This is a genomic window from Stenotrophomonas sp. YJH_SMC_110, assembly GCF_059369255.1.
This window is the reverse complement of record NZ_JCAFSM010000005.1, coordinates 57,060-170,602: the sequence shown is the minus strand read 5'-3', so window position 1 is coordinate 170,602 and position 113,543 is coordinate 57,060. Positions and strand designations below refer to the sequence as shown.

At 65.4% G+C, this 113,543-nt stretch carries 101 protein-coding genes (2 of these 101 cut by a window edge); 71 read left to right on the top strand and 30 right to left on the bottom strand.

Annotated elements, in window-relative coordinates; genetic code table 11:
* Positions 1-586, bottom strand: the 5' end (the start) of a protein-coding gene (locus AC5P6H_RS11660; protein ID WP_075077104.1) for a chloride channel protein. Its footprint begins 1,187 nt before the window's first position; only the first 586 of its 1,773 coding nucleotides appear in the window; its start codon is at positions 584-586; its stop codon lies off the left edge, out of view.
* 62 nt (positions 587-648) lie between these two features.
* The gene (locus tag AC5P6H_RS11655; protein ID WP_288495301.1) at positions 649-2,730 is read right to left on the bottom strand and encodes a TonB-dependent receptor family protein; all 2,082 of its coding nucleotides are present in this window, start codon (positions 2,728-2,730) and stop codon (positions 649-651) included.
* Positions 2,731-2,861: 131 nt separating this feature from the next.
* Here AC5P6H_RS11655 and AC5P6H_RS11650 point away from each other — a divergent pair, with 131 nt between their 5' ends.
* Positions 2,862-3,782 (top strand): M14 family metallopeptidase, encoded by a 921-nt coding sequence (locus tag AC5P6H_RS11650; protein ID WP_046431082.1) that lies wholly within the window; start codon positions 2,862-2,864, stop codon positions 3,780-3,782.
* Positions 3,783-3,869: 87 nt separating this feature from the next.
* On the opposite strand, the gene AC5P6H_RS11645 is transcribed toward AC5P6H_RS11650, so the two are convergent.
* Positions 3,870-4,721 carry a LysR family transcriptional regulator gene (locus AC5P6H_RS11645; protein ID WP_134808994.1) on the bottom strand — a complete coding sequence of 284 codons (852 nt, stop codon included), beginning with the start codon at positions 4,719-4,721 and terminating at the stop codon, positions 3,870-3,872.
* 162 nt (positions 4,722-4,883) lie between these two features.
* On the opposite strand from AC5P6H_RS11645, the gene AC5P6H_RS11640 reads away from it, so the two are divergent.
* The 4 genes from AC5P6H_RS11640 to betT all read left to right on the top strand — a co-directional run bounded on the left by AC5P6H_RS11640 (position 4,884) and on the right by betT (position 8,201).
* Entirely contained in the window at positions 4,884-5,237 is a 354-nt protein-coding gene (locus AC5P6H_RS11640) for an SMR family transporter (RefSeq protein ID WP_010485170.1), read from the top strand.
* On the top strand, positions 5,237-5,560 hold the full coding sequence (locus AC5P6H_RS11635) for a DMT family transporter (RefSeq protein ID WP_014647443.1): 324 nt from the start codon (positions 5,237-5,239) through the stop codon (positions 5,558-5,560). Before AC5P6H_RS11640 ends, AC5P6H_RS11635 begins: the two co-directional genes overlap by 1 nt.
* A 97-nt stretch (positions 5,561-5,657) precedes the next feature.
* Positions 5,658-6,038, top strand: coding sequence for a VOC family protein (locus AC5P6H_RS11630; protein ID WP_495202653.1), 381 nt, complete (start codon positions 5,658-5,660; stop codon positions 6,036-6,038).
* Between the two features lie 183 nt (positions 6,039-6,221).
* Positions 6,222-8,201: a choline BCCT transporter BetT gene (gene betT, locus AC5P6H_RS11625; protein ID WP_069116475.1), complete on the top strand. Its 1,980-nt coding sequence runs from the start codon at positions 6,222-6,224 to the stop codon at positions 8,199-8,201.
* A 110-nt stretch (positions 8,202-8,311) separates the two neighbouring features.
* Here betT and AC5P6H_RS11620 read toward each other — a convergent pair whose 3' ends face one another.
* Together AC5P6H_RS11620 and AC5P6H_RS11615 are read right to left on the bottom strand one after the other, a co-directional pair.
* Positions 8,312-10,939 (bottom strand): TonB-dependent receptor, encoded by a 2,628-nt coding sequence (locus tag AC5P6H_RS11620; RefSeq protein ID WP_495202652.1) that lies wholly within the window; start codon positions 10,937-10,939, stop codon positions 8,312-8,314.
* Between the two features lie 201 nt (positions 10,940-11,140).
* A complete protein-coding gene (locus AC5P6H_RS11615) occupies positions 11,141-12,118 on the bottom strand; it encodes a zinc-binding dehydrogenase (protein WP_111205559.1) in 978 nt (325 codons plus the stop codon).
* A gap of 433 nt (positions 12,119-12,551) precedes the next feature.
* On the opposite strand from AC5P6H_RS11615, the gene AC5P6H_RS11610 reads away from it, so the two are divergent.
* The gene (locus tag AC5P6H_RS11610) at positions 12,552-14,993 is read left to right on the top strand and encodes a ribonucleoside-diphosphate reductase subunit alpha (RefSeq protein WP_495202651.1); all 2,442 of its coding nucleotides are present in this window, start codon (positions 12,552-12,554) and stop codon (positions 14,991-14,993) included.
* A 67-nt stretch (positions 14,994-15,060) separates the two neighbouring features.
* Here the strand turns inward: AC5P6H_RS11610 and AC5P6H_RS11605 are convergent, their stop codons facing one another.
* Positions 15,061-16,119, bottom strand: coding sequence for a LacI family DNA-binding transcriptional regulator (locus AC5P6H_RS11605; protein WP_014647205.1), 1,059 nt, complete (start codon positions 16,117-16,119; stop codon positions 15,061-15,063).
* A 92-nt stretch (positions 16,120-16,211) separates the two neighbouring features.
* Between AC5P6H_RS11605 and AC5P6H_RS11600 the strand changes: the two genes are divergently transcribed.
* Genes AC5P6H_RS11600 through AC5P6H_RS11570 form a run of 7 tightly spaced genes read left to right on the top strand, consistent with a single transcriptional unit; the run spans position 16,212 to position 28,242 of the window.
* Positions 16,212-18,386, top strand: a complete 2,175-nt coding sequence (locus AC5P6H_RS11600) for an alpha-glucuronidase family glycosyl hydrolase (protein WP_495202650.1) — start codon at positions 16,212-16,214, stop codon at positions 18,384-18,386.
* Positions 18,383-20,371 (top strand): sialate O-acetylesterase, encoded by a 1,989-nt coding sequence (locus AC5P6H_RS11595; RefSeq protein ID WP_495202649.1) that lies wholly within the window; start codon positions 18,383-18,385, stop codon positions 20,369-20,371. Before AC5P6H_RS11600 ends, AC5P6H_RS11595 begins: the two co-directional genes overlap by 4 nt.
* A 53-nt stretch (positions 20,372-20,424) precedes the next feature.
* Positions 20,425-22,119 (top strand): glycoside hydrolase family 43 protein, encoded by a 1,695-nt coding sequence (locus AC5P6H_RS11590; protein WP_495202688.1) that lies wholly within the window; start codon positions 20,425-20,427, stop codon positions 22,117-22,119.
* Positions 22,116-24,809, top strand: a complete 2,694-nt coding sequence (locus AC5P6H_RS11585; protein ID WP_495202648.1) for a glycoside hydrolase family 3 protein — start codon at positions 22,116-22,118, stop codon at positions 24,807-24,809. Before AC5P6H_RS11590 ends, AC5P6H_RS11585 begins: the two co-directional genes overlap by 4 nt.
* A 59-nt stretch (positions 24,810-24,868) precedes the next feature.
* Positions 24,869-26,353, top strand: coding sequence for an MFS transporter (locus tag AC5P6H_RS11580; RefSeq protein WP_495202647.1), 1,485 nt, complete (start codon positions 24,869-24,871; stop codon positions 26,351-26,353).
* Positions 26,354-26,369: 16 nt separating this feature from the next.
* Positions 26,370-27,407: a glycoside hydrolase family 43 protein gene (locus AC5P6H_RS11575; protein WP_049439693.1), complete on the top strand. Its 1,038-nt coding sequence runs from the start codon at positions 26,370-26,372 to the stop codon at positions 27,405-27,407.
* On the top strand, positions 27,397-28,242 hold the full coding sequence (locus tag AC5P6H_RS11570) for an aldose epimerase family protein (RefSeq protein ID WP_041863456.1): 846 nt from the start codon (positions 27,397-27,399) through the stop codon (positions 28,240-28,242). Before AC5P6H_RS11575 ends, AC5P6H_RS11570 begins: the two co-directional genes overlap by 11 nt.
* 113 nt (positions 28,243-28,355) lie before the next feature.
* Here AC5P6H_RS11570 and AC5P6H_RS11565 read toward each other — a convergent pair whose 3' ends face one another.
* The 4 genes from AC5P6H_RS11565 to ptsP form a co-directional block, all read right to left on the bottom strand.
* Positions 28,356-29,609: a carbohydrate porin gene (locus AC5P6H_RS11565; protein ID WP_495202646.1), complete on the bottom strand. Its 1,254-nt coding sequence runs from the start codon at positions 29,607-29,609 to the stop codon at positions 28,356-28,358.
* Between the two features lie 13 nt (positions 29,610-29,622).
* Positions 29,623-31,329 (bottom strand): PTS fructose transporter subunit IIC, encoded by a 1,707-nt coding sequence (locus tag AC5P6H_RS11560; RefSeq protein ID WP_495202645.1) that lies wholly within the window; start codon positions 31,327-31,329, stop codon positions 29,623-29,625.
* 86 nt (positions 31,330-31,415) lie between these two features.
* Positions 31,416-32,372, bottom strand: a complete 957-nt coding sequence (pfkB, locus tag AC5P6H_RS11555) for a 1-phosphofructokinase (RefSeq protein ID WP_495202644.1) — start codon at positions 32,370-32,372, stop codon at positions 31,416-31,418.
* Positions 32,369-34,879 carry a phosphoenolpyruvate--protein phosphotransferase gene (gene ptsP / locus AC5P6H_RS11550; protein WP_495202643.1) on the bottom strand — a complete coding sequence of 837 codons (2,511 nt, stop codon included), beginning with the start codon at positions 34,877-34,879 and terminating at the stop codon, positions 32,369-32,371. The genes pfkB and ptsP overlap by 4 nt, the downstream gene beginning before the upstream one ends.
* 157 nt (positions 34,880-35,036) lie before the next feature.
* On the opposite strand from ptsP, the gene AC5P6H_RS11545 reads away from it, so the two are divergent.
* The 4 genes from AC5P6H_RS11545 (at position 35,037) to AC5P6H_RS11530 (ending at position 37,581) form a co-directional block, all read left to right on the top strand.
* Complete coding sequence (locus AC5P6H_RS11545) at positions 35,037-36,020, top strand: LacI family DNA-binding transcriptional regulator (protein WP_014647193.1); 984 nt, start codon at positions 35,037-35,039, stop codon at positions 36,018-36,020.
* Between the two features lie 92 nt (positions 36,021-36,112).
* On the top strand, positions 36,113-36,733 hold the full coding sequence (locus AC5P6H_RS11540; protein WP_227863764.1) for a hypothetical protein: 621 nt from the start codon (positions 36,113-36,115) through the stop codon (positions 36,731-36,733).
* Between the two features lie 81 nt (positions 36,734-36,814).
* Positions 36,815-37,225 carry a Rap1a/Tai family immunity protein gene (locus AC5P6H_RS11535; protein WP_049439705.1) on the top strand — a complete coding sequence of 137 codons (411 nt, stop codon included), beginning with the start codon at positions 36,815-36,817 and terminating at the stop codon, positions 37,223-37,225.
* Between the two features lie 122 nt (positions 37,226-37,347).
* Entirely contained in the window at positions 37,348-37,581 is a 234-nt protein-coding gene (locus AC5P6H_RS11530; RefSeq protein ID WP_014647190.1) for a metallothionein, read from the top strand.
* 7 nt (positions 37,582-37,588) lie between these two features.
* Here the strand turns inward: AC5P6H_RS11530 and AC5P6H_RS11525 are convergent, their stop codons facing one another.
* The 3 genes from AC5P6H_RS11525 to AC5P6H_RS11515 form a co-directional block, all read right to left on the bottom strand.
* Positions 37,589-38,158, bottom strand: coding sequence for a cysteine hydrolase family protein (locus AC5P6H_RS11525; protein WP_495202642.1), 570 nt, complete (start codon positions 38,156-38,158; stop codon positions 37,589-37,591).
* A gap of 3 nt (positions 38,159-38,161) precedes the next feature.
* Positions 38,162-38,800: a DUF6766 family protein gene (locus AC5P6H_RS11520; protein WP_495202641.1), complete on the bottom strand. Its 639-nt coding sequence runs from the start codon at positions 38,798-38,800 to the stop codon at positions 38,162-38,164.
* A gap of 100 nt (positions 38,801-38,900) precedes the next feature.
* Positions 38,901-39,089, bottom strand: coding sequence for a hypothetical protein (locus tag AC5P6H_RS11515; RefSeq protein WP_014647187.1), 189 nt, complete (start codon positions 39,087-39,089; stop codon positions 38,901-38,903).
* A gap of 148 nt (positions 39,090-39,237) precedes the next feature.
* Between AC5P6H_RS11515 and AC5P6H_RS11510 the strand changes: the two genes are divergently transcribed.
* The 8 genes from AC5P6H_RS11510 (at position 39,238) to AC5P6H_RS11475 (ending at position 45,057) form a co-directional block, all read left to right on the top strand.
* Positions 39,238-40,401 carry a zinc-dependent alcohol dehydrogenase gene (locus AC5P6H_RS11510; protein WP_075076914.1) on the top strand — a complete coding sequence of 388 codons (1,164 nt, stop codon included), beginning with the start codon at positions 39,238-39,240 and terminating at the stop codon, positions 40,399-40,401.
* Positions 40,402-40,411: 10 nt separating this feature from the next.
* Entirely contained in the window at positions 40,412-40,915 is a 504-nt protein-coding gene (locus tag AC5P6H_RS11505) for a hypothetical protein (protein WP_495202640.1), read from the top strand.
* Between the two features lie 102 nt (positions 40,916-41,017).
* Complete coding sequence (locus AC5P6H_RS11500) at positions 41,018-41,959, top strand: acyl-CoA dehydrogenase (protein ID WP_111205731.1); 942 nt, start codon at positions 41,018-41,020, stop codon at positions 41,957-41,959.
* Positions 41,947-42,705, top strand: a complete 759-nt coding sequence (locus tag AC5P6H_RS11495; protein ID WP_014647183.1) for a PIG-L deacetylase family protein — start codon at positions 41,947-41,949, stop codon at positions 42,703-42,705. Before AC5P6H_RS11500 ends, AC5P6H_RS11495 begins: the two co-directional genes overlap by 13 nt.
* Positions 42,702-43,289: an SAM-dependent methyltransferase gene (locus tag AC5P6H_RS11490; RefSeq protein ID WP_495202639.1), complete on the top strand. Its 588-nt coding sequence runs from the start codon at positions 42,702-42,704 to the stop codon at positions 43,287-43,289. The genes AC5P6H_RS11495 and AC5P6H_RS11490 overlap by 4 nt, the downstream gene beginning before the upstream one ends.
* Entirely contained in the window at positions 43,286-44,011 is a 726-nt protein-coding gene (locus tag AC5P6H_RS11485; protein WP_164076887.1) for a glycosyltransferase family 2 protein, read from the top strand. The genes AC5P6H_RS11490 and AC5P6H_RS11485 overlap by 4 nt, the downstream gene beginning before the upstream one ends.
* A gap of 83 nt (positions 44,012-44,094) precedes the next feature.
* Positions 44,095-44,523 carry a BLUF domain-containing protein gene (locus AC5P6H_RS11480; RefSeq protein ID WP_049439716.1) on the top strand — a complete coding sequence of 143 codons (429 nt, stop codon included), beginning with the start codon at positions 44,095-44,097 and terminating at the stop codon, positions 44,521-44,523.
* Positions 44,524-44,658: 135 nt separating this feature from the next.
* Complete coding sequence (locus AC5P6H_RS11475; RefSeq protein WP_032955963.1) at positions 44,659-45,057, top strand: BLUF domain-containing protein; 399 nt, start codon at positions 44,659-44,661, stop codon at positions 45,055-45,057.
* Positions 45,058-45,073: 16 nt separating this feature from the next.
* On the opposite strand, the gene AC5P6H_RS11470 is transcribed toward AC5P6H_RS11475, so the two are convergent.
* Positions 45,074-45,466 carry a response regulator gene (locus tag AC5P6H_RS11470; RefSeq protein WP_014647178.1) on the bottom strand — a complete coding sequence of 131 codons (393 nt, stop codon included), beginning with the start codon at positions 45,464-45,466 and terminating at the stop codon, positions 45,074-45,076.
* A 207-nt stretch (positions 45,467-45,673) separates the two neighbouring features.
* Here AC5P6H_RS11470 and AC5P6H_RS11465 point away from each other — a divergent pair, with 207 nt between their 5' ends.
* The 3 genes from AC5P6H_RS11465 to AC5P6H_RS11455 all read left to right on the top strand — a co-directional run bounded on the left by AC5P6H_RS11465 (position 45,674) and on the right by AC5P6H_RS11455 (position 47,644).
* Positions 45,674-46,018: a hypothetical protein gene (locus AC5P6H_RS11465; RefSeq protein WP_100450505.1), complete on the top strand. Its 345-nt coding sequence runs from the start codon at positions 45,674-45,676 to the stop codon at positions 46,016-46,018.
* Between the two features lie 159 nt (positions 46,019-46,177).
* Positions 46,178-46,699 (top strand): ferritin-like domain-containing protein, encoded by a 522-nt coding sequence (locus AC5P6H_RS11460; RefSeq protein WP_046430683.1) that lies wholly within the window; start codon positions 46,178-46,180, stop codon positions 46,697-46,699.
* Between the two features lie 36 nt (positions 46,700-46,735).
* A complete protein-coding gene (locus tag AC5P6H_RS11455) occupies positions 46,736-47,644 on the top strand; it encodes a manganese catalase family protein (protein WP_495202638.1) in 909 nt (302 codons plus the stop codon).
* A gap of 100 nt (positions 47,645-47,744) precedes the next feature.
* Here AC5P6H_RS11455 and AC5P6H_RS11450 read toward each other — a convergent pair whose 3' ends face one another.
* Positions 47,745-48,068 (bottom strand): KGG domain-containing protein, encoded by a 324-nt coding sequence (locus AC5P6H_RS11450; protein WP_046430680.1) that lies wholly within the window; start codon positions 48,066-48,068, stop codon positions 47,745-47,747.
* Positions 48,069-48,369: 301 nt separating this feature from the next.
* Here AC5P6H_RS11450 and AC5P6H_RS11445 point away from each other — a divergent pair, with 301 nt between their 5' ends.
* Genes AC5P6H_RS11445 through AC5P6H_RS11435 form a run of 3 tightly spaced genes read left to right on the top strand, consistent with a single transcriptional unit; the run spans position 48,370 to position 50,328 of the window.
* The gene (locus tag AC5P6H_RS11445) at positions 48,370-48,837 is read left to right on the top strand and encodes a BLUF domain-containing protein (protein WP_495202637.1); all 468 of its coding nucleotides are present in this window, start codon (positions 48,370-48,372) and stop codon (positions 48,835-48,837) included.
* Positions 48,834-49,601, top strand: coding sequence for a DUF72 domain-containing protein (locus tag AC5P6H_RS11440; RefSeq protein ID WP_049439729.1), 768 nt, complete (start codon positions 48,834-48,836; stop codon positions 49,599-49,601). Before AC5P6H_RS11445 ends, AC5P6H_RS11440 begins: the two co-directional genes overlap by 4 nt.
* Entirely contained in the window at positions 49,594-50,328 is a 735-nt protein-coding gene (locus AC5P6H_RS11435; RefSeq protein WP_495202636.1) for a DNA-formamidopyrimidine glycosylase family protein, read from the top strand. Before AC5P6H_RS11440 ends, AC5P6H_RS11435 begins: the two co-directional genes overlap by 8 nt.
* Before the next feature lie 39 nt (positions 50,329-50,367).
* On the opposite strand, the gene AC5P6H_RS11430 is transcribed toward AC5P6H_RS11435, so the two are convergent.
* Positions 50,368-50,865 carry a YciE/YciF ferroxidase family protein gene (locus AC5P6H_RS11430; protein WP_005416567.1) on the bottom strand — a complete coding sequence of 166 codons (498 nt, stop codon included), beginning with the start codon at positions 50,863-50,865 and terminating at the stop codon, positions 50,368-50,370.
* A 247-nt stretch (positions 50,866-51,112) separates the two neighbouring features.
* On the opposite strand from AC5P6H_RS11430, the gene AC5P6H_RS11425 reads away from it, so the two are divergent.
* The 3 genes from AC5P6H_RS11425 (at position 51,113) to AC5P6H_RS11415 (ending at position 54,440) form a co-directional block, all read left to right on the top strand.
* Positions 51,113-51,289, top strand: a complete 177-nt coding sequence (locus tag AC5P6H_RS11425) for a DUF3606 domain-containing protein (RefSeq protein ID WP_014647169.1) — start codon at positions 51,113-51,115, stop codon at positions 51,287-51,289.
* A 13-nt stretch (positions 51,290-51,302) separates the two neighbouring features.
* The gene (gene ligD, locus AC5P6H_RS11420; protein ID WP_495202635.1) at positions 51,303-53,852 is read left to right on the top strand and encodes a DNA ligase D; all 2,550 of its coding nucleotides are present in this window, start codon (positions 51,303-51,305) and stop codon (positions 53,850-53,852) included.
* A 138-nt stretch (positions 53,853-53,990) separates the two neighbouring features.
* On the top strand, positions 53,991-54,440 hold the full coding sequence (locus AC5P6H_RS11415) for a BLUF domain-containing protein (protein ID WP_126412216.1): 450 nt from the start codon (positions 53,991-53,993) through the stop codon (positions 54,438-54,440).
* 9 nt (positions 54,441-54,449) lie between these two features.
* Here the strand turns inward: AC5P6H_RS11415 and AC5P6H_RS11410 are convergent, their stop codons facing one another.
* Positions 54,450-54,680 carry a hypothetical protein gene (locus AC5P6H_RS11410; protein WP_014647166.1) on the bottom strand — a complete coding sequence of 77 codons (231 nt, stop codon included), beginning with the start codon at positions 54,678-54,680 and terminating at the stop codon, positions 54,450-54,452.
* A 225-nt stretch (positions 54,681-54,905) separates the two neighbouring features.
* Between AC5P6H_RS11410 and AC5P6H_RS11405 the strand changes: the two genes are divergently transcribed.
* A complete protein-coding gene (locus AC5P6H_RS11405; RefSeq protein WP_495202634.1) occupies positions 54,906-56,399 on the top strand; it encodes an FAD-dependent oxidoreductase in 1,494 nt (497 codons plus the stop codon).
* A gap of 21 nt (positions 56,400-56,420) precedes the next feature.
* Here the strand turns inward: AC5P6H_RS11405 and AC5P6H_RS11400 are convergent, their stop codons facing one another.
* Positions 56,421-56,843 (bottom strand): low affinity iron permease family protein, encoded by a 423-nt coding sequence (locus AC5P6H_RS11400; protein WP_495202633.1) that lies wholly within the window; start codon positions 56,841-56,843, stop codon positions 56,421-56,423.
* Positions 56,840-57,094 (bottom strand): hypothetical protein, encoded by a 255-nt coding sequence (locus tag AC5P6H_RS11395; protein ID WP_495202632.1) that lies wholly within the window; start codon positions 57,092-57,094, stop codon positions 56,840-56,842. The genes AC5P6H_RS11400 and AC5P6H_RS11395 overlap by 4 nt, the downstream gene beginning before the upstream one ends.
* Positions 57,095-57,368: 274 nt before the next feature.
* Here AC5P6H_RS11395 and AC5P6H_RS11390 point away from each other — a divergent pair, with 274 nt between their 5' ends.
* Positions 57,369-60,014, top strand: coding sequence for an excinuclease ABC subunit UvrA (locus AC5P6H_RS11390; protein WP_495202631.1), 2,646 nt, complete (start codon positions 57,369-57,371; stop codon positions 60,012-60,014).
* Between the two features lie 59 nt (positions 60,015-60,073).
* Here AC5P6H_RS11390 and AC5P6H_RS11385 read toward each other — a convergent pair whose 3' ends face one another.
* The gene (locus AC5P6H_RS11385) at positions 60,074-60,877 is read right to left on the bottom strand and encodes an SDR family NAD(P)-dependent oxidoreductase (RefSeq protein WP_197604594.1); all 804 of its coding nucleotides are present in this window, start codon (positions 60,875-60,877) and stop codon (positions 60,074-60,076) included.
* Between the two features lie 155 nt (positions 60,878-61,032).
* Here AC5P6H_RS11385 and AC5P6H_RS11380 point away from each other — a divergent pair, with 155 nt between their 5' ends.
* Together AC5P6H_RS11380 and AC5P6H_RS11375 are read left to right on the top strand one after the other, a co-directional pair.
* Positions 61,033-61,932: a GlxA family transcriptional regulator gene (locus AC5P6H_RS11380; protein ID WP_229653766.1), complete on the top strand. Its 900-nt coding sequence runs from the start codon at positions 61,033-61,035 to the stop codon at positions 61,930-61,932.
* 54 nt (positions 61,933-61,986) lie between these two features.
* Positions 61,987-63,183 carry a GAF domain-containing sensor histidine kinase gene (locus tag AC5P6H_RS11375; RefSeq protein ID WP_495202630.1) on the top strand — a complete coding sequence of 399 codons (1,197 nt, stop codon included), beginning with the start codon at positions 61,987-61,989 and terminating at the stop codon, positions 63,181-63,183.
* Positions 63,184-63,237: 54 nt separating this feature from the next.
* Here AC5P6H_RS11375 and AC5P6H_RS11370 read toward each other — a convergent pair whose 3' ends face one another.
* Positions 63,238-64,191: an alpha/beta fold hydrolase gene (locus AC5P6H_RS11370; protein WP_049407332.1), complete on the bottom strand. Its 954-nt coding sequence runs from the start codon at positions 64,189-64,191 to the stop codon at positions 63,238-63,240.
* 168 nt (positions 64,192-64,359) lie between these two features.
* Between AC5P6H_RS11370 and AC5P6H_RS11365 the strand changes: the two genes are divergently transcribed.
* From AC5P6H_RS11365 to AC5P6H_RS11330, 8 genes are all read left to right on the top strand, one after another.
* Positions 64,360-64,929 carry a TetR/AcrR family transcriptional regulator gene (locus AC5P6H_RS11365; RefSeq protein WP_495202629.1) on the top strand — a complete coding sequence of 190 codons (570 nt, stop codon included), beginning with the start codon at positions 64,360-64,362 and terminating at the stop codon, positions 64,927-64,929.
* Positions 64,930-64,991: 62 nt separating this feature from the next.
* Positions 64,992-65,468 carry a nuclear transport factor 2 family protein gene (locus tag AC5P6H_RS11360; protein ID WP_053504681.1) on the top strand — a complete coding sequence of 159 codons (477 nt, stop codon included), beginning with the start codon at positions 64,992-64,994 and terminating at the stop codon, positions 65,466-65,468.
* 79 nt (positions 65,469-65,547) lie between these two features.
* Positions 65,548-66,276 (top strand): hypothetical protein, encoded by a 729-nt coding sequence (locus tag AC5P6H_RS11355; protein ID WP_445391654.1) that lies wholly within the window; start codon positions 65,548-65,550, stop codon positions 66,274-66,276.
* Between the two features lie 233 nt (positions 66,277-66,509).
* Positions 66,510-67,157 (top strand): aldehyde dehydrogenase iron-sulfur subunit PaoA, encoded by a 648-nt coding sequence (gene paoA, locus AC5P6H_RS11350; protein WP_495202687.1) that lies wholly within the window; start codon positions 66,510-66,512, stop codon positions 67,155-67,157.
* Entirely contained in the window at positions 67,154-68,104 is a 951-nt protein-coding gene (locus tag AC5P6H_RS11345) for an FAD binding domain-containing protein (protein WP_495202628.1), read from the top strand. Before paoA ends, AC5P6H_RS11345 begins: the two co-directional genes overlap by 4 nt.
* The gene (paoC, locus tag AC5P6H_RS11340) at positions 68,104-70,308 is read left to right on the top strand and encodes an aldehyde oxidoreductase molybdenum-binding subunit PaoC (protein WP_495202686.1); all 2,205 of its coding nucleotides are present in this window, start codon (positions 68,104-68,106) and stop codon (positions 70,306-70,308) included. Before AC5P6H_RS11345 ends, paoC begins: the two co-directional genes overlap by 1 nt.
* A gap of 8 nt (positions 70,309-70,316) precedes the next feature.
* Positions 70,317-71,378, top strand: a complete 1,062-nt coding sequence (locus AC5P6H_RS11335; RefSeq protein ID WP_495202627.1) for an XdhC family protein — start codon at positions 70,317-70,319, stop codon at positions 71,376-71,378.
* Entirely contained in the window at positions 71,354-71,980 is a 627-nt protein-coding gene (locus tag AC5P6H_RS11330; RefSeq protein WP_495202626.1) for a nucleotidyltransferase family protein, read from the top strand. The genes AC5P6H_RS11335 and AC5P6H_RS11330 overlap by 25 nt, the downstream gene beginning before the upstream one ends.
* A gap of 104 nt (positions 71,981-72,084) precedes the next feature.
* Here the strand turns inward: AC5P6H_RS11330 and AC5P6H_RS11325 are convergent, their stop codons facing one another.
* Together AC5P6H_RS11325 and AC5P6H_RS11320 are read right to left on the bottom strand one after the other, a co-directional pair.
* Entirely contained in the window at positions 72,085-72,555 is a 471-nt protein-coding gene (locus AC5P6H_RS11325) for a hypothetical protein (protein WP_495202625.1), read from the bottom strand.
* The gene (locus tag AC5P6H_RS11320; RefSeq protein ID WP_495202685.1) at positions 72,556-72,930 is read right to left on the bottom strand and encodes a hypothetical protein; all 375 of its coding nucleotides are present in this window, start codon (positions 72,928-72,930) and stop codon (positions 72,556-72,558) included. It abuts the gene before it with no gap.
* An 879-nt stretch (positions 72,931-73,809) separates the two neighbouring features.
* On the opposite strand from AC5P6H_RS11320, the gene AC5P6H_RS11315 reads away from it, so the two are divergent.
* From AC5P6H_RS11315 to AC5P6H_RS11255, 13 genes are all read left to right on the top strand, one after another.
* Positions 73,810-74,478, top strand: coding sequence for a hypothetical protein (locus tag AC5P6H_RS11315; protein WP_495202624.1), 669 nt, complete (start codon positions 73,810-73,812; stop codon positions 74,476-74,478).
* Positions 74,479-74,592: 114 nt separating this feature from the next.
* Positions 74,593-75,252: a thermostable hemolysin gene (locus AC5P6H_RS11310; protein WP_495202623.1), complete on the top strand. Its 660-nt coding sequence runs from the start codon at positions 74,593-74,595 to the stop codon at positions 75,250-75,252.
* Entirely contained in the window at positions 75,249-76,739 is a 1,491-nt protein-coding gene (locus tag AC5P6H_RS11305) for an AMP-binding protein (RefSeq protein WP_445391640.1), read from the top strand. Before AC5P6H_RS11310 ends, AC5P6H_RS11305 begins: the two co-directional genes overlap by 4 nt.
* On the top strand, positions 76,736-77,410 hold the full coding sequence (locus AC5P6H_RS11300; RefSeq protein WP_133050543.1) for an iron-containing redox enzyme family protein: 675 nt from the start codon (positions 76,736-76,738) through the stop codon (positions 77,408-77,410). Before AC5P6H_RS11305 ends, AC5P6H_RS11300 begins: the two co-directional genes overlap by 4 nt.
* Positions 77,410-78,270 (top strand): SDR family oxidoreductase, encoded by an 861-nt coding sequence (locus AC5P6H_RS11295; protein WP_495202622.1) that lies wholly within the window; start codon positions 77,410-77,412, stop codon positions 78,268-78,270. The genes AC5P6H_RS11300 and AC5P6H_RS11295 overlap by 1 nt, the downstream gene beginning before the upstream one ends.
* A complete protein-coding gene (locus tag AC5P6H_RS11290) occupies positions 78,251-78,913 on the top strand; it encodes a tetratricopeptide repeat protein (RefSeq protein ID WP_474755659.1) in 663 nt (220 codons plus the stop codon). Before AC5P6H_RS11295 ends, AC5P6H_RS11290 begins: the two co-directional genes overlap by 20 nt.
* Before the next feature lie 24 nt (positions 78,914-78,937).
* Positions 78,938-79,612 (top strand): response regulator transcription factor, encoded by a 675-nt coding sequence (locus AC5P6H_RS11285; RefSeq protein WP_049455266.1) that lies wholly within the window; start codon positions 78,938-78,940, stop codon positions 79,610-79,612.
* A gap of 17 nt (positions 79,613-79,629) precedes the next feature.
* On the top strand, positions 79,630-81,018 hold the full coding sequence (locus AC5P6H_RS11280) for an ATP-binding protein (protein WP_495202684.1): 1,389 nt from the start codon (positions 79,630-79,632) through the stop codon (positions 81,016-81,018).
* A gap of 224 nt (positions 81,019-81,242) precedes the next feature.
* A complete protein-coding gene (locus tag AC5P6H_RS11275; RefSeq protein WP_495202621.1) occupies positions 81,243-82,685 on the top strand; it encodes a putative bifunctional diguanylate cyclase/phosphodiesterase in 1,443 nt (480 codons plus the stop codon).
* Between the two features lie 149 nt (positions 82,686-82,834).
* Positions 82,835-83,824 (top strand): GGDEF domain-containing protein, encoded by a 990-nt coding sequence (locus AC5P6H_RS11270; RefSeq protein WP_239507146.1) that lies wholly within the window; start codon positions 82,835-82,837, stop codon positions 83,822-83,824.
* A gap of 183 nt (positions 83,825-84,007) precedes the next feature.
* Entirely contained in the window at positions 84,008-85,135 is a 1,128-nt protein-coding gene (locus tag AC5P6H_RS11265) for a hypothetical protein (protein ID WP_495202620.1), read from the top strand.
* 51 nt (positions 85,136-85,186) lie between these two features.
* Positions 85,187-87,166: a BCCT family transporter gene (locus AC5P6H_RS11260; protein WP_495202619.1), complete on the top strand. Its 1,980-nt coding sequence runs from the start codon at positions 85,187-85,189 to the stop codon at positions 87,164-87,166.
* 122 nt (positions 87,167-87,288) lie between these two features.
* Positions 87,289-88,533 carry a DUF2254 domain-containing protein gene (locus tag AC5P6H_RS11255; RefSeq protein ID WP_495202618.1) on the top strand — a complete coding sequence of 415 codons (1,245 nt, stop codon included), beginning with the start codon at positions 87,289-87,291 and terminating at the stop codon, positions 88,531-88,533.
* A gap of 91 nt (positions 88,534-88,624) precedes the next feature.
* On the opposite strand, the gene AC5P6H_RS11250 is transcribed toward AC5P6H_RS11255, so the two are convergent.
* The gene (locus tag AC5P6H_RS11250) at positions 88,625-89,713 is read right to left on the bottom strand and encodes a serine hydrolase domain-containing protein (protein WP_111150517.1); all 1,089 of its coding nucleotides are present in this window, start codon (positions 89,711-89,713) and stop codon (positions 88,625-88,627) included.
* Between the two features lie 281 nt (positions 89,714-89,994).
* On the opposite strand from AC5P6H_RS11250, the gene AC5P6H_RS11245 reads away from it, so the two are divergent.
* The 5 genes from AC5P6H_RS11245 to AC5P6H_RS11225 all read left to right on the top strand — a co-directional run bounded on the left by AC5P6H_RS11245 (position 89,995) and on the right by AC5P6H_RS11225 (position 98,772).
* A complete protein-coding gene (locus AC5P6H_RS11245; protein WP_241886825.1) occupies positions 89,995-90,444 on the top strand; it encodes a GNAT family N-acetyltransferase in 450 nt (149 codons plus the stop codon).
* Positions 90,445-90,884: 440 nt separating this feature from the next.
* A complete protein-coding gene (locus AC5P6H_RS11240; RefSeq protein ID WP_495202617.1) occupies positions 90,885-92,831 on the top strand; it encodes an ATP-dependent nuclease in 1,947 nt (648 codons plus the stop codon).
* The gene (locus AC5P6H_RS11235; protein ID WP_495202616.1) at positions 92,828-94,489 is read left to right on the top strand and encodes a UvrD-helicase domain-containing protein; all 1,662 of its coding nucleotides are present in this window, start codon (positions 92,828-92,830) and stop codon (positions 94,487-94,489) included. The genes AC5P6H_RS11240 and AC5P6H_RS11235 overlap by 4 nt, the downstream gene beginning before the upstream one ends.
* Before the next feature lie 185 nt (positions 94,490-94,674).
* Complete coding sequence (locus AC5P6H_RS11230; RefSeq protein WP_495202615.1) at positions 94,675-95,460, top strand: AbiJ-NTD4 domain-containing protein; 786 nt, start codon at positions 94,675-94,677, stop codon at positions 95,458-95,460.
* Between the two features lie 27 nt (positions 95,461-95,487).
* Positions 95,488-98,772: an NERD domain-containing protein gene (locus AC5P6H_RS11225; protein ID WP_495202614.1), complete on the top strand. Its 3,285-nt coding sequence runs from the start codon at positions 95,488-95,490 to the stop codon at positions 98,770-98,772.
* Positions 98,773-98,840: 68 nt separating this feature from the next.
* On the opposite strand, the gene AC5P6H_RS11220 is transcribed toward AC5P6H_RS11225, so the two are convergent.
* On the bottom strand, positions 98,841-99,920 hold the full coding sequence (locus AC5P6H_RS11220) for a site-specific integrase (RefSeq protein WP_495202613.1): 1,080 nt from the start codon (positions 99,918-99,920) through the stop codon (positions 98,841-98,843).
* Positions 99,921-100,023: 103 nt separating this feature from the next.
* Here AC5P6H_RS11220 and AC5P6H_RS11215 point away from each other — a divergent pair, with 103 nt between their 5' ends.
* Entirely contained in the window at positions 100,024-100,929 is a 906-nt protein-coding gene (locus AC5P6H_RS11215) for a DNA-binding protein (protein WP_495202612.1), read from the top strand.
* Between the two features lie 731 nt (positions 100,930-101,660).
* Positions 101,661-102,779: an ATP-binding protein gene (locus AC5P6H_RS11210; protein WP_445391638.1), complete on the top strand. Its 1,119-nt coding sequence runs from the start codon at positions 101,661-101,663 to the stop codon at positions 102,777-102,779.
* 22 nt (positions 102,780-102,801) lie between these two features.
* On the opposite strand, the gene AC5P6H_RS11205 is transcribed toward AC5P6H_RS11210, so the two are convergent.
* Positions 102,802-103,281 (bottom strand): GNAT family N-acetyltransferase, encoded by a 480-nt coding sequence (locus tag AC5P6H_RS11205; protein ID WP_014647140.1) that lies wholly within the window; start codon positions 103,279-103,281, stop codon positions 102,802-102,804.
* A 133-nt stretch (positions 103,282-103,414) separates the two neighbouring features.
* Here AC5P6H_RS11205 and AC5P6H_RS11200 point away from each other — a divergent pair, with 133 nt between their 5' ends.
* Both AC5P6H_RS11200 and AC5P6H_RS11195 read left to right on the top strand, forming a co-directional pair.
* Positions 103,415-105,610: a hypothetical protein gene (locus tag AC5P6H_RS11200; protein WP_197605007.1), complete on the top strand. Its 2,196-nt coding sequence runs from the start codon at positions 103,415-103,417 to the stop codon at positions 105,608-105,610.
* Between the two features lie 71 nt (positions 105,611-105,681).
* On the top strand, positions 105,682-106,167 hold the full coding sequence (locus tag AC5P6H_RS11195) for a TspO/MBR family protein (protein WP_049439841.1): 486 nt from the start codon (positions 105,682-105,684) through the stop codon (positions 106,165-106,167).
* 16 nt (positions 106,168-106,183) lie between these two features.
* Here AC5P6H_RS11195 and AC5P6H_RS11190 read toward each other — a convergent pair whose 3' ends face one another.
* The gene (locus tag AC5P6H_RS11190) at positions 106,184-106,477 is read right to left on the bottom strand and encodes a hypothetical protein (protein WP_495202611.1); all 294 of its coding nucleotides are present in this window, start codon (positions 106,475-106,477) and stop codon (positions 106,184-106,186) included.
* Between the two features lie 263 nt (positions 106,478-106,740).
* Here AC5P6H_RS11190 and AC5P6H_RS11185 point away from each other — a divergent pair, with 263 nt between their 5' ends.
* From AC5P6H_RS11185 to AC5P6H_RS11175, 3 genes are read left to right on the top strand one after another with little or no spacing between them, the layout of a single operon-like run.
* The gene (locus tag AC5P6H_RS11185; protein ID WP_197605005.1) at positions 106,741-108,978 is read left to right on the top strand and encodes an ATP-binding protein; all 2,238 of its coding nucleotides are present in this window, start codon (positions 106,741-106,743) and stop codon (positions 108,976-108,978) included.
* On the top strand, positions 108,975-109,442 hold the full coding sequence (locus AC5P6H_RS11180; RefSeq protein WP_014647135.1) for a response regulator: 468 nt from the start codon (positions 108,975-108,977) through the stop codon (positions 109,440-109,442). The genes AC5P6H_RS11185 and AC5P6H_RS11180 overlap by 4 nt, the downstream gene beginning before the upstream one ends.
* A complete protein-coding gene (locus tag AC5P6H_RS11175) occupies positions 109,435-111,834 on the top strand; it encodes a response regulator (protein WP_495202610.1) in 2,400 nt (799 codons plus the stop codon). Before AC5P6H_RS11180 ends, AC5P6H_RS11175 begins: the two co-directional genes overlap by 8 nt.
* 2 nt (positions 111,835-111,836) lie before the next feature.
* Here AC5P6H_RS11175 and AC5P6H_RS11170 read toward each other — a convergent pair whose 3' ends face one another.
* The 3 genes in view from AC5P6H_RS11170 to AC5P6H_RS11160 are tightly spaced (at most 13 nt apart) and all read right to left on the bottom strand, a layout consistent with a single transcriptional unit that may run on beyond the window.
* Positions 111,837-112,529: a Rossmann-fold NAD(P)-binding domain-containing protein gene (locus AC5P6H_RS11170; RefSeq protein WP_049439847.1), complete on the bottom strand. Its 693-nt coding sequence runs from the start codon at positions 112,527-112,529 to the stop codon at positions 111,837-111,839.
* 13 nt (positions 112,530-112,542) lie between these two features.
* Positions 112,543-113,217, bottom strand: coding sequence for a ChrR family anti-sigma-E factor (locus AC5P6H_RS11165; protein WP_049439849.1), 675 nt, complete (start codon positions 113,215-113,217; stop codon positions 112,543-112,545).
* Positions 113,214-113,543, bottom strand: partial view of a sigma-70 family RNA polymerase sigma factor gene (locus tag AC5P6H_RS11160; protein WP_014647131.1) — the 3' portion only. Its footprint extends 294 nt past the window's final position; the window shows 330 of its 624 coding nt (coding positions 295-624); its start codon lies off the right edge, out of view — the gene reads right to left on this strand; its stop codon occupies positions 113,214-113,216. The genes AC5P6H_RS11165 and AC5P6H_RS11160 overlap by 4 nt, the downstream gene beginning before the upstream one ends.

Genomic DNA, 113,543 nt, shown 5'->3' with positions numbered 1-113,543 from the left:
TGACGATCTCGAAGGCGTAGAACGCGCCGGCCAGTGGCGCCCCGAAGGCGGCCGCGATGGCACCGGCGGCACCGGCGCCGACCAGGATGCGCACGTCGTTGCGGCGCAGGCGCATCACCCGGCCCAGCTGCGAGCCGCTGCCCGCTCCCATCTGCGTATACGAAGCCTCCAGCCCGACCGAGGCGCCGCAGCCATTGGACAGCAGGGTCTGGGTCAGCACGATGAGGTTGTCGCGCATCGACATGCGCCCGCCATGCAGGGCATTGGCTTCGACCGCATCGAGCAGGGGCCGCTTGAGCCGGGTCGCGGCCAGGCTGACCAGGCCGACCAGCAGGCCACCCAGCGGCAGCACCAGCAGTGCGGTCCAGGTCAGCGCGGGCAGGGAGCTCAGGCGCATGCCGTCGTCCAGCCCGTACAGGGTGCCCTGCAGCCAGCGTGCGATGCCGGACTGCAGCAGGGTCAGGTAGCCGGCGATCAGGCCGACCAGCAGGGCAAGCGCGATGAACCACAGGTCGCTGCCGCGCAGGCGCAGGCGCAGGCCCTGGAAGGCCAGATGCAGGCGCGATGGCGAAACAGGCAGTGACATGGTGGCGGCATGATACGCCGCCACCGTGGTCGCCGCCGTCACTGCATCGGGCGGTTACCGCGTCAGAAGCGGTAGCGGCCCTGCACGTAGAAGGTGCGTGGCGCAGCCACCATGCGGCCGGCGTTGCCATCGACGTTGCGGGTGTACCAGCGCTTGTCGGTCAGGTTGTTCACGCCCAGCGCGATCTCGCTGTCGTCCAGCCCCGGCACCTGCCAGGCCACCTGCGCGTTCCACAGGCGCACGCCCGGCACGCGGCCCACGCGCGCGTCAGCGGTTTCTTCCCAGGTGTTGGCGGCATCGGAGAACTGGCCGCTCTGGTGGGTGCTGGAGACATTGAAGGTCCAGCCGGCCAGTGCGTAGCGGGCGCCGACGCTGTCGGTGTCGCGCGAGTAGAAGGGCACGTCCAGGCCGCGGTTGTCACCGGACTGCTGGATCGCCTGGGTCCAGGTGTAGTTGGCGTACAGCTCCAGCCCGGCCAGCTCACTGTCCTGGGCGAAGTGGTACTCCAGCGCGCTCTCCACGCCCTTGTGGTCGGTGGCACCAATGTTCTGGAAGGTCGGCGGGGTGATGCCCGGCACCTGCAGGATCTGGTTGTCGAAGCGCATCTTGAACACGGTCACTTCCGCGCGCAATGCACCGTCCTGCCAGCGCGCGCCCAGTTCGGCGGTCTTTGCCACTTCCGGTTTGAGCGGATTGCTGGCGGTCTGGGAATTCAGCTGGATGTTCTGCACCGGCCCGAACGAGGTGGTGTAGTTGCCGAACACAGTCAGCCGCGGCGTCAGCAGGTAGGCGATGTTGAGCGAGGGCAGGGCCTTGTCGTTGCGGCTGCTGAAGGTCGCCGTGCCACCGGCCTGGCGGCGGTCCATGTCGATCCATTCCATGCGCACGCCCGGGGTGATCCGCCACTGGCCGATCGCGATGCGGTCGTCGATGTAGAACGCATGGGCATCGGTCGCGTTGTCGAAACGGGTGGTGGCACTGGCCACGCCGGTGCGGCGGCTGACGGTGTAGCTGCGGTCGTTGCCCCGTTCGCGCAGGAAGCGGTAGCCGGCGGTGATGTCGTGCACCGTGCTGCCCCAATGCAGGCGCTGGGTATAGCGCGGCTCGATGCCAAGCACGCGGTAATCGCGCGGCTGCACGGTCAACTGGGTATTGGCCGCGTTGATCAGCGAGCTGGCGCGGCTGCTTTCGTTGTAATAGGCCAGCACCTCGAATTCGCTGTTGGCCGACAGCGTGTTGGTGTAGCCCAGGTCGATGCCGGTGCGGTGGCCCTTCCAGAAATCGGTGGAGCGGGTGTTCTGGAACGGGTCGGCCTCGTACTGGGCGCGGGTCAGGCCGCCCGGCGTCAGCGAGCGCACATCGTAGTACGACAGCTTGGCACGCAGTTCCTGCTGCGCGTCGATGGCATAGGCGAACTTCAGCGCCAGGTCGTTGAAGCGGTCATCGCTGCCCTGGCGCCAGCCACGCCCGTCCTGGCCGGAGTACAGCAGGGCCGCGCCCAGGCCGTTGTCGCCGGTGCCGCCGAGGAAAGCGTTGTACTGGGCACTGTCGCCGCCGCCATGGTCATGGGCGGTGTAGCGCACGCCGGCCTCACCGTGCAGGCCTGCCTCGGTGGGAATGGCGCGGGTGCTGAAGTTGATGATGCCGCCCACGTTCTGCGGGCCGTAGCGCACCGCGCCGCCGCCGCGCACCACGTCGATCGATTCGATGTTGGACAGGCTGGTCGGTGCGAACGACAGCTGCGGCTGGCCATACGGCGCTACCGCCAGCGGCACGCCGTCCAGCAGTACGGTCGAGCGTGGCGAGTAGCGCCCGGTCAGGCCGCGCACGCCGATGTTCAGCGAGACCGAGCTGCCGGCCGTACCGGAGTTGTCGGTGACCTGCACGCCGGGGATGCGGCGCATGGCATCGCCGATGCTGGCCGCGCCGCTGGCCTCGATGCGCTGGCGGTCGACCACCGTGCGCGCGCCGGCGAAGCGCTTCACGCTGTCATGCAGGCCGGTACCCAGCCAGCTGCCAGAGACCTGGATGCTGTCGAGCGTGGTAGCGCCGTCCTGGGCGAAGACGCTGGCGGCCGGAAGCAGGCACAGGGTGAGGGCGGCGGCCAGGGGCAGGCGGGCCGGTTGCAGGGCGTGGATGGGCATCGGTGCAGGCTGTGGAAGGTCGTAAATGAGAATTATTGCTGATTCCATTCGCCAATGGAATGCGCGTCGGGTTCATGCCGTTGCCCCGGTGGTAGAGTGGGCGATTGCTTCCTGACTCGCCGAGATCCGCCATGTCCCAAGCCGCCTTCTACCCCGTCGGAACCCCTGGCCAGCCGTGGGGAGCGGCGGAACGGGAGCTGTGGCGTGGTCGCCAGCAGCGCCTGCGTCGCTATGACCAGGAGGTGCTGCCGCGCATCGAAGCGCTGGCCTCGCGTTTCGACAAGGTGGCCTATGGCCAGCTCGACTACGCTGGCGAGACCTATACGTTGTTCGCCCTGCGCAGCCGCGACTGGAACCCGGCGCTGCCCGCCGCGCTGGTTACCGGTGGCGTGCACGGCTATGAGACCAGTGGCGTGATGGGCGCGCTGGAGTTCCTCGAAAAGCACGCCGCCGACTATGCCGGCAAGGCCAATCTGCTGGTGGCGCCGTGCGTGAATCCGTGGGGCTTCGAGCGCATCAACCGCTGGAACTTCGATGCGATCGACCCGAACCGCAACTTCCGCGCCGATGGCCCGGCCCGCGAGTCGACCGCGCTGATCGAGCTGGTTGCACCGATCAAGGGCCAGTTCGTGCTGCACATCGACCTGCACGAGACCACCGACAGTGATGAAAGCGAGTTCCGCCCGGCGCTGGCCGCGCGTGACGGCAAGCCGTTCGAGCCGGGCCTGATTCCGGATGGCTTCTACCTGGTGGATGACAGCGAGGCCCCGCAGCCGGCCTTCCAGCAGGCGGTCATTGCCGCCGTGGAGAAGGTCACCCATATCGCCCCCGCCGACGACAAAGGCGAGATCATCGGTTCGCCGGTGATCGCCCACGGCGTGATCGAGTATCCGCTGGTGAAGCTGGGCCTGTGCGCCGGCATTACCGGCGCGAAGTACACCACCACCACCGAGGTCTACCCGGACAGCCCGCGGGCCACCCCGCAGCAGTGCAACGACGCACAGGTGGCAGCGGTGTGCGCGGCACTGGATTACGCGCTCGCCCATCGCTGACAGATAAAAAGGGGACGGAGGGGATTAAGTCGTTTGTGCCCCGGCGGTACTGGGGCACAAACGACTTAATCCCCTCCGTCCCCTTTTTCACCCCAACGCGTCGGCCCACCACAGTGCGGCTGGGCCTGGCGGCGTGTCGCGTCGCCACAGCAGGTCGCTGTGGATGCGCCGCGGCCAGCCCGGCAGCACCAGTTCCACCAGCCGCCCACGGTCATAGCGCTGCACCAGCGCCCGCGGCAGTTCGGCCCAGCCGATGCCGTCCTCGGCCATCTCCATCACCATCAGGTAATCGGTGGCGGTCCACGCGAGGCCGGTGACCAAGCGGGTCTGATCGACTTCCGCGCTCAGGCGCACCTGCCGATGCCGTGCCAGTTGTGCGGCGGCGCGACGCCCGGCGCTGGCCAGCGGGTGTCCGCGCGCCACGTACACCGACAGTTCGCTGTGGTGCGCCAGCGGCCGCGCCACCAGCCCATCGGGATAACGCTCCTGCCTGGGCAGCAGGCCCAGCCCGGCGCGACCACTGCCGACCAGCTCCAGCACGTCCTCGCCTTCGGCATCCAGCCACTCCAGCTCGATCTCCGGGAACGCTTCGGCGAAGCGCTGCAGGATCCGCTGCTCCGGATCCAGCTGGTAGACATCGGAAAACACCACGGTCAGGCGCGGCTCGACCGGCGCGGACAGGCGCACGCTCAACTGCTGCAGGCGCGCATCGGCGGCCAGGATCTCCTGTGCGTGGCCCAGCACCTGGCGCCCGGCCTCGGTCAGCCGCGGGTAGCGCCCGCGGCGGTCGAACAGGCTCACGCCGAGGTCGGCTTCCAGGTGGGCAATGGCGGTGCTGACCGTCGACTGGGTCTTGCCCAGCCGCCGTGCCGCGGCCGAGAACGAGCCCAGCGCGGCGGCTTCCACGAAGGCCTGTAGGGATTCAGGGGAATAGGGCATTGATCCATCGCTCCTGTCGATGGAATCCATTTTGATACCACCGTAAAAGGCGATGATACTAACCCCCGTCGCCCCTGTCTGCGAGGGGCGTTCCGGACCCTCCACGCGCGGCGTGGATCCATTGATGAGGCGGCGCGGTCCCCGTCCTGCAAGGAGTTTCACATGTCCCGTACTGTTCCCGCCCGTGGCGCGCTGGTCGCCTGGGCCTGCCTGACCGTGGCGATCGTCGCCGAAGTGGTCGGCACCTCGTTCATGGCCCACGCCGCCCGCGATGGCGGCTGGACCGGTTATCTGATCATGGCCGGTGCGCTGGCGCTGTCCTACTTCTTCCTGGCGCAGTCGGTGCGTCGCATCGCGGTGGGCGTGGCCTACGCGGTGTGGGAAGGCCTGGGCCTGACCCTGCTGACCGTGGTCGGCCTCACCGTGTTCGGCGAGAGCCTGTCACTGCAGCAGCTGGCCGGCCTGGTGCTGGCGGTGGTGGGCATCGTCTGCGTCACCCTCGGGGAGGCACACTGATGAATACCTTGGCTCTGTTTTTCGTGATCTGTTCGGCGCTGATCGATGTCGCCGCGAACATGATGGTGGCCAAGTCGGAAGGCTTCCGCCGCTGGCGCTGGGGTGTCGCTGCGATCGTCATGGTCTGGATCGCCTTCGCCCTGCTGGGCCAGGCGGTGCGTTACATGGACCTGGCCACCGCCTATGCGATGTGGGGTGCGATCGGCGTGATCGGAACCGCCACCTGCGGACGCCTGTTGTTCGGCAACCGCCTGCGTCCGATCGGTTGGATCGGCATCGGTCTGGTCACTGCGGCGGTGCTGCTGCTCAGCACCGCCAAGTAGCAACGGGTCTTTTCGCGGGCGTGGCGGCACCGGTGCGGGCGATTTGCGAAGTCGCCCGCGCTCGCCGACACTGCGGCTTTCCACAAGGAGTGCCCGCATGTTCAGCCACATCACCGTTGGAACGAACGACATGGACGTCGCGCATCGCTTCTACGATGCCCTGTTCGCCGCGATGGGGGCACGTCCGGGTGTGTTCGACGAAAAGGGTCGGCTGCTGTACTTCAAGGATGGGCGGATGTTCGGCGTGACCGCGCCGATCAATGGGCAGCCAGCGTGCCATGCCAACGGCGGCACCATCGGTTTCAGTCTGGGCAGTGCAGAGGCCGTGCGTGCCTGGCAGGAAGCTGGCGTGGCTCACGGTGGTACCGCAATCGAAGATCCGCCCGGCGTCCGCAACATGTCCGGTCGGCAGGTGTTTCTGGCCTATCTGCGTGACCCGGATGGCAACAAGCTGTGTGCGGTGCATGTAATGTCGTGATCGGACAGGATGCGCGTGGCCGCGCCGCGGCCCGCGCGGGCAAAGTTGCGCTCCGGCGCGCGCGTGATAACACGGAATGGTGGGCCGGGCCTGTGACCACAGGCCGCAACTTCATGCTCTGTCCACTGCGGTTCAGCCAGAATCGGTCGGCTAACCCTTTGATCTACCGGAGAACGCCGCCCCATGGATGTACTGGAGCCGCAACAATCCCCGGTGCGCACCCTTCGGCCTGTGTTCGCCTTCGCGGCGATCGTTGTCGTGGCGTTCGCGCTGTTCGTCAGCCTGTTTCCGCTCGGTGCGGGCCGCCTGCTGGTCAAGGCGCAGGACTGGGCCGCACTCAATGTCGGCTGGTACTACCTGCTGGCGATGACCCTGTACCTGGTGTTCGTGGTCGGTGTGGCGCTGTCCAAGTATGGTGGCATCAAGCTCGGCGCCGACCATGATGAGCCGGAGTTCAGCTATCTTTCCTGGGCCGGCATGCTGTTCGCCGCCGGCATCAGCATCACCCTGTTCTTCTTCTGCGTCTCCGAGCCGCTGACCCACTACCTGCAGCCGCCGCAGGGCGAACCGGCCGCAGGCGAGGCCGGGGCGCGCCAGGCCATGCAGCTGCTCTTCCTGCACTGGGGCCTGCATGGCTGGGGCGTGTTCGCACTCGCAGCGATGGCGATGGCCTACTTCGCCTATCGCCACAACCTGCCGCTGGCGCTGCGCTCGGCGCTGTATCCGCTGATCGGCAAGCGCATCAACGGGCCGATCGGCTACACCGTGGACGCGCTGGGCATTGTCGCCACCGTATTCGGCATCGGTGCCGACATGGGCTTCGGCGTGCTGCACCTCAACGCGGGCCTGTCGCACCTGTTCAACATCCCGCACTCCAACCTGGTGCAGATCATCCTGGTGGTCAGCATGATGGGCGCGGCGGTGGCCGTCGCGGTTTCAGGCGTGGAGAAGGGCGTGCGCTGGATGGCCAACATCAACATGCTGCTGGCGATCGCGCTGGTGCTGTTCATGCTGTGCGCCGGCCCCACCCAGTACCTGCTGAGTACGCTGATGCAGAACCTGGGCGACTACCTGGGCAGCGTGGTCGGCAAGAGTTTCGATGTGTACGCCTATGGCGGCCGGCCGGAATGGCTGGGCGGTTGGACGGTGTTCTACTGGGCCTGGTGGATCGGCTGGGCGCCGTTCGTCGGCCTGTTCATCGCGCGCATCTCGCGTGGCCGCACCATCCGCGAATTCGTGTTCGGCGTGCTGCTGATCCCGCTGGGCTTCACCCTGGCCTGGCTGTCGATCTTCGGCAACAGCGCGCTGGACCAGGTGCTGCACCACGGCCAGCACCAGCTGGCGCAGCTGGCGGTGGATGACCCACCGACCGTGCTGTATGCACTGTTGGATGGCTACCCGTGGAGCCGCACGGTGATCGCGGTGACCGTGCTGGTCAGCTTCATCTTCTTCGTGACGTCGGCTGATTCGGGGGCGGTGGTGTTGTCCACGCTGTCCTCGCACGGCGGCGCGCCGGAGGATGATGGTCCTCGCTGGCTGCGCGTGTTCTGGGGCACGGTGATCGCGGTGCTGACCGCCGGGCTGCTGCTGGCCGGCAGCATCGATGCACTGAAATCGGCGGTGGTATTGGCCTCGCTGCCGTTCTCGGCGGTGCTGCTGCTGATGATGTGGGGCCTGACCCGCGCCTTCAGTGACGAATCGCACCGCAAGCGCGCGCTGCAGTACCGGCCCTCGCCGCTGATCGGTGACGATCGCCACCATCAGGGCTGGCGCCAGCGCCTGAGCCAGGCCATGCACTTCCCGGTGCGCGACCAGGTCTACCGCTTCATGGATGACACGGTGAAGCCGGCGATGGAAGCGGTGGCCGAACAGCTGCGCGGGCAGGGCTGGGACGTGGCCACGCGCTTCGAGGCCGGCGACATGGAGCTGACGGTGAACCATGGCGAGCAGCAGGATTTCCTGTACCGGGTGATCCTGAGTGGCTACCTGACCCCGTCGTTCGCCGCGCAGCAGCTGCGCAACCAGCGCTACTACCGCGCGGAAGTGCATCTGTTCGAAGGCAGCCAGGACTACGACCTGGTCGGCTACAGCCGCAAGCAGATCATCAACGACATCATCAGCCAGTACGAACGGCACCTGCAGTTCCTGCACCTGAGCCGGTGATGCGGTGGGTGCGGACCGTTGGTCCGCACACCCCAGCAGAGCCGAGCCCATGCTCGGCTTCCTGTTGCCGAAGAGCAGCCGAGCACGGGCTCGGCTCTACAGGTGGCGCATCAGAACCGGTAGCGCGCGCCCAGCGAAACGAACTGCCCGCGCAGGTTGTACTGGCTGATGTCGAAACCGTTGGAGCCGCCGGCCGGGTCGAACGGCGGGTCCTTGTCGGTCAGGTTCAGCACCGACAGCGACAGCGTGGTGTTGGGAATGCCTTCGTAGGCCACGTACAGATCCAGCTGCTGATACGGCTTGACGCGGTCGCGCAGGCCCGGATTGCTGGTGGCCGTCGCCACGCGCTGGTCGTAGCCGCTCACGTACTGCAGGCTCAACGTGCTGCTCCAGTCGCCCACCGCCCAGTTCAGCGACGTGGTGCCGCGGGTGCGCGGCAGGGCGCCGTGGCGGTTGTTGCCGGCCCCGTCATAGGGCGCCTGGCCGGCCACCAGCGGCTGCTTGAAGCTCAGCAGGTGGGTCCAGCTGCCGGCCACGGTGAAGGTGCCCCAGCCCTCGGTGCGGAAGGTGCGGTTGGCGTCCAGGTCCAGCCCGGAGGTGGTCAGTTCGCCCTGGTTGGCGTACTGGTTGGTGATGAACTGGATGCGCCCCTGCGCATCACGCTGTACACGGCCGGGGAACAGCGTCGGGTTGTCGACGATGAACTGCGCGCTGTCCGGCTTGACCAGGTTGTCCTGCTCAATGCGGTACCAGTCCAGGCCGATGCTGGTATCGCCATCCGGTGACCACACCGCGCCCACGTTGAAGTTGCGCGAGCGTTCGGCCTTCAGGTCCGGGTTGCCGGTGCGGATGTTGGTCACGCCACGGCTGCCACCGGGCTGCAGCGGATCCAGCGGATCGATCACCGAGCCGTAGCTGACGGTCTGGCCTGGCGCGATTTCCGGCAGCGAGGGGGCGCGGAAGCCGCGCGAGAACGAACCGCGCAGCAGCAGGCTGTCCAACGGCTGCCAGCGCAGCGCCAGCTTCGGCGAGAACGCCTTGCCGAAATCATCGTAGTGGTCGCCGCGACCAGCCACCTGCAGCTCAAGCGTGCGGTGCAGCGGCACGCTCAATTCGGCGTAGGCGGCGCTGACCTGGCGCTCGCCGTTGACCACGTTGATGGCCGGGCGCAGTTCGGTGCCCGACAGCACCTGTGCGCTGGTGCGCGCATCCAGTGACTCCTTGCGGAACTCGGCACCCCAGGCGAAGCCGACCGCACCGGCCGGGAGGTCCCACAGCGAGGTCGAGGCCTTGACGTTCAACGCGTGCAGCTTGTACCAGCCTGGCCGCTTGGTCTGCAGGCGCAGTGCATCCAACGCGCCCGGCGTGCTGGACGGATTAAGGAAGTTGTAGCTGCCATCGCGCAGGATCTGTTCGAACGCGTAGCGGTTGACGAAATTGTCGACGTACTCGCGCTGCGCGCTCTGCGAGGTCAGCGCCGCCGCTTCCCAGTCCCAGCGCTCGCCACTGCCACGCACGCCGGCCAGGGCACGGTAGAACACCTGGGTGTTGTCCTTCAGGCGCGGGCCGAGGTCGAAGAAGGTGTACTCGAACGGCAGCGGCGTGCTGCCCGGGTTGTTCGGGTGGCCCACCGGCAGCACCGCCGGCACGTCGATAAGCGTGCCGGTGGCCGGGTTGTAGGCACGCAGGCCAGGGCCCACGGTGAGCGGCGCGCTGAAGATCTGGTCGGCCTTGTTGTGGCTGTACAGCACATCGGCGAAGGCTTCGACGCTGTCGTTGAAGCGGTAGGTCGCGCTCAACGACGCCTGCAGGCGCTCGGCGCCGGGCTGCAGGGTCTTGAACGGCTGCGTGTTGAAGGCGCAGGCCTGGCCGGGCAGGGTGCTGCCGAAATCGCTGTAGGGGCGCAGCTGGCTGCCCTCGGGGCAACTGGCGAACGGTTGCGGCGCGCGCGGGTTGGACAGCCAGTTGCCACCGGCAGTGGACCAGCCGGCCAGGCGGCCGCCGGGCCTGTCGCGGAAATCGCCGCTGCGGGTAAAGGCGCGCTGGTCTGCATCGAGCCGATCGCGCTTGAGCAGGTCCAGCCCGAACAGCACGTTCCAGCCCTGCTGTTCGAGGTCACCGAAGCCGGCCAGCAGGTTGGCCTTGCGTTCGTCCAGGCCGCCCTGGGTGGCGGTACCGAAGCCGCCGCCGACTTCCACGCCCTGGAAGTTCTTTCGCAGGATGATGTTGATGACGCCGGCGATGGCATCGGAACCGTACACCGCCGAGGCGCCATCCTTCAGCACTTCGATGCGTTCCACCGCGCTGATCGGCAGCGCGTTGAGGTCGACGAAGGTGTCCTGCGTGTTGAGCGCGAAGCCGAAGTTGGACACGCGATAGCCGTTGACCAGCACCAGCGTGTTCTTCGGCGACAGGCCGCGCAGGCCGATCGATGCAGAACCGGCGGCGAAGCTGCCGGTGTACTGCTCGTCGAAACTGTTGCCGGCATTGGCCGACAGGTTGCGCAGCACGTCGGTGAGGGTGGAGCGACCGGTCTGCTCGATCTGTTCGCGGCTGACGATCTGCACCGGGTTCGGCCCGGCGGTGTCGCTGCGCTTGATGTTGGAGCCGGTCACCAGCACGGTGCCCAGGGTGGTGCTGTCCTTGCCGGCATCGGCGGTTTCAGCGGCGCCGGCAGCGCCGGCGGTGAGGCCCAGCGCGATCGCGCCGGCAAGCAGGTTCAGGGTGGTGCGGTACATGGAAGCGACAACGCCGAACGGGGGAGGAGCCGTCAGTACCGCATGCAGGCAAGTACGCCTTCCAATGACGAAAGCGCATTCAGTTATACATCACAGGTTCTTAACGAACCGACTCGGTGGGTGCGGACCGTTGGTCCGCACTCCTCCTGGGGGTCAGATCCCTTTCCAGCGGAAAGGGATCTGACCCCGGTTGTCCTACCCTCAAGGCCGCAGCAGCACCTTGCCATTGCGGCCCGAACCGGCGCCCGCCTTCGCCGCCTGGGCGATGTCGTCCAGTGCGAAGATCTTCTCCACCGGCAGGGTCAGTTCGCCGCCGGCCGCACGCTTCAGCAGCTCGCCGACCAGCCGGCGCTTGTCCTCCACCGCCATCGCCTGGCTGACTTTGCTGCCCCAGAAGCCCTTCACCGTGGCCTCCTTGTAGATCAGGCCACCGGCGGGAATGCGCATCGGCTCGCCGCTCATCACCCCGAACGACACCAGGGTGCCGTGGTGGCCGAGCAGGTCGACCAGGTCACCGCTGGCGTCGCCGCCGATGGAATCCACTGCGGCCGCGGCCTGTGCTTCGCCGGTCGCTTCACGCACGCGATCCTTCCAACCCTCCACCGAGGTGTCGAACACATGATCGATACCCAGCGCCTGCAACTGCGCGACGGCATCGGCATTGCGCACCAGGTTGGCCACATGCACGCCACGCGCCCGCGCCAGCATCGCCAGCGACTTGCCCACCGCGCCATTGGCGGTGTTCTGCACGATCCACTGGCCTGCTTCGACGTGCAGGAATTCCAGCAGCATCAGCGCGCTCAGCGGCATGGCGATCAACTGCGCGGCCATTTCGTCGGGGATCGCCTCGGGCATCGGAATCACCATGCGTGCCGGTGCAATGAACGCTTCGGCCCAGGTGCCATGCACCGAGGCGGCGGCCACCCGCTGGCCGATCTGCAGGCCGTCGACGCCTTCGCCGAGTGCATCGACCACGCCCAATGCTTCACTGCCACCGATCGCCGGCAGTGTCGGCTTGTAGCCGTAGAGGCCGCGCACGGTCAGCAGGTCGTGATTGTGGATCGAGGCCAGCACGGTGCGGATGCGCACCTCGCCGGGGCCGGGCTCGGGGAGGGTGGCATCGGCAATGGCGAGGACGTCGGCCGGGTTGCCGAAGGAAGGGTACTGGGCAGCGCGCATGGGCGGTGTTCCGCGGAAAGTTGATGTTGTACCGAACTGGGGACGCAGGCGCTGTCGACAAGGCGCCGCAGGTGCAACACGGCATCCTGCGACTGATCGTCGCGGCATGTCGTGATTGCCGCATCTTGTGTTGACGGTTCCGATTATCCCCACTATGTTGTGGTCGTCACTCCCGGTCAGCCGCCGCCGCCGGACACGCAGCAAACGTCCCGCGGCCCGCCCCTGAGGGCTTGCCGTGTCGACGCGGCCGCCATCGTGCGGACCCAGATCGCCCCCACGGCCCGGATACCGGCCGCAGGCGCAGGCTGTTGCCGACGATCTGGTGTTCCCGCGCTTTGGCATCCCACCCCGACCGCCCCGTGCGCCGGTATCGCGTGCAGGGCCGCCATGGCATCGACCGCCAACGCGCGTGCGAGCCTGGAGCTTCACCACCATGACCGACAGTACCTTCCGCGTGGCCGATCTGGCCGGCGCTGGCGACGCCTTGCGCGCCGGTGGCGAGCGCGTGCCGACCTGGGTCACCAAGGAGGCCGGCAACCGCCGCCTGCCATTCGACGCCGAGCGCCTGCAGCGCAGCATCGATGCGGTGCACGCCGAGTTCCCGCAGCTGGATGTGAGCGACTACCGCCGCGTGGTGCAGGCAATGGTCGAGCGCAAGCCCAGCATCAGCGCCGATGACCTGGTCGATCTGCTGATCCGCGAGGCCGAATCGCGCGTGGACCTCGTCGCGCCGGAGTGGGAGCAGTTTGCCGCGCGCATCTACCTGCGCCGCCTGTACAAGCGTGCCAGCCGCAACCGCTTCTACGATGTCGGCCTGAAGTACGGCTCCTACGTGGGCCTGCAGGAAAGCCTGGCTGACCGCGGCATCTACAGCAACGACATCCTGCGCTGCTACTCGAAGGAAGAACTGCAGCAGGCCGGCGGGATGATCGACCCGGAACGCGACCGCCTGTTCGCCTACAACGGCCTGTACCTGCTGGCCACGCGCTATCTGGCCAGCGACCGCAGCCGCGAGGTCTATGAGCTGCCGCAGGAGCGTTGGCTGACCATCGCGCTGTACCTCATGCAGGAAGAAAAGCCGCGCGAGCGGCGCATGCAGCTGGTCGGCGAGGCGTACTGGGCGCTGTCCAACCTGTACATGACGGTGGCCACGCCGACCCTGGCCAACGCCGGCAAGGTCGGGGGGCAACTGTCCAGCTGCTTCATCGACACGGTGGACGACAGCCTGCAGGGCATCTATGACTCCAATACCGACATCGCCCGCGTGTCCAAGCACGGCGGCGGCGTGGGTGCCTATCTGGGCTATGTGCGCAGCAGCGGCGCGCCGATACGGGGCGTGCCCAATTCCTCCGGCGGCGTGGTGCCGTGGATCAAGCAGCTCAACAACACCGCAGTGTCGGTCGACCAGCTTGGCCAGCGCAAGGGCGCGGTGGCGGTGTACCTGGACATCTGGCACCGCGACATCGAAGCCTTCATGGACCTGCGCCTCAACAACGGCGACCAGCGCCTGCGCGCGCATGATGTGTTCACCTCGGTGTGCGTGCCGGACCTGTTCATGGAAGCAGTCGAACGCCGTGCCGACTGGTACCTGTTCGACCCGCACGAGGTGAAGCAGGCCAAGGGCTGGTACCTGCAGGACTTCTACGACGAGAAGCGCGGCGCGGGCAGCTTCCGCGACCGCTACGCCGAACTGGTGGCCGACGAGCGCATCAGCCGGCGCACGGTGAAGGCGATCGATCTGTTCAAGCGCATCATGCTCAGCCAGCTGGAGACCGGCAACCCGTTCCTGTTCTACCGCGACGAGGTCAACCGCCGTAACCCGAACAAGCACGCCGGCATGATCTATTCCAGCAACCTGTGCACCGAGATCCTGCAGAACATGAGCCCGACGCGGATGATCCAGGAGATCGTCAGCGGCGACCAGATCGTCACCACACGCCGCGCCGGCGACTTCGTGGTCTGCAACTTGTCTTCGATCAACCTCGGCCGCGCGATCCATGCGCCGGATGACCTGCTGGCCACCGATGTGCTGGAGCGCCTGATCCCGATCCAGGTGCGCATGCTGGACAACGTGATCGACCTCAACGCACTGCCGGTGCCGCAGGCCACGATCACCAACCGCAAGTACCGCGCCATCGGACTGGGCACGTTCGGTTGGCACCACCTGCTGGCGCAGCAGGCGATCCAGTGGGATTCACCGGATGCCGAACAACTGGCCGACCGCCTGTATGAGCGCATCAATTTCCTGACCATCCAGGCCAGCGCGCAACTGGCGAAGGAAAAGGGCAGCTATCCGATGTTCACCGGCAGCGATTGGCACAACGGGCGTTACTTCCGTGACCGCGACTACACTGGCGCCGCATGGGACAGCCTGGCGCGCGAGGTCGCCACGCACGGCCTGACCGTGACCCGCGTGCCGGACGCATTGCCCGATGATCGGCTGAAGATCACCGGCGTGGATCATCTGGCGCAGGAGGATGGGCGCCGCCTGGCCTGGTCGGGCAAGGGCGAGGCCGTTGCTGCACTGCACTCGCACACGGCGCTGGACCTGCAGCGCGAATCCAACGGTGACCTGATGCTGCTGACCACGCTGCGCGTGGACGCTGCGCCGGAGGGTGAGGCATGGCTGTCGGTCGGTTGCGGCGTGGGCTGCTCGGCACGCATCGCCATCGGGCCGTCGCTGGCGGCGCTTCCACAAGGCCAGTGGAAGCGCGTTGGCGTGCCGCTGAAGTGCCTGGCCAAGGCGGGTGCAAAGCTGGACGCGATCGACCGACCGTGGTCGGTGGTGACGGCCGATGCGATGACGATCTCCGTGTCACGCGTCGCGCTGGGCGCACTGAACGAAGCCGAGGTCGCCCTTGGATGCGGCGCATGATTGCTGCCGGCCTGACCGGCACCCTGCCGCCTACTGCGCAGGCGCAGGCATGAGGGCGGGGCCTTCGCTACCGGCGCGTGGGCGGTGCGGCTACCGAACCGCGTGCGATCAGCCGATGCGGCATCACATGTTCACGCAGCACCGTTGCGTCCCCCGCAGGACGGCGGATGGTGCGCAGCAGGATGTCGATGGCCGCGTTGGCCATCGAGGCGATGGGCTGGTGGATCGTGGTCAGTTCCGGCCACACGGTGGTGGCGGCCGAGGTGTCATCGAAACCCACCACCGACAGGTCGCGTGGCACTTCCAGCCCGCGCCGATGCGCCACGGAGATGGCGGCGGCGCCCATGTCGTCGTTGCTGGCGAAAATCGCGGTCGGTGGCCGGCGCTGGGACAGCAGCTTCTCGGCCGCGGCCAGGCCGGACCGGTAGGTGTAGTCACCGTGCTGGACCAGGCCGGGCTCCACCGCCAGCCCGGCCTCGCGCAGGGCGGTGACGAAGCCGTCGTAGCGGAGCGCACTTGCGCTCAGGTCATCGCGCCCACGGATGAAACCGATGCGGGTGTGTCCCTGCCGGAGCAGGTGATCGGTCATTTCCCTGCCCGCACTGAAATCGTCGATGCGGACGCAGGACAGGGCCTCGCTCAGGCGACCCGATGCGATGGCCACCACCGGAATGCCAGCCTTGACCAGTTCGCTTACGGCGGCCTGCGATTCGCACAGCGGCGGCGGCAGGATCACCCCGTCGACGCGTCCGGCGAGCGCACGCGCCGCCCTGCGTTCGGATTCGGCATCCAGGTTGTCCCAGTAGTCGATGACCAGCTGGATGGCGGAACTGGAGGCGACGCGCAGCAGGCCCACCAGCAGTTCGCGCAGGTAGGCGCCGCTGGGGTTGGTGTAGATCAGCGCAATGCGCGTGTGCTGTGCAGCGGCCAGCGAACTGGCGGCAAGATTGGGCGTATAGCCCAGCTCACGCACGGCGCGCAGCACGCGCTCGCGGGTGACGTCGCGCACCTTGCCCTGGTTGATTACCCGCGACACGGTCATCGGCGAAACGCCGGCAAGGGCCGCAACCTCGTCGATCGTCACGCCTGCGGTTCTGCGGCGAACCGATTTCTTCGGCTTGTCCAATGCACGATCCCTTTGTTCTTGGTGGCGCTGCCGCGCGGGTGCGAAGGACGATGATGCGCTGCCCCGGGCCCGGACGTAGTCTACAAAGGCGCATGTTAACGCCGTTGTTGCGCGCTGTCGGCACGCACCTGTGGGCCCTGCTCGTGCTGCTGGCCTGTGTTGGCGGGGCACGGGCGGAGGATGGCTATGCGCTGTGGATGCGCTACCAGCCGGTTGCCGCAACGGTCGCTGCCGATTACCGGCGGCAACTGGCCGAAGTGGTGGCCCCGGATCGCACGCCAATGCAGCGCGCCACCCGCGACGAGCTTGCGCGCAGCCTCCCTGGATTGCTGGGAGCGTCGCCGCCAATGCGAACGGCAATCAGTACCGAGCGTGCCCTGGTGCTGGGCACGCCGCAATCCTCGACACTCGTCGCCGCGTACGGCAACGAGATCGCCACGTTGGGCGACGAGGGCTTCCTGATCCGCCGGGTCCGGATCGAGGCGCGCGATGTGCTGCTTGTGGCGGCACGCCAGGATGTCGGCGTGCTGTATGGCATGTTCCATCTGCTGCGCCTGCTGCAGCGTGGCACCCCACTGCAGGCGCTGGATGTGCGTGAGTCGCCGCAGGTCGCACTGCGTGTGCTCAACCATTGGGACAACCTGGATCGTTATGTCGAGCGTGGCTATGCAGGCAGCTCGCTGTGGGACTGGCAGACGTTGCCGCAGTGGCGTGACCCGCGCTACACCGACTACGCCCGTGCCAACGCCTCGCTCGGCATCAACGGCACCGTCCTCAACAACGTCAATGCCAGTGCGCTGAGCCTGTCGCCGGCCTATCTGGCCAAGGCCGCCGCGCTGGCCGACCTGTTCCGGCCCTATGGCATCCGGGTCTACCTGAGCGCGCGCTTCAGTGCGCCGATCGAGCTTGGCGGCCTGGCAACGGCTGATCCGCTGGATCCGGCTGTGCGGCGCTGGTGGCGCGACAAGGTCGATGAGATCCATGCGCGCATTCCGGATTTTGGCGGTTTCCTGGTCAAGGCGAACTCGGAGGGGCAACCCGGCCCGCAGGATTACGGTCGTTCCCATGCCGACGGCGCCAACCTGCTGGCCGAGGCACTGGCGCCCTACAACGGCGTAGTGATGTGGCGCGCCTTCGTGTACTCGCACCAGGTTCCCGAAGATCGCGCCAAGCAGGCGTACAGCGAGTTTATCGGGCTGGACGGTGCCTTCCGCCCCAACGTGATCGTGCAGGTGAAGAACGGTCCCATCGACTTCCAGCCGCGCGAGCCGTTCCATCCGCTGTTCGGCGCCATGCCACGCACGCCGCTGATGATGGAACTGCAGATCACCAAGGAGTACCTGGGTTTCGCGACGCACCTGGTGTACCTGGGAACGCTTTACGAAGAAGTGCTGCAGGCCGACACCCATGCACGTGGCGAGGGCTCCACGGTCGCCCGCGTGATCGACGGCTCGTTGGAAGGTCATGCACTGACCGGCATCGCCGGCGTTGCGAACATTGGCGTAGACCGCACCTGGAGCGGCTCGCATTTCGACCAGGCCAACTGGTACGCGTTCGGGCGACTGGCCTGGAATCCGCAGCAGTCCGCGCGCGGCATTGCCGAGGACTGGGCCGCGCTGACCTTCTCGCCCGACCCGCAGGTGACCGGCCCGATCGTGCGGATGATGATGGACTCGCGCGAGGCGGCAGTGGACTACATGACGCCGCTGGGCCTGCACCACCTGATGGCACGCGGCCATCACTACGGTCCCGGCCCCTGGGTGGACGGCGGCCCGCGTGCGGACTGGACGTCGGTCTACTACCACCGTGCAGACCGCAACGGCATCGGTTTTGACCGCAGCGCAAGCGGAAGCAACGCCGTGGGGCAGTACTTCCCGCCGGTTGCCGGGGTTTATGGCGATCCGGCGCGGGTGCCCGAGTCGCTGCTGCTGTGGTTCCATCACGTGCCGTGGGACCGCCGCATGCGCTCGGGCAGGACGCTGTGGGACGAACTGGTCGGGCGCTATTCGCGGGGTGTGCGCCAGGTGCAGTCGATGCAGGCGACCTGGGCGGGCCTGCGCGATCGGATCGATCCGCAGCGGCACCAGCAGGTGGCGGCGTTCCTGCAGATCCAGCGCGAGGAAGCGCAGTGGTGGCGCGATGCCAGTGTGGCGTACTTCCAGTCAGTCAGCGGCCGACCGCTGCCGGCGGGAGAACGGCCACCGCCACAGCCGTTGTCGTACTACCAGGCGTTGCAGTTTCCTTTCGCACCCGGAGATGGGCGATGAACCGGTTCGGATGGTCCGCGCGCGCGGCGGCGTTGATGGTGCTGGCGTGGCTTGCCGCACCGGTGGCGGCCGGCGAAACGACGGGTTTGCTGCACCCGCTGTTCCAGGACCATGCGGTCCTGCAGCGCGACCGGCCGATCACCGTCTGGGGCCAGGCAAGCCCTGGGCAGGCGGTATCGGCCACCTTCGCGGGCCAGGCGGTGGCCACACAGGCCGATAGGGCAGGCCGCTGGCAGGCCATGTTCCCCGCCATCGCCGCAGGCGGCCCGTACACCCTCGAGGCAACCGCCGGGACCCGGCGTGAGACGGCGCGGGATCTTCTGGTCGGCGACGTCTGGTTGTGCGCGGGGCAGTCGAACATGGAGCTGCCGGTCTGGCGCTCGCTCAACGCAGCCAGCGAGATCGCCTCGGCCACGCTGCCACGGATCCGGCTGTTCAGCGTGCCGAAGGACGCGGCCGTGCAGGCGCAGGAGAGCTTCAAGGGTGACCCTGGATGGACGCGGGCAACGCCCGATTCGGTGCGCGGTTTCTCTGCAGCCTGCTTCTATTTCGCCCGCGAACTGCAGCGCACGGTTACCGTACCGATGGGGCTGATCCAGGCAGCGTGGGGCGGCTCGCGGATCGAGGCCTGGACCAGTACCGATGCCCTGCGCGGGCAAGGTGGCATGGACGAGGCCCTCGATATTCTCGCGCGCTCTGCCCGTGATCCGCTGGAGGCACGCGCAGCCTGGGGCCGCCACTGGCAGCACTGGTGGGAGACGCGCGAAGGGGCGCTGCCGGGCGACGCACCTTGGCGCGCGGATACCGATGACCGCGCATGGTCGCACGCACCGGCCACACTGGGCGCATGGGAGCGGTGGAACGAGCCCGCGCTTGCCGATTACAACGGCATGGTCTGGTATCGCACGCAGGTGGTGCTGAGCGCTGAACAGGCTGCACGCGGCGCGACCCTGGAGCTGGCATCGGCCGACGAGGTGGACGTGACCTGGGTGAACGGGGTCGCCGTCGGCAGCCAGTACGGCGCCGGCCAGAGGCGCTATCCGTTGCCGAGTGGCCTGTTGAAGGCGGGATCCAACAGCATTGCGGTCAACGTGCTGGACACCTACGGCGAAGGCGGCCTGGCCGGCCCCTCAACGGCATACGGCCTGCAGTTCGACAACGGCGAGCGCGTGGCACTGCAGGGCCTCTGGAAATACCGGGTGGCGGCGGGCCAGCAGGCGCCGCCTTTCGCGCCATGGCAGGCCGCCACCGGGCTGTCGACGCTGTACAACGGGATGATCGCACCGCTCGGGGGCTTCGGGCTGCGCGGCATGCTCTGGTATCAAGGTGAATCGAACACCAGCGATGGTGCGGCGTATGCGATGCGGTTGCGTGCGCTGCGCGAGGACTGGCGGCGGCAGTTCGGTGCGCGCACGCCACTGCTGCTGGTGCAGCTGGCCGGCTACGGCCAGCCGCCGGTTGTGCCCGCCGCCAGCGGTTGGGCGCAGGTGCGTGAGGCGCAGCGGCGCGTCGCCGCCGAGGATGCGCGGAGCGGGCTCGCCATTGCCATCGACATCGGCGACGCCTACGACATCCATCCGCCGAACAAGCAGGAGCTCGGGCGCCGCCTGGCGCGCGTGGCGCGCCACGTGGTGTACGGCAAGCAGGACGTGGCGCCGTCGGGTCCGCGAGCGGTAACGGCCGTGCGGACGCCCGCTGGCGTGGCCATTGCGTTCGAGGATGTCGAAGGCGTGCTCACCGCGACCGGCGCGCTGCGTCCGATTGGTTTTGAACTGTGCGGGACCAGGGGTGATACCCGCCACTGCGACTACGGCGACGCCGAACTGGATGGGCGCCGGATCGTGCTGCGCGGCCCGCTGTCGACGCACGCAACGCATGTCCGCTATTGCTGGGCCGATGGCCCGGTGTGCACGCTACGCGACCGCAGCGGGGCACCGGCAGGCCCGTTCGAACTTCCCATTGCCGAAGCCGAGACGCGACGATGATGACGTTGTCCAAGCAGTCCCCTCCGGTCCGCGACAGGGCCGGCCTGAGGTCGATGGCGCGCCACCTGCTGGCGGCGGCACTCCTGCTGTCGGCCGCAACCAGCCCGGCCAGCGCGCCGCCGGACGCACCGCCGGTGTACTTCGACTGGTTCGAATACCGCGGCCACGACGCGGCCTTCGACACGCCGCTGCCGGCCGGCCACTACCGCAATCCGGTGCTGGCCGGCTTCCATGCCGATCCCAGCATCGTGAGCGCGAACGGCCGGTTCTACCTGGTCAATTCCAGCTTCACCTATTTCCCGGGCATTCCGGTGTTCGAGAGTGCCGACCTGGTTCACTGGAAGCAGATCGGCAACGTGATCGACCGCGCCACGCAGCTGGATTTCGACGGACTGAGCGTCTCGCGCGGCATCTTCGCGCCCACCATCGAATACCACGATGGGGTCTTCTACGTGGTGACCACGGCCACCGACAGTGGCGGCAACTTCATTGCCACCGCGCGCGACCCGGCCGGTCCGTGGTCCGATCCGCACTGGCTGCCCGGCATCGATGGCATCGATCCATCACTGTTCTTCGATGACGACGGCAAGGTGTACCTGGTCAACAACGATGCACCGCCCGGCCCGCCGCGCTACGACGGGCACCGCGCCATCTGGATGCAGCAGATCGATCTGGCTGCCTTCAAGCCGGTCGGGCCGCGCCGGGTGCTGGTCGACGCGGGCGTGGAGCCGGCGAAGAACCCGATCTGGATCGAAGGACCCCACATCTACAAGCGCCAGGGCTGGTATTACCTGTCCGATGCCGAAGGCGGCACCGGGCCGCAGCACTCCCAGGTGGTGCTGCGCAGCCGCACCGTGTGGGGCCCGTATGACCCCTACGCGGGCAATCCGATCCTGACCCAGCGCGAGCTGCCCGACGACCGACCGCTACCGATCACCAATGCCGGCCATGCCGACCTGGTCGAAGGCCCGGACGGTTCGTGGTGGGCGGTGTTCCTGGCCAGCCGCAACTATCAGACGCGGCACTACAACACCGGGCGCGAGACCTATCTGCTGCCGGTGCGCTGGCAGGACGGCTGGCCACGGATCCTGCCGGCCGACCAGCCCATCCCCTACGTGGTCAAGGCGCCGTCGTGGACGCAGGGCGAGGCATCCCAGGCCCCCTCGACCGGCAACTTCGTCGAGCGCGACAACTTCGATGGACCGAGGCTCGATCGCCAGTGGCTGCGCGTGCGGGTGCCCAAGCACGCCTGGGCCGACCTGGCCACGCGCCCGGGAATGCTGGCCGTGCACCCGCTTGCCGAGGATCTGGACACGCTGCGCAATCCCGCGTTCCTTGGCCGACGCCAGCAGCACCTGCGCTTCGAGGCGAGCGCCGCGATGAGCCGGCCGGGGCCTGGCGTGGCGGCCGGCCTGGCGGCGTTCCAGAGCGAGGCGTACTGGTACTTCCTTGGCGTTCGCAGCCTTCCGGACGAGCGACTTTCGCTCTTCCTGGAAGTTCGTGATGGCGGTGGCAGTACGCGCATCGTGGCGACCCGCGAGGTGCGGGCACCGGACGCGTTGCGCCTGAAGATCGACGGCAACGAGGGCGACTACGCGTTCTCGTTCGATACCGGCGACGAGCAGGGCTGGCAACTGCTTGCAGGCAAGGTGGATGGCACCGTTCTGAGCACGGACCGGGCGGGCGGCTTCGTAGGCGCACTGCTGGGTCCCTTCGCGCGCGATGAGCGCACCGGGAGAAGCAAATGAGGCTGTCGCTGTCGTCCAACGCCCGTCGCCGCACGTTGCGCCGCGGGCTCACTGTGTTCGTTCTGACCTGCATCGCGGCGGCCGCATCCGCAGCCGCGCCGCGGCCCTGGCTGGACGTTTCGGCCAGCTTCGAGCAACGGGCTGCCTCACTCGTCGCGCAGATGACGCTGGAAGAGAAAGCCGCGCAGATGCAGAACGCCGCGCCGGCAATCGAACGCCTGGGTGTGCCCGCCTACGACTGGTGGAATGAGGGACTGCATGGCGTGGCACGGGCAGGGCAGGCCACGGTCTTTCCGCAGGCGATCGGCCTGGCCGCGACCTTCGATGTGCCGTTGATGGGGCAGGTGGCCACGACGATCAGCGATGAGGCCCGCGCAAAGCACCACCAGTTCCTCCGCGAAGGCGCGCACGGCCGTTACCAGGGGCTGACCTTCTGGTCGCCGAACGTCAACGTCTTCCGCGACCCGCGCTGGGGCCGCGGACAGGAAACCTATGGCGAGGACCCGTACCTCACCGCGCGCATGGGCGTGGCCTTCGTACGTGGCCTGCAGGGCGACGACCCCGTCTACCGCAAGCTGGACGCCACCGCCAAGCATCTGGCCGTGCACAGCGGGCCGGAGGCCGACCGCCATCACTTCGATGCACGGCCCAGCCGGCGCGACCTGTATGACACCTACCTGCCGGCATTCGAGGCGCTGGTCAAGGAGGGCGACGTCGATGCTGTGATGGGCGCCTACAACCGCGTGTACGGCGAGTCCGCCAGTGCCAGCCGTTTCCTGCTGCGCAATGTGCTGCGACGCGACTGGGGCTTCAAGGGCTACGTGGTCTCGGACTGCTGGGCCATCGTCGACATCTGGAAGCACCACCATATCGTGACCACGCGCGAAGCCGCTGCGGCGCTGGCGGTCAGGAATGGCACCGAGCTGGAATGCGGCCAGGAGTACGCCACGCTTCCGTCGGCCGTGCGTCAGGGTCTGATCAGCGAAGCGGAGATCGACGATGCGGTGACCCGTCTGTTCACCGCACGGATGCGCCTGGGCATGTTCGACCCGCCGGAGCGGGTGCGCTGGGCGCGCATTCCGGCCTCGGTGAACCAGGCCCCGGCCCATGATGCGCTGGCGCTCAAGGCCGCGCAGGCGTCGCTGGTGCTGCTGAAGAACGACGGCATCCTGCCGCTGTCACGCGACATCAAGCGCATTGCCGTGGTCGGACCCACTGCCGACGACACCATGGCGCTGCTCGGCAACTACTTCGGCACACCGGCCGCGCCGGTCACGATCCTGCAGGGCATACGCGAGGCGGCCAAGGGCGTCGAGGTTCGCTATGCCCGCGGCGTGGACCTGGTGGAGGGCCGCGACGATCCCGGTGCCACGCCGTTGATCGAGCCGACCTTCCTGCGGCCTTCGGCGGACTCGCCCGAGCGTGGCCTGCGTGGCGAGTACTTCCGCACGCCCGACCTGTCCGGTACGCCGGCCCTGGTGCGTACCGACGCGCAGATCGGCTTCCGCTGGGACCGCGGCTCGCCGACCGACAACCTGCTGGCACGCGGCGAAGCGGCACCGGGGCAGGGGATCCCGAACGACCGCTTCAGCATCCGTTGGAGCGGCCAACTGCTGCCACCCGTGTCCGGCCGCTACCGGCTGGAGGTGGCCGGCGATGATGGCTACCGCCTGTACCTGGACGGGAAGCGCCTGATCGATCACTGGGTGAACACAGATCGCCTGCATGCCGAGGGCATCGAACTGGAGCTGCAGGCCGGGCGTGCCTACGCGCTGACGCTGGAGTACTACGACGACGAGCGCGATGCCGGCGTGCGCCTGGGCTGGCGCATGCCCGGCGCCAAGGCGCCGTTCGATGAAGCGCTCGATGCCGCACGCGAAGCCGATGTGGTGGTGTTCGTCGGTGGCCTTACCGGCGATGTCGAAGGCGAGGAAATGACGGTCAACTATCCAGGCTTTGCCGGTGGCGACCGTACCGACCTGCGGTTGCCCACGCCGCAGCGCACCCTGCTGGAGGCCCTGCACGCTACCGGCAAGCCGGTGGTGATGGTGCTCACCGGCGGCTCGGCCATTGCCGTGGACTGGGCGCAGTCGCATCTGCCGGCGATCCTGATGAGCTGGTACCCCGGGCAGCGCGGCGGCACCGCCGTCGGCCAGGCGCTGTTCGGCGACATCAATCCCGCCGGCCGGTTGCCAGTGACGTTCTACAAGGCCAGCGAAGCGTTGCCGGCATTCGACGACTACGCCATGGAGGGCCGCACCTATCGCTACTTCCGCGGCACGCCACTTTATCCGTTCGGTCACGGCCTGTCGTATACGCGGTTCGACTATGGAACGCTCCGCCTCGATGCAGCCAGGCTCCGGGCCGATGGCCGCCTGGGCGTTGCGGTCGATGTGACCAACGCAGGCACGCGCAGCGGTGACGAAGTGGTGCAGCTGTACGTGCGGCGCGAGCACGCTGGCAGCGGCGATGCCGTGCAGGAGCTGCGTGGCTTCCAGCGGATCCATCTGGCCCCGGGCGAACACCGCACGGTGACGTTCACCCTGGAGGCAGCGCAGGCCCTGCGCCACTATGACGAAGCGCGCGCCGCGTATGAGGTGCGGCCCGGTGCCTACGAGGTCAGGGTGGGGGCGTCCAGTGCCGATGCACGCGCGCAGGGCAGGTTCACGGTGGTGTCCGCGCATGACTGATCGCTCTCGCCGGCATCGATTTCCCTCCGCCCAGATCCCTTTTCCAGGACGTCCGCTGCATGGCAAGCACTGAACACGCGCTATCGGTACGCGAGAAGCTCGGCTACAGCCTGGGCGATCTCGCCGCCAACCTGATCTTCCAGACCCTGATCACCTACCTGGCGTTCTTCTACACCGACGTCTACCGCCTGCCAGCTGCGACCGCGGCCACGATCATCTTCGTGGTGGGCCTGCTGGGTGCGTTCGTGTTCACGCCGTTGATCGGCATCGCGGCTGACCGGACGACCACCCGTTGGGGCCGCTTCCGGCCGTGGATCCTGTGGACGGCCATTCCTTTTGGCGTACTGTCCCTGCTGGCGTTCATCACGCCGGACCTGGGCGAGCGCGGAAAGGTGATCTATGCACTGGCCACCTACGCGCTGCTGGTGTGCGTGTACGCAGCGAACAACCTGCCGTACTCGGCGCTGAGCGGCGTGCTGACCGGCAGCATGGCCCAGCGCAACAGCCTTTCGGCCTACCGCTTCGTGGCCGTGATGATCGCGCAGTTCATCATCCAGGTGCTGCTGATGCCGCTGGTGCTGATCCTGGGTGACGGCGACCGGGTGCGCGGCTTCGAGCAGGTCATGACCGCATTCGCCATCATCGGCACGGCGTTCTTCCTGATCACGTTCGCCACCACCCGCGAACGCATCGTGCCGACGCGTGAACAGACCGGCGGCATAGTGCAGGACCTGTCGGACCTGCTGCACAACCGCCCGTGGCAGGTGATGCTGGCCCTGACCGTGCTGGTGTTCATCAACCTGGCATTGAAGGGCGGTACCTACATCTACTACTTCCAGTACTACATGAGTGAAGCGGCGCTGGCCGGCTTCCTTGAAAACTCGGGGTTCAACGGCCTGGTCAGCGCGTTGAATGCTGCGCTGGCCAGCGCCGGCTTCGCGGCGTTCACCTGGCCGAAGGACGCGGCCACCTCGGCGTTCAGCCTGTTCAACGCGTGCGGCATCCTCTGCATGATCCTGGGTATCGGCGCATCGCGACGGCTGGCGGACCGCTTCGGCAAGCGCGACGTCTTCGGTGGCGCCCTGTTTGTCTCGACCCTGTTCCTGCTTGCCTTCTACCTGTTTCCACCCACGGCGGTGGCGGTGGCGTTCGGCGCCTTCATGCTGCATGGCTTCTGCTACGGCATCACCATCCCGTTGCTGTGGGCGATGATCGCCGACGTCGCGGACTACTCGGAGTGGAAGAACCATCGGCGGGCAACCGCGATCATCTTCTCGGCGATGCTGTGCGGGCTGAAGATCGGCCTCAGCGTGGGCGGCGCGCTGGTCGCCGCGATCCTCGCCCACTACGGCTACCAGGCCGGCCTGGCGCAGCAGCCTGAGGCCGTGGTGCAGGGCATCCGCCTGACCGTAAGCGTCTACTGCTCCCTTCCTTTCCTGCTCGCCGTGGCGCTGCTGGTCTTCTACAGGATCGACAAGCGCACCGAAACCCGCATCGAGCAGGACCTCCACCTGCGTCGCCGTTCCGCCGACGCCTCCGTGTAACTCCAAGATGACGACCATGATCGACCTCTCTGCCGGCGAAGACGGCCAGGCCAGCGAAGCCCGTCTTGCGCAGCTCACCGCGCACGCCATTTCGCAACCGCTGGTGACCCACATCTATACCGCCGACCCTTCGGCGCATGTGTTCGAGGGGCGCCTGTACATCTATCCGTCGCACGACATCGACGGCGGCCAGCCATTCGACGACGAAGGTGGCCACTTCGGCATGCAGGATTATCATGTGCTGAAGATGGATACGCCCGACGGCACGGCCGTCGATTGCGGCATGGCGTTGCATGTGCGCGATGTGCCCTGGGCCCGGAAACAGATGTGGGCCCCCGATGCCGCCTGCCGTGATGGCCGCTACTACCTCTACTTCCCGGCCAAGGATGCCGAGGGCCGGTTCCGCATCGGCGTGGCGATCGGTGCGCGGCCGGAGGGCCCGTTCGTGCCCCAGCCGGAGCCGATCAAGGGTGCGTACTCGATCGACCCGGCCGTGTTCGAAGACGAGGATGGCAGCCACTACCTGTACTTCGGCGGCATATGGGGCGGGCAGCTGCAGAAGTATCGTGACAACCAGTACAGCGAGGCCCACGAGGAGCCCGAGGGCAGCGCACCGGCGCTGGGCCCGCGCGTGGGCCGCCTGGATGCCGGCATGACCGAGCTGGCCGAACCCACCCGCGAAGTGCAGATCCTGGATGAGCATGGCCAGCCGCTGCGCGCGGACGACCATGCGCGCCGCTTCTTCGAAGGTCCGTGGCTGCACAGGTACCAGGGTCGCTACTACCTGTCGTACTCCACTGGCAACACCCACCAGCTGTGCTACGCCATCGGCGACAGCCCGTATGGACCGTTCACCTACGCTGGCGTGATCCTCACCCCCGTGGTCGGTTGGACCACCCACCACTCCATCTGCCAGTTCGAAGGACAGTGGTACCTGTTCTATCACGATGCACTGATGTCCGGCGGCATCACCCACCTGCGCTCGGCCAAGTGCACACCGCTGCACATGGAGCCGGACGGAAGCATCCGCACGATCAACCCGTATGGGGCCTGAGCGGATGCTGCCGGTGGATGATGCGCTGGCTCCGCTGCCAGCCGGCGAGCTGCACTGGCTGAGGTGCGGCGAACTGGAGGTTGCGTTCGCCGCAGGGGCGGGCGGGCGCGTGGCGCACCTGCGCTACCAGGGCGTGGAATGGCTGGTGGATGCGCAGCAGGCAGGCCCGGCGGCGATCGCGTGGGGCTGCTACCCGATGGTGCCGTGGGCCGGGCGCATCCGCCGTGGACAGTTCCATTTTGACGGCAGGCCGCATCGGCTGCCGCTCAACTTCGACGGGCATGCCATCCATGGGGTGGGTTTCTCGCGACCCTGGCGGATCGACCGCTTGGACGCGGCGGCAGCCCGGTTGTCGCTGGAGCTGCCGAGCGACGGCTACTGGCCTTTCGGTGGCGCTGCCGTGCTGGACCTGCAGTTGCAGGCTCACAGCCTGCAGATGGACCTCTCGGTCCAGGCCGGCGGCCAGGCGATGCCGGCGGTGCTGGGCTGGCACCCCTGGTTCCGGAAGCCGGAACGACTGCTGTTCAGTCCTCGCTCGATGTATCCGCGGGACAGGGAAGGTATTGCCACGCTGCCCCGCGTGGAGCCCACCACCGGCCCCTGGGATGACTGCTTCATCGCCGACGGTGACGTCACGCTGATACGCGAAGGCCAGCACCTGCGGCTGAGGTCGGACCACGACCACTGGGTGGTCTACGATGGTACGCCGCACGCCACCTGTGTCGAACCGCAGAGCGGCCCGCCAGATGGCTACACCCTGGCACCGCACCGGCTGGAGCCCGGCCAGCGCCTCGCGTTGACATTCGAACTGGCGTGGGCGGCGGACAGCACCTGAAACCCCGGCCAGGGCAGGCGATCACCCGGGTGCCGGGCGGTCGGTACGCCGCCTGGGCCGGCCGTGGACCCGGTGCCTGACACGGGCGGCGCCCCAGGACCACCTGACATTTCCTACAGGTTCCAGTCGATCCGCATGCCCGCGATCAGCGCATCCGGCAGGTCGTGCTGGCGTGCGGGCTCATTGAACTGGTCGGGGTGCACGATGTAGTGCAGGTTCGGTGCAACACGAAGCTGCGGGGTGAGCTGGATGCCGTAGCTCAGCTCCATCATCACCTGGCTCCCGTGCGGGGTGCCGCTGCCACCGGTTGCGGCGCGGGCGAGGCGCAGGTCTTCCAGCGCGATGCTGCTGTACTTCTGCTGGGTCACGACGAAAGCGATGCTGTCCTGCGGCCGCCGGGCGAACGTGCCTTTCTGCACCAGCCCGGCCTGCAGGAAATGATCCTCGATCAACTGGCCGGAGGTGCCCTTGAGCGCCGCACCGAAAAGGGTCAGGCCGCGGCCGGCACCATCACTGGTGAGTTGCTGCTCGAAGCGGGCGAACGCACCGGAGCGACCGTGACGCGTCGCGTACTCCTGGCCACTGAGCAGCGCGGGAATGCCGTTGGCATCGCGCAGCGGATCGCGATAGGTCGAGTTGTCCTGCCAACCACCGAGTTCGTAGCGGGCTTTCAGTCGTGCCGAAGCAGGGCTGCGCCAGCCGATCGTGTAGGGCACGATCCAGCCGGTGGCCTGGTTCGTATTCCACTTCAGGCCATGCTGGCCATCCTCGGCCTGGCTGGGATCAACCTGGTAGGCGCCGACGCGGACATAGACATCGGGCGTCACCCAGGCCGTGGCATCGGCCATCCAGCTCGACACCGGCCACCAGGTGAAACTGCTGGTGCGGAATACGTAGGTCGGGTTGCCACAGGCCGAGTTGCCCTGGAAGTACCGGCACAGGTCCGAACCCAGGTGGTGGATGTTGGCGACGCTGCGCCCTGCTTCCAGCACCAACCGGTCGTTGAAGAACTTCTGTTCGAGGGTCAGGTTGGCCAGGCGCGTGCCCTGGCCGCCGTAGATTTCCTGCACCGAGGTGCTGTTGCCCGTACTGCTGTTGGCGAGATTGGTGCCATGGCGGTTGATGCCGTAGGCCTTGACCGTCGCACCTCGCCAGCCAAACGCCGCGTCCAGGTCCACGTCGGCACCGAACATCAGTTGGCCGGCATAGGCCGTGCCGCTGCGCTTGCCACCGTCGAGCGTGGCGGCCGCTTCGCCGGTGTAGGCGAGCTTCGGAGCGAAGACGTCGCTCGCGTCGGCGGCTGCGGCCAGTGATGGCAGGGCCAGCAGGATCACTGTCGGCAGCAGGCGGCGGGAAGGGGAGGTCATGGGCGGGTTCCTTTTACAGGGTGGGAGCCGTGACCGGCTTCTTGAGCACGCGCAGCGCGACCGCGGTGACGGCCACGCCGGCCACGAGTGCCAGCAGGTAGATGCCAAGGTGGGTGACTGCGTTCGGGATCGGCAGCACGAACACGCCGCCATGCGGCACCTTCAGTTCGACGCCTGCGGCCATCGAAATCGCACCGGCCACGGCAGAACCAAGGATCAGCGCCGGAATGGTGCGCAGCGGATCACGCGCGGCATAGGGGATCGCGCCTTCGGTCACGAAACTGAGGCCAAGCACGCCAGCGGCACCGGCCGTGCCACGCTCCTCGGCAGTGAAGCGGTTCCTGAACAGCCATGTCGCCAGTGCGATACCCAGCGGCGGCGTCATGCCGCCGATCATCGTCGCCGCCATCGGCGTGTAGACCTGGCTGGAAATCAATGCGGTGGAGAAGGCGTAGGACGCCTTGTTGACGGGTCCGCCCATGTCCACCGCCATCATGCCGCCCAGCAGCAGGCCAAGCAGGATCGCGCTGCTGCCTTGCATGCCGCGCAGCCAGTCGGTCAGCCAGGCCAGCAGCCCGGCCACCGGCGTACCGATTACATACATCATCAACAGGCCGACCAGCAGCGTGCCCAGCACCGGCAGGATCAGCACCGGCTTGAGGCCTTCCAGGCTGCGCGGCAGCCGCAGCGCACGGTTGATCCAATGCACGCCGTAGCCGGCGATGAAACCGGCCAGGATGCCGCCGATGAAGCCCGCATCCATGTTGACTGCCACCAATCCCCCGATCATGCCCGGGGCGATGCCCGGGCGATCGGCGATGGAGTAGGCGATGTAGCCGGCCAGTGCCGGCACCATCAGCATGAAGCCGGACTTGGCGCCGATCTGGAACAGCGACCAGGCCAGCGTGCCCTTGTGTGCATCGTCGAAGGCATAGATGCCGCCGAGCGCGAACGCCAGTGCGATCAGCAGGCCGCCGGCAGTGACGAACGGCAGCATGAACGACACGCCGGTCATCAGGTGCTTGTAGGGGCCGGTGACCCTGGCCTTCTCGGTGGTGCGACCTGAAGCCACCGTGCCGGTCTGCACGCCAGCCTCGGCCAGCGCCTTGCGGATCAGGTTCTGGCCGTCATTGATCGCCGGCTTGGTGCCGCTCTTGAACAGGCGTTTGCCAGCAAAGCGCGACAGATCGACTTCGCGGTCGGCGGCGATCAGCACCAGGTCGGCGGCAGCGATTTCGCCGTCGCTCAACGCATCCTGCGCGCCGACCGAGCCCTGGGTTTCCACCCGGATCGCGTGGCCCAGTGCCTTGGCCGCCTGCTGCAGGCCTTCGGCCGCCATGAACGTGTGGGCGATGCCGGTCGGGCAGGAGGTGACGGCGACGATGCGCTTGCCCGCGTCATCCCTGGAAGGGGGTGCCGATGCTGCGGCGAGCTGCGCCAGCACGGCGAGCGGGTCGTCCAGCACTTCACCGAGGCCGGCGCGCACGATCTGGGCATTGCCGAAGCGGGCGCTGTCCGCCTCGCCGTCACCCACCAGCAGCAGCTGCGTTGCGGCGGCAGCCTGCGCGTCGGGCAGTGCCCCGGTCACGCCCTGATCGCTGTGGATTTCGATCGCCAATTCGACCCTTTGCTGGCGTGCGGCGCGGCGCAGCGCTTCGGCGGCAAGAACGGCCTCGATGCTGCGTTCGCCAGCGGCGATGACTACGGTGGAAGCTTGCATGGCAACTCCTGGAATTCTTCGGGTTCGTCCTTGCAGCAGGGGCCATCGGTGGCCCAAGGCCAGCCGCAGCTCCCTCTGCAGGGGTTTCAATCCAACCGCTCGATCAGTACATCGCCGGCCCACGCGCGCACCTGCGCCGGGTCCAGCCGTCGCGCGTCGCCACTCTCCAGCCGGCTCATCGAGAACGCCGTGGCCAGTCGCGCACAATCGGCCAGATCGGGGGAGGGCTCCAACAAGGCGGCGGCGATGCCGGCGACCATGGCGTCGCCGGCACCGACCGTACTGCCCTGCGCCAGTCGCGCCGGCCGTGCAACCAGGGCGCCGCTGCGATCAATGAACAGCGCGCCGTCGGCGCCCATCGAGATCGCTACGAGTGCAACTCCGCGTTCGACCAGGGCCCGGCCCGCGGCGCGCAGGGCGCTGCGATCCAGCAGCGGCGTGCCGGCCCAGGCCTCCAGTTCATGGCGGTTGGGCTTGACCGCGTAGGGCAGTGCACCCTGTGCACCACTCAACGCGGCGGCAAGCGCGTCGCCACTGGTATCCAGCAGTACGCGCGCGCCGGCGGCGCGCACCTGCGCCTGCAGTCGGGCCCATGCATCGGCTTGCAGCCCGGACGGAAGGCTGCCGGACAGCACCACCGGCAGCTGCGGCTGGAGCAGTGCGTCGAGTCGGCGCGATACCGCGTCCAGATCGGCGTCGCACAGTGACAGGCCGGGCAGGTTGATGTCGGTGGTCTCGCCGTTGGCATCTTCCACCAGCTTGATGTTGGTGCGGGTACGGCCCGGAATGCGCAGACACGCGTCTGCGATGCCCCGATCGGAAAACAGTGCGCTGAACACGCCGTCGTTGCCATCGCCGAGCACGCCCAGCGCAGTGGTCGGCACGCCCCAGTCTGCCAGGCAGGCGGCCACGTTGATGCCTTTGCCGCCGGCGTCGTCGCGGGAACTGCGGGCGCGATGTACGTGACCCGGTTGCAGGTGCGCCAGCCGCACGGTCTGGTCGATTGCCGGGTTCAGGGTAATGGTGACGGCGCGGGAACTCATGCGCGCGCTCCATCGAGGGCACGCACCTGCTCGGCGGTTTCGCAGTCCAGCGCCGTCGCAGCCAGCGTTCGCAGATCGGCCAGCGCGCTGCCACGCAGGCGTGCTTTCACGGCCGGGATGTCGTTCGGGGTCATCGACAGTTCGTCCACGCCCAGGCCGGCCAACAGCAGTGCGCCGAACGGATCGCCGGCCAGCCCGCCACAGACGCCCACCCAGCGCCCATGCAATCGTGCGCCTTCCACCGTGGCGCGGATCGCGCGCAGCACGGCCGGATGCAGGCTGTCGGCCTCGGCGGCCAGCTCCGGATTCTGGCGGTCGATCGCCAGCACGTACTGGGTCAGGTCGTTGGTACCGATCGAGAAGAAGTCGGCGTGGCGGGCCAGCACATCGCTCTGCGCCGCAGCGGCCGGCACTTCGATCATGATGCCGATCGGTACCCCGGGCGCCTGCAGTGCTGCGCGCTGGCGCTCGCAGATGGCGCGCAGTGCGACCAGCTCGCTCACCGAGGTGATCATCGGGAACATGATGGACAGGCGCGCGCCGTCTTTCGCCGCGCGGTACAGCGCACGCAGCTGCGGTTCCAGCAGGTCCGGCCGGCGCAGCAGCAGGCGCGCGCCGCGCACGCCCAGGAACGGGTTTTCTTCATGCGGCAGCTCCAGGTGCGCCACCTGCTTGTCGCCACCGATATCGAGCGCACGCACGATCAGCGGGCGGCCGCCGAGTGCCTTGGCCATCGCCACATACGTGGTGTACTGCTCATCCTCGCTGGGCGTACTGCCACGTTCAAGGAACAGGAATTCGGTGCGCATCAGGCCGACGCCTTCCGCGCCTTGCTCCAGTGCCAGCGGCACCTGCTCGGGCAGGTTGACGTTGGCGCCGATGTCGATGCGGTGGCCGTCCGGCGTCTGTGCCGGCTGCGCGCGTTGCGCCGCTTCACGCTCGCGGATCTGCTGCTGTTCGGCGATCCACGCGCGCGCCGAGGCGAGGTCGGCCTCGGACGGAGACAGGTAGAGCCGCCCGCTGCTGCCGTCGATGATCGCCTCGCGACCGGCGCTGATCGCGAGCAGCTCGCCCCCCCCGGCGACCAGCGCCGGCAGGCCGAGGGTGCGCGAGAGGATGGCGGTGTGCGAGGTCGGCCCGCCCTGCGCGGTGGCCAGGCCAATCACGCGGGTAGTGTCGAGGTTGGCCGTGTCGGACGGCGACAGGTCCGCCGCGAGCAGGATGCACGGGTGCGCGGGCAGGTCGGCCAGGCCGCCACCGGCGGCCGACGGATCAAGCTGCGCCAGCACTCGGCGGCCAACGTCACGCAGGTCGGCGGCGCGCCCGGCCAGCACCGGGTTGCCCAGCGCGGCCAGGCCCGAGGCGATGTGTTCGATGGCCTGGTGCCAGGACCATGCGACGCCATGGCCTTCGACCATCAGCTGGCAGGTACGGGTAATCACGTCGGTGTCGTCCAACAGCGCGGCATGGGCCTTGAAGATGGCGGCGTCCGAGGCGCCAAGCCGGCGCTGGGTGTCATCCTGCAGCGCGGCCAACTGCTGGCGGGTACGTGCGAGCGCGTCCTGCAGACGCGCCCCGCCTTCGCCGAGCGGGGCCGGGCGATCGGCGACCTCGACCTGCGTGCTGGCCAATACATGCACCGGGCCGATTGCCAGCCCAGGGCTGGCACCGATGCCGACGATGGCAGCCTGTGCCTCGGGCGGATTCCAGCCTGCCACCGGCGTGGCCTTGCGTTGTGCTGCGCGTTCGGCGTCGGCCTTTTCCTGTGCCACCAGGTCCTCCATGACCCTGCGCAGCGCGGTCAGCAGGGCAGGGGCATCCGCCCCCTCGGCAGACACGCTGACGGCATCGCCATGACGCAGGCCAAGTTGCAGCAGCGCGACCAGACTCTTGGCGTCCGCTGCCTGGTCGCCGGCACGCACCTGGGCGCGGGCCGCAAAGCGGCGCGCCGTCTCTGCCCAGCGCGTGGCCGGGCGCGCGTGCAGGCCGCTGGGGTAGGCAATGGTCCAGTCAAAGCGCTCGGCCAGATCGGTGGCCGGTACCTGGGCGGTCGTGATCGCAATGTCGCCGGTCAGCGCGTTGACGATCTCACCCGCATCGGTGGTCGCAAACAGGCGCTGCAGCGTTGCCTCATCCTGGATCAGCCGGGTCAGGCGGCGCAGCAGGGTAATGTGGGTATCGGACTGGGCAGCGATGCCAACCACCAGACGGGTGACCTGCCCCGGATTCCATTCCACGCCTTCCGGCAACTGCAGCACGGCAATGCCATCGCGGCGCACCAGATGGCGGTCCTCGCCAAGCCCGTGCGGGATTGCCACGCCATGGCCGAGGAAGGTGTTGGCCAGCGCTTCGCGCCGTCCCATGCTGGCCTCGTACCCCGGCGCCACGCAGCCGGCCGCGACCAGCATCTGCGCGACCTGGGCGATCGCATCGGTCTTGTCCTGCGCCCGCGCGTCCAGGCGGATCAGTTCCCGGCTGACGGGGGAGGGGAAGGTCTGGGGCGACACAGGGCGGCTCCGGCAAAAGGATGGCTGGGCATATTGGGAACGTTCCCACCGCCTATTTCAATGTGCACTGCACAAAATGCCAATAGCTCTTTGGCGTTAGCATTGTCCTGAACAGCCGCCGGGCCATGGCAGGCGCACTTTTCCGGGAACGTTTCCAATGAGTATCAGCATCAATGACGTCGCGCGTGTAGCGGGGGTATCCAAGTCCACCGTGTCGCGGGTGCTCGGGGGCGGCCCGGTCAGCGAAGAGGTTCGCGGCCGGGTCGAGGTGGCGATCCGCCAGACCGGCTATCGGCCGAACCTGCAGGCAAGGCGGCTGCGCTCCCGGCACACCGGCATCATCGGGTTGATCGTTGCGGATATCCGCAACCCGTTCTTCACTGCGCTTATCCGTGCGGTGGAGGAGGTCGCCTATCGCGAAGGCCTGCGCGTCACGCTCTGCAACACCGACGAAGACCCCGAGCGCGAGGCGCTGTACCTGCAGTTGATGCACGAGGAGCGCATCAGTGGACTGATCTTTGCGCCCACACGGACCACGGTGGGGCGGCTGGAACGGCTCACGCTGGACTTCCCGACGGTACTGGTGGACCGCGCCGCGGCCAGCGGGTCGATCGACAGCGTGGTGCTGGACAATCCCGCGGCGATGGGCGCCCTGGTCGAGCATCTCGTCGAGCGTGGCTATCGCCGCATCGGCGGCCTGTTCGGCAGCACCAGCACCACGGCGGCCGAGCGCCGCGACGGCTATCTTGCTGCGATGCGCACGCACGGATTGGAGCCGGATTACCGTGAAGTCGAGCCAACGGCCGAGGCCGCCATCGCAACGGTCGACCAATGGCTGGCCGGCCCTTCGCGTCCCGACGCGCTGGTCACCAGCAACAGCCTGCTGCTCATGGGTGCATTGAAGGCGGCACGCAGCGCCGGTCTCGCCATTCCAGGAGAGCTGGCGCTGGCAGGGTTCGACAACGAGCGCTGGACCGAGCTGGTCGAACCTGGCATTACCGTGGTCGAGCAGCCGGTTGAAGACATGGGGCGCGCTGCGATGTCGCTGTTGCTGGAACGCCTGCGCATGCCGGAGCTGCCCGTGCGCAGGCTGGTGATGACGGGAAGGTGCGTGGTGAGAGGGTCGACGGCTGGGCGATAGTCCGGCACCGCCCTGCGGCAGCCGCCAGATGTTGGCGGGTCATGCGTTGTCTGCTACAAGCCAACTGTACGCAGACACAGTGGAGAATCGCCTTGTCAGAGCCCTATTCAGCACTGCTCCGCCTGAAGATTTCCCACCACGATCTTTCCAGATGGCTGGCAGCGCCCGTGCCTTCATCATCCCGTTGGTCCGACTGGCGAGGCATCTCCGGGCAGTGGCGCATGGAAAACGGTCAATACCTTGCCTCGTGCAGCGACGAGGCGTTGGACCACCTGCTCGCGGATTGCCAGGCGCTGTTGGCCCGCTACCCCGACAATCGCGCCGCATTGAAGGCTTTCCTTGCCTCTGCACAGGCCGGGAATATCCAGATTGCCGCCTATGACCGCACTGCTACGCACTTTGTCGCAGGATCGCTGACGTATTCGGAGAGCCTTTACGATCTCATCGCGTTTCTTGCCGTGGCACGAGGCGCCGCCGACTTCCTGAAGGGGGGCGACGAAGGCGTGGCACTGATCCACGACTATCTCTGGGCCGAGGAAGGTGAGCAGGAGACGGTTGCTGCGATTGGGCTGGCCGGCCCCGGGGAATCCGGATTCCTGTCATCCGCAGACCTGGATGCCGCCACCGAGCCCTTCGAAACATTGGTGGAGGCCATGCTGGAAGCCGAGGACGACCCGGAGTTTCGTCCGCGCAACCAGCTTGATCGGCTTTGACCTCTGCCGCGTGGCGTCCATGAAAGCAACAGCCAGGGCCTCAACATGAAGAGACATCACCAACCCCAGGCGCGCCGCGTCATGCGTCGGCTCCTCGCACTTGGCCTCTGCGCGCTGGCTGGGTCCGCTTTGGCCGGAACAATGCAGCCGGTACGGACCTGGCTTGTCAGCGGCACGGAACTCATTACCCTCCTGCAGGGGAAAGGCGATGACGGGTTCTGCGACGGCGAACAGTGCCGGAGCCTGTCCAGCGCTCGCGCCAGCGGCTATATCCTGGGCGTCGCCGATGCCAGCCGCGGACAGTGGTGCGGGCAGCGCCAGATCCTTCCGCATGAACTGGTCGACCATGTGTCTTCCCATCTCCGGCAACTGCCCCGCGAGCGATTGCAGCAGGATGCGTCGCCACTGGTTGTCGAAGGGCTGCGCACGGCGTTTCCCTGTGGTCGCGGCACACCACGTGGCAACAGTGCCGAGCCCGGCAATGACCAATGAAGCACGCCGCGCCCGCTTGGCGACGATGCGGACGTCCTACACCCTCGCGACACGGTGCATTCACGGCCACCGACATTCGCGCTCGCCACACTGCATGTTCCTTCCACAGCACGAGGTGCCCCATGGCTACCTGTGATGTCTGCGGCAACAACTACGACAAGAGCTTTACCCTGCAGCAGGGCGGGCGCAGCGGCACGTTCGATTCGTTCGAGTGCGCGATCCACGCATTCGCACCCCGCTGCGCACACTGCAAATGCGCCGTCATTGGGCATGGCGTTGAAGGAAATGGCCAGATCTTCTGCTGTGCACATTGCGCCGGTCATGCCGGCGTACAGGGTATAGCCGACCGGGCCTGAGCTGCCTTCAGCGCCCTCCTGCTTCCTGCCCAGAGACAAGCGAAGAAAGCCGCGCGATCCGGGCTGCACCCGAATCAGCCAGCAGCGCCAGTGCGCGCCGCTTCCGGGATGGCAGCCCCGCCACGACCTCCGATGCCAGCACGACGTCGAACTCTCTGGCGTTGGCATCCAGCGCGGTGGCCAGAACGCACGAATCGGCCGTCATGCCACTCAGGCACAGGCGGCGCACGCCCAGTTTGGCCAGCAGAATCGGCAAGGGACTGGCCAGGAACGCCGAGTGCTTGGGCTTGAGCACGAAGTAATGACCGGGCAAGGGCGAGAGAAGGCTGGCAATTCGTCCCGCCGGACCGCCGTCGCGCCGGCACTGTTCCACCTGCTGGCGGAAATCGCGCTTCCAATCCGAGAAACTGTCATTGGCGTAGATGACCGGCCACCCGCGTTCGTCGAAGTGATCCCTCAGGCGCCGGATCTGCCGGGCCGCCCGCTCTGCCGCGGGCGCCAGCTCCTGCGCGCCCGGGAAATCGAAACGGCTGAACATGTCGATGATCAGCAAGGCCGTCGACGGATCATCTGCCATGGTTCAATCTCCTGTCTGGGTATGCGGCGCCTCGACCGGCTTGGACTGCGGTGAATCTTTCTGGCGCAGGAAGATCGTCAGCACCACCAGAGACAGCACGGCCAGGAACTCGCTTTGCCAGTTCTGCATGGATTCGAACCAGAATGTGCTGCTGGCGAGGTGCTCCACAAAGCCTGGTGGCGGCAATCCCTTCAACTGCTGTTCGGCCTCCTCGGCGCGCCAGCCTCCCAATGCATGCAACGTAAAGCTGAACAGGAACAACAGCCCGAACGCAATCGCCAGCGAATGACCGTAAAGAACCTTCCACAGGCCACCGCGCCTGACCGGCCAGGGCGTGCGGCCGGGTTCGATGCGATTCTGTTCCTGCGCGGGGTCCAGCGGCCGCGATTCGGCGGAACCGCGCTGGCGCAGGCTGACCGTCAGCAGAACGTACATCCCCATCTGCAGGAATTCGCTCTCCCAGTTCTCGAACGTAGCGCTGACGAAGTGCCCGGTAGCCAGGTAGTGCGAGAAATCGATCGGCATGCGTCCGTGCTCGACCAGTTCCTGGTTGTGCACGTGATGCCCCGCAACTGCCTGCCCCACAATGAACACCAACGTGAGCGCAAGCAGCACCAGCGAGAGACCGTTGCGTTTCCACATGCAAGACCTCGTTGAGGCTGCTCCAAAGACCGTCCATGAAGCTTGCGCCGACAAAGAGCCATGCCTCGTGATTGCTGCGCATCCGGAATGTGAGGCGGACTCAACGCTTCCCCGTCGGATCGGGATCAGGGCGCTCGTAGTCCTCCGGTACCGCCTTGGGGCCATCGCCGTCGTCGGGCATGTCGTGCTCCTTCCATCTGGCTCGATCATTGCGCCGTTTGTCCGGCGTGTGCGCCTTTGACTGATCGTCCACATCCGTCGTTGGATTGAAGGGCAGTTTGTCGTTCATGGGCAGCTCCTGCGGCGAGAGAGTGAAGCCTGCGCCGCGCCGGGTTAACGCCACGACGCTGCAGAATGAACGCCGCGCACACCGGGATGTCACTGCAGCCGGATGGCGGCCTTGCGATGCTGAAGGCCCGAGCTCCTGGAGCAGCACGATGCAGGCATTGACCTATCACGGCCGCAGGGATGTGCGCGTCGAGACTGTGCCCGACCCGGTACTGGCGGCGGATGACGATCTGATACTGCGGGTGACCGCCACCGCCATCTGCGGTTCAGACCTGCACCTCTACCGCGGCAAGATTCCTGATCTGCACGATGGCGATGTACTGGGCCACGAATTCATGGGCGTGGTGGAAGAGGTCGGCAGCGGCGTGACCCAGGTGAAGCCGGGCGATCGCGTGGTGATTCCCTTCGTGATCGCCTGTGGCGAGTGTTTCCACTGCAGGCTGGCCGAATATGCCGCATGCGAGACCACCAATCCTGGCAAGGGCGCGGCGCTGAACCAGAAAGGGCTGCTGCCTCCAGCTGCTTTGTTCGGATACAGCCATCTGTATGGCGGCGTAGCCGGTGGCCAAGCCGAATTCGTACGCGTGCCGAAGGCCAACGTGGGCCCGTTGCGCATTCCGGAAGGCGTGGCCGATGAGCAGGTGCTGTTCCTGTCTGACATTCTCCCGACCGGCTATCAGGCCGCGCTGAACGCGGGTGTGAAGCCCGGCTCGACGGTGGCCATCTTCGGCGCCGGTCCGGTTGGGCTGATGAGCGCGGCCTGTTGCCGACTGCTGGGAGCAGAGACCATCTTCATGGTCGACCACCTCCGTTACCGCCTGGACTATGCACGCCGTGCTTACGGCGTAACCCCCATCGACTTCAAGGAGATAGAAGACCCGGCCGATTACATCCTTGCCCAGACCAGTGGGCGGGGCGTAGACGCCTGCATCGAGGCCGTAGGCTTCGAGGCCGAGGGCAGTGCGCTGGAGTCAGCGTTGACCGCTGTAAAGCTGGAAGGCAGCAGTGGCGTGGCGATACGGCAATGCATCGCGGCAACGCGCCGTGGCGGCGTGGTCAGCATTCCAGGCGTCTATGCCGGCTTCATCCATGGTTTTCTGCTGGGTGATGCGTTCGACAAAGGACTGACATTCAAGATGGGCCAGACCCATGTGCAGGGGCTGATGCCGGAACTTCTCGACGCAATCATGGAAGGAAAGCTGGATCCGGGTGACATCATCTCGCACCGGATGCGCCTGGCCGACGCTGCGCAGGGCTACGCGATATTCGATGCCAAGGATGACGACTGCCGCAAGATCGTGCTGACACCCTGAGCATGCTGCCATGAGCGCGATTGCCGCCGGTGTCTACGCACTGTGGCTGGCTGCCGGCTGGCTGGACTTCCATTTTCACCGGCGGACCGACCTTCCACACACCTCCGCGATGCGCGAAAGCCTGTTGCATGGGGTGCAGTTGCTGCTGATCGGCAGCGGAGTGCTCGCATGGCTCCTGCTGGAAAACACGCTGTCGCTCGTCACGTTTCTGGCACTTCTGGTCCTCGCGCACGCAATCGCCGGCTACTTCGACACCGTCAGCGCGGACGGCAGACGACGCATCAGCCCGGCAGAGCAGCATGTGCACAGCGTGCTCGATGCCGCGCCGTGGGTCCTGCTGGGCTGGGTGGGCTGGCAGCTCCACCCCCGGTGGTCGCTCGACGTGAAGCCTGCAGCACCGGGCGTCTGGTGGCTGGTCCTGCTGCCGGCGCTGGGCGTGGTCGTGCTGCCATGGTTGTGGGAGCTGCGGCAGTGCCTGCGCGCACGGCGGCAGCGCCGGCAAGCGAGCGCGTGAGGATGATCGCGCAGAGAATTCATGCGCCGGCTACGCCTCCCAGACAGTGATGTGACCGCTTGCCGCCTACGTTCGACATGTCTCTCCATTTCAGGCTCCTTCATGCAGCATGTGACGTCGCCATCCCCGCTGGAGGGCCGCGCTCGCGAGGTAGTGGTCCAGCGGCCCGACCTGCCGTTGCCCGGAAGCGGCCGCACGCTGCGGCGGTGGCAGGCGCTGGCGGCATGGGGGGCGGAAGACCTGTGCCTGGCCAAAGTGCTTGAGGCGCACTACGACGCCCAGGCGATCATCGCCGAACTGAACGCGCCCGAACTGGCTGAAGGCCAGCTACTGGCGGTCTGGGCCGCGGAAGGTCCAGCCAACACACTCCGCTTCGATGCCCACGGCCAGCTCCATGGTGACAAGCCCTGGTGTTCCGGCAGCGCGTGGGTGGATGCGGCATTGGTAACCGTCCGCAACGCGCAGGGCGTGTGGCTGTGCCAGGTCGCGGCGAAACACTGGCGCACGCTTGCAGATGAGCCCTGGCCGGCCGTTGGCATGGCCGGCGTTCCGTCCACCACGGTGCGATTCGACGGCGCACCGATGGCGCTTCTGGGAACGCGCGATGAGTACCTGCAGCGACCGGGCTTCTGGCACGGCGGTGCGGGCATCGCGGCAGTCTGGTTCGGCGCGGCGGCCGCCTTGGCCGAGCGCATGCGGCCAGCCTGCAGCGAGGGGAATCGCGCGCGATTACTGGGTGAAGTGGACCTCGCCTTGGGCCCGGCGGCGGCGCTGCTTCGCGAAGTGGCGGCACGCATCGACGCCGCGCCGGAATCGGCGCATCGCGAAGAGGTCGTGCGCCTGCGCTGCGTGGTCGAGCGCGCGGCGACGCGTGTCCTGGATCTGGCGGGGCGCGCATTGGGCCCGGCGCCGATGTGCCTGGAAGATGCCCACGCCCGTCGCTGCGCGGACCTGACCGTGTTCCTTCGGCAGAACCACGCAGATCGCGATTGGGAATGGCTGGGCGGCCAGCGGGCGAGCCAGGAGGCGACATGGGCGCTGTAGCCAGGACACCCCTGCAGGGGGAAGGAACGCAGGAGCAGGCATGGCTGCGCTGCGATTGGCTGTGGCAGCGGCCGGCAACATCGGCCAATGCCCTCTGCGCCGGCCATGATCGCGTCGTGGTGGTCGCACCCCATCCAGACGACGAGATCCTCGGCTGTGGTGGACTGCTCCGTCACGCTGCGGAGCAGGGCATGGAGGTACGCGTCGTCGCCGTGACCGATGGCGAAGCGTGCTATCCGGACGAGCACTGGTGGACGCCAGAACGCCTGCGCTCGGCGCGACGCGCCGAGCTTGCCGCAGCGCTGGGCGAACTCGGTATCCGGCCTGGATCCGCGTTTCATCTCGGCATCGCCGACGGCGCGGTCAGTGCGCACGAACAGGGCCTGGAAGACTGGCTGCAGCAGCACCTCCAGCCGAGCGACCTGGTCCTGGCACCCTGGCGCTTTGATGGGCATCCCGATCATGAAGCCGCAGGGCGTGCTGCCTGCAGGGCGGTGCGGGCAGTGGGCTGCCGACGCCTGGAGTACCCGGTGTGGGGCTGGCACTGGCTTGACCCCGCCTGCGCACATATGGCGTGGGAGGTTCCCAGGCTGATCGACATTTCAGCAGTGGCTGCCGCAAAACGAAACGCCATCGCGCACTTCCGGACCCAGACCGGCGAGGTGCCGGAACTGAACAGCCCGCCGGTGCTGCCCGCACATGTACTGACCCGATTCTTCCGGAACTACGAGGTATTCCTGGCATGAGCGCGCAACCGTACTTCGATGAACTGCATGAGCAGGAGGATCCCTTCGGCTATCGCAGCCGATGGTATGAAGAACGCAAGCGTGCGCTGCTGCTGGCCAGCCTGAGCCAGCGCCAGTTCATTCGGGGCTGGGAGCTGGGATGCTCCAACGGCGTGCTGACCGAGGCCTTGGCCGCCCGCTGCGAGCGCCTGCTGGCCACCGACATCAGCCCACGCGCAGCGTTCCGGGCCCGCCGCAACCTGGCCCACCTGCCGCATGTGCAGGTCCATTGCGCCAGCCATCCCGAGCAATGGCCGCCGGGCCGCTTCGACCTGATCGTCTGCGGGGAAATGGGCTACTACCTGGGTGCAGCAGCGCTGCACGAGCTGCGCGCCGGCATCGATTCGGCCCTTCGCGACGACGGACTGCTGGTCGCCTGCCATTGGTTGCCTTCGTTCCAGAGGCGCGCAAGTCGCACCGACGTCGTGCATCAGTGCCTTGGCCAAGGCCTGCACGAAGCCTTCCACTATCGTGATGCGGACTTCGTGCTGCAGGGCTGGACGCGCAGCTCGCTGTCGCTGGCCCGCAACGAGGGCCTGCGATGATCGGCATCCTGGTTCCGGCCCATGACGAGGCAGCCAGCGTGGAGCGCTGCCTGCAATCGATCCGAAGGGCAGCCCTGCATCCCGAGCTGCACGGCGAAGCAGTGCAGGTGGTGGTTGCACTGGACAGCTGCTCGGATGCCACCGCGTCCATCTGCCAGCAGCAGCGGGTCGATACGGTGCGCCTGGAAGCACGCTGCGTCGGCGTTGCCAGGGCAGCGGCCGCCGCTGAGCTGCTCGGACGCGGTGCGAGATGGCTGGCGAGCACCGATGCCGACAGCGAGGTACCTCCCGAATGGCTGGTTGCCCAGCTTGAGGGCCGGTGCGACGCCTTCTGCGGACTGGTGGACATAGCAACCACCTCCAGGACGGAGAAGCGCCTGCGACGCGCGTTCCAGAAACGGCAGCAGTGGGGCGACGATCATGGGCGCATCCACGGTGCCAATTTCGGCGTCTCCGCCCAGGCCTATCTGGCGGCAGGGGGATTTGCTCCCCTGCGCTGTGGAGAGGATGTTGCACTGGTGAGGAGGCTGCAATGCCTCGGCGCTGACGTAAGGTGGGCCGGCGCTCCCATCGTCATGACCAGTGCCCGCCTGGTGGGACGCGCGACCGGAGGGTTCTCGGCCTACCTGGCCGGAATGGAGGGTGCGCGCCCCGCCACGGCGGCAGATCGGCGGATGGCGGTACCTGGAAGCGCCTCGGAAACCACGCTGAATTGGGCATGATGTGATGTTTTCCCGGCTGGCGTTTACGGTTTCGCCACGATGCCCGTCCTAGAGTGAAGCGCTGGAAGAGCAGGAGTGGCACCATGCCGAATCGAGCCATCGCCTACGTCAGCGAGGCCGTCAGTGGATTCTCGCCGGAACGTCTGAAAGCGCTGATGGACGATGCCGCGCGCTTCAATCGGGGCGCAGGGGTGACCGGGGTGCTGCTGTTCGACGGCGAACGCTTCCTGCAGTACATGGAGGGCCCTGCCGATGGACTGGATGTGGCCTTCTCCCGTGTCACCGGCGCCAGCAGTCACATCCACCTGATCGAACTTGCGCGGGGGCGTGTCGGCCAGCGGCGGCTGCCGTTCTGGCCCATGCGTTGCCTGTCCGTCACTGCAGATGAGCTGCGCGAGATCGCCTGTGCCGACTGGACCAGCTTCATCCAGCGGGCAGCGACCGGACAGGCCGATGCCACGGCGATGGACAAGCTGCTGCTGATTGTCGAGCCCTACGCAAAGGCCGCCTGAGCCGGAAACCTGTTACTGCAGTGTGCCGCAGGGGAGAGGATGGAGCGAGGCAGGTTGTGAACCGCCTCATTTGGCTCTACGGCAAGGGCAGCATCATGGAAGGGCAGGACACTTCCTGCGTCAGAAGGAATCAACGTGCCCCTCCGCGCAATCGCTTACGCAAGTGAGGCGATACCGGGGCTTTCCATGGACCCTGTGGACGACCTCGCCAGGGCCGCTGCCCGCTTCAACTTCGAAGCAGGCGTGACGGGTGTGCTTCTTTACGATGGGCACCGCTTCCTCCAGTACATCGAGGGACCGGAAGACAGCATCAACGTGGTGTACAGCCGTATCCTCGGTGCCCGCAGCCATTGCGAACTGCTTGAGCTGGGCCGGGGCAGGGTGTCCGGCCGGTTCTTTCCCTATTGGTCGATGCGGCTGCTCTGGACCGACCCTGCCGACATCCGCAGCGTCGCTCGTGGCAACTGGAGCGGGCTCTCCCGCGGTGGTGCGCTGCGCCAGCTGGGGCAGGTGGTAGCCCCACACCTGGCGTAATCCCGGCGTCTGCCGCTCAATGCGTGGCAGGGGGCGCGCAGGCGTCTCCCACGACCTGCTGGACGGCTTCCTGCAACTGGTCGATGTGGAACGGCTTGGCCACGAAGGTTGCGCGGCGGTGGCGCAGCGGCACCAGCTGGTCATAGACCGCAGAGACGAACAGGTAGGGAATGCCGAGTTCCGCCAGTCGATCGGCCACCGGGAACACCACGCCATCGCGGAGCTCCACATCCAGAACCGCGCCATCGAAACGTTGCGTATCCAGCAGCCCCAGCGCATCGAACACGCTGTAGGCGTGGGTCACCCGGCCGCCGCCGTCTTCCAGCGCCTGTTCCATCAGTGCAGCCAGGTCGAGCTGGTCTTCAACCAGCAGCAGGTTGCACCTGCGCTGGTCCATTTCCGATTGCATGCGCGCATGCCTGTGTTGCCTTGGGAACTGCAGTGTGTGCTGTATTGCATCAACGGCGCGCGTGGGCCGTGTCAGCCCAGCGCGAAGCCGCCCCGCGCAGGTGCTCCATGCCGTCGATGCGGCGTGGAAGGCGGTGCGCCTTTTTTGACGGCGCGTTGGCGGCGGCCATGGATACTGCCGCCGTCCCCCAGCACTGGAGCCATGACCATGCCTCGATCCGCCACCGACCCCACCGCCCCCTGCGCATTGCGCGTGGAGTGCATGTCCCTGGATTGCGGCGGCGCTGCGATCGTCGTGGAGCTGGATCGCACCCCCGAACGGGCATGGATGAAGTCGCTCAAGCGCGCCCTGCAGGAGGATGACGTGCTGGAGGGTGCCCAGGCCAAGTTCGATGGCCGCTTTGTCTATGTCGTGGGCGTGGAAGGGGGCGCGCACCGTGCGCAGCACCGGGTGATCCAGGCGTTGAAGGCGTCCGCAGGCGCGCGCGCACCCGCAGCAAGCCCCCGTCGCGACGCCGGCAGCGCTGTAGTGTCCGGCGCGATGCCCGCCTGAGTTCGCGGCAGGCGTTGCCACGCAACAGCGGATGTTATGACCGCATCAGCGCCAGGTGCAGCGCGCACGCCCGCCGGCTCACGCCGGCCGACGGGGCAGTGATTGCTGCCTCGCCACCATGGTCTCCGGAGGCATGTCGCCCCACTACCGGAGACCATGATGGCAGACCAGAACACCGTCCGCAGCGAGCGCCTGCTGAAATGGCTGCAGGATGCCTACGCCATGGAGCAGGAGGCGGAGACCATGATGAAGGCCATGGCTTCGCGCATCCAGAACTATCCCCATCTTGCCGCACGCATCGGCCAGCACGTACTGGAGACGCAGCAGCAGGCCGCCTCCCTGCGCGAGTGCATTGAAGCGCTCGGCGGAAGCGTGCCCACCGCCAAGGGGCTGTTCGCGAGCATGACCGCAGCGATCCACGCTGCCGGCAACACCCTGATGGAGGACGAGGTCGTCAAGAGCATCGGCATCTCCTTTGGCTTCGAGAACACCGAGATCGCCACCTACCGGGCGCTGGTGATCGCGGCCGAGCGGGCCGCTGCGCCGGATATCGCGGCCGTGTGCGGCCAGATCCTGCAGGAAGAGATCGCCATGGCGCGCTGGCTGGAAGAGCACCAGGACAGCCTGGTCGGCGCCTTCCTCAACCGTGACGAAACGCCTGGCGCCCAAGCCAAGCGTTGATCCCGGTCCCGCCTGCCATACACAGGAGACAGTCCCATGTTCTTCCACCACAGGAAGCTGATGTACACCGTGCGCGTGCGCGAATCCAACCCGCAGCTTGCCAGCCTCATGCTGGAACAGTTTGGCGGCCCCCAAGGCGAACTGGCGGCTGCAATGCGTTACTTCACCCAGGGACTCGGTGAATGCGATCCGGGCCGCAAGGACCTGCTGATGGACATTGCCACCGAAGAGATCAGCCACCTGGAGATCATCGGCACCATCATCGCCATGCTCAACTGCGGCCCGAAGGCCATCCAGTCCGAGGGTCTTGCCGAAGCCGAGGACATGCGGCTGCTGGGCCAGAACAGCACCAGCCATACCGAACAGATCCTGTATGGGGGCGGCCCGGCGCTGGTCAATTCCAGCGGGGTGCCGTGGACGGCGGCCTACGTCGATTCGATCGGGGAGCCCACCGCCGACCTGCGCTCGAACATCGCCGCCGAAGCCCGCGCCAAGCTGGTCTACGAACGACTGATCACGGTGACCGATGATCCAGGCATCAAGGACGCACTGCGCTTCCTGATGACGCGCGAAATCGCCCACCAGAAGTCCTTCGAAAAGGCATTGCACAGCATCCAGCCCAACTTCCCACCGGGCAAGCAGCCGGGTGACCCCGCCTTTACCGACCTGTACATGGACATGTCGCAGGGCGACGGCGCCGATGACCTGCTGGGCAGCTGGAACAGCGGCGAGCTGTGGGAGCGGGTCAGCGACCGCGAGGCCCAGGCCGCTGTGGACGGCGGTGACGGCAGCGCCACGGTGGGCCTGGACCCACGCGAGCAGGCGGCGGTGCAGGCCATGACCCTGCGAACGCTTTCCGATCCCGAAGCACGGCCGACAACCGGTGCCGAACTGGGCGCCGGGCCGGGCGCCGGTGCGCTCGACCTGCCGCCACGGGAGCCTTGACGCGGGACAGGCCGGGGCGGGCCTCCGCCCCACGTTTCGCGTGAAAAAAAGTGGGCGGACACGCTGTCCGCCCACATGGGGTGCAACCGGTCAGTCTCGATCAACGCTGCTGGCCACCGCGGTTGTTGTTGCCGCCACGTTCCTGCTGTTGCTGCCGACCGCCCTGGTTGCCACCCTGGTTGCCGCCGCCATGGCTGTTCTGGCCGCCTTCGCGGCCGATGTCGGCCATGTGCTGGCGATCCTGGCTCACCGCTTCGCCGCCCTTGCGACCGGCTTCGCGCGCTTCTTCAGAGCTGAATTCATGGGCGTTGCCCGACTCATGCGCGGCGCGGCCGCCCTTGGCGGCGATCTCGCGCTGCTTGTCTTCGTCCATCGAAGCGAAGCCGCGGTTGCTGCTGCCCTGGTTCTGGTTCTGGTTGGCCATGGAAAGTCTCCTTGGAGTGAGCCGCGATTGGCGGCAGCGACCATCTTCCAGATCCGCCGCTAGACGGCGGTGGCACCACCGCCAACGTGATGTCATGCGCAGGCACGCGCTTCCTCATGCATTCTCCACGAAAGCAAATCCATCGGCGGGGGACACGGCATGCCGGTCGTGGTGCTCGAGCCGGGTGTCAACGCAGCGCGGCGTTGGCACGTACAGGTTCAACGCCGCCTCCACGCCGGTGTCACCGCGCGTTTGATCCGCACCGCTAAGGTAGAGCCATCTGCAACAACCCGGTGCTGCCATGCCTCTTCGTGCCATTGCATATGTAAGTGAAGCCACCCGAAACCTGACTGAAGAACGGCTGCAGCAGCTTGTCGCGGACGCGATGCTGTTCAACGAGTCGGTTGATGTGACCGGCGTCCTCCTGTTCGACGGCACGCGCTTCCTGCAATATCTCGAAGGCCCGGAGTCCGGTGTCAGCGCGGCGTACACCCGCATCCTGGCGGCCGACAGCCACAACGGTCTGGTCGAACTCAACCGGGGCAGGTTGGGGCGGCGGCAGTTCCCGCACTGGCGCATGCACAGCGTGCGCGTGGATGAGCTGGCGCTGGGAAAGATCGCGATCTCCGACTGGACCGGCTTCGTGCGCAGCGCCTCCGCGCTCGCTCCTGGCACCAGTGCGCTTGATCGACTGCAATCGGTGGCGCAGGCGCCGCCAGGCGCCGGCGATGGCCGGTTGCTGGAGCCGGACGGACCGGTAGCACGATGAGCGCAGCCGACGCCCCGGGCACGCCAGGACGTGTACGGATCGGCTGCGCAGGCTGGTCGCTGTCGCGCGCGGCGCAGGCGGCGTTCGGCGCAGGCGACAGCGTACTGCAGCGCTATGCCACCCGCCTGCCGATGGTCGAGATCAATTCCTCGTTCTACCGCCCCCACCAGGCGGCGACCTACGCCCGGTGGGCGGCGAGCGTGCCCGCGGGTTTCCGCTTCGCGGTGAAACTGCCGCGCGTGATCAGCCATGAACGCCGGCTGCGCGACGCGATGCAGCCGCTGGCGCTGTTCCTTGATGGCGTGATCGCGCTGGGGGACAGGCTGGGGCCGCTGCTGCTCCAGCTGCCGCCCAGCCTGGCGTATGAGCCGGCAACCGTAAAGGCATTCCTGCACGGACTGCGCGCACGCACCTCGGTTGATGTCGCCTGCGAACCGCGCCACCCCAGTTGGTTCACTGCAGACGTCGATACGCTGCTGAGCGACCATGGCATCGCACGGGTCGCGGCTGACCCGGCCCGGGTACCGGCAGCAGCTGTCCCGGGCGGTGACCGCACGTGGAGCTACTGGCGCTGGCACGGGCAGCCGCAGATCTATCGCAGCCCCTACAGCGAACAGGCGCTGGCGGGGCTGGCCCAGCACCTGCAGCGTGAAGCCGCTGCGCAGCGCCGCGCCTGGTGCGTACTGGACAACACCGCGCTGGGCCACGCGACCGGCAACGCCCTGCACCTGCAGGCACTGCTGCAGGAGAACGCGCATGCCTGAGGGCCCGTCCATTGTCCTGCTGCGCGAAGCCGCCAGCCGCTTCAAGGGTCACGTCGTGCGCGGCGTCTCCGGCAACAGCCGCATCGACCTGTCACCGCTGCAGGGACGCAGGGTCAAGGCGGTTCGCAGCTGGGGCAAGCACTTCCTGCTGGAGTTCAGCCACCACACGCTGCGCATCCATCTGATGATGTTCGGCAGCTGGCGCATCGACGAACGGAAGCCAGTTCCTGCACGGGTGTCGCTGGCATTCGACAACGGGGAACTGAATTTCTATGCGTGTTCCGTCCGGCTGATCGACCAGCCGTTGGACGACGTCTACGACTGGCGGGCGGACGTGATGAACGACGCCTGGGATCCAAAACTGGCCCGGCGCAAGCTGAAGGCACTGCCGGACACCCTGGTCTGTGATGCGCTTCTGGACCAGACGATCTTCGCCGGCGTCGGCAACATCATCAAGAACGAGGTGCTGTTCCGCATCCGCGTGCATCCGGCCACGCGACTGGGCGACCTGCCACCGCGCAAGCTCACCGCCCTGATCACCCAGGCCCGTGCCTACAGCTTCGACTTCCTGGAATGGAAACGGCGCTTCGAGTTGAAGAAGCACTGGCAGGTGCATACGCGCAAGGTGTGCCCGCTCTGCGGTGGCCCGGTCAGCAAGCTGTACATGGGTACGACGCGGCGACGCACGTTCTTCTGCCCAAACGATCAGGTGCTCTACCCACCCTGAGGCCGCCGTCCATGGCGGCCGGGAGGCATGCGATTCGACTCAGGCGGCCTGCGCGGCCTTGGCATTGCCGCCGCCCTTGGCCAGCAGGGTCAGCTTCTCATCGGTTGCCTTTTCTTCCTCCAGCGTCTCCAGCAGCAACGGCAGGGCATCCTTGTAGCCCAGCTGCTTGGCCAGCGCGGCGATGGTGCCGTAGGAGGCTATTTCATAATGCTCGACCTTCTGCGCGCCACCGATCAGGGCAGCGTCGCGCACCGGCCCCTTGTCGATGCTGTCGATCACCTCCTTGCCTTCCTCGACCAGGCCTTCCATCGCCGCGCACTTGATGCGCTTCAGGCGGATGCCGAGCACCTCGACCACCTGGTCGATGCGTTCGATCTGCCCTTGGGTTTCTTCCAGGTGCGTTTCGAACGCTGCGGCCAGATCCGGATTCTCGGCCGCACGGGCCAGGCGCGGAAGCGCCTTGGTCAGCTGCTTCTCGGCGCTGTAGATGTCCGAGAGCTCGTGGATGAACAGATCTTCCGCCGTCTTGATAGCCATGCTGGGCTCCGCTGTGAATGGAGTGCTGAGAGTAGGTCCCGTCCGGTTGCGATCAGGCGGGGAAGGAGTGAAGGCGGCATGTGAATTCCCACGCGGACCCTGCGCGCTGCCTTCACGAAGCAGCGTCTTTCGCGCATCGGCAGGACGCCGTGCCGGCGGCCTTCGCCATGGCTTCACAGTGGCATCGCTCCGTGCCCATGGAATGGCCGGTACGGTCAGTTCACCCCCGATCACGCTGGAGACTCCCATGAGCGATGACAAGAACAACGCCGGCAGCCCGGACCGGGACCGCATCAACGTCAATGAGGATTACGAACTGCGGTACTGGACCACGACGCTGGGCGTGTCCGCCGACGAACTTCGCGCGGCCGTCGCGGCAGTCGGGCCCACGGCGGTTGCTGTCCGGAAGCACTTGGGCAAATAGCGCGGAGCTGGCCATGTCCCTGGTCGAGTATCGCCGCAAGCGTCGTTTTGACCAGACCAAGGAGCCCGAGCCGGGCAAGGCGCTGCCGAAAGGCCAGCGCGCCATTTTCGTGGTGCAGCTGCATCATGCCAGCCGCAGGCACTATGACTTCCGCCTGCAGGTTGGCGATGCGCTGAAGAGCTGGGCCGTGCCCAAAGGCCCCAGTTACGACCCGAAGGTCAAGCGCATGGCGGTGGAAGTGGAAGACCACCCGGTGGACTACGCGGCGTTCGAGGGTGATATTCCCAAGGGCCAGTACGGCGGCGGCCATGTCGCCCAGTTTGACCACGGTGTATGGGCCACGCAGGGCGATCCGGAAGCCCAGCTCGCCAAGGGCCATCTGCGCTTCGAGCTGTTCGGTACCAAGTTGAAAGGCGGCTGGCATCTGGTCCGGTCGGGAAAGCCCGCGCGCCAGCCACAGTGGCTGCTGTTCAAGGACGACGACGAATTTGCCAGCGATATCGAGGCAGACGATCTGCTGGGGGACGTCGCTGAAGCGCCACCGGAGGATCTGAAGCGTGCCGGCGCTGGCAAGGCCGCGAAGAAGCGGCTGACGGCGGTACCTGCCAGACGCGCCCGGCGAAAGAACTGGGCGAAGAAGGCCCTGACGCTCAGCAAGGCGAAAAGGGCGGCAGCGCCGTCCGGGCCGTTTGAGCCGCAGTTGGCCAAGCTGGGCGAAGCGCCGCCCCAGGGCGGGCAGTGGGTGCATGAGATCAAATGGGACGGGTACCGCATCCTTGCTACGGTGGTTGAGGGCAACGTGCAGCTGTGGTCACGGAACGCGCTGGAATGGACCGCCAAACTTCCCGAAATACGTGATGCGATCGCGGCCCTGGGCCTGACTTCGGCGGCACTGGACGGCGAGCTGATCGCCGGCGCCGGCACCAAGGAAGACTTCAACCTGCTGCAGGCCACGCTTTCCGGCGAGAAGCAAGGCGTCCTGACGTATGCGCTGTTCGATCTGCTGCATCTTGATGGCGTGGATGTGGCCGATGCGCCCCTGCTGGAGCGCAAGGCCCTGCTGCAATCGGTGCTGGAGGGGCAGGGCAGCCCATTGGCCTTCAGTTCGCATGTACAGGGGGATGGCGACCAGGCCTACCGACTGGCCGGTGAGCGGCACTTCGAAGGCATCATCTCCAAGCGCGCCGATCGCAGCTACCACAGCGGCCGCAGCGAGGACTGGCGCAAGACGAAGCAGCTGGCCAGCGACGAGTTCGCGGTGGTGGGCTACACCGCACCCAAAGGCAGCCGCACCGGCTTTGGTTCGCTGCTGCTGGCCCGGCCAGACGCAACGCATGGCTGGCTCTACGCAGGGCGCGTCGGGTCCGGGTTCTCGGATGAACTGATTGGCGACATCAGCAAGCGCATCAAGGGCGGCGGCGGCCGCAAGCCAACCGCGTACGTGCCCACGCAGGACACCGATCTGCGCGCTGCGACCTGGTTCGAACCGCGTTTCGTGGTGGAGGTCTTCTACCGCGGAATCGGTGGGCAGCAACTGTTGCGCCAGGCGTCGCTGAAGGCGGTGCGGGCGGACAAGGATATCGCCGACCTCGCCGATTCCGATCGCGCCGGAGCGGCCCCGGCCGCTGCGCGGTCGCAAGCGCCCGCGCGGCGTGGGCGCCGGGTGGAAAGGGCGCCGGCAACGGATCGCGCGCCCCCCGTGCTGTCGTCCCCAGGCAAGATACTGTTTCCCGGCGACGGCTACACCAAGCAGGACGTGTGGGATTACTACGCAGCAGTGATGGAGCACCTCCTGCCCGAGGTGGTGGATCGTCCGCTGTCGATCATCCGCTGCCCCAGTGGCACCGCAAAGCCCTGCTTCTTCCAGAAACACCATACGGCCGGGCTGGCGCTGGTCGATTCGGTACGGCTGAAGGAGGAAAGCGGCATCAACGCCCATTACCTGGTGGTGCGGGACGCAGCCAGCCTGCTGGAACTGGTGCAGTTCAACGCGTTGGAGTTCCACCCTTGGGGCAGCCACGCCGAGGCGCCCGACAGGGCCGACCGGGTGGTGTTCGATCTGGATCCCGGACCGGATGTGCCCTTTGCCGAAGTCAAGAAAGCGGCAACCGACATCCGGAAACTGCTGGCGCAGCTGGAGCTGGAATCGTTCCTGCGAGTCTCCGGCGGCAAGGGCCTGCACGTGGTCGTGCCGCTCAACCCAGGGTGCGATTGGGACCTGACCAAGCGTTTTGCGAAGGGTTTCGCCGATGCATTGGCACAGTCCGAACCGCAGCGGTTCCTGGCAACCGCCACCAAGAGCCTGCGCAACAAGCGGATCTTCGTCGACTATCTGCGCAATGGGCGCGGTGCAACGGCAGTCGCGTCCTATTCGTTGCGCGCCCGGCCGGGCGCACCGGTGGCACTGCCGATCGCCTGGGGTGATCTGGCGAAACTCAAGCGCGCCGACGCCTTCACGATCAAGGACGTGCCCGCAAAGCTCAGACGTCGCCGCAAGGACCCTTGGGCCGACATCGCGGAAGTGAAGCAGAATCTCGCCCGATGGGCCCGGGCAGACCCGTAGGCCAGGCCCGTGCTGCGTACCGTCTGTCAGCCCGAACCCAACTGATTCGCAGAATACACAGGGCCGGAACATATCGTCGGCGCGGTTGGCCTATGCTTGCGGTACGGAATCTGGGGGGATTCGCTACAGGAGCAGCCAATGCCGATCAGGGCAGTCGCATACATAAGTGAAGCGGGCCCGGCCGTTGCGGGTGATCCTTTGGGCCTGCGCAGCGGGAAGCTGGACGACCTGGTCGATGATGCCTCCCGCTTCAACCGGAATGCCGGCGTTACCGGCGTACTGCTGTTCGATGGCGCCCGTTTCCTGCAGTACATGGAAGGACCCGAAGATGGCTTGAATGTGGCGTACTCGCGGGTACTCGGTGCTACAAGCCACACGGGACTGATCGAACTGCAGCGCGGCAGGGTAGGCAACCGGCGTCTCCCGTTCTGGCCGATGCGCTGGCTGCCGACGCAACCCGAGCAGTTGAAGAGTCTTGCCCGCGCGGACTGGTCAGGGTTCGCCCAGCGGACCGGTGACGATGCGCCAACCGAGACGGCGATGGATGTCCTTGCCAGGTTGGTGGAACCCTATGCCGTCGCGGCGTGATTGATCGGCCTAGCGGCCCCCATAGCGCGCCGCCCAGGGGATCTCGCCGCTGCACGAATCGAGGTGCCCGGTGCGCATCACGCAGTACAGGCGGGCATCCGGGTCCGCACTGGCAGCGATGTAGTCCAGCGCCTCGGCGAGCATGCGGATGAACTGCGGCTCGGGATAGAACGCCGCCCAGGTGGGCAGCATTTCCTCCAGTTGCGCGATCATCAGGTCGATTTCCAGGTGCGTGCTCACTGCCTGGCCCTCCATGCAGCCACGTTAGCAATCACGCTGCAAGCAGAGGGTCGCGGTTCGCACAGGCGACGCTGGCATCGTGTCCATGCGGCACTCACCACGTCTTGATCCTCACCGCGCCAGTGCCACGCACGTGAGGATTTCCTGCACGGGCACGCCACCGTCGTTTCACCCGGCAGGGCGTATCAGGGAAGGCTCTCCGATGAACCTGCAAGGATCCTTTTCATGGCCGACCCGTCCCCGCGCGCCAGCTTATGGTCAGCTGATTCCGATCCGCACGGCTTCCGCCCGCTCGCCGGGACCACGCGCGCGGACGTGCTGGTGGTCGGTGCAGGCATGACGGGCCTGTTGACCGCCGCCCGCTTGGCCGACAGCGGCCTGGATGTGGTGGTGGTGGATGCCGGCCCCATCGGCGGGCGCAACACGGTGATGTCAACCGGCAATCTTTACGCTCCCGTGTCCCGGCTGGCAGACCTGATCGCGCGTTGGGGCGGTGACACGGCACGTCGTGTGGTGCAGTGGCGGCAACACGCGCTGCGTTCCATCGAAACACTGGTCCACCGCTACGATCTGCACTGTGGCTTCGAGCGCGTGGCCATGCAGTACGGCGTGCAGGAGCGTTCGCGCGAGGCCACGGCGCAGTTCGAACGCGAGCTGCAGGCCTACCAACGCGTTGGCCTGCATTGCGAGCACCGCCAATCCGGGCTGCCGTTCACCTTGGCCCACGCTTTCCGCGTTCCCGACCAGGCGCAGTTGCATCCGGCGGCGTTCTGCAGGGAACTGGCCCGTCATCTGGTGGGCCGCGTGCGCATCCACGACTGGACCCGGATCACCCGCATCGAGGCTTCAGCCGGAGTGGCGACGGCCCCTGGTGCCCGCATTCATGCCAGGCACTTTGTGCTGGCCACCCACTCGCCAGCAGGATTCAACCTGGTGCAGGCCGAAATGGAGGTGTACCGTGAATACGGCGTAGCGGTACCGGTGGCCAATCCGCCAGCGGCAGGCATTCACTGGATCGCCGACCGGCACCGCTCGCTGCGCGGGGTGCATGGCGCTGATGGCCGCGACTGGCTGGTGCTGGTCGGGGAGACACATCGCACTGGCGAAACCCCGGCGATGGATCCGGCCCAGCATCTGGTCGCCGACGCGCGTCGCAACTTCAGCGTGCAGGGCGAGCCGCTGTGCTGGTCCGCGCAGCAGTTCCGGGCCGCGGATCAGCTGCCCTACATCGGCAGCAGCGCGCACGACAATGTATGGGTCGCTACCGGCTATGGGCCGGACGGATTGACCTGGGCGGGCGTGGCCGCGCGCGCGATCACGGAGGGAATCACGGGAACGACCAGCGAGATCGAGCAGCTGCTCAGCCCCATGCGCTTTACTCCGCTGCGCTCGGCTGCAGGCTGGGCCCGCACCAACGCCACGGTTGCGCGGCACATGGTGGGCGATCGCCTTGGAACCGCGTCGTCGCGCGCTCCCAGCGAGCTGGGCCGCGGGTGCGGTGCGCTGCTGGACGTGGGCGGAGAGCGCACCGCGATCTACCGCGATGATGATGGCCAGCTGCACGCAATGTCGGCGCTGTGCCCGCACCTCAAGTGCGTCGTCCAATGGAATGGCCATGAACGCACATGGGACTGCCCGTGCCACGGCAGCCGCTTTTCCGCCACCGGGGCGCTGCTGGAGGGCCCCGCCAGGCAGGGCCTCACACCGGCGGCGCTGTAGGCCGCCGCCGCAGCGGTGACCTCAGGCTTCGGCGGTTGCATCCGCTTCGCAGGGCATGCAGCGCTCCTTCTTGGACTTGATGTCTGCAGCGGTCTTCGCCAGTGCCTCGTAGCGCTGGCGTATCTCTTCAAGATGGGCCGGCTCCATCGATTCCAGGTTCAGCAGCTCCTGGTTGGCGTCCTTGCTGACCCGGATCAGCTCATCCAGCTTGATGTGCAGCGCAGCGGTGTCAGCGTTCTGGGTATGCTGGATCAGGAATACCATCAGGAACGTCACGATGGTGGTGCCCGTGTTGACCACCAGCTGCCAGGTGTCATTGAAGTGGAAGGCCGGCCCGCTGGCGGCCCAGGCGATGATCACCCCCAGTGCCGCGACGAACGCCCCAAGACTGCCGGACAACCGCGCCGTGGCCGACGCGACGCGTGCAAAGCCGCGCCGGATCACTGCTCACCTCCGCCGGCCTCCTCATCCGTTTCGCGGTCTGGCAGTTTGACCCGCTCACCCAGGCGCGCGGCCTGCTCTTCGGGCGTCGGGGCTGCGACGAAGGGCGAGATCGGGTCACTGGCCGGGAACGTCTCCTGCAACGCCTCTTCATGATTGCGATGGTTATGCAGCTTGGCCTGAAGCGGGCTGACCGGATCGGTGCGCTGTGCTTCCGGGTCCGGGTGGGGCAGGTCTTTCTGATCGCGTTGCATGGTGAATCTCCAGGTTGGGTCCCACTGCCGTAGTGGCGGGCCCAGCATAGGAGCCGCACTGTGAGCGGCTGCATCAAGGGTGCGGCAACGTGGCGTCAAGCCTTCAGCCAATGCAGGTTAACAATCAGCCGTATAGCGCGGTTGGCGTCGGCCACCTGGTGTTCCGACGCTGCACGCAATCAACATCCCCTCACTCCATTCACCCTGCAGCAGCGACAATAGCCGCCCGTGTGCGCATGCATGTATTCCACTCATTGGCAGCAGGATCGCGAAGATGTCCAACACCCCCTTTGGCGAGTCGTCATGCGCTGCCGCAGCCAGCGGCTGCATCGAGGTCCGCGGCGCACGCGAGCACAACCTGAAGAACGTCGACGTCTCCATTCCGCGCAATGCGCTGGTGGTGTTCTCCGGGGTATCGGGTTCGGGCAAATCCTCGCTGGCGTTCGGCACGGTCTTCGCCGAGGCCCAGCGGCGCTACTTTGAATCTGTCGCACCGTATGCGCGCCGCCTGATCGACCAGGCGGGCGTGCCCGACGTGGATGCCATCGACGGCCTGCCGCCGGCGGTGGCCCTGCAGCAGCAGCGCGGTGCCAGCAACGCACGTTCATCGGTGGGCAGCGTGACCACACTGTCCAGCCTGGTACGCATGATGTATTCGCGTGCAGGCGCGTACCCGGCCCACCAGCCCATGCTGTACGCCGAGGACTTCTCGCCCAATACACCGCAGGGGGCCTGCAGCACCTGCCATGGGTTGGGCCACGTCTACGAAGTGACCGAAGCGCTGATGGTGCCGGACCCGTCGCTGAGCATCCGCGAGCGCGCCATCGCCTCCTGGCCGCCGGCCTGGCATGGCCAGAACCTGCGCGACATCCTGGTCACCCTGGGCTACGACATCGACGTGCCGTGGAAGAAGCTGCCGAAGAAGGACCGGGAGTGGATCCTGTTCACCGAGGACACGCCGACCGTGCCCGTCTATGCCGGCTTCACGCCTGCCGAGACGCGTGCCGCACTCAAGCGCAAGCTGGAGCCCAGTTACATGGGCACCTACACCGGCGCCCGTCGCTACGTGCTGCACACCTTCGCCAACACTCAGAGCGCGCTGATGCGCAAGCGTGTCTCGCGCTACATGGAAGGCAAGCTGTGCCCCGCCTGCCAGGGCAAGCGACTGAAGCCCGAAGCGCTTTCGGTCACCTTTGCCGGTGTGGACATCGGTGAATTCATGCGGCTGCCGCTGGATCAACTGGCCGGGCTGCTCGAGCCCATCGCGCAGGGCGACTTCAGTGCACACAGCCACGGCGCACGCACCCGCAGGAGTGCGACGCCCCGCGATCGCGCCAAGCGCGCAGCCACTGGCCGTGCGACCCACGAGGGCGCGCCCGATGTGCGGCTGACCTCGGCCCTGTCGGAGGAAAAACGCCTGGCCGCGCAGCGACTGGCGGGTGGGGTCATGGCGCGGGTACGGCAGCTGCGCGAGCTGGGCCTGGGGTATCTCTCGCTGGATCGCGCCACGCCCACGCTGTCGGCCGGCGAACTGCAGCGCCTGCGGCTGGCTACACAGCTCAGCTCGTTGCTGTTTGGTGTGCTGTACGTGCTCGATGAGCCCTCGGCCGGCCTGCATCCGGCCGACAGCCAGGCGCTGTACGACGCGCTGGACCGGCTGCGCGATGGCGGCAACTCGGTGTTCGTCGTTGAACACGATCTGGACCTGATGCGACGTGCACAGTGGCTGGTGGACGTGGGACCGCAAGCGGGCGAGCACGGCGGGCGCGTTCTCTACAGTGGCGAGCCCGACGGCCTGCGCCGCATCGAGGACTCGCGCACCGCGCGGTACCTGTTCGACCAGGTGCCTGCGCCTGCCAGCCGGGAACGCAGCGCCGACCGCTGGCTGGAGCTGAAGGGCATCCACCGCCACAACCTGCAGGGCGTGGACGCGCAGCTGCCGCTGGGAGTGCTGACCGCAGTGACCGGCATTTCCGGATCGGGCAAGTCCAGCCTGATGGCGCAGGCGCTGCCCGAGCTGATGCTGCTGCACCTGGGGCACGAGCCCGTGGACGACAGCGCCGACAGCACGCCCGAGGACGGGCCAACCGCGATCGAAGCGACGCGGGGCCAGCTTGCCGGAGCCGTGGACGCCATCCAGCGCGTGGTGCAGGTGGACCAGAAACCGATCGGCCGCACGCCACGCTCCAACCTGGCCACCTATACCGGCCTGTTCGATCACGTGCGCAAGCTGTTCGCCGCGACCCCCGACGCGCGACGCCGCCGCTTCGATGCAGGTCGCTTCTCGTTCAACGTGGCCAAGGGCCGGTGCGAGACCTGCGAAGGCGAGGGTTTCGTCAGCGTGGAACTGCTGTTCATGCCCAGTGTCTATGCGCCATGCCCCGCCTGCCATGGCGCCCGCTACAACGAGGCCACGCTGAAGGTGTTGTGGAACGGCCGCAACATTGCCGAAGTCCTGCAGATGACGGTCGACCAGGCACAGGCATTCTTCGCCGGTGAGGAAGCCATCGCGCGGCCGCTGCAGCTGCTGCAGGAGATCGGCCTGGGCTATCTCAGGCTCGGTCAGCCGGCCACTGAGCTTTCAGGGGGCGAGGCGCAGCGCATCAAGCTGGCGACCGAGCTGCAGCGCAGCCAACGCGGCCGCACGCTCTATGTGCTGGACGAACCCACCACCGGCCTACATGCGTTGGACGCAGACAGGCTGCTGGTGCAGTTGCAGCGGCTGGTGGACGCGGGAAACACCGTGGTGATGATCGAGCACGACATGCGTTCTGTCGCACAGGCCGACTGGGTGATTGACGTCGGCCCGGGCGCAGGCGGCGCAGGTGGAACCATCGTGGCGAAGGGTACGCCACGCCAGGTGGCCCGCGCCAAGGACAGCAGGACGGCGCCGTTCCTTGCCAGGGAACTGGCGCTGTAGCGACATCATCCCCGGCTATCGCACTCCACCACGCCGGGCAGCTGCAAGCCGTTCGCCGATCAGGCGCCGCTCACATAGCGCGGCGCCGGCTGCGCGAGCGAAAGGCCCGGTGCCATCGCCTTGCGTGCGTGCTCGAAGGCGTCCCACTCAGCGATGTCCGGAAGCGCGGGAATGGTCACAAGCTCACCCTGCGCCAGCCCGGCCAGGGACGCATCCACCATGTCTTCGGCGCTCATCACGATGCCCTGTGGCAGGTGCTCCACCGGCAGGCCGGAAAGGTGCCAGAAGTCCGTCGCGGTGGCACCCGGCAGGACGACCTGGACGCGCACGCCCTTGTCGGCCAGCTCATGGTGGAGCGACTGCGAGAACGCCAGCACGAACGCCTTGCTTCCCGCGTAGACCCCGTTGAGCAGCTCCGGTGCCAGCGCGACGATGGAGGCGATGTTGATGATCGTGCCCCGGCCACGTGCCACAAACACCGGCGCTGCAGCATAGGCCAGGCGCATCGCGGCGTTCACGTTGAGCGTGATCATGCGCTCCATCTCGCCGATGTCCGACTGCAGCAGGGGCGCAGTAGCGCCGATGCCGGCATTGTTGACCAGCACCTGGATATCCGCTCGGCCTTGAATGACCTTTTCAACTTCGGCACGCCCGTCGGGGATGGTCAGGTCCGCGGCGATGATGTCCACCGTGCGGCCGGTGCTGCGGGCCAGCGCCTCGGCCAGTTGGCGCAGGCGGTCGGCGCGTCGCGCGACCAGGATCAGGTCATGGCCGGCGTGGGCCAGGCGATCGGCATAGATCGCCCCGATGCCGGACGATGCGCCGGTGATGAGTGCGGTGCCGTGATGGGTAGGGTCGTTCACAGAGGTCAGTCCGAACCGGCGAACGTCGCCGGGGTCAGGGGAAATCTAGGCCGGCGTGTACGTGTCGTAAATGTCGTATATACCTCGTTTACGGCCACCCCTGAAAAACCGTCATGCCCAGTGTTGGATTTGTCCTGCCCGCCGGATTCCAGACCATGGCGATCGCCGCGGCGTCCGCCTTCGAACTGGCCAATGCCACCGAAGGCGCGCGCCTTTACGATCTGCACATGCTGTCCGAACAGGGCGGGCTGGTGCCCAGCTCGCTTGGCATGGCCATGCAGACAGCGCCGCTTGCGCAGCAGCCGCTGGATACCATGATCGTGGCCGGCCTGCTGGAGCCAGCCCCGTCCAGCGGCGCGCTGATCGATCCGATCCGTCACGCGGCCGCACGCACGCGCAGGACCGCGTCGGTGTGCACCGGCGCGTTCCTTCTCGGCGAAGCGGGGTTGCTGGACGGGCGCCGCGCCACTACGCACTGGTTCCACGCACGTGCGCTCAGGCAGCGCTTTCCCGCCGCGCAGGTGGAGGAAGACCGCATCTTCATCACCGATGGCCCGATCTGGACCTCCGCCGGCATGAGCGCGGGGCTGGACCTGGCGCTTGGCATGATCGAGCAGGACTTCGGTGCGGATCTGTGCAGGGCGGTGGCCCGGAAGCTGGTGATCTACCATCGGCGCGGAGGCGGGCAGTCCCAGCATTCGGTGCTGCTCGAGCTGGATGCCCGGTCTGATCGCATCCAGAACGCGCTGACCTTTGCACGCCGCAATCTGCGCGCCACCTTGTCGGTTGAAGAACTGGCGCAGGCCGCGCATCTGAGCACCCGCCAGTTCAGTCGCGCGTTCCGCGAGGAAACCGGGCAATCCCCCGCCAAGGCAGTGGAGGGCCTGCGGGTGGAGGCCGCTCGCGTGTTGATCGAGCAGAGCCGCTACACGATGGATGAAGTGGCGACTGAAACGGGCTTCGGTGATACCGAACGCATGCGACGTGCCTTCCTGCGCGCCTTCGGCCAGCCCCCGCAATCGCTGCGGCGCAACGCACGGGGCGGGGCGGACTGAGTGTTCGTGGCTGGATTCATGGGATGATGCACCACTGCGCCCGACTGCCACTACATGCACACACTGACCGATTCCCACCTGCTGAATGACATCGCTGAGATCGGCCGTATTGAAGCAGTGCCGCGCATCCTTGAAACCGTCGCCCATATCACAGGCTCAAGATTCACCGCGATTGCCCGGGTGACAGAAACCACGTGGACCGCCTGCGCCACCCTGGACACCCTGGGGTTCGGGCTCGTTCCGGGCGGGCAGCTGGTCCTCGAAACCACCCTCTGTGACGAGATCAGGCAGTCATCGACCTCCGTGGTGTTCGCGCACGCCAGTGCACATCCGCTGTATTCCAAACACCATACGCCCAGGATCTATGGGCTGGAGAGTTACGCCTCCGTGCCGATCCATCGGCCGGATGGCAGTTTCTTCGGCACCCTGTGTGCCATTGATTCGTCGCCGGGCAACTTCGATGAGGCGCATGTCCAACGATCCATGGAGCTGCTTGCCGACCTCGTTGGCAACTACCTCGACAAAGAGGATCAGCTGCTGGAGGCAGAGACAGCCCTTTCAACGGCACAGCGTGTTTCCGATCTGCGCGATCAGTTCATCGCGGTGCTGGGCCATGACCTCCGCAGCCCGCTGCAGGCCATCAGCGTGGCCGCCGATTCACTGGAACTTGAGGCAACATCCGAGCGCCAGCAGCGGATGCTCGCGCACATCGCCGCCGGCGTCACCCGGATGGATGGCCTCATCGGTGATGTGCTTGATTTCGCCAGGGGGCGGCTGGGAGGAGGCATTCCGGTCTCGCTCCAGGAAAGCCACACCTTGCAGGCGGCGCTTGAACAGGTTGCAGAAGAAGTGGCGATCGCTACCGGTCGGCAGGACATCAACGTCCAGATGCGGATCGAAGGTGGCGTGGTCTGCGACACCGGCAGGCTGTCGCAGCTGCTGGCCAACCTGCTGACCAACGCAGCCCAGCACGGCGAGCGCTCCGCCCCAGTCACGCTGAGGGTTCATGCCGCATCCCATCGCCTCACGCTGGATGTGCATAACGCCGGCTGCATTGCGCCTGAGCGGCTGGGGACGATTTTCAGCCCGTTTTCGCGTGAGCAGGGCGAGCTGCCCAGGCCAGGGCTTGGCCTGGGCATCTACATTGCATCGGAAATTGCCAAGTCCCACGGCGGCACACTGGACGTGCAGTCGAGTGAGAGCGACGGCACCGTGTTCACATTCCAGATGCCGACCGCGGCGCGTCCATGAAGGTGGGCGCCAGGCAACAGAAGGGCTCCGGCACCGCGCCGGAGCCCTGGCCACTCACTTTTCCTGCAGGAACGTCAGCAGGTCCTGGTTGACCTTGTCCTTGTGGGTGTCGGTCAGGCCATGCGGCGCACCCGGGTAGACAATCAGCCTGGCGCCCTTGATCAGTTTCGCTGACTGGCGGCCAGAGATATCGATCGGCACGATCTGGTCGTCGTCACCGTGGATCACCAGGGTGGGGACATCGAACTTCTTCAGGTCGGCGCGGAAATCGGTGGCCGAGAACGCGGCGATCGAATCGTAGGTGTTCTTGTGGCCGCCCTGCATGCCCTGCGCCCACCACGCATCGATCAGCCCCTGCGACACCTTCGCACCGGGGCGGTTGAAGCCATAGAACGGGCCCGACGGAATGTCCCGGTACAGCTGCGCGCGGTTATCCATCTGTGCCTTGCGGATGCCATCGAACACTTCGATCGGCAGGCCGTTGGGGTTGTCGGCGGTCTTCAGCATGAACGGCGGCACCGAGCTGATCAGCACGGCCTTCTTGACCCGGCCGGTGCCATGCCGGCCGATGTAGCGCGCCACTTCGCCACCACCGGTGGAGAAGCCCACCAGGGTCACATCGTGCAGGTCCAGTGTGTTGATCACCGTGGCCAGGTCATCGGCGTAGTGATCCATGTCGTTGCCGTCCCACGGCTGGCTGGAGCGCCCGTGGCCGCGACGGTCATGCGCGATGACGCGGTAGCCATGGTTGGCCAGGAAGATCATCTGCGACTCCCAGCTGTCCGAATTCAACGGCCAGCCATGGCTGAAGGTCACGACCGGGCCGTCCTTCGGGCCCCAGTCCTTGTAGTACAGCTGCACGCCGTCGGCGGTGGTGATGTAGCTGGCAGTGCGCGCGATGGCGGTGACCGGAGCCGGCTTGGCCGGTTCGGCGGCCTGCGCGGACAGGCCGGCCTGGACCGAGAGGGCGAGGGCGGCAACGGCCAGGGTACGGGCGAAGGTGTTCATGCGGAAACTCTCATGGGTGGGTGGTGAGACGTACTTTGCGCCTGCAATTAGGCGTCCGGGTGATGAAGTGTCCGGATTTCTTGATAGATCGTCTTGCATGGATGTGCGCACACCAATCGCTCGCGATCGCCTGTTGACAGAGTAGAACGCCCGTTCTACCTTGCAGCCATGAGCAAGCTCACCACCGACACCCAACAGAAGATCCTGGCCACGGCCGAGGCGCTGATCTACCAGAACGGGATCCACGCCACCGGCATGGACCTTCTGGTGAAGACCTCGGGCGTGGCGCGGAAGAGCATCTACCGCCACTTCGAGAACAAGGACGACGTGGCCGCCGCTGCATTGAAGGCGCGCGACGTGCGTTGGCTGGCCTGGTTCCGGCAGGAGTGTGAGAAGGCGGATACCCCGGAAGCACGCATCCTCGGCATGTTCACCGTGCTCAAGAACTGGTTCCAGTCCGAGGGCTATCGCGGGTGTGCGTTCATCAATACCGCGGGCGAGGTCGGCGATCCTACCGATCCGATCAGGCAGATCGCGCGTGATCACAAACAGAAGCTGCTCGATTACACGCTGGAACTTACCGGGCAACTGGATGTTGAGCAGCCGGCGGACCTGGCCCATCAGCTGCTGATCCTGATGGAAGGCGCCATCACCCTGTCGCGCGTGATGGGTGATTACGGCGCCGCAGACACCGCGAAGGACGTTGCAAAGCTGTTGTTGGAACAGGCCAAGCGTTAGCGCCTGGGTACGCCAGATCCTTTGAAGCAACCCGTATATCCATTTCCATTGGAGGTCTCCCCGTGTCCGCAGAACAACCCCGTCCGCCGCTTCCTCCGTTCACCCTCGAATCGGCCACGCAGAAGGTGCGTCTTGCCGAGGATGGCTGGAATTCCCGCGATGCCGACAAGGTGGCGCTTGCCTATTCGCTTGACACCCAGTGGCGTAACCGTGCCGAATTCACCAACGGCCGGGAGGAAGCCCGGCAGTTCCTGGCACGCAAATGGAACAAGGAACTCGAGTACCGCCTGATCAAGGAGCTCTGGGCCTTTACCGAAAACCGCATTGCGGTCCGCTACGCGTACGAATGGCACGACGACTCCGGCAACTGGTTCCGTTCCTATGGCAACGAAAACTGGGAATTCGGAGAGGATGGCCTGATGCAGCGCCGCTTCTCCTGCATCAACGACCTGCCGATCAAGGAAAGCGACCGCAAGTTCCATTGGCCGTTGGGGCGTCGCCCGGACGATCATCCGGGGTTGTCGGAACTGGGTATGTGATTCCCGCTGAGGCGCCTTCCGAAGCTCGCTTAGGTACGATGGGGCGGCCGGCATCTGCGCCGGCCGGGGCAGGGGCGCAATGGACATGCAGGCAAGGGGCGGAGTCGATCCGCCGGCAACGACCGATTCGCAGGAACTGACATTCCACTGGCTCTATCAGCGGGTGCAGGGTTTGGTTGAGCACAGCATCTATCCGAAGGCGGGCAGGGTGGAGACGTGGGCGTTTCGCATCGGCATGGGTGCGGCGATCGTCGGCATTCTCACTGCCCAGCTTCCGGATCGATGGCTGCCTGTCGGCGCAGTGCTGCAGGTGGTTGTTGCCTGCCTGGCAATCGAAATTGGAGGGTTCATTGCCGGGGGCGTCCTGGCCGCCCGCAGGGGCATTCGCCAGTTCAGCCAGCCTCGGCTCTCGCACGCGCGGGAGATGGATGGCGATTTCGCGCACTGGCAAGCGGTGGTGACCGAGCTTCGCGGATTTCCGCGCGTCCAGCGCGAGCGGCGCCTCAAGTACGTCAGTCACCTGCGCACAAACATGATTGAGCGCATGGGCATGATGTATGGCGGGCTGCAGCGGCTTGGACCATTCCCGCTGTTGATTGCCCTCTACCTGCAGTTCCGCGGATGGAAATGGGGCGACTGGGCGGGCGCTTTCGATGTTGGATTGCTAGGCGCACTGCTTATCTTCGCCATGGTGCTGCTGTACCTGCTGGGCTGGATGCTGATCGGCCTTCGCACCAGGCTGGATACCTACGTGGCATTGTTGGAGGGCTCTATCCACGAGGCCGAACCCTCGAAGCCAGCGCCGTGAGGGATAAACAGAACTGTGAGCCATCCAGTGAAGCATACGCATGGCTCAATAGTGCCGCGCTGAAGAGTAAAAGTCGCGGTTGCCTGCATTGGTCGGATCGTACATGTCGCCGACTTCACAGGCCTGTACCCCGCAGATGGGCATAGTGCCCCTTGGGTAGTGTGAGCGCGTCCATCCAGCCACGGGATTTTCCCGAACGCCAGGAGGTCACTGTGCCAAGTTGTGATGAAGGAATGAAGTTGACGCGTCGCCAGATGATCGCCGGCGGCGTCACGACCGTGGCAATGTCCGCCGCACCGGGGGCGTCATCGCTCGCCGCCGAACTGGCGACGCCCCCGCCGCCCAGGCCGCCGGTCATCAGCACGGTGGCGTTGACCGTCAACGGCAAGCGGCGGGAGCTTGAGCTCGACACGCGGACTACGCTGCTCGATGCCCTGCGCGAACACCTGAAGCTGACCGGGACCAAGAAGGGCTGCGACCACGGTCAATGCGGTGCCTGCACCGTGCTGGTCAACGGAGAGCGCATCAATGCCTGCCTCAGCCTGGCGGTGCAGCACCAGGGCGATGCCATCACCACCATCGAAGGACTCGGAACCCCCGATGACCTGCATCCGATGCAGGCCGCCTTCATCAAGCATGACGGCTACCAGTGCGGGTACTGTACGCCGGGGCAGATCTGCTCGGCGGTGGCGGTACTGGACGAGATCAAGCGGGGTGTCCCCAGCCATGTGCAGGCAGACGTCAGCGCACGGCCCCGGGCCACCAACATGGAGATGCGCGAACGCATGAGCGGCAACCTCTGCCGCTGCGGAGCCTATTCCAACATTGCCGAGGCGATGGAAGAGGTTGCTGGCGTGACCTCTGCAGGGAGGCGCTCATGAGGGCCTTCAGTTACGAACGCGCGAAATCCCCGGCCGAGGCCGCCAAGGCCGTCGCCGGTATCGAGGGCGCGAAGTTCCTGGCCGGAGGGACCAACCTGCTCGACCTGATGAAGCTGGAGGTCGAGACGCCAGCGCACCTGGTCGATGTGCAGGACATCGGCCTGGACAGGATCGAACCCACCGACGAGGGCGGCCTGCGCATCGGCACGCTGGTCACCAATACCGCGCTGGCCTCGCATGAGCGCGTGCGCCGCGACTACGCGGTGCTGACCCGCGCGATCGTGGCAGGCGCCTCCGGGCAGCTGCGCAACAAAGCCACCACCGGCGGCAACCTGCTGCAGCGCACGCGCTGCCCGTATTTCTACGATCCCCATCTGCCCTGCAACAAGCGCCTGCCCGGATCAGGGTGCGGCGCACTCGAGGGGTTTTCCCGTCAGATGGGCGTGATCGGCACCTCGGACAGCTGCATCGCGACCTATCCGGGCGACATGGCGGTGGCCCTGCGGGTGCTGGACGCCTCGATCCAGACCGTCAGCGGTGACGGCAGTACGCGCAGCATCCCGATTGCCGATTTCCATCGTTCCCCCGGCGACAGGCCGCAGCAGGACAACGTGCTGCAGCGCGGTGAGCTGATCACCCACGTCACGCTGCCGAAGCCGCTGGGCGGTCGGCACGTGTACCACAAGGTACGTGACCGCGCGTCCTATGCGTTCGCACTGGTGTCGGTCGCTGCGGTCGTGCAGCGAGACGGTTCGGCGCGGTTCGCCTTCGGTGGAGTTGCGCCGAAGCCGTGGCGCGTCGAGGCAGCCGAACCGCTGCTGCGCGACGGCGTAAAGGCCGCGGCCCGGCAGGTGTTCGCCGGCGCCCGTCCCACGCCGGAGAACGCGTTCAAGATCGCGCTCGCCGAGCGCACCCTCGCGGCCGTGCTGGCGGAAGGAGAGCGCTGATGCCCCTTGAATTCAACGCCCCCGCCGGCGACAACCTGTTCGACAAGGCCAAGGTCGTCGGCAAACCGACGCCGCGCATCGACGGTCCACGCAAGACCACCGGCACCGCCCCCTATGCCTACGAGCGCCATGACGTGGCGCCGAACCAGGCCTACGGCTACATCGTCGGTGCGGGTATCGGCAAGGGGCGCATCATTTCGATGGATGCCTCCCGCGCACGTGCCGCGCCCGGCGTACTGGCGGTCATCACCGCACCGGAAACCAAGCCGGTCGGCAAATCGAACTGGAATAACGCGCCGTTGTTCGGCGGACCCGAAGTGGCCCACTACCACCAGGCCATCGCCTGCGTGGTGGCAGAGACCTTCGAGCAGGCCCGCGCCGCCGCGGCGCTGATCCGCACCCGCTACGAGCGCAGCAAGGGCCGCTTCGATTTCCCGGCCCTGGCACCGTCCGCGCCGCTGGCAAAGGGGCGTGACGGCAAGCCCGACCGGCAGGCGCTGGGCGATTTCAACACCGCCTACGCGAGCGCCGCGGTCAAGCTCGACGAGACTTATCACACCTCCGACGAAAGTCATTCGATGATGGAGCCGCACGCCACCATCGCCGCCTGGGAGGGTGACACGCTCACGCTGTGGACGGCGAACCAGATGATCGACTGGGCCAGGCAGGGCATGGCGGCGATCCTCGGCATCGACCCTGCCAAGGTGCGCGTGGACTCGCCCTATATCGGCGGCGGCTTCGGCGGCAAGCTGTTCATCCGCGCCGACGCGGTGCTGGCCGCGTTGGCGGCCAAGCAGGTCGGGCGACCGGTGAAGATCGCGCTGCAACGCCCGTTGATGCCCAACAACACCACGCACCGGCACGCCACCCTCCAGCGCGTGCGGATCGGCTGCGGAAAGGATGGCCGGATCTCCGCCATCGCCCATGAGAACTGGTCGGGCAACATCAACGGCGAGGATGGCGAAAACGGTACCCTGCAGACGCCCAAGCTCTATGCGGGCGCCAACCGCCTGGTGGCCAACTACATCGCCGCGCTCGACATGCCCGAAGGCAATGCGATGCGCGCACCGGGTGAAGCACCGGGCCACATGGCGCTGGAAGTGGCGATGGACGAAATGGCCGAGAAGCTGGGCCTCGATCCGATCGCGTTCCGCATCCTCAACGAGCCCGAGGTCGTGCCCGGCGATCCGTCCAAGAAATTCTCCGACCGCAACCTGGTGCGCTGCCTGCGCGAAGGCGCGGAGCGCTTCAACTGGAACAAGCGCAACGCCCGGCCGGCGCAGGTCAGGGAAGGGCATTGGCTGGTCGGCATGGGCGTGTCCGCGGGCTATCGCGGCGCACCGACGATGAAGTCGGCGGCGCGGGTCCGGCTTGACGGCCAGGGCGGGGTGGTTGTCGAGACCGACATGACCGACATCGGCACCGGCTCCTATACGATCATCGCGCAGACGGCAGCCGAGACCATGGGCGTGCCGCTGGACCAGGTCCAGGTCACCCTCGGTGACTCCCGTCATCCCGCCTCCGCCGGTTCCGGCGGCCAGTGGGGCGCGGCAAGCTCCACCGCGGGCGTGTACGCGGCGTGCGTCAGCCTGCGCCGCAAGGTGGGCGAGAAACTCGGCTTCGACGGCGACACCGCAAACTTCGCCAATGGCCGCATCCAGGCGGATGGGCGGACCATCACGCTGGCGGAGGCGGGAACCCTGTCGGCGGAGGACGGCATTGCCTTCGGCGACTTCAAACAAGGCTACGACGTCGGCACGTATGCAGGGCATTTCTGCGAGGTCGCCGTGCATGCCTACACTGGAGAGACGCGCATTCGCCGCATGCTTGCCGTATGCGATGGCGGCCGGATCCTCAATCCGCTGTCAGCACGCAGCCAGGTCATCGGCGGGATGGTGATGGGCGCGGGCGCGACCCTGATGGAGGAGCTGGTGGTCGACAAACGGCTTGGTTTGTTCATCAACCACGACCTGGCCGGCTACGAGGTTCCCGTGCACGCCGACATTCCGTACCAGGAAGTGGTCTTCCTCGACACGCTGGATCCGGTGATCTCGCCGATGAAGGCCAAGGGTGTGGGTGAACTGGGCATCTGCGGGGTTGGCGCCGCGATCGCCAATGCGATCTACAACGCAACCGGCGTGCGCGTGCGCAGCTATCCCATCACCCTGGACAAGCTGTTGCCCGGCTTGCCCGACATAGGCTGACGGTGCGCATGGACCGATCCGCAGCCTCACCCGCGCTGGAGGCTTCAGCGGCAGGCGGAGGGGAGCCCGGCGATCTTGCCGAGGACCTGTCCGCAGCGCCAGGCTTCCTCGCCGAAGGCAGCCCGCGCGGCGTGCTCGAGACGGCCTTGACGCGCGTGCGTGCGGGGGAGCACGCCGTGCTCGCGCTGGTGCTGGAAACCGATGGCTCCACCTACGCCGGTGCCGGCGACATGGTGCTGTTCTGCAACGGCAGCCAGGTCGGCTGGCTGAGCGGCGGATGCCTGGAGCCCGAGCTCGCGCGACGCGCGGAGCAGGTGAGCGCGGCAGGGCGGGTCGACTGGATCGAGATCGACACCCGCAGTGACGACGACCTGTTGAGCGGATCCGCGCTCGGCTGCCGCGGCCGGCTTCGGATTGCACTTCTGCCGTTGCGTGCCATGTCCGGCGTCGACGACGTCATCGAGGTCTGGCTCCGCGAGGGCGTGTCACTCCAGCGCGACCTTCGCACGTCGGGGCAGGTCGTTTTCCGTGCCGGCCATCGCGAGCAGGCATGGCAGCTGCATCCGATGGAGGGTACACAGCCCTTTGGCGAGGGCGCGTGGCGTTTGCCGTTGCCCCGGCTTCCGCGGGCCCTGGTGTTGGGGGGCGGTCCCGAAACGCCCTTCCTGGTTCCGCTGCTGCGCGGCCTGGGGTGGCGGGTCAGCGTGGCCGAACGGCGAGCGCGCTGGGCCCCAGCCGGGCAGTGCGCGGATACGCATCTTCAGACCAGCCCGGCCGAGGCCCTTCATGGCGACTGTTGCGACGCGGCACTGGTGATGCATCACGATTTCGAACTGGACCGGGAGACGCTGGTGGCCCTGGCTGATACCAACGTCGCGTTCATTGGACTGCTGGGTCCGCGGCGAAGGCGCGAGGACCTGTTCAAGCTGCTGACACCGGATCAGCGCCACCGGCTTTCCCCGAGACTTCGATCACCGGTCGGCCTGAACATCGGCGGCCGAGGGCCGGAGGCGATTTCGCTCAGCATCGCCGCACAGCTGCAGCAATGGCGAAGCGCGCACGGCAGGTGACTGACGCGCATGCGGTCGTCGTGCTTGCTGCCGGCGGGAGCAGCCGACTTGGCCAGCCCAAGCAGCTCCTCACCCGGCAGGGCGAGACCCTGGTACATCGCGTAGTGCGGCTAGCGCTGGAGCTCGCGCCAGCGCAAGTCCTGGTCGTGGTGGGCGCGAACGCACAGGCCGTGACATCCAGCGTTGCCGGGCTGGATGCCACGCCGGTAACCAACCACCACTGGGAGCGTGGCCTGGCGAGCAGTCTGCAGGTTGCCGGCGCACACCTGCTGCCCACGGTGACCGCGGTGATGATCGTGGCATGCGACCAGCCCGCAATCGAGCGCTCGCATCTGCAGGCGCTGCTTTCCGGTGCCCGCGCCGCAGCGTCAACGTGCGCGGGCACCCGCCACGGAAATGCGCTTGGCGTTCCCGCAGTCGTGCCGCGCGCCTGGTTCACCCCTGTCGGTGCATCCGGTGACCGCGGCTTCGGAGCGCGCCTGCGGCAACTTCCTGTCGATACGGTGCATGTCCTGCAGGCACCGGAACTGGGCCTGGATATCGATACGCCAGAAGATCTTGCGCGTGCGCGCGATGCGGGCTGGATCGATGCCGGGAGGTGACCCGCATGGTCACTGGGCCAATGCCTGTCGCGCAGGTGACGAGCGGCAGGGCTGGAGCCCTAACCCTTGCTGCCCGCAGCCCTGTAGAGTCGAGTCATGCTCGACTACGGCACGCCACATCGCGCCCCATCAGGCACATCACTAGCAAGAATCTGCAGCACACGATCCAACAGAACAGGCTCCGGCACGCCAGCCAGTACCTGCTCCAGGTAATCCAACGGCTCCAACTGCCATTGAAGCAACGCACCAAGCTGCACAACGACAGGCGCCCGCTGCTCCGCGTCCAGTGAGACCTGCAACAGCAGATGGTGCGAGCGCCCCTCCAGCCACAGCACGGGTATGCCCCGGCAATGAACCTGGAACTCGGCATCTCGGCGCCGCTCGACGAACTGGAAGCCCTGTCGTGGCCGAGAGTCCACGAACTGCATCGCCTGGCGGCGCAGTTGTGAGAATCGATCGTCGTTGATGCTTTGGAACGCGACAGGCGAGGGCGCCGGCGTCGCCGGCCACTGCGCCTGTGCCGCAACCACCACCACAAGACAGAGCGCGTTGGCCGCCCAGCGGCACCACGCCACTCACCCCTCCGGATGCAGTCGGGTACTGGCGTGTGCGGTAAGGCCGATTCCGGCCATGATCAGGCCCTCCATGACGCGAGGGCCAACATACTGCTCCAGCTCGCCGTTCTCGCGGGCGCGCTGTGCGGCCAGCAGGATCTCCAGCACCACCCGAAGGCCCGCCAGAGAGCAATCGGTATCTGCCAGGGCGATGCGTCGGCCGGGCATCTGATGGCGTTCCGGCCACGGCTGGCCATCGGAGGCGGCGCCCGAGCCGATACTGTGCAGCAGGGCGATGAGGGTGTTCGGATCCAGCCCGGGGCCGTTGGAGGGCGCGTCGTGGATCGGGTGCGGGGTAGGGGAGTGGGGCTGGTTCGGCCAGCTTGGCTCTGAGATCTTGGTCGGTGGCTGGTCGCCCCAACATAGGCGAATGATGGCCACCGCTTACGCCAAGAGCAGCAACTGATGGCCACCGCTTACGCCAAGAGCAGCAACGACCGACCAGCGGTAGTCCAGCCACTTGACGGCGGATTGGCGTCCCCTAGAGAGCCCTTGGTTGGCAGACCGGATAGCTTTGTTCCTGCCGATGTACTGGCATCTGGCAAGATTCAAGCGGCCTGGCTCAATGGGCAAGTAGGACGCAAGGTGGCCGACGGCCGACTTTTGGCGACTGTTCTGCGCGAGAACCAGGCGGTGATTCAGGATCTAGGTCAAATCTAGATCTTCGGGTGTCAACCCCGCCAGCGCCAAGATCCTGTCTCTTTTCATCTGCTTCCCCCAGAGGTTCCAGGCTCTGTCGGTAGACAATGTCTCTGTCACCTTACAGGCTGGGCAAGTCAGTTCGACGCCACCATCTACATCGACAAGTCCGCTACATCGACAAGTCCGCATCCCCGAAACATGCGTGACTCGTCCCCACATGCGCCGCACTTGGCCTGAAGCGTCTCGACGCGCTCGATCGTTCCGTTGAGGCGCAGCAAAGGACGGATCCTCAGGATCCGAAAAGCAGCTGGAGAGGTCATGTGTCGTGCCGGTCAGGGGCTAGACACGGAGGCGAAGGATTCGCGCCCAAGAGGAGCCAAGTGCGGCCAGCGTACAGCATAAATTGTTAAGAATCCTCAAGTTGACTTCACCCGTTGGTGCCGGCGCGAATGTCCTGGCGGGGACTCGACTCAGCAAGGCCTACCGCAATGGTTTGGCCTACAGCTGCACTTCATTCGGGCCCGGGCGGCTGGGAGAGTAAGCTCACCTTCAACCATTGGACCGGGCGCGCTTATGGATCTCATCAGACTGCTGCGATCGCTCGAGGAGTTCCCCTATGAACTCGTAGGGTGGCTGGTGTTCTATCCGCGAACCCTGTGGAGAGTGCTGGCGCAGCCGGGCGAGGTAGCGCACTACACGCGTCGAGAATTCTCCAAGGATCCGGAACATCGATTCGCCGATGCCATCAGCCCTGTGCTGATGTTGATTCTGTCAGTGGTGCTGGCGCACGCATTGGAAATGTCTACGCGCACCGCCCCCCTCGCAGTATCAGGACCGGTGGGCAAGCTGCTGTTTGGAAGCGAGCAGGGGCTGCTGCTCACCCGTTCGGCGGCCTTCTGCATCTTCGCCCTGGGGGCGGCGCTAAGCACGCTGTGGCGACAGCGCCTGCCCATCAACCGCGACACGCTACGGGAGCCCTTTTCCATACAGGCGTTCATTGCGTGCCCGTTTGTGATTCTGCTTGCAGTTTCGCAGGCAGCGGGCTCTGCTGGTGGAGACATTGCGCATGGCTGGGGTGTGGGGATCGGAGCGCTGGCAGTTGCATGGTACTTGTGGGCGCGCACGCGCACCTTCGTAGCACTGAACGGCACGGGGTACCTCCAGGCATTTGGCTTTGTACTCGACTCCTTCCTGGTGACGCTGGCCCTGGTCGTCGCACTGACGCTCGCGTTGGTTCTCTAGATCAAGAGACCGGGTTAGCAGCCGAGCCTGAAAACGAAATCCGATCAAATGACTAACAATCGGCTAACAACGGCCTAATTCTGCCTTAATCGGTGCGATTCAGGATGCTGTCCCATGGACATGATCCCAGCGCCGATTCCCATGGCCCCGCATCCGGGCAGATTTGCCGAAGCAACCCTCATCGGGCCTGATCATCCGCTGCGTGGTCAGGTGCAGTCCTTCATCGCCGAGACCTATCGTCAGCGCTTCGGCGCGGAGATCCGCGAGTTCATGCCACAGCTGCTGGCCTACCGCGATTCGCAGGGCGCACTGGTGGCGGCAGTCGGGCTTCGACACGCAGACAGTGGCCCGCTGTTTGTGGAGCACTATCTGGATGCGCCCGTCGAGGCCGTGCTGGCGCAGCATCTTTCCAGTGCGCCTCAACGAGCACAGATCGCCGAGGTGGGCCACTTTGCGGCCACGACGGCGGGCATCGCACGCGAGTTGATCTTGCAGCTGGCATGGGTCCTGCGCGCCGCCGATGTGGATTGGGTGATGTTTGTGGCGACGCAACAGCTGCGCAACGCGTTCGTCCGTCTGCATCTGGCACCGCTCGAATTGGTGCCCGCGCGTGCCGAGCGCATGGGCGACAGCGCGGGCGACTGGGGCCGCTACTATGAATCGCAACCGCGCGTGATGTGCGGCGATACCCGCGAAGGCATCGCCTTTCTTAGCGGAAAGGCCTGCTCGATAGACCCAATGGATACGGCCAGTTCCGTGGGGGTGGCCGGATGAGTGTTGATGCACAGCACGTCCTGCGCCTGCTGCAGCAGCATAGCCAGCCAGTGCTGACCGCTCAGGAGACGCTGAGTGCGTCCGAGCTGCGGTCTCGCGTAATGGAACTGACACAGTGGCTGCAGCGGACAGGTATCACCTGCGTTGCCAGTCGCCTGGACAACGGCCCCGACTGGGTGGTGCTCGACCTGGCCCTTCGCATTGCCGAAGTGGTGCACGTACCGTTGCCCACCTTCTTCTCGGATGAACAAGTGCAGCACGCACTGCAGACCAGCGGTGCCCAGCTGCTGGTGCTGGCGGAGGGCGCGCCGCCGCCGTGCGGGATCACGGCCGCACCAATGGCGTTGCCGACACTGAGTGCGCACGGCTTAGGCCTGGACGCTCCTGCTGACAGTACCCTGCCGCTTGGCACGGCCTGCGTGACCTACACCTCGGGCAGCACAGGGCGCCCGCGCGGCGTATGCCTTTCTGCCGGAACGTTGATGGCCACCGCCGCGTCATTGGCAGACGCCGCAGGTGACATCGCACCACGCCGGCATCTGTGCCTGATGCCGCTGTCGACGCTCCTGGAGAACGTCGCAGGATTGTATGCGGCGTTGTTGTCGGGCGCCGAGATCGCGCTGCCGTCCCTGCAGGAGATCGGTTACACCGGCGCAGCAGGGCTGGATATCCCCATGCTGCTGAGCTGCCTCAATCGTTACCGCCCCGAGAGCATCATCCTCGTGCCGCAGCTGCTTCTGGCCCTGGTCATGGCGGCAGAGCAGGGCGCTGAACTGCCAGCATCACTGCGATACCTGGCCGTTGGGGGAGGCCGGGTTTCTCCCGGTCTTCTGTCGCGGGCACGGCACCTGGGGTTGCCGGTGTTCGAAGGCTACGGCCTGACCGAGTGTGGGTCGGTGGTGTGCCTGAATCGTCCTGGTGCCCAGCGCGATGGCACGGTGGGGCGGCCCCTTCCACACGTGAGGGTGCAGATCGTGGACGGAGAAATCGTGGTGTCCGGCGCGCGTGCACTGGGCTATCTGGGCGACGAGTCGCTGCCGGAGGGGCCGATCCACACCGGTGATCTGGGACACATCGATGCCGACGGCTTCGTGCATGTGACTGGGCGGCGCAAGAACGTCTTCATCACGGCGTTTGGCCGCAACGTGTCGCCCGAATGGGTGGAGAGCGAACTGCTTTCGCACCCGGCCATCGCGCAGGCCCTGGTCTGGGGGGAAGGGCAGGCCGACAACCTGGCATTGCTGGTTCCGCGCATCGCGCAGCAGGGCTCCGGCGCGCTCGACGCGGCGCTGTCCACCATCAACGCCGGCCTGCCCGACTACGCGCGCATCGCGCGCTACGTCACCGTCGCGCCATTCAGTGCGAACGCCGGCCTGTTGACCGCCAATGGTCGCATTCGTCGCGAGGCCATCCTCGCCCACTACCAGGCAGAGATCGACGCCGCCTACCGGCGCCCTGCGTTCAGCACCATCGGAGACCCAGCATGAGCTTCCACGATCACCTTCTTGCCCAGACCGCCAGCGAGCGCCAGTCGCTGCTGGAGATTCCCATCATCGGCGATGCACTGGCGGGCCGCATCGACCGCGACGACTATTTGGCGTTCCTGCAGCAGGCGTACCACCACGTGCGCCACACGGTACCGCTGCTGATGGCCTGTGGCTCGCGCCTGCCTGCGCGCCTGGAATGGCTGCGGACCGCGATCGGTGAGTACATCGAAGAAGAGATGGGCCACCAGGAATGGGTACTGGACGATATTGCAGCTGCCGGTGGTGATCGGTCCGCTGCTGCAACATCCGAACCCGCACTGGCCACCGAACTCATGGTCAGCTACGCCTACGACACCATCCAGCGCGGGAACCCTGTGGGCTTCTTTGGCATGGTACTGGTGCTGGAGGGCACCAGTGTGGCGCTGGCAACGCAGGCTGCAAACACCCTGCAGACGTCGTTGGATCTTCCGCGCAACGCCTTCAGCTATCTGCTTTCGCATGGCGATCTCGATATCGAGCATGTCGGCTTCTTCAAATCGCTGATGGACAGGCTGGATGATCCCGGCGATCAGCAGGCCGTTGTCCACGCGGCACGCCGCTTCTACGTGCTGTACGGCGATATCTTCCGCACCCTGCGCAGTGGCGGTGCGCGTATGGCGGAGGCGGCCTGATGGACCTGCGTGGACGTACGGTCGTTCTGACCGGAGCCAGCGGCGGAATCGGAAGGTTGCTCTGCGGCGGCCTGGTGGGCGAGGGCGCGCAGGTCGTGGCGGTGGGGCGGGGCCGCGATCGGCTGCAGGCGCTCACCGACACGTTGCCGGAAGGGGGTGTCATACCGGTCGTTGCCGATATCGGCACGGCGGCGGGCCGCGGCACGTTGCTGGCGAAAATCGATGCGCTATCCAGGCCGCCTTCGGTGCTGGTCGTAGGCCATGCAAGCGCCGCCTTCGGACTGTTCGGCGCGCAGACCGAACAGGCGTTGGAGCAGCTGATGCAGACCAACCTGGTTGGCTCCATGCTGCTGATCCGCGCCTTGTTGCCCTTGTTGGAGCGGCAGCCGCACGCCAGCGTGGCCGTTCTCGGCTCGACGTTCGGCAGCCTGGCCTTCCCGGGTTTTGCCGCTTACAGCGCCAGCAAGTTCGGATTGCGCGGCCTGGTCGAAGGACTGGGCCGCGAGTATGCCGGCAGCACAGTCAAGTTCCAGTACCTCTCACCACGCGCCACCCGCACCGATTTCAACAGCGGCGCCGTGGATGCCATGAACGCTGAACTGGGCGTTTCCCACGACTCGGCCGAGAAGGTCGCGACGGCCTTGTTGCAGGCACTGCGCTCTGGCAATCCGCGCTTGCAGATTGGCTGGCCAGAGCGGCTGTTCGCTCGGTTGAACGGCCTGCTGCCAGAGCTGGTGGACCGTAGCCTCCGCAAACAGTTACCCATCGTCAGGCGCCATGCCAGCAGTGGCACCACCGCATCGAGTTCTTCCGTATCCCCTCCCAGCAAGGACACCTCCCATGAAGCGCACGCAGGGTAAGACCATGCTCTATCTCATTCTTATTGCCGCCGCCGTATTGGTCGGGGTCGCTGTGGCTGCCGAACCATCAGTGCCGGTGGCGCAGATCCGTGACCGCTGGGCGCAGATCAACTACCAGACGCCCAAGCCGCAGCGCGAGGCGGCGTTCATGGCCCTTTCCAAGCAGGCCGCGCAAGCCCGGCAAGCGGCCCCCAGGGATGCCAGTGCGCTGATCTGGGAGGGCATCGTGCTGTCCAGCCTTGCGGGCGAAAAAGGTGGCATGGGCGCACTCAGCCTGGTCAAGCAGGCCCGCGCCGATTTCGAGGCCGCGCTGAAACTGGATCCCCGGGCCCTGGATGGCGCGGCGTATACCAGTCTGGGCGCGCTCTACTACCAGGTGCCGGGCTGGCCGCTGGGCTTCGGCGATGACGATCAGGCGCGACAGATGCTGAAGAAGGGGCTGGATATCGACCCCAATGGTATCGATGCCAACTATTTCTACGGCGATTTCCTGCGCGATCAGAAGGAGTGGGGCCCAGCGCAGGCGGCGCTGCAGAAGGCACTGGCAGCACCAGCCCGGCCAGGAAGGGATGTGGCCGATGCCGGCCGCCGACATGAGATCGAGGCCAAGCTGCACGATGTGATGGGCCATCTTGCAAAGTGAAGTCCGCCACTGGACACTGGCCTCATGCGCATCCTCCTCGTCGAAGACGACCGCTCCCTGGGTGAAGGCATCCGGACCGCACTTCGACGGGGCGCCTTCGCCGTGGACTGGGTGGAAGACGGCACGGCCGCGCTCCTGGCTGCGCAGGATGGGGATTTTGATCTGGTGGTGCTCGATCTGGGGCTGCCACGGGTAGACGGCATCGAAGTGATCCGCCGCCTTCGCGCGGCGGCAAACCCGGTGCCGATTCTGGTCCTCAGTGCCCGTGAACGCCCGGCCGACCGCACGCTCGGGCTGGACGTTGGAGCAGATGACTACCTCGGGAAGCCCTTCGATACCGCCGAGCTGCTGGCGCGCGTCCGCGCGCTCGTCAGGCGCAGCAGCGGACGTTCGCATCCCACGCTGGACGCCGGTGACCTCCATCTTGATCCGGCGACGCTGGAGGCGCGATGGAAAGGACGGACGCTGGATCTGACCCGCCGCGAGTTCTCGCTGCTGAGATTGTTGATGGAGCAGAACGGGCGGCCAATGGCGCGAGAAACGATCCAGAAGCACCTCTACGGCTGGGATGAGGACGTCGCCAGCAACGCAGTGGATGTTCATGTGCATCAGCTGCGGCGCAAGGTCGACCCTGCGATCGTGCGTACCGTGCGGGGCATCGGGTATGCGCTGGGGCAGTCGCCGGAGCCGGATGCATGAGGTCGATGCGACGTACCCTGCTGCTGACCCTGCTGAGCACCTTGGCGGTTCTGATGGCCGTGGCTGGATTCTTCAGCTATCGCGCCGGCCTACAGGAAGCGGGGGAAATGTTCGATGCCCGGCTGGTGCAGTCCACGCGGGTACTCATGGGCCTGGTAGATGAGCCGCTAAGTGATCTGACTGCGTTTCCAGGCGATCCCATTGTGCTGCGCGGTTGGCACGGGCACGCTGAAGGCGTGGGCGACGCGCTGGCGTTCAGCGATGGACATGCCTATGAGAGCAAGCTTGCCTTCCAGGTATGGGACGCGAAGCAGCGCCTGTTGCTCCGCTCGGACAGTGCTCCCACCCGACCACTGGCTGCATTGGTGGCTGGCTACGCCAGTCCCGTAATCGACGGCGAACAATGGCGCACCTTTACGCTGCAGACCCGTGGGGGCCGATGGTTCCAGTCTGGCGAGCGGTCGGACATCCGCGAAGAGCTGGCCGAAGATATTGCAGGAGGCACCCTGCTGCCGTTGCTGCTGGCGCTGCCACTGATGGCGCTGGTGATCTGGTGGAGCGTCAATTACGTGACCCGCTCGCTGCAGAGCGTCTCGGACCAGATCGGCAGGCGTGATCCCGGGCGCATGTCGCCACTGGACGCGGCTGACGTGCCGCGCGAGGCGCGAGGACTGGTGCAGGCAGTGAACGGTCTGCTTGGACGACTGAACGAGGTACTGGCGCGCGAGCGGCGTTTTGTAGCCGATGCCGCACACGAGTTGCGCACACCAATCAGTGCGCTGAAAGTGCATGCAGACAACGCACGCATGGCGCCGGATGATGCAGGAAGGGTACGCGCACAGGAGATGGTCAGCGACTCAGTGGCGCGGCTGGAGCGCCTTGCTTCGCAGCTGCTCACACTCAACCGCGCAGAAGCCGTATCCCGAATGACTTCGGTGCGCCTGAGCCTGGATGGCCTGGTCGGCATGGAGGTGGATGCGCTGCGTCCCATCCTTTCCGTAAATCGACAGTACATCGAACTGAAGCTGGACAGCGCGGAGATCAGGGGTGACGAGGCCGCGCTGAGCGCTCTGGTTCGCAACCTGCTGGAGAACGCCGTGCGCTACACCCCCGTCGGCGGTCGCCTGAATGTCTGCGTGATGCAGGAGGAGGGCAGGGCGTTTCTCATCGTCGCCGACAGCGGTCCCGGCATCGCCGAGGAAGAGCGCGATCGCGTCTTTGACCGCTTCTACCGAACGCTGGGGAGCCGGGTGCAGGGCAGCGGGTTGGGGCTGTCCATTGTCAGGGAGGTGGCCGATTCCCACGGCGCGGCCGTGACGCTGGGCACCTCTCAGAAGCTGGGCGGGCTTGAGGTGAAGGTGAGCTGGCCAGCAGGCTCGGCGTATCAAGGCGCCACTGACAGCTGATTGCCAGGTGACCGCGCCTGGCAGGGCCGTCAGGTGTACTGCACTGCTGCCCTACATGCTGCGGCATGCGCCAAAAAACCGACATTTGGGTGTCCTGCGTTGCTTTGATATTCTCAGGCATGCCACCTCGCTCCAGCACGTGAAGCTTTCCAACGGCTTAACTGCCATTGCCGGGCATGGGCGGATTCAGCGCAGTGGAAGGGTCGTCGGAGGAGGCACTGGTGATGACGGATCGCGCCGTAGACGCTGGGCGTGGCGCTCTGAAATTCAGAGGCGCTGCTCGCCGCGAGAAGGTGTCCGCCATACTGTCACTCGCGGGCATCTCCTGCATCTGCCTGGGCCTGGCCTGGACATCCTGTTACCTGTATTTCGGACGGGCCGAGCTATCCATTGTATTTGTCGGCTTGATAGCCGTAGGTATCCTCGCGCTTCTTCGAAGCAAGCACAGTGACGGTGCGTCCATTCTGATCGTCGCCCACGGAGTGCTGGCAGCTGTGTGTGCGATTGCGGCCATTGATGCGCCCATCGCAGGCGTGCCACGTTCGGTTCACCTGTTCCTTCTGCCCTTGGCCGCAGGTGCTGCTTTCACATTCGAAGCGCGCGAACGCTATGGCTCCCTGGTGTTTCCGTTGCTTTGCCTGGCAATGTTTGCAGCGTTTGCGCTCGGGGCACTCGATCGAATTGCGCCAGGCATCTCACCGCCAGTAGAGGTTCGCCACTGGGGCGCGCGTTTCAACACGGCGATCTCCATGGTGCTTCTGGCGGCGATCTTCGGCATCTACCGACTGGATATCGGCAAGCGTCTGCGCCTGGAGCGTGAGCTCGGACGCGCAGTGCGCAACGGTGAGGTAGAGGTTCACTACCAGCCACAAGTGCATGTCGACGCCGACGTGATCGGGGTTGAAGCACTGGTCCGCTGGCAACATCCGTCGGCGGGCCTGTTATCGCCAGACTCGTTCATACCGCTGGCCGAAGAAAGCGCATTGATCAACGAGATAGGGCTGGAGGTACTTCGACAGGCCTGCGAACTGCTCGATGGATGGTCCGGGCATGTCCATACGCGTGGCATGCGGGTGGCCGTAAACATCAGTCCGGTTCAACTCTTGGATGAGGCATTCGTCCCCTCGGTAGCCAAGCTGGTCAATCAAAGCGGAATCAACCCAGCCTTGCTGGAACTGGAACTCACCGAATCCGCACTATCCACCGATACGGCAGAGATGATCGACCGAATGCTTGATCTTGAGGCACTGGGCGTGACCTGGGCACTGGATGATTTCGGCACGGGCTATTCGTCCCTGTCCACACTGCGGACCCTGCCCATTCGCAAGCTGAAGATCGACAGGCAGTTCGTGCAGGAGGTCGCCACCCAGGAGAGTGCTCAACGCCTGCTGGGCAAGATTGTTGAGATCTCCCAGGTGATGGACATGAGTGCGCTGGCGGAAGGGGTCGAGACGGCGGAGCAACGCGACCTGTTGATCTCGCTGGGCTGCGAATCTTTCCAGGGCTACTTCTTCGCGCCACCGATGCCGCTGCCCATGCTGTCCGCCTGGCTGGAGGAACGCCGCGGTTTGTCCGTATCGCACTGCACCGGCGAGATTGAGGGGTCGCTGAGGTCGGGCGCTGTCACCTCGCGCGGGAGCGATACAAGCCGCCGCAGCCTGCGTTGACCTGCCGTTGACAGCAAAGGGACAGACTGCGCAGGAGCAAAGGGCGCCTGGGGAAATCATGGACACGGGTGAGGGAAGCAATGCCATTCTTCACTGATTCGGACGAGGTTGCGGTTGAGGGCCTGGGGGCTGCCCGCCGGATTGGGTGGATGCGCTTCGTGGGCGCCTCGCTGGCTGCGCTGCCCATTGCATCGGTGGGCCTGGAGCGCGGCATGGGCAGGTCGGCATGCGTGTTTCTTCTGGTCAATGCGTTGGTCTGGCCGGCCATTGCACAGCTGCTGACACGGCACGCCGCCCGGCCCGCTGTCGTGCAATTCCGTTGCATGGTTGTCGACTCGCTGCTGGGCGGGGCATGGATCGCCTTCATGGCTGTCAGCGCTGTGCCCAGCGCGCTCTTCGCTGCGCTGCTGGTGGCAGACAAGATCGCGGCCGGCGGTACACGGCTGGCGCTGAAGGCCACGGCTGCGCTTCTGCTCGGTTTCCTTGCTGCATGGCTTGCTATGGGCACGCCCTGGCAGCCGGCCACTTCTTCCCGAACATTCCTGCTCAGCCTTCCGTTTCTGTTTGTCTACGGGATCGGATTGAGTGCACTGAGTTGGCGTCTTGCGCGCCGGGTCAGGTCACAGAATCGGCAGTTGCAGCGACTCAGCCGAATGGATCCACTGGTGGAACTGGCCAATCGCGGCTATCTCATGCACCGCGCTCAGCAGATGATCGAAGCGGGGCGCGCTCTGGGCCGCAGGGATTGCCTGCTGATGCTGGACGTGGATGATTTCAAGCGCATCAACGATACCTTGGGCCATCGCACTGGCGATGAAGCACTGCGTCGTATAGCCGCGGTCCTGCGCAGCGTGTCACGCCCTGGCGACACACCGGGACGCCTGGGCGGAGATGAGTTCGCGCTTCTGCTCGCCGGGCAGACGCCGGCTGAGGCCATGCTGCTGGCAGAGAAGATCAGGAGCCTGCTCCACGCTGATACGGGCAGTGATGCCACAATGCTGGACCTGAGCGTGAGCATCGGCATTGCCGCCGCGCCCACGACGACCAGTGCTGAAGAGTGGCTCGCAAGAGCGGACCAGGCACTGTATGAAGCCAAGCGACACGGCAAAAACACGGCGAGCTGCGGCACGGATTGCTGAGCAAACCTGACGCATCGTGGTCGACGTCAATCGCTGACATCTTGATCGTTGCCGACATCTGACGGAAAGATCGCCTCGTTCGCTGGGAACACTTTCCACCCCTGATGACACGGGACTGCACTGCGTCGGCCGTCGGCCGACGCGTTCTTCACAACATGCAACGTTACACTGGCGCGCTTTCGCATGTGGAACTCGGAGGCAGATAGCCCGATCGTGAGAGTAATTTCCTCTATTGCCATTGCCTTGCTCGCCAGCGTTTCCTTACCCACAGAGGCATCCGAACCTGATCGGAACGGCGATTCCTACTTCAAGCTTGGTGGTGCGGTAAGGTTCAATTACGGCTGGCTCGACTACGGGCCGACCAGCCGCCTTCAGCTTGAACTGATGCGTGCAGACCTTGACGCTGGAACCGGACCGTTTTCCTTCTCTGCCCAATACCGCTGGTACGATGGCTTCGACGCCGTGCATCACGCCTACGCGGGCTGGCAGTTCTCCGATGCTACCCAGCTCAAGGCAGGTATCCAGCAAGTCCCGTTCGGGCTGCTCCCCACCGTTTCGCAGAGTTTCTGGTTCGGCTCCGGCTACTACCTGGGCATCGAGGATGATTACGATCCGGGCCTTGTGGTGATTCACCGCAGCGGCAGCGCAACTTGGCATCTTGGCTGGTTCTCCGGAGACGAATACGGGTCCGGGGCTCGCTACGATCGCTACTCCTTTGATGTCGCGCAGACCGAGGCGTTGCCGTATCGCGAGCGGCAACGACTGCATGCACGCGTGGAGAGCGCGCGCGACTGGGGCGGCGGCCAACTGTTGCTGGGCGCATCAGCGTTTGCTGGCAAGGTGCAGAACACTCAGACACGGCGTCACTACGGTCATCAGGGCGCGGCACTCCACGCACAGTGGCAGCGCGATGGTTGGACCGCGCAGTTGCAGTGGGCGCGGTACCGGTATGACGTGCCCGGAGATCGCATCGCAATGTCGGCGTTCCAATCCCCCTTCCAGGTTGCAGCGCAGGCGGATGTGCCAAGCGCCAACATCGCCTATTCGTTCGGCCAGAAGGGCTGGCTGGATGACATCACCTGCTATAACAACCTCAGCATGACCCGCCCGGTCGGGCACCGCGCTGGCCTTCGTGATTCGTGGCAGAACGTGACCGGTTGCAGCCTGCAGAAAGGCATCATGCTCACCTATGTCGACTGGATCGCTGGCCGCAACATGTGGTTTGCCGGTGGTGATGGTATCGGCATCGACGAAGGAGGCCTTTCCAGCTGGCATTCGCGGCTGAACCTCAATATCGGCTTCTACTTCTGATCGGCCTCGCGCAAGCCGCAGGTTTTTCCACCCAATAACACGGAGGTATCCATGCAGAGCACGGCTCCGCAACATCCCCCCGTTCGCCAGCGGATCCTTTCGCAGGTGTTCATTCCCACGGCAGCCATCGTCATCGCGCTGCTGGCGCTTGCCGCCTTCGCGCCCGAAATGGCCACGCGGTGGTTCACCGCGGCCAAGTCATGGGCCGCCAATGATGCAGGTTGGTTCACCATCCTTGCAGTAGCCGGCTTCCTGGTCTTCGTCGTCGGCGTCGCCATCAGCAGTTACGGCCGCATCAAGCTCGGCCCTGACCACAGTACGCCGGACTACAGCTACGGCTCCTGGTTCGCAATGTTGTTCGCTGCCGGCATGGGCATCGGTCTGATGTTCTTCGGCGTTGCCGAGCCCATCATGCACTACGCCACGCCGCCGGTTGGTTCGCCTGAGTCCGCCGCCGCTGCCCGCCAGGCAATGCGCATCACCTTCTTCCACTGGGGCATCCACGCATGGGCGATCTACGCGGTGGTTGCGCTGTCGCTGGCGTACTTTGCGTACCGACACAATCTCCCGCTGCGTGTCCGCTCCGCGCTGTATCCGCTCATCGGCGACCGTATCCACGGCCCGTTGGGACATGCCGTAGACACGTTTGCCGCGCTGGGTACCATCTTCGGCCTGGCCACCTCGCTGGGACTGGGCGTCATGCAGATCAACGCCGGCCTGAACTACCTGTTCGGCCTGGAGGTCAGTACGCTCGTCCAGGTTGGCTTGATCACCGTCATCACACTGGTGGCGACCGGCTCGGTCGTGGCTGGCCTGGACAGCGGCGTACGCAGGCTGTCCGAGCTCAACATGATCCTGGCGGCAGCGTTGCTGGCCTTCGTGCTGGTCTGTGGACCCACCGTGCACCTGATGCAGGCACTGGTGCAGAACACCGGCATGTACGTTTCCCAGCTGTTCTCGATGACCTTCAACCTTTATGCCTACGAACCCACGGGTTGGCTGGGTGGCTGGACGCTGTTCTACTGGGGCTGGTGGATTGCCTGGTCGCCCTTCGTTGGCATGTTCATCGCGCGCATCTCACGTGGACGCACCGTCCGTGAGTTCGTGGTGGGGGTGTTGCTTGTGCCGCTTGGCTTCACATTCCTCTGGATGACCATCTACGGCAACACCGCGTTGCACATGGTGCGGGCGGAGGGCATCCAGCAGTTGGTGCAGGCGGTCTCAACCGACAGCTCGATGGCGCTCTTCGAGTTCCTGGAGCACCTGCCGCTGACCATGCTGACCTCTTCGCTGGCGGTCATCCTGGTTGCGCTGTTCTTCGTAACCTCAGCGGACTCCGGTGCCCTGGTAATCGACATGCTTACCTCGAAGGGTGAGGAGGAATCGCCGGTCTGGCAGCGGATCTTCTGGGCGCTGCTGGTCGGCGGCCTTGCGATTGCCCTGCTGGTGGCCGGCGGCTTGGAATCATTGCAGGCGGCCACCATTGCCAGTGCGTTGCCATTTACGATCGTCATGATCCTGATGTGCTGGGGACTGCTGAAGGCCATGCATCTGGATGCAACCAAGCGCTCGATCCTGCGCGAGGCACGTATCTTGCCGGGTACCAGCGAGGATTGGCGGGCGCGCCTGCGCCTGCTGGCGCACAATCCGTTGAAGATCGAGGTGACCGGCTTCATCGAGCAGCGTGTCATCCCGGCATTGGATGAGGTTGCGGCTGAGCTGCGCAAGCAGGATCTGCCGGTCCAAGTCTCCAAGGGGGAGGATGGTCGTGCGTGGCTGCAGGTTGGCCATGGCGAGGAGATGGACTTCTTCTACTCGGTACGGCCCCAGCCCTATGAGCCGCCGACGTTCGCCCTGCAGGATCCCCGTCGGCCGGTCAGCGAGGGTACCCGTCATTACCGTGCGGAGGTCTATCTGCGGGAGGGCGGGCAGGACTACGACGTCATGGGATGGACCAAGGTTCAACTCATCCACGATGTGCTCGATCAATACGAGCGCCACCGTCAGTTCCTGGACAAGGTGCGCTCGTAGAATCTGCACACAGATGCCGCCCGGAGTAGCGGCATCTGCCTTGGGTCGGGCATGACCCTGCGTTGACGTGGCCTCGGCGCCCGGCCGTGCTATTGATGGTCGAACTTCCCAGGAAGTAGCCCATGCTCACCAGATTGAGGCTTGCAGCCAGCAAAGTTACAAAGCGGATGTGGTTCCGCTCGACCCTGTATGGCGCCCTAGGCATCATCACGGCGTTGGCGGGCGCGTTCCTGAAGTTCCTCATTCCCGTCGGCCTAGCCGCACGGATCGGCGCAGATTCCGTCGGCAACATTCTTGGCATTCTTGCCGCGTCGATGCTGACGGTAACCACCTTCTCGCTGTCCACCATGGTCTCGGCATACGGGTCCGCGTCCAGCAGCGCCACCCCGCGCGCGGCCCGCCTGCTGATCGAAGACACCCGGGCCCAAGGTGCGCTGGCCACCTTCATTGGTGCCTTCCTGTTCTCGATCGTGGGCCTCATCGCGCTCAGCACCGGCATCTACGGGGACAGCGGCCGGCTTGTGCTGTTCGGGGCAACCATCGCGGTCATCATTGTCATCACAGTGACGTTGCTCAGGGCTATCGAGCAGTTCTCACGCTTTGGCCGCGTTGGCGAAACCATCGATCTGGTGGAGCGGGCGACCAAAGCGGCAATGAAGCGCCGCGCCGCGGAGCCTCGGCTCGGCGGAGCCAGTGCTGTCCCGGTAGGGGAGGGGGCGGTACTGCTGGTTGGCGATCAGGTTGCCTACGTTGAACATGTGGACGTCGCCCGGATCGACGGCATTGCACAGGAACATGATCTGCGCGTTCATCTGCTCTGCCAGCCGGGTACGTTCGCAACTCCAGCCCGTCCCTTGATAGCCATCGAGGGAAATCCACTTCCGGACGTGCAGAGTGAAGTGATCTCAGCCATTTCCTTCAGTGACGCGCGCTCCATTGAGAATGACCCACGGTTCGGACTGGTCGTGCTTGCGGAAATTGCCCAACGAGCCATGTCACCTGCGGTGAACGACCCTGGCACCTGCATCGACGTCATCGGGACCTGTGTCAGGCTGCTCTGTGCATGGGCCAGCCACGCTGGGGACGCTGCGACGTGTGATGTGCTTTATGCGCGTGTGCACGTGCAGTGCCTCGATGTCCGCGACATTTTCGAGGATGCATTCACACCAATCTCCAGGGATGCGGCCGGCTCGCTGGAGGTCAACATCCGGCTGCAGAAGGCATTCAGGGCGCTAGCACGGTCAGCAGACCCCGCTGTTGTGAACGCGGCAGGAGAGCACGCCCGTACAGCACTGTCCCGAGCTATCCAAGCACTCGAATTCGAGCTTGATCGAAAGGCAATTCAAGCCGCGGCGTTGGAGCGATGATCCTGCCGCGAGGTACTCTCAAGCTGGGGACAACCTGTGGCAGCTGGTTGAATTGGGCTTGCTAGCGAGCATGAGTTGGTACCCGGGCGGTTCAGCCCTTGCTTGCGCGCGACCCCTGGTCCAGGCGCTCAGCGATGCCCTGCGGGCCGATGTCTCCGGCGCGATTGACAAGCACTACGACGGTTCGCCGCAGCGAAGGAACGTGTCGGATGTATCCCGTAAAGCCTGCGGTTCCGCCGCCATGCCCCACCACGTCGCCGTCCTCAGCCAACTCCCAGCCAGCGCCCCAGCTGGCTGTAGTACCGTCAGCAAGGCGTGTGCCGCGCCACATCTCACGCAGCAATGCATGGGGTAGCAGCTCGCCCCGGTCCAGCGCTACGGCGAAACGTGCCATGTCGTCGATGCTGGCGAGCAGCCCTCCAGCAGCCCAGGCGGAGCCTGGCGCGGTGATGGGCGGATCGAGCCAATGTCCATCCTGGTAGAGGTGTCCTTGGGCAATGCTGCGGCGGTCGCCGATGCGACGAGGCCCGGCATCGCGCATGTCCAGCGGCCCCAGGATTTCGTCCTGCAGAAACTGCCAGTAGTCCATGCCCGTCACCCGCTCAATGGCAAGGCCGAGCAGTATGTAGTTCGTATTCGAATAAGCGAATCGTGTTCCTGGGGCGAACTCGAGGGGCGCTTTCCCGACCATTGCCAATAGTTCTCTAGGCGCAGGATCCATCGGCATCAATTCGAGAAAGTTGCGCTCGTTCAGATAGTTCGGAATGCCGGATGTATGGCTCAGCAGGCGCGACAGTGTAATGGGCTCCCATGCCACTGGTAGTGCATCCAGGTAGCGTCCTATAGGGGCGTCCGTATCAAGCCAGCCCCACTGCCGGAGCCGGAACACCAGCAGGGCAGTGAATACTTTGGTGATAGAGCCGATTTCGAACACGGTATGCCGATCGACCCGCGCGGCGCTGGCATCCCTGCGCAGTCCCGCAGTGCCTGTTTCGGCGACCCGTCCTCGCTCCACGACGACTGCAGCCATTCCCGGCTGGTGCTCAGCCTCAAGCAGGGCCGTCAACGACTGGCGGCTCCCAGACAGCCGCCTGCTTGCTCGGACGCCAGGCACAATCAGCCCAGCACCTACGGTGAGCAGGGCGGTACAGAGGCGGCGTCGTGTCGGGGCGTTCGGCATCGGCGATGAGTTGTTGGCTCCGTAGGTGGCGATGATAGAGGGACAATGGCGACCACGACTATTGACGGACCCTTTCTAACGCGCCGACCTTCCCCATCTCTACGGAACGCTTTAGCCGTGCACGCGATGTGGCTACCCCGGGTCGTCGGGCCGGTAGGGAGCTCAAGATTGGGGCTTTAGTCGCCAGCCCAAGCAACCTTGAAAACGCGGCTGCAGCTCGGTAGCCTCAGATAGGCTTCCAGGCATATGGTCCATTTCCTCACCTATTCAGGAGTGAAGCAGTGAGCGTGAATGTCCGTGTCGCAGACGTGGCTGACCTTGAACAACTCGCGGTGCTTTTTGATGAGTACCGCCAGTTCTATGCGCAACCTACTGACCTGGGATTAGCAAAGCGATTTATGCGGTCGCGCCTATCTGAGGGTGATTCATTAGTTTTGGTTGCCGAGAATGAAGGAACGGGCGTTGCGGGGTTTACCCAGCTTTATCCGTTGTTTGACTCAGTAAGTACTTGTTCGAGTTTCATTCTCTACGACCTCTACGTCAACAAGCCCTCGCGGCGTTCGGGATTGGCGCGAGCACTCATGGTCGAGGCGGTCGAGCAAGCGCGCCGACGCGGAGCAGGTAGAGTTGAGCTTCAGACCGGTCGAGCTAACATCCCTGCTCAAGCACTCTACGAAGGGCTTGGATGGGAACGCGATAACGACTTTTACATCTACGCCATCCACCTGTGAGCATATTGTTGGGGAATGGCGAGATCTAATGGGGTAGGTCAGATGTCCACTTCTGGCCGGAAGCGAACATCTCCGGGGCATGGGATTAGGAAGATTTATCGAGGGTAGGGGGGGGGAGCTTTGGACCCGTTCCTGTCGTTCCGTGTTGCGACAATGACCTGCGTGTTATTTACAATGATGGCGTCGCAAACTTACTTCTTGAGCAGAATTTCAGAGCCTTATCGCAGCCGCAGAATGCCTCCCCTCCAGCGCTCAAGATGAGGGGGGGGGGCTCTCGCTCGCCACAAAGCGAGTCAGGCGGCAATCGCCTTTAGCGCGCTGACTAGAGTCGATGCATCTCTGGACTGCATTCGATAAGCTACAATACTAATCTCGCAGTGCCGCAGCACGCCAAAACGGTCCGATTTTTGTTGTATTGTAGATCCCAAAATGGGGGCTACATGAAACTCGTTCGACTTCGGCTATCAAACTTTCGCTCTTTTGGTCCGGAACCTACCGTCATCGAGCTGACCGACATGACGTTCTTGCTCGGGCCTAACGGCGCAGGCAAGACTGCTGTGCTCCAGTCCCTCGCCCGTATGTTCGGCATGGATCCCGCGCAGCGGAGAATCAAGCGATCCGACTTTCACGTTCCAGCAAGCGAAGCGCCGGAGGACGCCCCTGAACAACGGACCCTCTGGATCGAAGCGGACTTCGAGTTTCCCGAACTGGAACAGGATGATGCCGACGACACCACACTCCCTGCAGTGCCTGGCAACTTTGCGCACATGCAACTGCTGGCGGCAGAAGGCCCGGCGCAGGTTCGCTTCCGGCTAAAGGCAACCATAGATCAAGACGACGACATAGAAGAAAGCTTTACGTTCGTAATTAACGAAGACGAGGACGGAAATCCAGCCGAAGAGAGTCGCGTCTCCAAGCAGGACCGTAGCGCCATCCACGTCCATTACCTGCCAGCAAGACGCGATCCTGCCGACCACATCTCCTACTCTGCCAGCGCGCTGATTGGGCGAGCGCTGCGATCGACGGACTGGAGCGCTGAGCGCGAGCAGATCAGGACCCTGACGCAGAAGATTGGCGATGAGCTCCGAGAGAACGCTGGGATTGGCGGGATCGCTGCAGCGCTCACGGACCAATGGGGTGGCCTGCACAAGGGAAGCCACTACAAGAACCCGTCAGTCTCATTCGGGCGAAACGAAATCGAGAACCTTCTGCGGCATCTGAGCATCGGGTTCACGCCCGGCCATGGCGAGAACATTGTGGACTTCACCCGGCTCAGTGACGGTCAACAGTCCCTCCTCTACGTTTCTTTGGTGCTCGCCATGCACGATATCGGCAGCAAGGTTCTGGGCGGCGAACTGGCCGGAGCGTTTGACATCGATAAGCTGCGTCCCGCTGTCTTCACGCTCATCGCCGTTGAGGAGCCTGAGAATAGCTTGTCGCCCCACTATCTCGGACGTGTTGTCAGGGCACTGACAACATTTGCTACGGGGCAGGATAGTCAAGCGTTGGTAGCGACGCACGCCCCGTCACTCTTGCGCCGAGTTTCGCCGGAGTCCGTCCGGTTCCTCCGCCTGAATGAAGAACGAAGCACCGTTGTCAAGAGCATCGAACTCCCCCAGGACCAGTCAGCCCAAAAGTTCGTCCGCGAAGGCGTTCAAGCCTTCCCGGAACTTTACTTCTCTCGCCTGGTTATCTTGGGTGAAGGTGACAGCGAGCAGATCGTACTTCCGCGATTGCTCGAGGCCCGAGGCATACTCGCCGATGACGCATCCATATCCGTAGCACCTCTCGGTGGGCGGCACGTGAATCACCTTTGGCGGCTCCTGAACGGCCTTGGCATCCCGCATGTGACGCTGCTGGACCTCGACGTCGCGCGATATCAAGGGGGGTGGGGCCGCATAAAGTACGCCGCCAATCAACTTCTAAAATATGCCGACATCGACGGCAACGATCTGACGCAAGAAGAGATCGACGACATCCCGAAGTGGAGCTCTAATGATGGAATCATCGTTGATGACAAGGGTTGGCTCGAACGTCTAGAGGCGCTCGGCGTCTACTTTTCAGCACCACTCGATCTCGACTTCATGATGATGAGGCACTACCCGACGGCATATCGGGTTGAAGACGATGATCTGGAGGAGCCCGACGAAGACACGATCAAAGCCGTGCTTGGCAAAAGGCACGACGTGCTGGGCGGCCAGTACACCGACGAAGAGCAGAGTTACTTCGATGCCTACCATCAGAGGTTTAAGCTCGACAGTAAGCCAACCTTGCATATACGCGCGATGGCGAGTCTGGATGACGAGGCAATCATTGAGGACATGCCCGATGTTCTTGACCGCATGTTCGATGCAGTGCAAGTCAAGCTCTTGGATCTTCCCGAATGATCCGGGTTGACGAATGGGCACCCGCTGACGGCCTCTCCCTCGAGCCGAATGCACTCGTGGCGGCCAAGGAAATCGAACGCAACCTGGCGCTTACCGCCGGCCCAGGTGCAGGCAAGACAGAGATGCTGGCGCAGCGTGCCGATTTCCTGCTGCGCACTGGAGCAAGCCGGTATCCCAAGCGCATATTGGCGATTTCATTCAAGGTCGATGCCAGCCAGAATCTCAAGGCCAGGGTCCGCAAGCGCTGTGGTCCGGAACTCGCAGTGCGCTTTGACAGCCACACGTTTCATGCATTTGCGAAACGTATCATCGATCGCTTCAGGCCCGTTCTGACAGGCAAGGATGCGCTTGATCCAGACTACAGTATCGGACCTAATCGCATCCAGCGGCGAGCCATCACCTTCAATGACATGGTGCCGCTCGCTGTTCAGATCGTGGAGTCAAGCCAGATCGCGCGTAAAGCGATCCGACAGACATACAGTCATGTGTTTCTTGATGAGTTCCAGGATTGCACAAATGCGCAGTACGAGTTCATCAAGGTATGCTTTCAGAACTCGACGGTTAGGATGACGGCAGTCGGCGACACGAAGCAACGAATCATGGGATGGGCCGGTGCGCTCGAAGGAGTCTTCGATAGCTACGCCCAAGACTTCGACGCACATCCACTGAATCTCTATCAGAATTTCCGGTCGGAACCAAGGTTGCGCCGCATGCAGAACGCGATGGTGCGCGTCATGGACCCAGCCGCAGCACTCAGCGACGCTGAACTTCCTGGTGATGAGGGAGAGATCGAGGTTCTGCGGTTTGACAATGATGATGATGAAGCGGAGTCGGTCGCAGAATATGTGCGCAGTTGGGTTGAGGACGAAGGCGTCGAGCCTTCCGAGATAGCAGTTCTGGTGAGCAAGCAGCAGAACCTTTACTGTCAGAAGCTTCGCGTTGCGCTGGATGTCAAGGGCATGCCTTACCGGGAGGAAGATGCAATCCAGAACCTGGCGTCGGAGCCGGTTGCCCGTCTGATCGTCGATTTTCTTCTCGTCGTGACGGGACAGCGGCAGTCCGGCCCCCTCCATCGGCTTCTCGACCTTCTGGTCTTCGGGCGCGGGCTCGATGAGGAGGCAGAGTATCGCGCGCGATCACGTTGGAACCGTTTCGTTGAAAACGTCAAAGAGAGGCTCTCGGCTGAGGAGGCTGATCTTGCAGACCTTGACGATCTGCGAAACATCATCGACGAATTAATCGACATAGTAGGTCGCGACGTGATTGTCAGCTTCTCGTCCGAATATGCGCAAGGGAACTATCTGCAACAGCAGATCGACGCGACGACTGCACGGGCACATACACTGTTATCCGAAGCGGAGGACCCATCGGCAGCACTTGCCTCGTTCTCGGGCGATCGAGCCATAAAGATCATGTCGATCCACAAGAGCAAGGGCCTAGAATTCGACACAGTTGTGTTGCTGGGCGTTGAAGCTCAAACCTTCTGGGGAGAGCAGGATGCTGAGCGCTCTGCCTACTTTGTCGGAATCTCCCGTGCAAAGCATCGCTTGTGCCTGACGGTCTGCGAGGAAAGGGAATGGCCTGAAGGAGCCAAATATTGGAAAGTGATGCGGACGGAGCATGATGAGTTCGTCGGATACGCGAACTCCTACATGTAGCTATGCGCATCAGTAATTGGTGAGTCCGATAGCGTGGCACAGTGAGCCAAGTTTCGAGAGCATGGAGTGCCATCTGGGACCTAGTGCAATATGCCCGCCATCCTAAAGCACGGAAGGAACTTCAACGAAGACCTTTTACAGAACAAGTGCCCTTATAATCACTTAGAAGGCGATGCGCTCGCTGCATGACTACATTCTCAACTAGATACGGACTCTCGCGTCCCGACGCAGAGATCACCATCCGACAGGATGCCCCTAGCGAAATGCGGGACGCACTCGCCCGCATTGCTTATCATTGCGGTTTCAAGCCAAGCATGCTGAGGGACGTGTTGTGCCGGATCCTGTACCGTGCTCCAGACAGGGCGAACTGGTCAGAGTTTCCAAATATTGACGGTGAAGTTCGCGATCTCCTCGAGGACTGCGAATGGTTTGAAGTCTACGATTTCGTCGAGGCTCTTGCCGGATTCAGTCGAGGGACATCGGGAGCATTTGGAGATGAGGTCAACCGATACTTCCGAATTGCAGGCGTAGGATGGCAGCTCGCAGCCGGTCGGCTTGAAATGCGCGGTACGGAGGTATTCGAGCGGGCAGTTCGACAAGGACAACAGGAGCTACACAGCCAAGGCAGAGTTACAGCCGCCAGGGAGTTGCATGAGGCGATTCAGGATCTCTCCCGCCGACCAACACCTGAGATTACCGGCGCCATCCAGCATGCGATGGCCGCACTCGAGTGCGTGGCACGCGACGCCTGTGCAAGCAAGGAGACCTTAGGGGATCTGGTTCGACGCAATCCGAACCTGTTCCCCAAGCCGGTCGATCAGATCGTCGAGAAGGCCTGGGGCTACACGTCAAACTTTGGCCGTCATCTGCGAGAGGGGATGGCGCCCGAGTTTGAAGAGGCAGAGCTTATGGTGGGCATCAGCGGCGTGCTGTGTCGCTACCTGGCCCGACGTACAACCGGCTTCAGCTAAGGCGAGATGGGAATGGTGGACGCCGCTATGATCGAAATTTATGTCGGCACGGCCATAGAGCATGCATCGGAGCAGGAAGTGCTGGCCGCGCTCATCGAGCACCTGTCGAGTGCCGGCGGTTGGGCAGCAATCTTTGCCAATATCCACATCGGTGGCCGCCAGCTTGATTTTCTGGTCGCCACCGATTCACTGACGCTGGTTGTCGAGGCAAAGCATTTCTCGCGTCGTGTCCGTGGCAAGGTCAATGGGCTCTGGCAGACGCACGTGTCGGGGAGCACCTGGAAGAACGTCAGAAACCCTTATCTTCAAGCCTTAGGCGCGATGCACGCACTGAAGGATCACCTTCACGCCTCTCACGGCGGAAATCTCGGATATCCGGCTACGTGTGTTGTCGTCGCCCCAAAGTTACCAGTTGGTTCCGATGTGCCTCCATCCGATTTCAAGGTTTCCATCATCGGGACGGACGGCCTTGCGGCTGTCACCGCCATGACCTCCGCTCTGCTTCTGTCCAGGGAAAAGTGGGCGGCCTTTGCACGGGAGCTCCGGCTCCAGCGTGTCCAAACGATGAGCGCGGCTTGCAATCCGAAGCTGATGGAGCAGGAGGCGCTAGTCAGCGCTTACAGGTCCGAGTTTCTTCGACTCTATGTCCCCGACATTGGTGCGCTGAAGCCTGATTCGTATATGGTCGGAGACCATGAGTTTGATGCCAGCCGTGTGGCAGATTGCGTTACGCAGAAAGGTGAACACCTGCTACTTCTAGGGCCATCAGGCTGCGGGAAGACCTTGTTGGCCAAGAAGATCGCCATCCACTCCTTGGAGCAGGGCCACATTCCGATACTCCTGCAGGCGAAGTACTTTGCCGGTAAATTGGGCGAAAGCATCGAGCGCGAAGCGGTACTGCTCGGCGCGCCTTCAGCGACCGTCCTGATCAGCGCGGCAAGGTCGACCGGCAGTCCGCTCGTGTTGATTTTGGACGGCTACAACGAATGTCCGGCAGCAGAACAGCTTTTCCTCACGCGTAGCTTAGCTGCCGCCGTTCGGCGTTTCGATGTTCGGCTCGTGGTCAGCGCACAGGCTGACCTCGCGCGATCGGATCTCATTGAGGCTACGCACGTAATAGTAAGAGAGCCTGGCAAAGCACTGAAGGCGGCAATCGCAGGACCAAGCGCCGGGGACCGGTTCGACTATCTTCTCGAGTCGATAACGAGCGGGCTTGAGGCGGATCTGGTCGGTCGGGTTGGCGCGACATTGGCCGAAGGATCGAGCCGATTTGCCCTGTTCGACGCCTATGCGAGGCAGAAGCTGGGACATGACGCATCGGATGGGGTCCGATTCCTCGCTGCCGTCGCAGGACAGCTCGTCGATCGAATGTCATTCAGCCTGTCCATCAGGGACTTCGATCGCTTGGCGGCGACCGAACGCGTCCCGGGCGACGTACTTGGAAGGATTGTCGCGACTGGCCTCTTGGTGAGGCGGTCGGACAAGGTAAGTTTCCGCCATGAGTTGATCTTTGCAGCGTTCGCCGCTGAGTCCGTAGTTCGACGGATCAATCAAGATGTCGAGGAAGTGCTTCGGGCACTGGACGCGCCCAAGTATCGAAGTGCCCGTTCTTTGATCCTGGGCGCCTACGATGACGATGAGTTCATTGTGAAGGTACTCGCCAGAACGACCGATGCGGACCTCCTGCGAGCTGCATTCGACGGGGAGTGCGGGCTGGCTGCGCGCCACTGGACCGTCGCGTGGTGCGAGCAGGTGATTAAGAAGCTGACTTCAGAGGCCGCAGAAGTCGCGTTCTCACTGCAGGGCGGCGCCTGGAACGGGGCCGGTGTGTGCGAAGACAGCGCGAGCGAATGGACGCCCGCGGAACACGCGCTCATGGCAACAATCTCCTATGGCGTGTGGCGAGGATCGTACCTTGATCAGGTCCTGCATGCCGTAGGCGTAATGGATCAATCGCTCAGCCGGGGCTTCCAGATGCTGAAGGACGAGGCAAGACAGAAGAAGATTGCGCTCCGCAGCGGGTTGTTTGCAGACGCCTACGTCATGTTGGGAAGGGCTGGGATTTCCCATCTGCTGAGGTACACCTTCAGCAGTGATCGCGTGTTCCGGGTTAGCCAAAGCGAAGTGGTAGGCAGGCTGAGGGCCAAATGGGAGCAGCCTCGCACCCCCGGCCAAACATACCTGCTTCTGTCATTGATGAGATTCGCGGAGGACAAGGAGTTCGTTGCTCCATACATCCTGCCTTTGCTCGGAGAACAGTGGAGGTATCAACCCTACCATTTGCAGCTTGCGATTCTGAACTTCGTGCACTTTGCGCGGCTGTCTGACGAGAAGCTACGGCGGCAGATAATAGGCGCGCTGGACGCGTTGCTTCCAAGCGCGGGGCCGGTGATGTCCGGTATTGTGATCGAAGCCCTTGAGCACATGGGCGCACTGGAGGAAGAGGTCAACCGGCACGTCGATATCGTTAGAACGGAGGTGAAGCAGCTTCTGTCAGGAATCATAGATGAGGACAAGTGTGGCGGCGCCTGGGGCGCTTACGCCAGCCAGTTTGATCACCCATACTCGGCAGCCTATTGCGAGGTCATGCAAGAGCTGGTCCCCGATGAGAAGAAGCGTCTTCTGGCAATGGCCTGCCGAGGTGCGGACTACGCCGGGTTGTTCGTCGCACCGTTGATCCAGGAGCTGGTCAAACATAACGATCGCTCCGTTTCTCCGGCGATTGAGCGATGGCTGGAACTCCCGGAAGTTGAGAGTTTCATGCCACAAGAGTCTGTCTCCGTGTTTGTATGGGCCCACATTGCCTTGGGTATGCTCGGAACTCCGCTACCCGCCCGCGACGGGCATGAGTACTCTCCCGCAGAAGCTGCCTTGATTGCCTTCGGGGAGTTGCACTATTGGATTCATCGGCACGACCTCGAAGCGGGCTCTCTCGTTCGGGCCTGCGCGCCGGCACTGGATGAATTGCTCAGGCCAGATCAGCTCGGAGCAGCATCGGCCTTACATATGGTGACTAGGTCAGTACAGCACCAAGATGTCGTTCGAGAGTTGGTCATACGGGCATTCCCCGGCGCAATGGCAGGCGTCTGCCGCAATGCACTGCGGTTGCAAGATCATCAGATTGGCTACTTTCCGCATTTCGTGCATGACAAGCGCGACGTGCTGCGATTCTCGGTCAATGTGATCGGGAGTCTTGGTGGCATTGGGGATCTACCGCTCTTGCGCAGCCTAAGCGAGGATTTGGATATCGGTGCATCGGCGATCGAAGCGATCCGGCAGCTTGAAGGACGAGGCAGCGGTATCGGTGGTTAGAAGGAGTGCTGGCAGCAGAACTGAAAGTTGGGCGCAGATGGAGTTCTAAAGTATGTACTGAGAGCTATCTACTTGAGCAATCGGGCGGCAGGATTCTCCTCAACAGCGCCAGCTTGAAAGTACCCAATCACACTCGCCACGGAACGGTGCTCCGTCATGGCCATCACCGCTGGCAAGGGCACGCCTTGTTTCCCAGCCTCAGTGACAAACCCCGAGCGCAGGCTGTGCGCTCCAAAATCCCCTTCCAAGCCCGCCAAATGGGCCCTGCGCTTCACGATCGCGGCCACAGAGCCGGGGAGCAGGGCGGGGCCGCATCGCCCCTTCCAGACTCGCCGGAAGATCGCGCCCTCTTGGATCCCCGCAGCCTCCAGCCAGGCGGCGAGCGCGTCTGCGCTGCGCCCCAAGATGGGCTTGTCGGGGGTCGAGTCTGCCGTCACCCCAGCCTGCTGGGTCTTTGAGTACTCCAGTCGATAGATGTAGCCGTCCTCGCCGACCTTGCGCAGGTCGCGCATATCAGCAGCAGCAATTTCGCTGCGCCGGCGCCCGCCGCTGGCAAAGCCAAAGCAGAGTAGGGCACGGTCACGCAGGCCCTCCAGGCTGTCATCGCAGGTCGCGAGCATGGCCTCGAGTTCAGCCCGAGTGATTGCGGTTTTCTTGGTTGGCCGCTCACCCCGTTTGACCGCAGCACGCCGTGCACGGCTGAGCAGGGTACGGATGCTGGGCAGCTCGCATGGGTTGGTCAGCCGTTTGAGCTTGTGGGCGGTTGAGAGTACCGCAACTCGCTGGATTACAGTCGACAGCTTAAGCGGCCCGACCTTGGCCTTGAGCCCTGCGGCCACCAGCGTCTGATCCAGCACCGGCGGCAGCTCGCTCACCAGCTCAGCTTTGCTTCGACGTTGAACATGGTCGACCAGAAACTGGATCACCACAGCCTCGCTGACCGGAAGAACCAGCTCGATCCCATAGCGTCCTCGGTGCCAGCCGGCCCAGTAGCGCAGGGCGGTGGCATAGCTGCGGGTGGTGTTGGCCGCAGCCGCTTCGGCGAGCAGCTCGCGCACCGCTTCGGCGGCCTGCTGGGCCAGCTGCTCTGGCAACACCAGATGCGTGGCCGTCGCCGGCAAGGTCGAGGATGTGGAATTTCGCTTCATAGTATGTAATGTATGCTATGCAATGGGGCTGCTACTGACGATAATCATCACTTATCACGAGTACGTTATCAGCAGAGTAGGGTGCCAGTACAGGAGACTTCGCATGGCCCGCGGCATCACCGAAACTGACGTCCATACCGCTGCCGACGAGTTGGTCGCCAAGTGCGAACGCCCAACCGTAGAGCGGATCCGGGCTCACCTGGGGACAGGCTCGCCGAACACGGTGACCCGCTGGCTGGAAACATGGTGGAACCGACTTGGCACTCGCCTGCAGCCAGCGCGTCCGGACCTGGAAGATGCGCCAGCGGTGTTGGTAGAACTCGCCGGGCAATGGTGGGAGTTGGCGCTGAAGCATGCCCAGGAGGCCGCCCGTCGAGAGCTTGCATCGTCCGAGCGGGCCCTAGCTTCCGAGCGTGATGCGCTGGAGGTCAGTTCCCGACTTGCGGCTGAAGAGCTGGCGCAAATGCGTGCAGAGCGTGACGTTGCAATCACCGGGGAGAGAATTGCAACGACCCAAGCTTCAGAGCTACAGCACCTGGTCGACCAGCTTCAGCTACAGATCTCTGAACTTGCAGAGCAGCGCGACCTCGAGCGTCGAAGAGCCGACCGAACCGAGACAGCGAGACAGCAACTCGACGTCCGGCTTCACGAGGCCCTAGAGACGGCGAAATCTGAGCGGGAGGACTGGACCGAGTACGTCAGATCTGTCGAGAATCGAGCGCTCAGCGATGTGGATCGAGCCCGCCAGGAGGTGAAGGAACTCCAGGTGCAGCAAAGCAAGGCATCCGAACAACACAGGGCCCTTGAGAAGCAGCTGCGTCAGGACATCCAGGCCGCCCAATCAGCGGCCGCCACGGCTAGTCAGTCTGCCGATATCCTGCGCGGCAAATGTGACGCGCTTGAGGGGCAACTTTCAGGGCTTCGAAATTTGCCAGCGCAGCTGGAAGTGGCGCTCAAGCGATCCAAAGAAGTTCGTCCGCCTGCGGCTCGCAGACGCCCAAAACAATAGCGCTGTGCCGCCTTCCAGGGCACACGAAAGAACGGGCCGGCTTCATTTGCGCCGGAGGCCAGTTCGCTGACTCCGCGCAAGTCGCGTTCTGCGAGCTAGCCAGGCAGCCCAACAGACGAATGAGACCGCAAATCCGACGATTACCATGGCAACCAGCATGATCTCTCGATCAGTGTCGTTCATTGAGGGAGTCTCGGAAGTTGAGCCTTTGCATCTATGCCATGGTACCTGACGCTTCGGAGTGCAAGTGCGGGCGCGATGGCTGCATTTGAAGTTCTTTCGAAAGAATCCTTAGCTTGAGCCCGCCCAAGCGCGGGCAGCATGGCTGCATCTTGGCTTGAAGCACTCGGCATGCCAGGCCGGAATAGGATCGTAGGATGATGAGCAAAGGCTCATGTTCTAAAGGCGCTGTGTTCGAACACGTAACACTTTTACCTGGCGCTTGGTAACAGATTTACCTGGTTCGTCAGCCGAGCCAGAGGCCCAGCCATTGCCATGCGGAGGACACGAACGCCGCCACAGCCCGATACATCATTTCGCATAATGTATATTATGTTCTCGCCAGACTGGCCCGGGCGACCGCCGCCCGGGCCCAACCCGCGCTGCAGGCTCCCCCTTCAAATGGGCGCCCCAACACCGGCAGAACCGCGCCCCACAGGCCGAGCCTTTCTCACCCCGTATCCAAACGCCCTCGTGTAGGCTCGGCGCACCACTTAAGGACGGGTTTGGCGATGCGCCTGGCTGATTTTATCGAACAGAATGCGCGGGAAATCCTCGACGACGCGGTGGCATTCGCCGAAACGCAGGCACCCGATACCGTCGAGTTCAGCGCAAAGCAACTTCGGAATCATCTTCCCCAGATTCTTCAGGCGGTCATAGACGATCTCAGATCGCCGCAGACAGACTCCCAGCAGCTCGCAAAGTCCCACGGGCTTGCACCGTTGAAACCCGGTCCCGAGTCCGCCGCGTCCTATCATGGCCGAACCCGCGCCATCGCCGGCTTTGGCCTCAACCAGATGGTGGCTGAGTATCGAGCGCTTCGGGCTTCGGTACTTCGGCGATGGGCATCCGACCAGCGGCTGGTCACTTCATCGATCGATGACATCCTTCGTTTCAATGAGGCCATCGACCAGGCGGTGGCCGAATCCCTTGCTCAGTTCTCTGCCGAGGTCGAATCCTGGCGGCAGATCTTCCTCGCGGCGCTCGGGCATGATCTCCGAGGCCCCTTGGCAGCGATCATCTTCTCGGCAGACACCCTGGCCAGTGGGCTGCAGGACCCAGCTTTGGCCAAGCAGGCCGAGCGGATCATCAACGGCAGCATGCGCATGAAAAAGCTGCTGGACGACCTGCTGGCTTACAGCCGCAGCAAGCTGGGCGATGGGATGGCCATTCATCCGGTGGACTGCGATCTTGCCCAATCGCTTGGCGAGGAAGTCGAATTGCTTCGCGCTGCCCTGCCCCACGTCCCTATCACGTATGAGGTTGAAGGCGATGCCCGCGGTTGCTTCGATGCCTCTTCGTTGCGCGAGGCGGTTCACAACCTCACGACCAACGCCGCAAAGTACGGCGAACACGGCACCGATGTGCGGATCAGCCTTGAGGGCCTCGCCGACCAGATCCTGATCACGGTGAGCAACACGGGGGCCGAACTGTCGGACGAAGCGTTCAACAGCCTGTTCGATCCCTTGCGCCGAGGCTCGCACAACGCGTCACAGGGAGAACACGCGAGCCTTGGCCTCGGCCTGTTTCTGGTGCGGGAAATCTGCCACGCGCACCGCGGCACTGTCCATGGACGATGGCGTGATGGCCGCACCTCATTCGTCATCACACTCCCGAAGAATGCTGATTGATGCGGCCGACCTGGCGACGGCACTACAGGAACCTGTGCATCACGAAGACATCGACCAACCCGCGCCTGCCATGCCGGAAGGCCTCTGGCAGCGTTCCAACCACCGCAAACCCCAGCTTCCGGTACAGCGCCACCGCCGGGCCGTTGGTGCTGACCACGTAATTGAACTGCATGGCCAGGAACCCTTCCGCCCTCGCCCGCTCCAGGCTGTGTTCCACCAGGGCTCGGCCCACGCCCCGCCCCTGTGTCGCGGCGTCGACCACATACGTGGCGCTGGCCACATGCGCCCCAAGGTCAGGGAAATTCGGGCCCATCTTGTACATGCCCACAACCCGGCCCTCCAGCACAGCTACATGAGGTGCCTGGGCCTGGAACCAATGCGCGCGAAACGTCTCGACGGCGAAAGAGCCAGCAAAGGGCAGCGCATCCTGCGTCGCAATGGCTTGCTCGAACATGCCCCACATCACGTCGAAATCGCCTGCACGGGCGGGCCGGATATCCATGCGACTCCTGCAGATCTGTGGTGGTGACCAGGCCGAACACTACCAGAATCCAACGCCTGCTCCGTAGCTGCTTCACGCGCCACCGCCATCGGCTCGGCAATAGTTGCAGATATTCCGGCCTTCAGAGCAGTAGATGTCCCCTGTTTCCGCGCATATCCCGCACCGGCTTCGACGGTGGCGTGTTCCTGCCTGCGTCCTGCTGGGCATCTACCTGCTGTACCTGCTGGCCGGCAACATCTTCCTCAACACACCGCTGTTTGACCAGGTCACCAACCGCAAGCCGCACAAGTTCGTGATGACCACTGGGCCGGCCATTACCGTGCTGCCAGGCCATGTCATCGCCTGGAACGTGCACATGCGCGGCCATGTGAACCACACGGTCTACGTGCTGCACGCCGACCGCGCCAGCGCTCGTCTGGCGGTGCTGCCCCTGTTCCAGCGCGAGGTGCGGGTGCCCCGGCTGCAGGCCACCGGGGTTTCGGCCGAGATCAGCCGCGTGGAAGAGGCCATCCCGCCACCGCCGCGCAGCGACCGCGGCTGGACCCTGCGCTTCGACGCCATCCACAGCGATAGTATCCGCAGCGCACGTTTCGGCAAGCTGCTGATCATCGGCCAGGGCCAGGGCACGGTGGGCTTCCTCAAGCAGCTGCGCGGCGGGCCGTCGGAACTGTTCGAATCCGAGGTTGCATTCAGCGATGCGGACACCAGTTTTGACGGCGTGCAGCTGTTGGGCGACATGGATCTCACCGCGCGCTTCAGCTATCCGCGCCATTATCGGGACCAGGCGCCCGGCCTGGCCAAGTTGAAGCTGCTGCATGCCCAGCTCGAGGTCGATGCCCGCAGCCAGGGCCTGCGCATGGACACCAATGCCACAACGCCGAAGATCTCCAGCGCACCAGTGCCCGGACGGCTGCAGGCCGCACTCCACCTGATCGATGGCCAACTGCAGCCCGGCGACCACGCGCTGTGGCAGGTGCCGCTCTACCTGGGCGACGGCGCCCCCGCTCGCGGCATGCTGGCGCTGCAACTCAATGTGGCCAGGGACCTGCGCCTGCAGGCCCGCTTGCCGCCAAAGTCCGGTTCAGGCAGCGAGGTGGATGCCGATCTGCATATCAGTGGCCGGGACATTCCCTTCCAACAGCCCGCACTGCTGCTGGAACGCAGCTCTGGCACAGTGCGCGGCGAATGGACGTTCACCTCGCTCAACTGGATCCCTGCCCTGTTCGTGCGCAAGCCGTGGCTGCAGCTGGATGGCGGCGGCACGCTGAAGGCGGACCTGCGCCTTCGCAACGGCGAGCTGACCGAAGGCAGCACCGTGGACATTCCTGCAGCCGAAGCCGTGGCCGAGGTGGCGGGTGTGCGCTTGGCAGGCACGGCCAGTGCCCACGGCGAACTGAAGGCCGGCACGCCCAGCCAGGCGCGGCTGGCCGTCCGGTTGCCCCGCTTCACCGCGCGGCCAGGCGATGCCAAGGACGTACGCCTGTTCGACGGCCGGGATCTGGCCCTGGACCTGACCGGCGATGGCCGCCTGCAGGAACTGCGCAAAGGCGTCCGCGCGCAGCTGCGCTTCAGTGAAGCCACCATCCCTGATCTGACCGCCTACAACCGTTACCTGGGCTCGCCCCAGGTGCGACTGCTCCGTGGCACCGGCACCGTGAGTGGTGATGCGACCCTCGATACCGACGGGCGCGTCGGCCATGGCACGGCCCGGCTGTTGGGGCGCAACGCCAGTGCAAAGGTGGCAGGGCTGGACATGGGCGGCGATATCGACGTGAACGCAACACTGCGCCGGGGAGACTTCAACCAGCGTCATTTCGATCTGTCCGGCACCACGGTCGAGCTGCGCAACGTGCAGGTGGCGGGCACGCAGGGCTCGACGGCATGGAAAGGCCGCGTGGACTTCAGGCGTGGGCGCATCGATGCGCAGTCGCCGTTCCAGGTGGATGCCACCACGGACCTCGATCTCAGCGATGCGCGACCGTTGCTGGCGCTGTTCGCAGAGCGCACCGACTACCCGCGCTGGACCTTGTCCCTGCTGGATTCCGGACAGGTACAGGCGCAGGCGACGCTGCGCTGGCGCCCTGGCCATCTGATCATCGATGGCCTGCGGGCCGAGAACGACCGCCTGTCGGTACGCGCGCGGCTGGATCTGCTGGAACAGCGCAAGCGCGGTGATCTCTATCTACGGTGGGGGCTGCTGGGTGCGGGCATCGAGCTGGACGGCGACCAGCGCCAATGGCATCTGGCCAAGGCACGCGAGTGGTTTGACCAGCAGCCTTCGCTGCTGCCAGCGGGCCAGGGCACGGGTGCTGCAGGCTCGTCGCCCTGAAGGCAACCGTCTGCATCCATTTGCGGCCCCGGTGCGTATACACCGACGCCCCAATTGACGAGTTGCACGCAATGAACAAGCGCACACAGGCCTATGGCCTTCTGGGATGGGTGGCGATCACCTTCGCCGCCGCCGCACTGGGCGCGTGGGCCTCGACGTCCGCCGCCAGCTTCTATGCCACCCTCGTCCTGCCTGCATGGGCGCCGCCTGCCGGTGTGTTTGGCCCGGCATGGACCCTGCTGTACGCCATGATGGCGATTGCGGCGTGGCTGGTATGGCGGGAGCGCGGCTGGCGCGGCGCGCGGCCTGCGCTGTGGCTCTATCTGGTGCAGCTGGCCATCAATGCACTGTGGAGCTGGCTGTTCTTCGGCTGGAAGCTGGGCGCCCTCGCCTTCGCCGACATCCTGGTGCTGGTGGCGCTGGTGTGCGCGACGATGCTCGCGTTCGTGCGCGTCCGCACGATGGCAGCCGTACTGCTGCTGCCCTATCTGGCCTGGATTTGCTTCGCCTCGGCGCTCAACTTCGCAGTCTGGCGTGCCAACCCCGGGCTGCTGTGATAGCGCGCCGCATCGTTTACGCCTGGGCCACGACCTGTGGGCGCCAGTTCCTCAACAGTGCCGGCTTGAACACCTGCTGCCCGCAGCCGGTGGGGCAACGCACCACACGCGCCGACGAATGGCTGACCAGGCCTTGTCCTTCTTCGGCCTTGAACACCGTCTCGCAGGACAGGCAACGGGCCACCAGCGAATACAGGTGCAGCAACCGGCCACTGGCGGGGTCCTGCAGGGCATCCACATCCAGCAGTTCGAACTGGCAACTGTCAGCCAGCATGCGGTACGGCGTAGAAGGCAGGGTCTGCAGGTTCACGGGCGTGGTATCCGACGGAAGTCGAGCCACCCTAGGGCAGCCGCTGTCGAGCCGGCGTGCAGCGCAGATGCACTGGCCGCGAAGCCGGCACAGACGCCTGCCGCATGCGCATCGCTGCTTGTATGAAGAATTCAGTTTCAGATGGAGGACACGCCACATGCACAGGGAGGTAGGCGGATACGCTCTTTTGCTTCACCATCCATGGTTACCGGATACACCGCTGGGTCGTTCCTGCCCTTCACGAATCATGAGTCCCGCCCTTGATGCCTTCTGCTGAGCCCACGCACGACGCTGCCCTGTCGCGTTGCGCGCGCGAACCGATCCATACCCCCGGCGCGATCCAGCCGTACGGTGTGCTTCTGGTGGTGGAACCGCACTCGCTGCAGGTGCGTGAGCGCGCCATCAGCCACCCCGCCCTGCTGCAGCAGTTCGGCGAGCCATTGATGCAACACGTCGCCGAGGTGCTGGGTGGCGTGCTGGCGCCGTTCCAGGCGGTGTTGCAGCAGGCCACGGTCGGCAGCAGCGCACACGTGGGCGCGGTGCATCTGGATGGCCATGGCCGCCACCAGCTGCTCGTGCACCGGTCTGCAACCGACCTTCTGGTTGAACTGGAGGCGCCGGTTCCGGGCCAGCCCGGTTCGCTGGAAGAGCTGTACCCGGCGATCCGCGAGCTGATGTCCGGCATCGAGACCGCCACGACGGTGGAAGACCTGTGCAGGCTGGCCGCCGCGCATGTGCGACGCCTCACCGGCTTCGACCGCACCCTGGTCTACCAGTTCGATGCAGGCTGGAATGGCACGGTGGTGGCCGAGGACGGCAACGGCCTGCTGCCATCCTATCTGGACCTGCGCTTCCCCGAATCGGACATCCCCGCCCAGGCGCGTGAGCTGTACCGCCGCAACCGGGTGCGCCTGATTGCGGACAGCGATTACACCCCTGCGCCGCTGTTGCGCGCGGAAGCGCATCGCGACGCGCCTCCCACCGACCTGAGCCTGGCCGTGCTGCGCAGCGTCTCGCCGGTGCACCTGCAGTACATGCGCAACATGGGCACCGGGGCATCAATGTCGGTGTCGCTGGTGCACGAAGGCCGGCTGTGGGGCCTGGTGTCCTGCCACGCGGTGCAGCCGCGCCGCCTGCCGTACCACGTACGTACGGCCTGTGAGTTCATGGGCCAGATCCTGTCGCTGCAGATCGCGCTGAAGGAGCGCGCGCGCGCGATCGAGGAACGCGTGGCCCGTCGCTCGGTGCTGGTCAAGCTGCTGGCACGCATGGCCGGGGACGAAGAGTTCATGGCGGCGCTGCGCCACGATGAGGCCAGCCTGCTGTCCCTGACCGGCGCGGCCGGCGCGGCCATCGTGCACAAGGGGGACTGCATGCGCGTGGGGCAGTGCCCGCCCCCCAGCGAGGTGCTGGCCCTGGCCGACTGGCTGGCCAACCAGCACGCCGGGCAGGAAATGTACTGCACCGATCATCTCGCCGGCGACTGGTCGCCTGCCGCGCACCTGACCGACGTGGCCAGTGGCCTGCTGGCGGTGTCGATCTCGCAGCTCCATCACAGCTACCTGATGTGGTTCCGGCCGGAGGTCGTGCGCACCGTGCGCTGGGGGGGCGACCCGCGCAAGACCGATGCGCCCGGCATGGCCCTGTCGCCGCGCAACTCGTTCGAGGCGTGGAAGGAGACCGTGCAGCAGCGCAGCCTGCCGTGGAGTGATGCCGACTGCGATGCCGCGCACGAAATGCGCACCGCCATTGTCGACATCGTGCTGCGCAAGGCCGAGGAAATGGCGGAGCTGAACGAACAGCTGGTGCGCAGCAACAAGGAACTGGAAGCGTTCTCCTATTCGGTCAGCCACGACCTGCGCGCGCCCTTCCGCCACATCGTCGGCTACTCGGAGCTGCTGGGCAGCTCTGCGGGCGAGCGCCTCAACGACACCGAACGTCGCTTCCTCGACACCATCGTGGAATCGGCGAAATCTGCCGGCACGTTGGTAGATGACCTGCTCAGCTTCTCGCAGATGGGCCGCTCGACGGTGGGCCGGGTGCGACTGGACATGGCTGCGCTGGCCGAGGACGTACGCAGGACGTTGGCCCTGGACTATGCCGGCCGCGAGGTGCAGTGGACGCTGGCGCCGCTGCCGGAAGTCGAGGCCGATCCGACCATGCTGCGCCTGGTCTGGCAGAACCTGCTGGGCAACGCGATCAAGTTCACCCGCGAGCGCGAGCAGGCGGTTATCGAGGTCGGCCACGAACGCAACGACGACGAAGACCATTTCTTCGTGCGCGACAACGGCTGCGGCTTCGACATGCGCTACGTGGACAAGCTGTTCGGCGTGTTCCAGCGCCTGCATCACGTCGAGGAATTCGAAGGCACCGGCATCGGCCTGGCCAATGTGCGCCGCATCATCGGCCGCCACGGCGGCCGCACCTGGGCCGAGGGCGAACCCGGCAAGGGCGCCACGATCCATTTCACCCTACCCCGTTCCACAGGAGATCACCCATGAGGGACCTGCGGCCGATCCTCCTGGTCGAGGACAGCCCCAAAGACGCCGAGCTGACGATGGCCGCGTTGTCGCGCTGCCAGCTGCTGAACGACGTCATCCACGTGCGCGATGGCGCCGAGGCGCTGGACTACCTGCGCTGCGAAGGCAAGTTCGCCGGCGCCATGCACGGTGGCCCGGTCGTGGTGCTGCTGGACCTGAAGCTGCCCAAGGTCAATGGCCTGGAAGTGCTCGAACAGGTCCGTGGCGACGCGCAGCTGAGCAGCACCCCGATCGTGATGCTGACCTCCTCGCGCGAGGAGCAGGACCTGGTGCGGAGCTACGAACTGGGCGTCAATGCATTCGTGGTCAAGCCGGTCGATTTCAAGGAATTCTTCGATGCCATCCAGGGGCTGGGCATGTTCTGGGGCATCACCAACCAGCCACCGCCGCACCGGCCCAACGGTTCGGGGCAGCACCATGCGTGATGGATCGCGCCGCAGTGAGCGCCTGCGCATCCTCATGCTGGAGGACAGCGCGCTTGACGCGGAGCTGATCAGCGCACAGCTGCAGCGCGCAGGCCTCGACTTCGAGGCCGAGCGGCTGTGGACCCGCAATGCGTTCATCGAGGCGATCGACAATCGCCCCTTCGACATCATCCTGGCCGACCACGTACTGCCTGGATTCGATGGCGATGCCGCCCTTGCGCTGGCGCGCGAGCGCATCCCGCACACGCCTTTCATCTTCGTCTCCGGCACCCTGACCGAAGAGCTGGCCGTGCAGGCCTTGACCCGCGGCGCACGCGACTATGTGGTGAAGCAGCGCCTGCAGCGCTTGCCGGATGCCATCCGTCGCGCGCGGCAGGAAGCCCACGAGCGCAACCAGCTGGTGCAGGCGCAGGCTGCGCTCAATGAGAGCCAGGCGCAGCTGCAGCAGGTGACCGACGCCGTTCCGGCGCTGATCGCCCGGCTCGACAAGGACCACCGCTACCGCTTCGCGAACAAGGCGTTCCTGGATTGGCATGGCGTGAGCCAGGCCGAATTGCTGGGACGCCTTGCCCGCGATGTCAGCGGCATCAGCGCCTTCGAACGTGCCCTCCCCAGCCTGGAACGCGTGCTGCAGGGCGAGCGTACCAGCTTCCAGGTCGAGCTCGTGCATCGCAGCGGCCAGTCACGATTCGTGCAGATGGACTGCGTGCCGGAGCATGCCGCCGATGGCAGCGTGGCCGGCTACATCTGCATGGGCAGCGACGTATCGGTGTTGAAGCAGGCCGAACTGGCCCTGCGTGAGGACAACCAGGCCCTGGAGCAGCAGGTGCAGGCGCGCACCGCCGAACTGCGGGCCAGCAAACGGCGGCTGCAGGCAATCTTTGAATCCAGCTTCCAGCATCAGGTGCTGCTGGATCTGTCCGGGCGCGTGGTCGATGCCAATGACGCTTCATTGGCCGCCGTGCTCGCGGACAAGAAGGACATTGTCGGCCAGCGCTTCGGCGAATCCCTGTGGTTCGCCAACACCGACGGCGTCGGCGCGGTGGTTGACCAGGCCGTCGCCGCGGCGGCGCAGGGTCGCAACTCGCTGCATTCCCTCGAGCTGGAACTGCCCACCGGCCGGCGCAGCTTCGACGTCTCGCTGCGCCCGCTGCTGGACGCCGACGGCGTGGCCACTGCCGTGGTATCGGAGGCGGTGGAAACTACTGCGCGGCGGCAGGCCGAGCATGCGCTTCGCCAGTCGCAGAAGATCGAGGCGGTCGGCCAGCTCACCGGCGGCATCGCGCATGATTTCAACAACATCCTGACGGTGATCTCGGGCAAAATCGAGCACGCCATGCTGCTCAGCGAACGGGCCGGCGAAGCCGGCGCGATGGCCAGCCGTGCCCTGGACAATGCCCTGAAGGGGGTTGGCCGTGCCGCCAGCCTCACCCAGCGCCTGCTCGCCTTTGCCCGGCGCCAGCCGCTGCACAGCCAGGCAGCCAACCTCAACGAGTGCCTGCTGGACATGCAGGACATGCTGCGGCGGGCGCTGGGCGAACTGGTGCAACTGGACATCCGCACCGCCGAGGACATCTGGTGCGTGGAGATCGACATCAGCCAACTGGAAGCGTCGGTGCTGAACCTGGCGGTCAATGCGCGCGACGCGATGCCGCACGGCGGCCGCCTGGTGATCGAAGTCGACAACAGCCACCTCGACCACGACTACGCCGCATTGTTCCCGGATGCTTCCCCCGGCGAGTATGTGATGCTGCGGGTGCGCGACAACGGCCACGGCATGGACGCGGCCACCCTGGCGCGCGTGTTCGAGCCGTTCTTCACCACCAAGCAGGTCGGCCGCGGCACCGGGCTCGGCCTGTCGATGGTGCACGGCTTCGTGAAGCAGTCCGGTGGCCACGTGCTGATCGATTCGGTGGAAGGCGGCGGTACCAGCATCACCATGATGTTCCCGCGCTCGCCTCTGGCGCTGCCTTGCGAGGCTCGCGTCCCGCAGACGGGCCTGGCCGGCTACTCGCCACGCGAGGAAACCGTGCTGGTGGCCGAGGACAACGACGATGTCCGTGCGCATACAGTCGATGCGCTGCGCCTGCTGGGCTACCGCGTGCTGGAAGCGCACGACGGCCCCTCGGCGTTGCGGCTGCTGGAACGGCCGGACACCAAGGTCGACCTGCTGTTCTCGGACGTGGTGATGCCGGGCATGTCCGGCTGGGAGCTGGTGCGTGAGGTGCGTGAACGCTGGCCGGCAATCGCGGTCCTGTTCACGTCAGGCTATCCACGCGACCACGATGCGGTTGGCGCGCTGGGGCGTGCAGCCGCCCTGCTGCCAAAGCCATTTACCCGCAGTGACCTTGCGCTGGCAGTGCGCACCGCGCTGGAGGCTGCGCCGCGCTGAGGTCAGGCGGACGCATCGCGCATGCCTGCCGCGATCCGGTTGATATCCGCGCACTCGATCGTGGCCGGCGGGTTTTCTCTTCCGGCCAGGGCGATCATGGCCATGCCCAGCGCCAGGTTGCTGGTCATCAGCGAGGGCGCGAGCGCACCGGCCAGTTTCATCAACGGTGCGCCGCCCCAGTACAGGGGTTTCAACAGGGCATGCCGGGTACCTGTCCCCGGCACCGGCCGGACCCCGCCCGGACGCAGCATCACCGCGCGCAGCGGCAGCGCCTGCAACGCCCGCTCGGTCTCGCCCTTCACCCGCAGCGGCATCAGCCGGCTTTGCGGGTCCGCGCCTGCGCCGGAGACATACAGGAAGGACCCCTGCGGATTCACCGCAGCCCAGGCGCGGGCCACTGCCAGTGTGGTGTCCAGGGTCACGCGCCGGTACTCGGCCTCGGCAGTGCCAACCGGTGGCGCACCGGCACAATAGAAGCATGCGTCGTACCCGGCCAGTTCATCACGCTGCGCGTCGATGTGCAGGAAGTCCGGGACCACCCGTTCGCTGCCGGGTCCGCGCAGGCTGCCCGGGCGCCGCACCAGCGCGGTCAAGCCGGCAACCTGCGGCGAACGCTGGCAGGCCAGGGCAACGCCCTGCCCCACCAGGCCTGCAGCGCCGGTCAGGAGAATCCGCAATGTCTGTGCCTGAGCCATGGCCAGGGCCGCACTAGAGTTTCACGAACCGCTGGATCTTGCGCGCCAGCCACCCGCTGAACACCAGCGGTGCATCCAGCGCCGACACGCAGATGCACGGCACCCCCGGCGCGGTCACCGGCTGATGCTCCACGTCTTCATCCAGGTCCGCCACGTCGCCGGGTGCGAACAACCCCAGCGCATCGTTGTAGGAACCGCGCAGGATCTGGGTCAGCTCGCTGCGGCCATGGCTGTGCATGGGCAGGCATTTTCCCGGGGCGATCTTCAGCATGATCAGCGAAGGCATCTGCTCGGCACGGATGCAGTGCACGCCGGGCGCCATCCAGCGCCAACGCAACCCACTGAGCGATGCCCCGAAGTAGGGGTGCAGCGAGGCAGGCAGATGGTCCGGGTCGGCCTCGGGCCGCTCCTTCGGCACGGGACGCGCGGCCTGGTCCATGGCAATCGGCATTTCCGCAGCCAGCTGCATCAGCATGGCCTCGCGCAGCTGTTCGCGGCGTGGATCAGGCGCGGGCGGCTGGGTCTGCTCGAGCAGCACCGAGCCGATCGCCTCGGCCTCGCGCAGGCGCTGGCGGCAGTGCGGGCACTGCTCCAGATGCGTACCAACGACCACGCTCAGTGGCGTGGGCAGCGCGCCTGCGGCATAGCTCATCAACGTCGATTCGTGCAGGTGGTGGCGCGGGTTCACAGCGCACCTCCCACTTTGGCCTGCAGCTGCAGGAACGCGCGCCGCAGATGAGACTTGACCGTGCCCAAGGGCATGCCGATCGCCTCGGCGATCTCGCTGTGGCTCTTGGCCTCGAAATAGGACATGCGCACCAAGCGCGCCTGCACGGCGGGCAGTTCGTTGATGCGCTGGCGCAGCCGGGCCTGGTCGGCAAACTGTTCGGCGCTGCTGCGTTCGATCACATCCAGGGTTGCTGCGTCCTCGACGGCTGCCTGCACCTGCATCCAGCTGCGCTCGCGGCGGATGCGGTCAATGTGCAGGTTACGGGCGATGCGATACAGCCACGT

Excerpts from the sequence above, each read along its gene's own strand:
- AC5P6H_RS11655 (WP_288495301.1), bottom strand. The coding sequence starts at position 2,730 with ATGCCCATCCACGCCCTGCAACCGGCCCGCCTGCCCCTGGCCGCCGCC.
- AC5P6H_RS11650 (WP_046431082.1), top strand. The coding sequence starts at position 2,862 with ATGTCCCAAGCCGCCTTCTACCCCGTCGGAACCCCTGGCCAGCCGTGG.
- AC5P6H_RS11645 (WP_134808994.1), bottom strand. The coding sequence starts at position 4,721 with ATGCCCTATTCCCCTGAATCCCTACAGGCCTTCGTGGAAGCCGCCGCG.
- AC5P6H_RS11640 (WP_010485170.1), top strand. The coding sequence starts at position 4,884 with ATGTCCCGTACTGTTCCCGCCCGTGGCGCGCTGGTCGCCTGGGCCTGC.
- AC5P6H_RS11635 (WP_014647443.1), top strand. The coding sequence starts at position 5,237 with ATGAATACCTTGGCTCTGTTTTTCGTGATCTGTTCGGCGCTGATCGAT.
- AC5P6H_RS11630 (WP_495202653.1), top strand. The coding sequence starts at position 5,658 with ATGTTCAGCCACATCACCGTTGGAACGAACGACATGGACGTCGCGCAT.
- betT (WP_069116475.1), top strand. The coding sequence starts at position 6,222 with ATGGATGTACTGGAGCCGCAACAATCCCCGGTGCGCACCCTTCGGCCT.
- AC5P6H_RS11620 (WP_495202652.1), bottom strand. The coding sequence starts at position 10,939 with ATGTACCGCACCACCCTGAACCTGCTTGCCGGCGCGATCGCGCTGGGC.
- AC5P6H_RS11615 (WP_111205559.1), bottom strand. The coding sequence starts at position 12,118 with ATGCGCGCTGCCCAGTACCCTTCCTTCGGCAACCCGGCCGACGTCCTC.
- AC5P6H_RS11610 (WP_495202651.1), top strand. The coding sequence starts at position 12,552 with ATGACCGACAGTACCTTCCGCGTGGCCGATCTGGCCGGCGCTGGCGAC.
- AC5P6H_RS11600 (WP_495202650.1), top strand. The coding sequence starts at position 16,212 with ATGTTAACGCCGTTGTTGCGCGCTGTCGGCACGCACCTGTGGGCCCTG.
- AC5P6H_RS11595 (WP_495202649.1), top strand. The coding sequence starts at position 18,383 with ATGAACCGGTTCGGATGGTCCGCGCGCGCGGCGGCGTTGATGGTGCTG.
- AC5P6H_RS11590 (WP_495202688.1), top strand. The coding sequence starts at position 20,425 with ATGGCGCGCCACCTGCTGGCGGCGGCACTCCTGCTGTCGGCCGCAACC.
- AC5P6H_RS11585 (WP_495202648.1), top strand. The coding sequence starts at position 22,116 with ATGAGGCTGTCGCTGTCGTCCAACGCCCGTCGCCGCACGTTGCGCCGC.
- AC5P6H_RS11580 (WP_495202647.1), top strand. The coding sequence starts at position 24,869 with ATGGCAAGCACTGAACACGCGCTATCGGTACGCGAGAAGCTCGGCTAC.
- AC5P6H_RS11575 (WP_049439693.1), top strand. The coding sequence starts at position 26,370 with ATGATCGACCTCTCTGCCGGCGAAGACGGCCAGGCCAGCGAAGCCCGT.
- AC5P6H_RS11570 (WP_041863456.1), top strand. The coding sequence starts at position 27,397 with ATGGGGCCTGAGCGGATGCTGCCGGTGGATGATGCGCTGGCTCCGCTG.
- AC5P6H_RS11565 (WP_495202646.1), bottom strand. The coding sequence starts at position 29,609 with ATGACCTCCCCTTCCCGCCGCCTGCTGCCGACAGTGATCCTGCTGGCC.
- AC5P6H_RS11560 (WP_495202645.1), bottom strand. The coding sequence starts at position 31,329 with ATGCAAGCTTCCACCGTAGTCATCGCCGCTGGCGAACGCAGCATCGAG.
- pfkB (WP_495202644.1), bottom strand. The coding sequence starts at position 32,372 with ATGAGTTCCCGCGCCGTCACCATTACCCTGAACCCGGCAATCGACCAG.
- AC5P6H_RS11545 (WP_014647193.1), top strand. The coding sequence starts at position 35,037 with ATGAGTATCAGCATCAATGACGTCGCGCGTGTAGCGGGGGTATCCAAG.
- AC5P6H_RS11535 (WP_049439705.1), top strand. The coding sequence starts at position 36,815 with ATGCGTCGGCTCCTCGCACTTGGCCTCTGCGCGCTGGCTGGGTCCGCT.
- AC5P6H_RS11530 (WP_014647190.1), top strand. The coding sequence starts at position 37,348 with ATGGCTACCTGTGATGTCTGCGGCAACAACTACGACAAGAGCTTTACC.
- AC5P6H_RS11525 (WP_495202642.1), bottom strand. The coding sequence starts at position 38,158 with ATGGCAGATGATCCGTCGACGGCCTTGCTGATCATCGACATGTTCAGC.
- AC5P6H_RS11520 (WP_495202641.1), bottom strand. The coding sequence starts at position 38,800 with ATGTGGAAACGCAACGGTCTCTCGCTGGTGCTGCTTGCGCTCACGTTG.
- AC5P6H_RS11515 (WP_014647187.1), bottom strand. The coding sequence starts at position 39,089 with ATGAACGACAAACTGCCCTTCAATCCAACGACGGATGTGGACGATCAG.
- AC5P6H_RS11510 (WP_075076914.1), top strand. The coding sequence starts at position 39,238 with ATGCAGGCATTGACCTATCACGGCCGCAGGGATGTGCGCGTCGAGACT.
- AC5P6H_RS11505 (WP_495202640.1), top strand. The coding sequence starts at position 40,412 with ATGAGCGCGATTGCCGCCGGTGTCTACGCACTGTGGCTGGCTGCCGGC.
- AC5P6H_RS11500 (WP_111205731.1), top strand. The coding sequence starts at position 41,018 with ATGCAGCATGTGACGTCGCCATCCCCGCTGGAGGGCCGCGCTCGCGAG.
- AC5P6H_RS11495 (WP_014647183.1), top strand. The coding sequence starts at position 41,947 with ATGGGCGCTGTAGCCAGGACACCCCTGCAGGGGGAAGGAACGCAGGAG.
- AC5P6H_RS11490 (WP_495202639.1), top strand. The coding sequence starts at position 42,702 with ATGAGCGCGCAACCGTACTTCGATGAACTGCATGAGCAGGAGGATCCC.
- AC5P6H_RS11485 (WP_164076887.1), top strand. The coding sequence starts at position 43,286 with ATGATCGGCATCCTGGTTCCGGCCCATGACGAGGCAGCCAGCGTGGAG.
- AC5P6H_RS11480 (WP_049439716.1), top strand. The coding sequence starts at position 44,095 with ATGCCGAATCGAGCCATCGCCTACGTCAGCGAGGCCGTCAGTGGATTC.
- AC5P6H_RS11470 (WP_014647178.1), bottom strand. The coding sequence starts at position 45,466 with ATGCAATCGGAAATGGACCAGCGCAGGTGCAACCTGCTGCTGGTTGAA.
- AC5P6H_RS11465 (WP_100450505.1), top strand. The coding sequence starts at position 45,674 with ATGCCTCGATCCGCCACCGACCCCACCGCCCCCTGCGCATTGCGCGTG.
- AC5P6H_RS11460 (WP_046430683.1), top strand. The coding sequence starts at position 46,178 with ATGGCAGACCAGAACACCGTCCGCAGCGAGCGCCTGCTGAAATGGCTG.
- AC5P6H_RS11455 (WP_495202638.1), top strand. The coding sequence starts at position 46,736 with ATGTTCTTCCACCACAGGAAGCTGATGTACACCGTGCGCGTGCGCGAA.
- AC5P6H_RS11450 (WP_046430680.1), bottom strand. The coding sequence starts at position 48,068 with ATGGCCAACCAGAACCAGAACCAGGGCAGCAGCAACCGCGGCTTCGCT.
- AC5P6H_RS11445 (WP_495202637.1), top strand. The coding sequence starts at position 48,370 with ATGCCTCTTCGTGCCATTGCATATGTAAGTGAAGCCACCCGAAACCTG.
- AC5P6H_RS11440 (WP_049439729.1), top strand. The coding sequence starts at position 48,834 with ATGAGCGCAGCCGACGCCCCGGGCACGCCAGGACGTGTACGGATCGGC.
- AC5P6H_RS11435 (WP_495202636.1), top strand. The coding sequence starts at position 49,594 with ATGCCTGAGGGCCCGTCCATTGTCCTGCTGCGCGAAGCCGCCAGCCGC.
- AC5P6H_RS11430 (WP_005416567.1), bottom strand. The coding sequence starts at position 50,865 with ATGGCTATCAAGACGGCGGAAGATCTGTTCATCCACGAGCTCTCGGAC.
- AC5P6H_RS11425 (WP_014647169.1), top strand. The coding sequence starts at position 51,113 with ATGAGCGATGACAAGAACAACGCCGGCAGCCCGGACCGGGACCGCATC.
- ligD (WP_495202635.1), top strand. The coding sequence starts at position 51,303 with ATGTCCCTGGTCGAGTATCGCCGCAAGCGTCGTTTTGACCAGACCAAG.
- AC5P6H_RS11415 (WP_126412216.1), top strand. The coding sequence starts at position 53,991 with ATGCCGATCAGGGCAGTCGCATACATAAGTGAAGCGGGCCCGGCCGTT.
- AC5P6H_RS11405 (WP_495202634.1), top strand. The coding sequence starts at position 54,906 with ATGGCCGACCCGTCCCCGCGCGCCAGCTTATGGTCAGCTGATTCCGAT.
- AC5P6H_RS11395 (WP_495202632.1), bottom strand. The coding sequence starts at position 57,094 with ATGCAACGCGATCAGAAAGACCTGCCCCACCCGGACCCGGAAGCACAG.
- AC5P6H_RS11390 (WP_495202631.1), top strand. The coding sequence starts at position 57,369 with ATGTCCAACACCCCCTTTGGCGAGTCGTCATGCGCTGCCGCAGCCAGC.
- AC5P6H_RS11380 (WP_229653766.1), top strand. The coding sequence starts at position 61,033 with ATGGCGATCGCCGCGGCGTCCGCCTTCGAACTGGCCAATGCCACCGAA.
- AC5P6H_RS11375 (WP_495202630.1), top strand. The coding sequence starts at position 61,987 with ATGCACACACTGACCGATTCCCACCTGCTGAATGACATCGCTGAGATC.
- AC5P6H_RS11370 (WP_049407332.1), bottom strand. The coding sequence starts at position 64,191 with ATGAACACCTTCGCCCGTACCCTGGCCGTTGCCGCCCTCGCCCTCTCG.
- AC5P6H_RS11365 (WP_495202629.1), top strand. The coding sequence starts at position 64,360 with ATGAGCAAGCTCACCACCGACACCCAACAGAAGATCCTGGCCACGGCC.
- AC5P6H_RS11355 (WP_445391654.1), top strand. The coding sequence starts at position 65,548 with ATGGACATGCAGGCAAGGGGCGGAGTCGATCCGCCGGCAACGACCGAT.
- paoA (WP_495202687.1), top strand. The coding sequence starts at position 66,510 with ATGAAGTTGACGCGTCGCCAGATGATCGCCGGCGGCGTCACGACCGTG.
- AC5P6H_RS11345 (WP_495202628.1), top strand. The coding sequence starts at position 67,154 with ATGAGGGCCTTCAGTTACGAACGCGCGAAATCCCCGGCCGAGGCCGCC.
- paoC (WP_495202686.1), top strand. The coding sequence starts at position 68,104 with ATGCCCCTTGAATTCAACGCCCCCGCCGGCGACAACCTGTTCGACAAG.
- AC5P6H_RS11335 (WP_495202627.1), top strand. The coding sequence starts at position 70,317 with ATGGACCGATCCGCAGCCTCACCCGCGCTGGAGGCTTCAGCGGCAGGC.
- AC5P6H_RS11330 (WP_495202626.1), top strand. The coding sequence starts at position 71,354 with ATGGCGAAGCGCGCACGGCAGGTGACTGACGCGCATGCGGTCGTCGTG.
- AC5P6H_RS11315 (WP_495202624.1), top strand. The coding sequence starts at position 73,810 with ATGGATCTCATCAGACTGCTGCGATCGCTCGAGGAGTTCCCCTATGAA.
- AC5P6H_RS11310 (WP_495202623.1), top strand. The coding sequence starts at position 74,593 with ATGGACATGATCCCAGCGCCGATTCCCATGGCCCCGCATCCGGGCAGA.
- AC5P6H_RS11305 (WP_445391640.1), top strand. The coding sequence starts at position 75,249 with ATGAGTGTTGATGCACAGCACGTCCTGCGCCTGCTGCAGCAGCATAGC.
- AC5P6H_RS11300 (WP_133050543.1), top strand. The coding sequence starts at position 76,736 with ATGAGCTTCCACGATCACCTTCTTGCCCAGACCGCCAGCGAGCGCCAG.
- AC5P6H_RS11295 (WP_495202622.1), top strand. The coding sequence starts at position 77,410 with ATGGACCTGCGTGGACGTACGGTCGTTCTGACCGGAGCCAGCGGCGGA.
- AC5P6H_RS11290 (WP_474755659.1), top strand. The coding sequence starts at position 78,251 with ATGAAGCGCACGCAGGGTAAGACCATGCTCTATCTCATTCTTATTGCC.
- AC5P6H_RS11285 (WP_049455266.1), top strand. The coding sequence starts at position 78,938 with ATGCGCATCCTCCTCGTCGAAGACGACCGCTCCCTGGGTGAAGGCATC.
- AC5P6H_RS11275 (WP_495202621.1), top strand. The coding sequence starts at position 81,243 with ATGACGGATCGCGCCGTAGACGCTGGGCGTGGCGCTCTGAAATTCAGA.
- AC5P6H_RS11270 (WP_239507146.1), top strand. The coding sequence starts at position 82,835 with ATGCGCTTCGTGGGCGCCTCGCTGGCTGCGCTGCCCATTGCATCGGTG.
- AC5P6H_RS11265 (WP_495202620.1), top strand. The coding sequence starts at position 84,008 with ATGTGGAACTCGGAGGCAGATAGCCCGATCGTGAGAGTAATTTCCTCT.
- AC5P6H_RS11260 (WP_495202619.1), top strand. The coding sequence starts at position 85,187 with ATGCAGAGCACGGCTCCGCAACATCCCCCCGTTCGCCAGCGGATCCTT.
- AC5P6H_RS11255 (WP_495202618.1), top strand. The coding sequence starts at position 87,289 with ATGCTCACCAGATTGAGGCTTGCAGCCAGCAAAGTTACAAAGCGGATG.
- AC5P6H_RS11250 (WP_111150517.1), bottom strand. The coding sequence starts at position 89,713 with ATGCCGAACGCCCCGACACGACGCCGCCTCTGTACCGCCCTGCTCACC.
- AC5P6H_RS11240 (WP_495202617.1), top strand. The coding sequence starts at position 90,885 with ATGAAACTCGTTCGACTTCGGCTATCAAACTTTCGCTCTTTTGGTCCG.
- AC5P6H_RS11235 (WP_495202616.1), top strand. The coding sequence starts at position 92,828 with ATGATCCGGGTTGACGAATGGGCACCCGCTGACGGCCTCTCCCTCGAG.
- AC5P6H_RS11230 (WP_495202615.1), top strand. The coding sequence starts at position 94,675 with ATGACTACATTCTCAACTAGATACGGACTCTCGCGTCCCGACGCAGAG.
- AC5P6H_RS11225 (WP_495202614.1), top strand. The coding sequence starts at position 95,488 with ATGATCGAAATTTATGTCGGCACGGCCATAGAGCATGCATCGGAGCAG.
- AC5P6H_RS11220 (WP_495202613.1), bottom strand. The coding sequence starts at position 99,920 with ATGAAGCGAAATTCCACATCCTCGACCTTGCCGGCGACGGCCACGCAT.
- AC5P6H_RS11215 (WP_495202612.1), top strand. The coding sequence starts at position 100,024 with ATGGCCCGCGGCATCACCGAAACTGACGTCCATACCGCTGCCGACGAG.
- AC5P6H_RS11210 (WP_445391638.1), top strand. The coding sequence starts at position 101,661 with ATGCGCCTGGCTGATTTTATCGAACAGAATGCGCGGGAAATCCTCGAC.
- AC5P6H_RS11205 (WP_014647140.1), bottom strand. The coding sequence starts at position 103,281 with ATGGATATCCGGCCCGCCCGTGCAGGCGATTTCGACGTGATGTGGGGC.
- AC5P6H_RS11200 (WP_197605007.1), top strand. The coding sequence starts at position 103,415 with ATGTCCCCTGTTTCCGCGCATATCCCGCACCGGCTTCGACGGTGGCGT.
- AC5P6H_RS11195 (WP_049439841.1), top strand. The coding sequence starts at position 105,682 with ATGAACAAGCGCACACAGGCCTATGGCCTTCTGGGATGGGTGGCGATC.
- AC5P6H_RS11185 (WP_197605005.1), top strand. The coding sequence starts at position 106,741 with ATGCCTTCTGCTGAGCCCACGCACGACGCTGCCCTGTCGCGTTGCGCG.
- AC5P6H_RS11180 (WP_014647135.1), top strand. The coding sequence starts at position 108,975 with ATGAGGGACCTGCGGCCGATCCTCCTGGTCGAGGACAGCCCCAAAGAC.
- AC5P6H_RS11175 (WP_495202610.1), top strand. The coding sequence starts at position 109,435 with ATGCGTGATGGATCGCGCCGCAGTGAGCGCCTGCGCATCCTCATGCTG.
- AC5P6H_RS11170 (WP_049439847.1), bottom strand. The coding sequence starts at position 112,529 with ATGGCTCAGGCACAGACATTGCGGATTCTCCTGACCGGCGCTGCAGGC.